This window comes from Clostridium sp. (genome assembly GCF_034179595.1).
Taxonomy (GTDB): Bacteria; Bacillota; Clostridia; order Clostridiales; family Clostridiaceae; genus Clostridium.
In genome coordinates this window covers 1-97,920 of record NZ_JAXFPT010000074.1, presented here as the reverse complement: position 1 = coordinate 97,920, position 97,920 = coordinate 1, and the positions used below count along the sequence as shown (strand labels likewise).

At 27.8% G+C, this 97,920-nt stretch carries 94 protein-coding genes, 1 other RNA gene, 2 riboswitches and 2 other annotated features; of the genes, 9 read left to right on the top strand and 86 right to left on the bottom strand.

The features are described from left to right. Window positions 1-574 (top strand): type 1 glutamine amidotransferase domain-containing protein (locus SPJ33_RS09590; protein ID WP_321117743.1); only part of this gene is annotated, 574 nt, incomplete at its 5' end. Window positions 575-610: 36 nt separating this feature from the next. On the opposite strand, the gene SPJ33_RS09585 is transcribed toward SPJ33_RS09590, so the two are convergent. The 30 genes from SPJ33_RS09585 to SPJ33_RS09440 all read right to left on the bottom strand — a co-directional run bounded on the left by SPJ33_RS09585 (window position 611) and on the right by SPJ33_RS09440 (window position 33,315). Continuing rightward, the gene (locus SPJ33_RS09585) at window positions 611-931 is read right to left on the bottom strand and encodes a cobalt transport protein CbiN (RefSeq protein WP_321117742.1); all 321 of its coding nucleotides are present in this window, start codon (window positions 929-931) and stop codon (window positions 611-613) included. Continuing rightward, window positions 931-1,683: an energy-coupling factor ABC transporter permease gene (locus SPJ33_RS09580; protein ID WP_321117741.1), complete on the bottom strand. Its 753-nt coding sequence runs from the start codon at window positions 1,681-1,683 to the stop codon at window positions 931-933. Before SPJ33_RS09580 ends, SPJ33_RS09585 begins: the two co-directional genes overlap by 1 nt. A gap of 96 nt (window positions 1,684-1,779) precedes the next feature. After that, a complete protein-coding gene (locus SPJ33_RS09575) occupies window positions 1,780-2,607 on the bottom strand; it encodes an energy-coupling factor ABC transporter ATP-binding protein (protein ID WP_321117740.1) in 828 nt (275 codons plus the stop codon). 12 nt (window positions 2,608-2,619) lie between these two features. Beyond that, on the bottom strand, window positions 2,620-3,516 hold the full coding sequence (cbiQ, locus tag SPJ33_RS09570) for a cobalt ECF transporter T component CbiQ (protein ID WP_321117739.1): 897 nt from the start codon (window positions 3,514-3,516) through the stop codon (window positions 2,620-2,622). A 158-nt stretch (window positions 3,517-3,674) separates the two neighbouring features. Then, a riboswitch (cobalamin riboswitch) is annotated at window positions 3,675-3,871 on the bottom strand. A gap of 143 nt (window positions 3,872-4,014) precedes the next feature. Next, window positions 4,015-4,373: a transfer-messenger RNA gene (gene ssrA, locus SPJ33_RS09565) on the bottom strand. A 230-nt stretch (window positions 4,374-4,603) separates the two neighbouring features. After that, on the bottom strand, window positions 4,604-5,158 hold the full coding sequence (locus tag SPJ33_RS09560) for a tryptophan transporter (RefSeq protein WP_321117738.1): 555 nt from the start codon (window positions 5,156-5,158) through the stop codon (window positions 4,604-4,606). A 95-nt stretch (window positions 5,159-5,253) separates the two neighbouring features. Next, window positions 5,254-6,144, bottom strand: coding sequence for a DMT family transporter (locus SPJ33_RS09555; RefSeq protein WP_321117737.1), 891 nt, complete (start codon window positions 6,142-6,144; stop codon window positions 5,254-5,256). Between the two features lie 242 nt (window positions 6,145-6,386). Continuing rightward, complete coding sequence (gltA, locus tag SPJ33_RS09550; protein WP_321117736.1) at window positions 6,387-7,763, bottom strand: NADPH-dependent glutamate synthase; 1,377 nt, start codon at window positions 7,761-7,763, stop codon at window positions 6,387-6,389. Next, complete coding sequence (locus tag SPJ33_RS09545; protein WP_321117735.1) at window positions 7,763-8,653, bottom strand: sulfide/dihydroorotate dehydrogenase-like FAD/NAD-binding protein; 891 nt, start codon at window positions 8,651-8,653, stop codon at window positions 7,763-7,765. Before SPJ33_RS09545 ends, gltA begins: the two co-directional genes overlap by 1 nt. A 79-nt stretch (window positions 8,654-8,732) precedes the next feature. Then, window positions 8,733-9,899, bottom strand: a complete 1,167-nt coding sequence (locus tag SPJ33_RS09540) for an iron-containing alcohol dehydrogenase (protein ID WP_321117734.1) — start codon at window positions 9,897-9,899, stop codon at window positions 8,733-8,735. Between the two features lie 212 nt (window positions 9,900-10,111). Then, the gene (gene smpB / locus SPJ33_RS09535) at window positions 10,112-10,582 is read right to left on the bottom strand and encodes an SsrA-binding protein SmpB (RefSeq protein ID WP_321117733.1); all 471 of its coding nucleotides are present in this window, start codon (window positions 10,580-10,582) and stop codon (window positions 10,112-10,114) included. Window positions 10,583-10,762: 180 nt separating this feature from the next. Continuing rightward, complete coding sequence (rnr, locus tag SPJ33_RS09530; RefSeq protein WP_321117732.1) at window positions 10,763-13,000, bottom strand: ribonuclease R; 2,238 nt, start codon at window positions 12,998-13,000, stop codon at window positions 10,763-10,765. 172 nt (window positions 13,001-13,172) lie between these two features. Next, window positions 13,173-15,173, bottom strand: a complete 2,001-nt coding sequence (locus SPJ33_RS09525; RefSeq protein ID WP_321117731.1) for a sodium-translocating pyrophosphatase — start codon at window positions 15,171-15,173, stop codon at window positions 13,173-13,175. A 147-nt stretch (window positions 15,174-15,320) separates the two neighbouring features. Next, window positions 15,321-15,551: a preprotein translocase subunit SecG gene (secG, locus tag SPJ33_RS09520; RefSeq protein WP_321117730.1), complete on the bottom strand. Its 231-nt coding sequence runs from the start codon at window positions 15,549-15,551 to the stop codon at window positions 15,321-15,323. 153 nt (window positions 15,552-15,704) lie between these two features. Then, window positions 15,705-17,000 (bottom strand): phosphopyruvate hydratase, encoded by a 1,296-nt coding sequence (gene eno / locus SPJ33_RS09515; RefSeq protein WP_321117729.1) that lies wholly within the window; start codon window positions 16,998-17,000, stop codon window positions 15,705-15,707. 289 nt (window positions 17,001-17,289) lie between these two features. Further along, window positions 17,290-17,886, bottom strand: coding sequence for a protein kinase (locus SPJ33_RS09510; RefSeq protein WP_321117728.1), 597 nt, complete (start codon window positions 17,884-17,886; stop codon window positions 17,290-17,292). 130 nt (window positions 17,887-18,016) lie between these two features. After that, window positions 18,017-19,549 carry a 2,3-bisphosphoglycerate-independent phosphoglycerate mutase gene (gpmI, locus tag SPJ33_RS09505; RefSeq protein WP_321117727.1) on the bottom strand — a complete coding sequence of 511 codons (1,533 nt, stop codon included), beginning with the start codon at window positions 19,547-19,549 and terminating at the stop codon, window positions 18,017-18,019. Between the two features lie 178 nt (window positions 19,550-19,727). After that, the gene (tpiA, locus tag SPJ33_RS09500; RefSeq protein ID WP_321117726.1) at window positions 19,728-20,474 is read right to left on the bottom strand and encodes a triose-phosphate isomerase; all 747 of its coding nucleotides are present in this window, start codon (window positions 20,472-20,474) and stop codon (window positions 19,728-19,730) included. A gap of 92 nt (window positions 20,475-20,566) precedes the next feature. Further along, a complete protein-coding gene (locus SPJ33_RS09495) occupies window positions 20,567-21,760 on the bottom strand; it encodes a phosphoglycerate kinase (RefSeq protein WP_321117725.1) in 1,194 nt (397 codons plus the stop codon). Between the two features lie 110 nt (window positions 21,761-21,870). Then, entirely contained in the window at window positions 21,871-22,872 is a 1,002-nt protein-coding gene (gap, locus tag SPJ33_RS09490) for a type I glyceraldehyde-3-phosphate dehydrogenase (protein ID WP_321117724.1), read from the bottom strand. A 66-nt stretch (window positions 22,873-22,938) separates the two neighbouring features. Beyond that, window positions 22,939-23,973, bottom strand: coding sequence for a sugar-binding transcriptional regulator (locus SPJ33_RS09485; protein ID WP_321117723.1), 1,035 nt, complete (start codon window positions 23,971-23,973; stop codon window positions 22,939-22,941). Window positions 23,974-24,284: 311 nt separating this feature from the next. Next, window positions 24,285-25,349, bottom strand: a complete 1,065-nt coding sequence (locus SPJ33_RS09480; RefSeq protein WP_321117722.1) for a BMP family ABC transporter substrate-binding protein — start codon at window positions 25,347-25,349, stop codon at window positions 24,285-24,287. Between the two features lie 115 nt (window positions 25,350-25,464). Continuing rightward, on the bottom strand, window positions 25,465-26,304 hold the full coding sequence (locus SPJ33_RS09475) for a DegV family protein (RefSeq protein WP_321117721.1): 840 nt from the start codon (window positions 26,302-26,304) through the stop codon (window positions 25,465-25,467). 19 nt (window positions 26,305-26,323) lie between these two features. Beyond that, window positions 26,324-26,785 (bottom strand): tRNA (cytidine(34)-2'-O)-methyltransferase, encoded by a 462-nt coding sequence (locus SPJ33_RS09470; RefSeq protein ID WP_321117720.1) that lies wholly within the window; start codon window positions 26,783-26,785, stop codon window positions 26,324-26,326. A gap of 183 nt (window positions 26,786-26,968) precedes the next feature. After that, complete coding sequence (gene splB / locus SPJ33_RS09465; protein ID WP_321117719.1) at window positions 26,969-27,982, bottom strand: spore photoproduct lyase; 1,014 nt, start codon at window positions 27,980-27,982, stop codon at window positions 26,969-26,971. A 38-nt stretch (window positions 27,983-28,020) separates the two neighbouring features. After that, complete coding sequence (locus tag SPJ33_RS09460; protein ID WP_321117718.1) at window positions 28,021-28,860, bottom strand: Cof-type HAD-IIB family hydrolase; 840 nt, start codon at window positions 28,858-28,860, stop codon at window positions 28,021-28,023. A 104-nt stretch (window positions 28,861-28,964) separates the two neighbouring features. After that, on the bottom strand, window positions 28,965-29,912 hold the full coding sequence (locus SPJ33_RS09455) for a glycoside hydrolase family 25 protein (RefSeq protein WP_321117717.1): 948 nt from the start codon (window positions 29,910-29,912) through the stop codon (window positions 28,965-28,967). Window positions 29,913-29,988: 76 nt separating this feature from the next. Next, on the bottom strand, window positions 29,989-31,524 hold the full coding sequence (locus SPJ33_RS09450) for a HAMP domain-containing sensor histidine kinase (RefSeq protein WP_321117716.1): 1,536 nt from the start codon (window positions 31,522-31,524) through the stop codon (window positions 29,989-29,991). Then, a complete protein-coding gene (locus tag SPJ33_RS09445; protein ID WP_414627222.1) occupies window positions 31,514-32,230 on the bottom strand; it encodes a response regulator in 717 nt (238 codons plus the stop codon). The genes SPJ33_RS09450 and SPJ33_RS09445 overlap by 11 nt, the downstream gene beginning before the upstream one ends. Before the next feature lie 173 nt (window positions 32,231-32,403). Continuing rightward, the gene (locus SPJ33_RS09440) at window positions 32,404-33,315 is read right to left on the bottom strand and encodes a D-alanine--D-alanine ligase (protein ID WP_321117714.1); all 912 of its coding nucleotides are present in this window, start codon (window positions 33,313-33,315) and stop codon (window positions 32,404-32,406) included. A 223-nt stretch (window positions 33,316-33,538) separates the two neighbouring features. Here SPJ33_RS09440 and SPJ33_RS09435 point away from each other — a divergent pair, with 223 nt between their 5' ends. Further along, window positions 33,539-34,396 carry a DMT family transporter gene (locus SPJ33_RS09435; RefSeq protein WP_321117713.1) on the top strand — a complete coding sequence of 286 codons (858 nt, stop codon included), beginning with the start codon at window positions 33,539-33,541 and terminating at the stop codon, window positions 34,394-34,396. A gap of 51 nt (window positions 34,397-34,447) precedes the next feature. On the opposite strand, the gene nth is transcribed toward SPJ33_RS09435, so the two are convergent. From nth to SPJ33_RS09395, 8 genes are all read right to left on the bottom strand, one after another. Beyond that, on the bottom strand, window positions 34,448-35,083 hold the full coding sequence (gene nth / locus SPJ33_RS09430) for an endonuclease III (RefSeq protein ID WP_321117712.1): 636 nt from the start codon (window positions 35,081-35,083) through the stop codon (window positions 34,448-34,450). Window positions 35,084-35,199: 116 nt separating this feature from the next. Then, on the bottom strand, window positions 35,200-35,904 hold the full coding sequence (locus tag SPJ33_RS09425; protein ID WP_321117711.1) for a lysophospholipid acyltransferase family protein: 705 nt from the start codon (window positions 35,902-35,904) through the stop codon (window positions 35,200-35,202). A gap of 57 nt (window positions 35,905-35,961) precedes the next feature. After that, window positions 35,962-36,942, bottom strand: a complete 981-nt coding sequence (gene queG, locus SPJ33_RS09420) for a tRNA epoxyqueuosine(34) reductase QueG (protein WP_321117710.1) — start codon at window positions 36,940-36,942, stop codon at window positions 35,962-35,964. A 26-nt stretch (window positions 36,943-36,968) separates the two neighbouring features. Further along, window positions 36,969-37,553 carry a serine O-acetyltransferase EpsC gene (gene epsC, locus SPJ33_RS09415; RefSeq protein ID WP_321117709.1) on the bottom strand — a complete coding sequence of 195 codons (585 nt, stop codon included), beginning with the start codon at window positions 37,551-37,553 and terminating at the stop codon, window positions 36,969-36,971. A 57-nt stretch (window positions 37,554-37,610) separates the two neighbouring features. Then, a complete protein-coding gene (gene cysK / locus SPJ33_RS09410) occupies window positions 37,611-38,516 on the bottom strand; it encodes a cysteine synthase A (RefSeq protein WP_321117708.1) in 906 nt (301 codons plus the stop codon). 157 nt (window positions 38,517-38,673) lie between these two features. Beyond that, window positions 38,674-38,919 (bottom strand) — a binding site (T-box leader). 125 nt (window positions 38,920-39,044) lie between these two features. Continuing rightward, window positions 39,045-40,292 (bottom strand): magnesium transporter MgtE N-terminal domain-containing protein, encoded by a 1,248-nt coding sequence (locus tag SPJ33_RS09405; protein WP_321117707.1) that lies wholly within the window; start codon window positions 40,290-40,292, stop codon window positions 39,045-39,047. Window positions 40,293-40,624: 332 nt separating this feature from the next. Next, window positions 40,625-40,960: a hypothetical protein gene (locus SPJ33_RS09400; RefSeq protein WP_321117706.1), complete on the bottom strand. Its 336-nt coding sequence runs from the start codon at window positions 40,958-40,960 to the stop codon at window positions 40,625-40,627. A 368-nt stretch (window positions 40,961-41,328) separates the two neighbouring features. After that, window positions 41,329-42,210: a YegS/Rv2252/BmrU family lipid kinase gene (locus tag SPJ33_RS09395; RefSeq protein ID WP_321117705.1), complete on the bottom strand. Its 882-nt coding sequence runs from the start codon at window positions 42,208-42,210 to the stop codon at window positions 41,329-41,331. Between the two features lie 199 nt (window positions 42,211-42,409). Between SPJ33_RS09395 and pssA the strand changes: the two genes are divergently transcribed. Further along, window positions 42,410-42,946, top strand: coding sequence for a CDP-diacylglycerol--serine O-phosphatidyltransferase (pssA, locus tag SPJ33_RS09390; protein ID WP_321117704.1), 537 nt, complete (start codon window positions 42,410-42,412; stop codon window positions 42,944-42,946). Between the two features lie 19 nt (window positions 42,947-42,965). Here pssA and SPJ33_RS09385 read toward each other — a convergent pair whose 3' ends face one another. The 7 genes from SPJ33_RS09385 to SPJ33_RS09355 form a co-directional block, all read right to left on the bottom strand. Then, the gene (locus SPJ33_RS09385) at window positions 42,966-43,364 is read right to left on the bottom strand and encodes a hypothetical protein (protein WP_321117703.1); all 399 of its coding nucleotides are present in this window, start codon (window positions 43,362-43,364) and stop codon (window positions 42,966-42,968) included. A 68-nt stretch (window positions 43,365-43,432) separates the two neighbouring features. Beyond that, window positions 43,433-43,684: a hypothetical protein gene (locus SPJ33_RS09380; RefSeq protein WP_321117702.1), complete on the bottom strand. Its 252-nt coding sequence runs from the start codon at window positions 43,682-43,684 to the stop codon at window positions 43,433-43,435. A 14-nt stretch (window positions 43,685-43,698) separates the two neighbouring features. Further along, on the bottom strand, window positions 43,699-44,235 hold the full coding sequence (locus tag SPJ33_RS09375) for a rubrerythrin family protein (protein WP_321117701.1): 537 nt from the start codon (window positions 44,233-44,235) through the stop codon (window positions 43,699-43,701). Between the two features lie 46 nt (window positions 44,236-44,281). Next, entirely contained in the window at window positions 44,282-45,667 is a 1,386-nt protein-coding gene (locus SPJ33_RS09370; RefSeq protein WP_321117700.1) for a SpoVR family protein, read from the bottom strand. 6 nt (window positions 45,668-45,673) lie between these two features. Further along, complete coding sequence (yhbH, locus tag SPJ33_RS09365) at window positions 45,674-46,861, bottom strand: sporulation protein YhbH (RefSeq protein WP_321117699.1); 1,188 nt, start codon at window positions 46,859-46,861, stop codon at window positions 45,674-45,676. 10 nt (window positions 46,862-46,871) lie between these two features. Then, window positions 46,872-48,794, bottom strand: coding sequence for a PrkA family serine protein kinase (locus SPJ33_RS09360; RefSeq protein ID WP_321117698.1), 1,923 nt, complete (start codon window positions 48,792-48,794; stop codon window positions 46,872-46,874). A 165-nt stretch (window positions 48,795-48,959) separates the two neighbouring features. Next, window positions 48,960-49,085: a CPC_1213 family protein gene (locus SPJ33_RS09355; RefSeq protein ID WP_321117697.1), complete on the bottom strand. Its 126-nt coding sequence runs from the start codon at window positions 49,083-49,085 to the stop codon at window positions 48,960-48,962. Window positions 49,086-49,240: 155 nt separating this feature from the next. Here SPJ33_RS09355 and SPJ33_RS09350 point away from each other — a divergent pair, with 155 nt between their 5' ends. Beyond that, window positions 49,241-49,849, top strand: a complete 609-nt coding sequence (locus SPJ33_RS09350) for a methyltransferase (protein ID WP_321117696.1) — start codon at window positions 49,241-49,243, stop codon at window positions 49,847-49,849. Between the two features lie 28 nt (window positions 49,850-49,877). Here the strand turns inward: SPJ33_RS09350 and SPJ33_RS09345 are convergent, their stop codons facing one another. From SPJ33_RS09345 to SPJ33_RS09315, 7 genes are all read right to left on the bottom strand, one after another. Beyond that, a complete protein-coding gene (locus tag SPJ33_RS09345; protein ID WP_321117695.1) occupies window positions 49,878-50,402 on the bottom strand; it encodes a hypothetical protein in 525 nt (174 codons plus the stop codon). Window positions 50,403-50,470: 68 nt separating this feature from the next. Continuing rightward, window positions 50,471-53,245, bottom strand: a complete 2,775-nt coding sequence (locus tag SPJ33_RS09340) for a YfhO family protein (protein ID WP_321117694.1) — start codon at window positions 53,243-53,245, stop codon at window positions 50,471-50,473. A 106-nt stretch (window positions 53,246-53,351) separates the two neighbouring features. Further along, window positions 53,352-54,011 carry a hypothetical protein gene (locus SPJ33_RS09335; RefSeq protein ID WP_321117693.1) on the bottom strand — a complete coding sequence of 220 codons (660 nt, stop codon included), beginning with the start codon at window positions 54,009-54,011 and terminating at the stop codon, window positions 53,352-53,354. 34 nt (window positions 54,012-54,045) lie between these two features. Continuing rightward, window positions 54,046-55,809 (bottom strand): DNA helicase RecQ, encoded by a 1,764-nt coding sequence (recQ, locus tag SPJ33_RS09330; RefSeq protein ID WP_321117692.1) that lies wholly within the window; start codon window positions 55,807-55,809, stop codon window positions 54,046-54,048. A 63-nt stretch (window positions 55,810-55,872) separates the two neighbouring features. Further along, window positions 55,873-57,192, bottom strand: a complete 1,320-nt coding sequence (locus tag SPJ33_RS09325) for an MATE family efflux transporter (protein ID WP_321117691.1) — start codon at window positions 57,190-57,192, stop codon at window positions 55,873-55,875. A 41-nt stretch (window positions 57,193-57,233) separates the two neighbouring features. Beyond that, entirely contained in the window at window positions 57,234-57,653 is a 420-nt protein-coding gene (locus SPJ33_RS09320) for an arsenate reductase ArsC (RefSeq protein WP_321117690.1), read from the bottom strand. A gap of 16 nt (window positions 57,654-57,669) precedes the next feature. Next, window positions 57,670-57,984: a metalloregulator ArsR/SmtB family transcription factor gene (locus SPJ33_RS09315; protein WP_321117689.1), complete on the bottom strand. Its 315-nt coding sequence runs from the start codon at window positions 57,982-57,984 to the stop codon at window positions 57,670-57,672. A gap of 191 nt (window positions 57,985-58,175) precedes the next feature. Here SPJ33_RS09315 and SPJ33_RS09310 point away from each other — a divergent pair, with 191 nt between their 5' ends. Next, entirely contained in the window at window positions 58,176-58,631 is a 456-nt protein-coding gene (locus SPJ33_RS09310; protein ID WP_321117688.1) for a hypothetical protein, read from the top strand. A gap of 27 nt (window positions 58,632-58,658) precedes the next feature. Here the strand turns inward: SPJ33_RS09310 and SPJ33_RS09305 are convergent, their stop codons facing one another. The 10 genes from SPJ33_RS09305 to SPJ33_RS09260 form a co-directional block, all read right to left on the bottom strand. Then, entirely contained in the window at window positions 58,659-59,171 is a 513-nt protein-coding gene (locus SPJ33_RS09305; RefSeq protein ID WP_321117687.1) for a hypothetical protein, read from the bottom strand. A 32-nt stretch (window positions 59,172-59,203) separates the two neighbouring features. Beyond that, window positions 59,204-61,081, bottom strand: coding sequence for an FUSC family protein (locus SPJ33_RS09300; protein ID WP_321117686.1), 1,878 nt, complete (start codon window positions 61,079-61,081; stop codon window positions 59,204-59,206). A gap of 213 nt (window positions 61,082-61,294) precedes the next feature. Beyond that, window positions 61,295-63,661, bottom strand: a complete 2,367-nt coding sequence (locus tag SPJ33_RS09295; RefSeq protein WP_321117685.1) for an ATP-binding protein — start codon at window positions 63,659-63,661, stop codon at window positions 61,295-61,297. Window positions 63,662-63,827: 166 nt separating this feature from the next. After that, window positions 63,828-64,445, bottom strand: coding sequence for a thiamine phosphate synthase (gene thiE / locus SPJ33_RS09290; protein ID WP_321117684.1), 618 nt, complete (start codon window positions 64,443-64,445; stop codon window positions 63,828-63,830). Then, entirely contained in the window at window positions 64,432-65,256 is an 825-nt protein-coding gene (gene thiM / locus SPJ33_RS09285) for a hydroxyethylthiazole kinase (protein ID WP_321117683.1), read from the bottom strand. The genes thiE and thiM overlap by 14 nt, the downstream gene beginning before the upstream one ends. A gap of 27 nt (window positions 65,257-65,283) precedes the next feature. Continuing rightward, window positions 65,284-65,964 carry a bifunctional hydroxymethylpyrimidine kinase/phosphomethylpyrimidine kinase gene (gene thiD, locus SPJ33_RS09280; RefSeq protein WP_321117682.1) on the bottom strand — a complete coding sequence of 227 codons (681 nt, stop codon included), beginning with the start codon at window positions 65,962-65,964 and terminating at the stop codon, window positions 65,284-65,286. Between the two features lie 81 nt (window positions 65,965-66,045). Beyond that, a riboswitch (TPP riboswitch) is annotated at window positions 66,046-66,157 on the bottom strand. A 61-nt stretch (window positions 66,158-66,218) separates the two neighbouring features. Then, window positions 66,219-67,097: an L-serine ammonia-lyase, iron-sulfur-dependent, subunit alpha gene (gene sdaAA, locus SPJ33_RS09275; RefSeq protein WP_321117681.1), complete on the bottom strand. Its 879-nt coding sequence runs from the start codon at window positions 67,095-67,097 to the stop codon at window positions 66,219-66,221. Continuing rightward, a complete protein-coding gene (gene sdaAB / locus SPJ33_RS09270; protein WP_321117680.1) occupies window positions 67,097-67,780 on the bottom strand; it encodes an L-serine ammonia-lyase, iron-sulfur-dependent subunit beta in 684 nt (227 codons plus the stop codon). The genes sdaAA and sdaAB overlap by 1 nt, the downstream gene beginning before the upstream one ends. A 199-nt stretch (window positions 67,781-67,979) precedes the next feature. After that, entirely contained in the window at window positions 67,980-68,321 is a 342-nt protein-coding gene (locus SPJ33_RS09265) for a hypothetical protein (RefSeq protein ID WP_321117679.1), read from the bottom strand. Between the two features lie 66 nt (window positions 68,322-68,387). After that, window positions 68,388-70,046: a nucleoside kinase gene (locus SPJ33_RS09260; RefSeq protein ID WP_321117678.1), complete on the bottom strand. Its 1,659-nt coding sequence runs from the start codon at window positions 70,044-70,046 to the stop codon at window positions 68,388-68,390. 150 nt (window positions 70,047-70,196) lie between these two features. On the opposite strand from SPJ33_RS09260, the gene SPJ33_RS09255 reads away from it, so the two are divergent. Together SPJ33_RS09255 and SPJ33_RS09250 are read left to right on the top strand one after the other, a co-directional pair. After that, window positions 70,197-70,949: a DUF421 domain-containing protein gene (locus SPJ33_RS09255; protein ID WP_321117677.1), complete on the top strand. Its 753-nt coding sequence runs from the start codon at window positions 70,197-70,199 to the stop codon at window positions 70,947-70,949. Next, entirely contained in the window at window positions 70,946-71,344 is a 399-nt protein-coding gene (locus tag SPJ33_RS09250) for a DUF4363 family protein (protein WP_321117676.1), read from the top strand. Before SPJ33_RS09255 ends, SPJ33_RS09250 begins: the two co-directional genes overlap by 4 nt. Before the next feature lie 15 nt (window positions 71,345-71,359). On the opposite strand, the gene SPJ33_RS09245 is transcribed toward SPJ33_RS09250, so the two are convergent. After that, window positions 71,360-71,686, bottom strand: a complete 327-nt coding sequence (locus SPJ33_RS09245) for a DUF1540 domain-containing protein (RefSeq protein ID WP_321117675.1) — start codon at window positions 71,684-71,686, stop codon at window positions 71,360-71,362. Window positions 71,687-71,832: 146 nt separating this feature from the next. On the opposite strand from SPJ33_RS09245, the gene SPJ33_RS09240 reads away from it, so the two are divergent. Beyond that, window positions 71,833-72,375, top strand: coding sequence for a class IV adenylate cyclase (locus SPJ33_RS09240; RefSeq protein WP_321117674.1), 543 nt, complete (start codon window positions 71,833-71,835; stop codon window positions 72,373-72,375). Between the two features lie 82 nt (window positions 72,376-72,457). On the opposite strand, the gene SPJ33_RS09235 is transcribed toward SPJ33_RS09240, so the two are convergent. The 14 genes from SPJ33_RS09235 to SPJ33_RS09170 form a co-directional block, all read right to left on the bottom strand. Continuing rightward, a complete protein-coding gene (locus tag SPJ33_RS09235; RefSeq protein WP_321117673.1) occupies window positions 72,458-73,192 on the bottom strand; it encodes an FAD-binding oxidoreductase in 735 nt (244 codons plus the stop codon). A 284-nt stretch (window positions 73,193-73,476) separates the two neighbouring features. After that, window positions 73,477-74,310, bottom strand: coding sequence for a prephenate dehydrogenase (locus SPJ33_RS09230; RefSeq protein WP_321117672.1), 834 nt, complete (start codon window positions 74,308-74,310; stop codon window positions 73,477-73,479). Window positions 74,311-74,341: 31 nt separating this feature from the next. Next, on the bottom strand, window positions 74,342-75,355 hold the full coding sequence (aroF, locus tag SPJ33_RS09225) for a 3-deoxy-7-phosphoheptulonate synthase (protein ID WP_321117671.1): 1,014 nt from the start codon (window positions 75,353-75,355) through the stop codon (window positions 74,342-74,344). A 41-nt stretch (window positions 75,356-75,396) separates the two neighbouring features. Next, window positions 75,397-75,909 (bottom strand): shikimate kinase, encoded by a 513-nt coding sequence (locus tag SPJ33_RS09220; protein ID WP_321117670.1) that lies wholly within the window; start codon window positions 75,907-75,909, stop codon window positions 75,397-75,399. 9 nt (window positions 75,910-75,918) lie between these two features. Continuing rightward, window positions 75,919-76,728 carry a shikimate dehydrogenase gene (gene aroE / locus SPJ33_RS09215; protein ID WP_321117669.1) on the bottom strand — a complete coding sequence of 270 codons (810 nt, stop codon included), beginning with the start codon at window positions 76,726-76,728 and terminating at the stop codon, window positions 75,919-75,921. Next, entirely contained in the window at window positions 76,728-77,867 is a 1,140-nt protein-coding gene (gene pheA / locus SPJ33_RS09210) for a prephenate dehydratase (protein ID WP_321117668.1), read from the bottom strand. The genes aroE and pheA overlap by 1 nt, the downstream gene beginning before the upstream one ends. Window positions 77,868-77,870: 3 nt before the next feature. Then, window positions 77,871-78,953, bottom strand: a complete 1,083-nt coding sequence (gene aroC, locus SPJ33_RS09205) for a chorismate synthase (RefSeq protein WP_321117667.1) — start codon at window positions 78,951-78,953, stop codon at window positions 77,871-77,873. After that, window positions 78,931-80,220: a 3-phosphoshikimate 1-carboxyvinyltransferase gene (gene aroA / locus SPJ33_RS09200; RefSeq protein ID WP_321117666.1), complete on the bottom strand. Its 1,290-nt coding sequence runs from the start codon at window positions 80,218-80,220 to the stop codon at window positions 78,931-78,933. Before aroA ends, aroC begins: the two co-directional genes overlap by 23 nt. A gap of 9 nt (window positions 80,221-80,229) precedes the next feature. Further along, entirely contained in the window at window positions 80,230-81,282 is a 1,053-nt protein-coding gene (aroB, locus tag SPJ33_RS09195) for a 3-dehydroquinate synthase (protein WP_321117665.1), read from the bottom strand. Window positions 81,283-81,393: 111 nt separating this feature from the next. After that, the gene (gene cls, locus SPJ33_RS09190) at window positions 81,394-82,824 is read right to left on the bottom strand and encodes a cardiolipin synthase (protein WP_321117664.1); all 1,431 of its coding nucleotides are present in this window, start codon (window positions 82,822-82,824) and stop codon (window positions 81,394-81,396) included. Window positions 82,825-83,018: 194 nt separating this feature from the next. After that, a complete protein-coding gene (locus SPJ33_RS09185; RefSeq protein ID WP_321117663.1) occupies window positions 83,019-85,088 on the bottom strand; it encodes a DNRLRE domain-containing protein in 2,070 nt (689 codons plus the stop codon). 82 nt (window positions 85,089-85,170) lie between these two features. Further along, window positions 85,171-86,295 carry a glycosyltransferase family 2 protein gene (locus tag SPJ33_RS09180; RefSeq protein ID WP_321117662.1) on the bottom strand — a complete coding sequence of 375 codons (1,125 nt, stop codon included), beginning with the start codon at window positions 86,293-86,295 and terminating at the stop codon, window positions 85,171-85,173. 117 nt (window positions 86,296-86,412) lie between these two features. After that, window positions 86,413-86,664, bottom strand: coding sequence for a kinase to dihydroxyacetone kinase (locus SPJ33_RS09175; RefSeq protein WP_321117661.1), 252 nt, complete (start codon window positions 86,662-86,664; stop codon window positions 86,413-86,415). 144 nt (window positions 86,665-86,808) lie between these two features. Next, window positions 86,809-87,354, bottom strand: coding sequence for an NADH peroxidase (locus tag SPJ33_RS09170; protein ID WP_321117660.1), 546 nt, complete (start codon window positions 87,352-87,354; stop codon window positions 86,809-86,811). Window positions 87,355-87,673: 319 nt separating this feature from the next. On the opposite strand from SPJ33_RS09170, the gene SPJ33_RS09165 reads away from it, so the two are divergent. Next, window positions 87,674-87,907, top strand: a complete 234-nt coding sequence (locus tag SPJ33_RS09165) for a hypothetical protein (protein ID WP_321117659.1) — start codon at window positions 87,674-87,676, stop codon at window positions 87,905-87,907. A gap of 162 nt (window positions 87,908-88,069) precedes the next feature. Here SPJ33_RS09165 and SPJ33_RS09160 read toward each other — a convergent pair whose 3' ends face one another. The 9 genes from SPJ33_RS09160 to SPJ33_RS09120 form a co-directional block, all read right to left on the bottom strand. Continuing rightward, window positions 88,070-88,444, bottom strand: coding sequence for a helix-turn-helix transcriptional regulator (locus SPJ33_RS09160; RefSeq protein WP_321117658.1), 375 nt, complete (start codon window positions 88,442-88,444; stop codon window positions 88,070-88,072). 350 nt (window positions 88,445-88,794) lie between these two features. After that, entirely contained in the window at window positions 88,795-89,955 is a 1,161-nt protein-coding gene (locus tag SPJ33_RS09155) for an iron-containing alcohol dehydrogenase (RefSeq protein ID WP_321117657.1), read from the bottom strand. Window positions 89,956-90,033: 78 nt separating this feature from the next. Then, on the bottom strand, window positions 90,034-91,470 hold the full coding sequence (locus SPJ33_RS09150; RefSeq protein ID WP_321117656.1) for an MFS transporter: 1,437 nt from the start codon (window positions 91,468-91,470) through the stop codon (window positions 90,034-90,036). A gap of 188 nt (window positions 91,471-91,658) precedes the next feature. Beyond that, complete coding sequence (locus SPJ33_RS09145; protein WP_321117655.1) at window positions 91,659-92,627, bottom strand: alpha/beta hydrolase; 969 nt, start codon at window positions 92,625-92,627, stop codon at window positions 91,659-91,661. Window positions 92,628-92,862: 235 nt separating this feature from the next. Beyond that, complete coding sequence (locus SPJ33_RS09140) at window positions 92,863-93,090, bottom strand: hypothetical protein (RefSeq protein WP_321117654.1); 228 nt, start codon at window positions 93,088-93,090, stop codon at window positions 92,863-92,865. 255 nt (window positions 93,091-93,345) lie between these two features. Then, the gene (gene brnQ, locus SPJ33_RS09135; protein ID WP_321117653.1) at window positions 93,346-94,695 is read right to left on the bottom strand and encodes a branched-chain amino acid transport system II carrier protein; all 1,350 of its coding nucleotides are present in this window, start codon (window positions 94,693-94,695) and stop codon (window positions 93,346-93,348) included. A gap of 119 nt (window positions 94,696-94,814) precedes the next feature. Further along, window positions 94,815-95,097, bottom strand: a binding site (T-box leader). A gap of 97 nt (window positions 95,098-95,194) precedes the next feature. Further along, window positions 95,195-95,581: a fluoride efflux transporter CrcB gene (gene crcB / locus SPJ33_RS09130; RefSeq protein ID WP_321117744.1), complete on the bottom strand. Its 387-nt coding sequence runs from the start codon at window positions 95,579-95,581 to the stop codon at window positions 95,195-95,197. A 354-nt stretch (window positions 95,582-95,935) separates the two neighbouring features. Then, window positions 95,936-96,946 carry a lysozyme inhibitor LprI family protein gene (locus SPJ33_RS09125; protein ID WP_321117652.1) on the bottom strand — a complete coding sequence of 337 codons (1,011 nt, stop codon included), beginning with the start codon at window positions 96,944-96,946 and terminating at the stop codon, window positions 95,936-95,938. A gap of 120 nt (window positions 96,947-97,066) precedes the next feature. Beyond that, a partial coding sequence (locus SPJ33_RS09120) for a DEAD/DEAH box helicase (protein ID WP_321117651.1) occupies window positions 97,067-97,920 on the bottom strand: 854 nt, incomplete at its 5' end.

The following is a 97,920-nucleotide window of genomic DNA, read 5'->3' as shown; positions in this document are numbered from 1 at the left end:
AATTGAAATTGACTATGTAAGTCCAAAAGGAGGTTATACTCCAATAGATCCAGGTAGTTTAGAAAAAGCTTCTATGAGCCCAATTGATTGGAAATATTATACCGACCACAACTTTATAAATAAATTAGGAAATACCTTATCTGCTGATGAAATTAACCCAAAAGATTATGATGTAATTTACTATACTGGTGGACATGGTGTTATATGGGACTTTCCTAATGATACAAAATTACAAGAAATCACAAAAGAAATATATGAAAATGGTGGTATAGTTTCAGCTGTATGTCATGGTGTAGCAGGTTTATTAAACATAACATTATCTAATGGCAAAAACTTAATTGAAGGAATTAAGGTTACAGGATTTTCAAATACTGAAGAAGAAGCTGTAGGAGCTACTAAGCTTGTTCCTTACTTAACTGAAACAGAACTTACAAATAGAGGTGCAAACTATGTTAAAGCTTCAAATTGGGCAGAATTTGCAGTAGAAGATCAAAGAGTTGTTACAGGACAAAACCCATCATCAGGAGCTGCTGTTGCTAGAGAAGTTCTTAAAATTTTAAACTCTAATAAATAATTATAAAGAGTAAAAAAGTAGAAATTATCTACTTTTTTACTCTTTCTTTTTCTCGTTTTCTATTTTATGTCTCTCTACTAATCTACCCATAAAAAATGCAATTACACCAACTCCGATACCTGTTTGCACACAGAAAAGTAAACTTTCTATTTCACCAGGTAACTCTCCTCCAATCCATTTTTCCATAACTGGTGTAAACCAAGGCTCATATTCAGTTCCTTTAATTTCTGAAACAACCTTGCTTCCTGCATCATCTGATCCTCCAAATTCAGCACCTTTTAATGTAAATACTGGTATAACAGCAATTAATATAGCAATAATTAATAAAACTACAACTTTTATTTTAGCATTTTTCATTAAAGTTCCCCTCCATTTAACAATTCAAGTTCATCTAATTCAGATTTTGCATAAGTTTCAAAACCAATCATAATAACAACTGTTAAAATTCCTTCAATGATTGCAAGTGGAAGTTGTGTTGGTGCAAATACTACAAGAAACTTAATTGCTGATGCTAAAACTCCGCCTGTTTCAGATGGATATGCAAACGCAAGTTGCATACTTGTTACGCAATAAGTAAATAAATCACCAATTGCTGCTGCTAAAAAAATACCTACAAATTTATTGATTTTAAGCATTTTGCATAATCTATATATTCCATAAGAAACAAATGGACCTGCAATAGCCATAGAAAATAGATTAGCTCCAAGAGTAGTTATTCCACCATGAGCTAATAAGATTGCTTGGAATAAAAGAACTATAATCCCCAAAATCCCAACTGTTGATGGTCCAAATAATATAGCAGCAAGTCCAGTACCTGTCATGTGTGAACAACTTCCAGTTACTGATGGAATCTTTAAAGATGAAAGTACAAATATAAATGCACCTGCCATAGCAAACATAGTAATTAATCTACGATTCTTAGATATTTTTTTCTTTATTGAAAAATAACCAACTACCACAAAAGGAACACATATAACTCCCCACATAATACAATATTTTGGTGGAAGATAACCTTCCATGATGTGCATTGCATTTGCAGCTGGCTCTATTCCAAAAAGTAATGCAAACGCTGTTGCTAAAGTGAAAATTATTTTTTCTTTTTTATTCATTTTTTCTTCTCCTCTAATATTTTCTAAAATAGATATCATCAAATATAATTAAATTCTTAGGTATAACCTAACTCTTTTTATATGTATATATAAGTTTTAATCTTTAAGCATCTTCTTAAATTCTTGTATACTTTTAGGATAATCTTTTTTATCTTTTAAAAGTCCAGTTTCTACAAGTGATTCATAAACCTCTAGCATGGTCGGTTGTTTAAGATTTGCCTTCTTTAAAATTTCTTTATTCTGAAAAATTTCTAATGGACTTCCATCTGCAATAATTTTTCCGTCATTAAATACAAGAACTCTTTCAGCCCATCTATATGTAAAATCTACATCATGCGTAGATATAAGCATTGTCTTTCCTTCATCTCCAAGTTTTAATAAAACTTCTTCTAGCATAATTGAATTTAATGGATCTAAAGCTGCTGTTGGCTCATCAAAAATTATGATTTCTGACTTCATAGCGATAATATCAGCAATGCTTACACGTTTCTTTTCTCCACCACTTAAATAATGAGGTGGACGATCTTTTAAATGGGAAATATTCATATATTTTAAAGCCTCATTAACTCTTGTTAAGACTTCATCTTTAGGAAGTTTTAGATTCATAGGTCCAAATCCTACTTCTGCCATAACTGTCGATGCAATTATTTGATTATCAGCATCTTGAAATACGATTCCTATGTTTTTTCTAAGTTCTTTTAAATTCTTTTTATTAATTACCATATCTCTATAAATGATTTTTCCTTGCTCTGGCATAAGTACACCATCTATATTTAAGAAAAATGTGGATTTTCCTGAACCATTAGAACCAATTACAGCAATTTTTTCGCCTTCATAAATATCTACACTTACTCCATTTAATGCAGGCTTTCCATTTCCATATGTATAATAAAGATCTTCAATTTTTAATATTAATTCTTTCATAATTATTCCTTCCTATCTTGTACACAACCAAATCAAAATTAAAAAAACTATAAATACTACCGAGAAAACAATCTGCATTATTTCTACACTTTTATGTTCCTCTAAAAACATAAGATCTCCATCATAACATCTAGCTTCCATAGCATCATAATAAGCATTTGCCTTTTTAAGTGAAATAATAAGTATATTGCTTGCAATACTTCCAAATGTATAACAAGAGGTTTTAAAATCACAATATCCTTGACGAGATTTCGCAGAATTTTTCATTTTAATAGATACATCCATTAAGATAAATATATAACGATAAATAAGACTCATAAGTTCTATTATAATCTTTGGTACATGTGCTTTTCTAAGTACACAAATAATTTCTGAAACTGGAGTTGATAACGTCATCATTTCTAGAGCACTTATGCCTGCGAAAACCTTTAAAATTAAAGATATCATTTTTTTAAGCTTAATAGTTGAAGTACATACATAAAAAAATCCAAGATACAAATTATATTGACCTATTGGTTTAGTTGAAAAATCAATTGCAATAGTAAAAGTACTAAGCAAAATAAAGGTAATTGGAATTAATAATACTGATAAATATTGAGTTAATGGCAGTTTTCCTTTAACAACTGTAATATATGCCATTGCGATTATTACTGCAACAGATACATATGGATTATTCAATACAATACAGAGAATCAATGTTAAAATCGAGAAATACACCTTAAATTCAGCATTCCAATCTCTAATTTTTGAAGAATAAGCATAAAAATCAATTGAATATCCTTCTCCATGCTTATGTCCTATTTTATGTCTATTATAAATTTCATTATTATTATGAATACCTTTGTATTTCCATATTAAAAAAGCTATAATAATGAAAAGTATAATAAATAAAATAATGATTTTTTCCATATAAAATCTCCTTTATATTAGAACTTAAACTTATATATCTTAAAAATAAAAAAGCCCTTCTAACAAAAGTGTTAAAAAGACATGATAATAAAACATACTCATTCATATAAAATAAGTAAATAACTCTTCATTAAAACGCCCCCCTATCACTCGTAGAGTTAATGGTGCAAAATATAGGCAGGTCTTCTGACTTAAGAATCATTATTTAAGTACGCCTTCCCTGTTTTACAAGTGACATTAATGTACTTAAACTCCTCTAATACAGCTACGGGATAGTTTAGGAATTTCACCTAATTCCCTTTTAATTAATCAAAATAAAATTAATTTTAATTAAACCTATATTTTAATATTATTTTTTCTAAAATATATTTACAATTATAACATTATCATTATTAATAAAAAAAATCAATTTATTGATTGATAATATAATAATTTTAATAATCTATAAAAACTAAAATAACCCACAAAAATCTAAAATCTAGATTTCTGTGGGTTTTATGGTGGAGATGACGGGTGTCGAACCCGTGTCCGAAAGTAGCTCTGTCTAGCTTTCTACGAGCGTAGTCTGCATATTAAATTTCGCTCTCTAGAACACCTACAGACGGGTAACTAGATCGCTAGCTTCATAAATTCCGTTCCTAGCTCAAAGCTTTGCTAAGCTCGGTTCCCCACTAATAATGACACCAGGATCCTAAATCGTGGGCAATCTAGGGCTGATGAGCAGTCTTATATTAAGCTGCTAATGCAAAATTGTCTTCTGCGTTTATATTTAATGCATACTTTATTATCGAGGCACCATGCTTCCCTCGGCTCGCTTACCAAACTTCACTTACCCCCGTCGAAGCCAAAACATCCCCATGTTGTAAGTTTAATTTGTTAAACGCAATATTTAATTTTGTTTTATGAGTTAATTATATAGCACATATTCTTCACTGTCAACTTACATAATTAATGAAATAACTTGCTATTTAGGTAAAATATTTTAATCATTTTTCAATTTACCTAAATTTCATTATTTTTAAATTTAATCTAAAAAATCTTATTATAAAAAGCCATTAGATGAATTTATCTAATAGCTTTTACATAATCAATTTATAATATTTGCTTTTTTAATTGAGGTTTTTACTATTTTAAATAATATACAACCTATAATTAAATTTATTATAACTGCTGGAATAACTATACTTATAAATAGAGCCTTAAGTTGTGCTGGCAAACCTACTAATTTACTTGCTGAAAATAAAAATACTAAGCCACTTATTAAAGTACCGATTGGAAATACAATTATACATTTTATTGTTTCTCTTTTCTTTTCAGATAATTTTTTTAGTGGCTTAATCTTATTTATAATAAAGATAATAACAAATACAATATTTGCAGTAACTAATTTATCTATAATATTAGGAAGTTGTCCCCCTGGAAATTTAGTAGTCATAGCTGTAAATACACCAGTTATAATCCCTGAAATTAATGAAGTTTTATAGTCTCCATCATTTATAATCATTATTATAAAAAGCATAACAAGAGCAAAATCTGGTTGCATTGGTAAGACAAGTGCTGGTGTAATTTGATGTAGTATAGCTCCTATTCCAAGTAAAAACGCATTAACTATCATTTTCTTAGTATTTTTATTTTCTCTCATAAACCTACCTATACCTAAATTTCTTATAGTATATAATATAGGTTATTTTCTAATATTTTGTACCTAATTTTATTTAATTTAAAATCAGTTTTTATCTAATCAGATATTCTTGCAAGTGATATAGCTGCTATTATAATTAATAATCCTCCAAGTAATTGAAGCATTGTTAATGTTTCACCATAAATTATGTAAGCAAATAAACTTCCAAGTACAGGTTCTAATGAACACAGTATTGAAGCAACTCCTGTTTCTATGTAATCTGTAGCTTTTACATATGATATGTTTGCTATAAATGTGCTTAATATACCAATTGATAATATATTAAGAATTATAAATGCAGGTGATGAATTTGTAGTAACTGCATTATGTATTCCACTAAAGTTTGCAACAAATGCTAAAGCTATTGTACTAAAGATAAATCCATAAATTATCATACTATCTTTTGAATACTTACCAACAAAAAATCTTGGAGTTACAAGTTGAAGTGCAAATAAAAGTCCTGTTAAAAGTCCAATTAATATTCCAACTACATCAAGACCCTTAAGCCCTACACCGAGTATATTTGAAATTAAAATACATCCTATTATTGTAATAGTAATTATAATTGCTTTTTTTGATGTTATTTTTTCTTTAAAGAATATTGCATTAATTATTGTTACCCATATTGGGTTTGTAAACATAAGTACTGTAGCAACTGCTATTGGAACCCTTTGAACTGCAATATTAAATGTTGTAAAAGATAAAGCAAAGGTTACAATACCATAAATTCCACTAATTATAATTCCTTTTAAATCCACCTTAAATGCATCTCTATTGAAAATGCATAAGAATATAAAAAATCCTACTGTTGCAATTAAAGACCTTAAAAACGATATACTCATTGCATCAATTCCTGCGTTTCCTAGTGTTCTACTAGTTACACCCATTACACCCCAAAATAATGTTGCAATAACAACAAGGGTAATACCTTTTTTCTTATTATTCATATAATCTTCCTTTCATAATAATTTTTGCATTTGTTTATGTGCAAGCGCACCGTTTACTATTCTACTACAAATTTTTATTTTTTTCTAAGACAATTATCATATTTTAAAAACAAAAAATCCCCTTATCTATAAGCAGACCGTGGCAATTATAGATAAAAGGATTTTGAGGTTTTGTTATTCTTTATACAACTGGATTTTAACCTATACACAAATGAAGTCAATAAGGTATATCTTTATTATTCCTAATTTTCACTTAAATATTCATCAATTGCTTTTGCAGCATCTTTCCCTGCTCCCATAGCAAGAATAACTGTAGCAGAACCAGTTACCGCATCACCACCTGCATATACACCTTCTTTTGTTGTTTTACCTGAAGTGCCTTCTACAACTATACATTTTCTCTTGTTTGTTTCAAGACCTTTTGTTGTAACTGAAATAAGAGGATTTGGAGATGTTCCTAAAGACATTATAACTGTATCTACATCCATCATAAATTCCGAACCTTCAATCTTAACTGGTCTTTTTCTTCCTGATTCATCAGCTTCTACAAGCTTCATTTTAATGCAATTCATTCCTTTAACCCATCCATTTTCATCTGTTAAAATCTCTATAGGATTAGTTAAAACATCAAAAATCACGCCTTCTTCTTTTGCATGATGAACTTCTTCTTGTCTTGCAGGAAGCTCTTTTTCACTTCTTCTATATACTATATGAGTTTCTGCTCCAAGCCTAAGTGCTGTTCTTGCAGCATCCATAGCTACATTTCCACCGCCTACAACAGCAACCTTTTTTCCTAATTTTATTGGAGTTTTATAATCTTCTTTAAATGCTTTCATCAAATTAACTCTTGTTAAAAATTCATTTGCTGAAAAAACTCCATTAGCATTTTCTCCATCTATCCCCATAAATTTAGGAAGCCCAGCTCCAGATGCTATAAATATTGCTTTAAAGTTTTCTTCTTCTAACAATTCATCAACAGTTATAGTTTTGCCGATAATTACATCAGTTTCTATCTTAACTCCCAACTTTTTTATGTTTTCAATTTCACTCTTAACTACAGTATCTTTTGGAAGTCTAAATTCTGGTATTCCATAAGTTAAAACTCCTCCAGCCTCATGTAAAGCTTCAAATATTGTTACATCATAACCTTTTTTAGCTAAATCTCCAGCACATGTAAGTCCAGCAGGTCCACTTCCTATTACTGCAACTTTAATATTTTTATCATCTTCTTTCTTAGAAAGATCTATATCATGCTCATAGCTCCAATCTGCTACAAATCTTTCAAGTTTACCAATAGAAACCGACTCTCCCTTTATTCCAAGTACGCATTTACCCTCACATTGACTTTCTTGTGGACATACTCTTCCACAAATAGCTGGAAGTGTACTATACTTTGAAATAACTTTAATAGCCTCTTCAAAGTTATTTTCTTTTACTTCCTTTATAAATGCTGGTATGTTTATAGATACAGGACACCCTGTAATACATCTTGGATTTTTGCATTGAAGACATCTATTAGCTTCCTTAACTGCTTCTTTTTCATTATATCCTAAGCATACCTCATCAAAATTTTCAGCCCTTTCTTTTGGATCTTGTTCTCTAACTTTAACTCTTTCCATTACTTCTCACCTCCACAATGTCCGCATCCACCATGATGAGAATCTCCTTCTTTTTCTTTAAGAAAAGCTCTTCCCTCTTCTGTCTTATATATATTTTGCCTTCTCATAGCTTCATCAAAATTAACTAAATGACCATCAAATTCTGGCCCATCAACACATGCAAACTTTATTTCATCTCCTACAGTTACCCTACAAGCTCCACACATACCAGTACCATCTATCATAATAGGATTTAGACTAACTGTTGTAGGAATATCTAATTCTTTAGTTAGATTACACATAAACTTCATCATTATCATAGGGCCTATAACAATTGCTTTATCGTAATTCTTTTTTTTCTGTTTAACTAAATAATTTAACATATCCGTAACTCTTCCATTAAATCCATAAGAGCCATCATCTGTTGCAATATAAAGATTATTAGAAACCTTTCTTAGTTCATCCTCTAATATCAATAATTTTTTACTTCTACTTCCTAATATTACGTCAACATCTATTTTTCTATCTTTCATCCATTTAACTTGTGGATATATAGGAGCTGCTCCAACTCCACCAGCTATAAATACTATTTTTTGATTTCTAAGCTTTTCTAAATCCTCATCTATAAATTCACTTGGTTTTCCAAGAGGTCCTACAAAATCTTTTACATAATCTCCAACTTCATAATCTGATAATTCTTTAGTTCCTTGTCCAACTACTTGAAATACTATACTTACAGTTCCTTTATCCTTATCAAAATCTGAAATAGTCAAAGGTATTCTTTCTGATTTTTCATCGCTTCTAACTATTACAAATTGTCCAGGTTTTGCTGACTTAGCAACTCTCTTTGATTCTATCTCCATAAAATATATATTATATGCTAGCTCTCTTTTTGAAACTATCTTATACATTTTAAACTTACCCCTTATTTATTAATTTATTAAAAGCTTCCATAATTATTATTGGAAGCTTTTAAATAGTCCTATATTATTAGAAGTTTACTTCTTCACCATAGAATGATGCTTTATATATTCTTTCTATTTCTTCTGGAGTTACTTTTCTTGGATTAGTTGCTGTGCAAGCATCTTCAACTGCATTTTTAGACATAAATGATAAATTCTCTAATAATTCTTTTTCATCTATTCCATATTCTTTAAATGTAGCTGGTATATTTAATTCCCTATTTAACTCTTTTATTAAATTAACCAATGATTTTGTTAATTCATCTTCATTATTTCCATCTAATCCTAGCGTATTAGCTATTTTTGCATATCTTTTTGCACATACTTTAGAATTAAATTCTATTACTGAAGGAAGAAGTATAGCATTAGCACAACCATGAGGTACATGGAATACACCTCCAATTTTATGAGCCATTGAATGAACTATACCAAGCGAAACATTACTAAATGCCATACCTGCTAAACATTGTGCATCATGCATTTCACTTCTTGCAAATTCGTCTCCATTATATGAATTTTCAATATTATCTCTAACCATTTCAATTGCTTTTAAGGCTAATGGATCTGTAAAATTATCTGCACTAGTTGAAACATATGCTTCTATTGCATGAGTCATAGCATCCATTCCTGTGTGAGCAACTAATTTAGGTGGCATTGTTTCTGCAAGATCTGGATCTACTATCGCTATATCTGGAGTTATATTAAAATCTGCTATAGGATATTTTATTTTAGCCTTATAATCAGTTATAACTGAAAATGCAGTTACTTCTGTAGCTGTTCCACTAGTTGAAGCTATAGCTATAAACTTAGCTTTCTTTCTTAATTCAGGTAATTTAGATGAATTTATTGCTTCTTCAAATGTAAAATTTGGATACTCATAAAAAATCCACATTGCCTTTGCTGCATCTATTGGAGAACCTCCACCTAATCCAACTATCCAATCTGGATTGAACTTTCTCATAGCTTCTGCACCCTTCATTACAGTTTCAACTGATGGATCAGCTTCTACCCCTTCAAAAACCATAACTTCAAGTCCAGCCTCTTTTAAATTATTTTCAATCTTTTGCAAGAAACCAAATTTTCTCATTGAGCCTCCACCCATTACTATCATTGCCTTCTTGCCTTTTATTTCTTTTAATGCATCAATTGAGCCTTTTCCATGATAAATATCTCTTGGTAATGTAAAACGTACCATAAACAAAACTCCTTCTAAAATATATTTATAAGCAAATCATTCTCCCACCATTAAGTATTAATTTAAGATTATTGCTTAATTTACATCTATATAATTTTATTTTATAGTTTTTATTTTATGATAAAATTTTCTTCGATAATTACATAATTGAGGCTCTAATAAATTTCTTATAATAAAAAGAGTACTCTAAGTTAATTAGAATACTCTTTTTATTAATATCTATTTCTATTTTTTAATTCTCTTTGCACTTCTCTATTATGAGCTTTTTCAAGTAATGAATTTCTCTTATCATAATCTTTTTTACCCTTACAAACTCCAAGTGCAACTTTAACTCTTCCATTTTTAAGATAAAGAGATAAAGGTATAAGAGTAAGACCTTCTCTTGATACAAGTCCTGCAAGTCTTCCTATCTCTTGTTTATGAAGAAGAAGTTTTCTATCTCTTAATGGATCTACATTAAATATATTTCCTTGTTCATAAGGACTTACATGCATTCCTCTTATAAAAATCTCACCATTTCTTACTTCAGCATAACATTCTTTAAGATTTGCTCTACCATTTCTTATAGATTTTACTTCTGTTCCAACTAATGCTAATCCAGCTTCGATTGTTTCTTCTATAAAATAATCGTGTCTTGCTTTTCTATTTTCTGCTAAAGAATTTGAGTTTTTCTTTCTTACCATATCTTTCACCTACTTTTATTTGCCATTATACAAGTTAATAAAATTATATTATATATTTAACCTATTATCAATTATATATAAAAAGTGCACTAAAATATAATTTTAAATATTTCTAAATAAATGAAGCTACCATCTATTATATTTATAAATAAATGATAGCTTAAATTTAGATTAACTTAATTAAAATTCATCATCTTCTATTGTTTCTTCAGCATTAGCTAATGCTTCTTTTACTTCTTTTTTAACTTGTGGAATTTTTTCCTTAAATTCTTTTAAAGCTTCTTCTTCCATTTCTTCCTCTTCTTCTTTTATTAAATCAAAGTAAATTTCTCTATTTGCAATATCTACTCTACTACATTTAACTTTAACTTCATCCCCTAATCTATAGATGTTCTTTGTTCTTTCTCCAATTAAAGCTAAATGATTTTCATCATATACATAATAATCATCTTCTAAAGAATTTATACGGATTAATCCTTCTATTGTGCTTGGAAGCTCAACAAACATACCAAATGATGTAACTGAAGAAACAATTCCTTCAAATTCTTCTCCAATTCTATCTTGCATATATTCAGCTTTCTTTAAATCATCAACTTCTCTTTCAGCTTCTTGAGCTACTCTTTCTGTTTCAGAAGATTGTTTTGCTGCATAGTCAACTATTCCAATTAACTTCTTAGCTCTTCCAGAATCAATCTTACCATTTATTTGTTCTTTAATTATTCTATGAATTTGAAGGTCTGGATATCTTCTGATTGGTGAAGTAAAGTGACAATAATATCTTGCTGCTAAACCAAAATGCCCAAGACTTTCTGGTGAGTATCTTGCCTTCATCATTGATCTTAAAAGAAGTGTACTTACTACAGTTTCTTCTTTCTTTCCTTTTACTTTTTCTAATACTTCTTGAAGAGTTCTTGGATGTATATCTTGAGTCCATTTCATTGTGTATCCAAGGTTGTATATAAATTCTCTAAACTTTGCAAGCTTTTCTTCATCTGGATTTTCGTGAACTCTATATACAAATGGTAAGTTAGTCCAATACATATATTCAGCTATAGTTTCATTACACGCAAGCATGAATTCTTCTATTATTCTATTTGCAATTTCTCTTGGATAAGGCTTGATTTCGATTGGTTTACCTAAAGAATTTAAAGTTATCTTTGCTTCTTCAAAGTCAAAGTCAATTGCCCCTCTTCTCATTCTCTTTTTATTTAATATATTAGCAAGCTCTTCCATAGCTAAGAAATCATCATATAAGTAATCATATTTCTTTATTAACTCTTCATCTTTATCTCTAAGTATCTTAGTTACATCTGTATAAGTCATTCTTTCATTAGTTCTTATAATACCTTCATGTATTTCATGATCTAATATTTTACCATTTTTATCTATAGTCATTATACAGCTTAATGTTAATCTATCAACTTTAGGATTAAGTGAACATATACCATTTGAAAGCTTCTTTGGAAGCATAGGTATAACTCTATCTATAAGATATACTGATGTTCCTCTTTTTAACGCTTCTTTATCTAGTGGATTACTTTCTTTAACATAATGAGTTACGTCTGCTATATGAACACCTAATTTATAATTTCCATCTGGTAATCTTTCTATTGAAACTGCATCATCTAAGTCTTTAGCATCTTCACCATCTATTGTTACCATTCTTAAATTTCTAAAGTCTGTTCTTCTTTTATATTCTTTAGGATCTATCTCTTCTTCAATCTTATCTGCAAAATTTAACACCTTTTCTGGGAATTCTTCTGGAAGTCCAAATTTCTTTATTATTGTAAGGATATCAAGTCCCTTGTCTCCCTTTTGTCCTAATACTTCTTTTATTACACCTTCAGGACTTCTTCTTTTTTCTGGCCATTTTGTAATTTCTACTATTACAACATCTCCATCATTTGCACCATTTTTATCTTTTTTAGAAACAAATATATCTTGGTGTAATCTTGTATCTTCTGGCACAACAAAACCAAAATTTTTACTATTTTCATAAATTCCGATTATTGTTTTATTTGCTCTTTCTATTATTTCGGCAACTTCACCTTCTCTTTTTTTACCATTTATATCATCTCTAGTTAAATGAACTAATACTCTATCACCATTCATAGCTCCATTCATTGATGATGATGGTATAAATACATCTTTTTCGCCTTCTGTATCAGGTATTAAAAATCCAAAACCTCTTGCATGACCTTGAAGTCTTCCTGAAATTAAACCTATTCTTTCTGGAATAGCATATTTATCATTTTTATTTCTAACAACTAAGCCTTCTCTTTCCATAGTTTTTAATACCTTTTTAAAGGCCCTATATTCATCTGCTTTTATATCAAATACAGCTGTTAATTCTTTCAAATCCATTGGTTTATATGCTTCTTCACGCATGAAATCTATTAATGTATTCTTTATTCCCATATTTTCCTCCAATTTATATATAATAGCTTAATATATTTTATCCATTGTTTTTATATATTATTCTCTATCTATAGTAACACATTATTCTTGTAAATTCCTCTATTAGAAAATAATATACAAAAAGCTATCATTTCATATAAAATGATAGCTTCTTATTAACTAAATAAATATTTTAAAATAATATTCCACCAAATTTTAATATAAGTGGAGCAAATACAACTGCAACTATTGTCATGAGTTTGATTAATATATTCATAGATGGTCCTGATGTGTCTTTAAATGGATCTCCAACAGTATCGCCAACTACTCCTGCTTTATGACACTCGCTTCCTTTTCCGCCATATGCTCCGCCTTCTATATATTTTTTAGCATTATCCCAAGCACCACCTGCATTTGCCATTAAAATAGCCATCATAACTCCTGTTACAACTGCTCCTGCTATTAATCCTGCAAGTGCTTCTGCTCCTAAAAGCAATCCAACTACTATTGGTGATAATATTGCTATTATTCCTGGGATTATCATTTCCCTTAAAGCAGCTCTTGTTGATATTTCAACACAAGTTGAATAATCTGGTTTGTCATCGCCCTTTAATATACCTGGCTTTTCTTTAAATTGTCTTCTAACTTCTTCTACCATTTGTCCTGCTGCCTTACCAACTGACTGCATTGTAAGTGCTCCAAATAAAAATGGAAGCATTCCACCTATAAGAACTCCAGCTAAAGTTAATGGGTTTAAAAGATTTATAGAATTTAACTTTACAACTTGAGTATAAGATGCAAACAAAGCTAATGCAGTAAGTGTTGCAGATCCTATTGCAAAACCTTTACCAATAGCAGCTGTTGTATTACCAACTGAATCAAGTTTATCTGTAATTTCTCTAATACCTTCATTTAATTCACTCATTTCAGCAATACCACCTGCATTATCAGCTATTGGGCCATATGCATCTACTGCAATTGTTATAGCACTTGTAGACAACATTCCTACTGCTGATAATGCAATTGAATATAAACCTACAAGAGAGTCTTCTGCTCCACCAGTTTTAAAGAATGAAATTAATATACCAATTACTATTAATATTATAGGTATAACTATTGACTTCATTCCAACTGAAAGACCAGCTATTATATTAGTGGCTGCTCCTGTTTGACATTCCTTAGCAATAAATTTTACTGATTTATAATCTGATGATGTATATATTTCTGTGAATTTTCCAATTAACAATCCAATACATATTCCAACTACTACTGGAATAAATAATTTTAAATCTTTAAATAAGTAATAACATAAAACACCACTTAATATAAGTGCTATTAAACCTGCTAAAAAGCTTCCTAAATTTAAGGCCTTTTGTGGATCATCACCTTCATAATATCTAACTACACACATACCTATAAGTGATGAAATAATGCCAATTGATGAAAGGATTAAGGGATAAAGCATTGCATTTTTATTAATTAATACACCAAGCGTTATAGCTGAAATTATTGATCCAACATATGATTCAAAAAGATCAGCTCCCATACCACAGACATCTCCAACATTATCTCCAACATTATCAGCAATTACTGCTGGATTTCTTGGATCATCTTCTGGTATACCAACTTCAACTTTTCCAACTAAATCTGCACCAACATCAGCAGCTTTTGTATATATGCCACCACCAACTCTCGCAAATAATGCTATAGATGATGCTCCAAGTCCAAAACCTGTTATATATTCAACATTTACATCAAATATTAATACTAAAATAGTTAGCCCTGTAATTCCAAGCCCTACAACGGAAAGACCCATAACAGTTCCCCCTGAGAAAGCTACTCCTAATGCACTTTTAATTCCATGTTTTGCTGCACTTGCAGTTCTAACATTTGCTTTAACAGCAATCTTCATTCCTATAAATCCAGCAAACATTGAAAATGTAGAACCTAATAAAAATGCTATAGCAGTCTTATAGCTTAGGAATATTAGAATCAATAAAAAAACACACACTATAAATACTGAAAGATATTTATATTCTCTTTTTATAAAAGCCATAGCACCTTCTTCTATATGTGATGCTATTTCCTTCATTTTCTTATTTCCTGAATCTTTACTTATAATATTTTTAGCAATAAAGCCTAAAGAAACTAAGGAAATAATTCCACATACTAATGGTAATGCTAATAATTCCATATTAACCACCTCTTATAATTTTTTAGTACCTATATTTTTTAAAGTACTAATATATAATTATGAGATTAATATTTTTATTAGAATTAAATTTAAAAAAGCTAGTCATAATGACTAGCTTTTTATTTTAACTTGTGATTCCCACACATGTTATATTAAATTTAAAACAATTGTGTTTATAGCAAATAGTAACATTCCTATTACAGTTACTCTCTCTAGCATAACTTCTTTTGTTCTTGATTTATTTCTTGAGAAAAATGTATCATTATTACTACCTTGAATCAGTCCACTTAAAGCATCTGATTTACTTGGTTGCATAAGTACTGAAACTACGATAATTATTCCTAGTATAACCTCAAGTACTAATAACGCCGTTTGCATGGGAACACCTCCTAATATTTAACCACTTTTTATACTATTTAACTCACTTAGTATATCATAAACAGTAATTTTTTTCTATACTAAATTCTTAAAATAGTATAAGCTTCATAAATATTATAACAAGTTTTATATTCTTATTAATGATTCTCTATACTACTTTCTTATGTTAAAGAATGCATCTCTTCCTCTATATTCAGCTACTTCGTCTAATTCTTCAGCTATTCTTAATAATTGGTTATATTTAGCAACTCTTTCTGATCTTGCTGGTGCACCAGTCTTAATTTGACCTGCATTTACAGCAACAACTAAATCTGAAATTGTTGTATCTTCAGTTTCACCTGATCTATGTGAAATTACTGCAGTATAACCTGCTCTGTTAGCCATTTCAATAGCATTTAAAGTTTCTGTTAATGTACCGATTTGGTTAAGTTTTATAAGAATTGAGTTTGCAATTCCCATTTCAATACCCATCTTTAATCTTTCAGTATTAGTTACGAATAAGTCATCACCAACTAATTGGATCTTGTTTCCTAATCTTTCAGTCATTATCTTCCAACCTTCGTAATCTTCTTCTGCCATACCATCTTCAATTGAGATTATTGGGTATTTGTTTACTAAGTTTTCGTAGAATCCAACCATTTCTTCTGGTGATAATGTCTTACCTTCATGTTTTAATACATATTTACCATCTTCGAAGAATTCTGATGAAGCTGGGTCTAGAGCTATGAACATATCTTTTCCTGGTTCAAATCCTGCCTTTTTAATAGCTTCAATTATAACTTCGATAGCTTCTTCGTTTGATTTTAAGTCTGGTGCGAATCCACCTTCATCACCAACACCTGTTGAATATCCTTTTTCATTTAATAAACTCTTAAGAGCATGATATACTTGTGAGCACATTCTTAATGCTTCTTGGAAGCTTTCTGCTCCAACTGGCATAATCATAAATTCTTGTAAATCTACTGAGTTATCAGCATGTTCTCCACCGTTTATGATATTCATCATTGGTACTGGTAATACTTTTGCATTAACTCCACCAACATATTGATATAAAGGTAAACCTAAGAAGTTTGCAGCAGCTCTAGCTACAGCTAATGAAACACCTAATATAGCATTTGCTCCTAATTTACCTTTGTTTTTAGTTCCATCTAATTCTATTAAAGTTTTATCAATGAAAGTTTGATCTAAAGCATTTAATCCAATTAATTCATCAGCAATAACTTCATTAACATTCTTTACTGCTTGAAGAACTCCTTTTCCATTAAATCTTTCTTTATCTCCATCACGTAATTCAACAGCTTCGAATACACCTGTTGATGCACCTGAAGGTACTGCAGCTCTTCCTACTGTTCCATCTTCTAAATATACTTCAACTTCTACTGTTGGGAATGATCTTGAATCTAAGATTTCTCTTGCTAAAACGTCTACTATTTCTGCATATTGTTTCATTTTAAATTCCTCCTTAACAATCAAATACATTAGATATTATTTACAACATCTTTTATTTTTATAAATACTTGATTGCACTTTTTATTTAAATACATTATAATGCATTTTATTGATATTTTCAATCAATTGAAATTAGTTTTCAATTTATTAATATTAGTTATTATTTTATAATATTAGTAATTATTTATTTACTAGCTTTTTGATTTAAATCATATACTTAAGTACTCTAAATCCAATTATTTTTCATAAATTTAAACAAATAAAAAAGCCCTAAAAGGACTTTTTTATTTTAATTATATGGTATTTTATTTTTTTTGAAATATTTATCTAATTCACTTCTCCAATAATTACACAATTTAGGGTCTTTTTCTTCTATATAATATAAAAATTCATCTAATACCTTAAGCTTATTAAATCTCTTCATTAAATGCCTTGGAAAATCCATTTTTCTCGTATAACATCCTTTAGGATCTATCATCCTAAGTTCTAAATTTTCAGTTACATATACATCCTTACATCTTGTATCTATCTTTGTAAAGCCAAGTCTTTTAAATTCTTTAAGTAATTTATATAATTTTATAGACAATTCCTTACTTAAACCGTTTCTTTTTATGTATTTGTCTAATCGTACTCCACATACCTTTTCTCTTACAATATATAGTTTTCCATAGGTATATATATTAGGAAAATATTTGGATTTTTTAGTTTTTCTAAAAATATATGCTTCTGATTTACAAACTTTTTCTTCTAAAAATATCTTTATTACTTTATTATTTGGAAGTTCATATACTATTCCATTATTACCTTCACCTAAGTATTTTGCTTTTTTAAATAGTTTCTCTGTTTTATAGTCTAAACAAGCAGAATAAGCATAATTTTCTTTCATATATAATCATCCTATATATTCTTTCTATTAATATATATTATTAAACTTATTATTTATTGTGATAAACTTATATACATAGCAAAAAAGAACTCACATAAAATATGTGAGTTCTTAGTTAAAATAAACTTAATTATTTTATTAATGAATGTCCTGTCATTTCTTCTGGTGCTTCAAGGCCCATTTCATGTAACATAGTTGGTGCTATATCTGATAACTTACCATTTTCTAATGATTTACCTTTTGCATCATTGCTTACCCATACAAATGGTACTGGATCAGTTGTATGTGCAGTAAATGGAGCTCCTGTTTCAGGGTCTATCATTACTTCTGCATTTCCGTGGTCAGCAGTTATGAATAATGATCCGTTCTTTTCTAAAATCTTATCAGCTATTTTTCCTAAGCATTCATCAACTGTTTCAATTGCTTTAACAGCTGCTGGAATTACTCCTGTATGTCCAACCATATCTGGGTTAGCATAGTTTAATATGATCATGTCATATTTGTCACTGTCTATTCTCTTAATTAATTCTTCTGTTACTTCATAAGCGCTCATTTCTGGCTTTAAGTCATAAGTAGCAACCTTAGGTGATGCTATTAATGCTCTATCTTCATTTTTATTTGGCTTTTCAACTCCACCATTGAAGAAGAATGTTACGTGAGCATATTTTTCAGTTTCAGCTATTCTTAATTGATTTAATCCTTTGTTTGCAACAAATTCACCTAAAGTATTCTTTAGTGTTTGTGGTTTAAATGCTACCATAACACCTTCAAAAGTCTTATCATATTGAGTCATTGTAACAAATGTTAAATCTAATTTTTCAGCATTGAAGCCATCAAAATCTTTTTGAGTTAAAGCTCTTGTAAGTTCTCTTGCTCTATCTGGTCTGAAGTTAAAGAATACTACTGAATCTCCGCTCTTAACTGTTGCAGTTGGTTCTCCGTTTTCTAAGATTACTGTAGGAACTACGAATTCATCAGTTTTATCATTCTTGTATGATTCTTCTATAGCTTCTATAGCACTGTTTGCAGTGTTTCCAGTTCCTCTTACTATTGCATTGTAAGCAAGTTCAACTCTTTCCCATCTATTATCTCTATCCATTGCATAGTATCTACCATTTATTGTAGCAATCTTTCCTACGCCAATTTCTTTCATCATTTCTTCAGTTTTTTCTATAAATTCTTTACCTGATGAAGGTGCAACGTCTCTACCATCCATGAATGCATGAACGTAAACTTTTGTTAATCCTTCTTTTTTAGCAAATTCTAAAAGTCCTTTTAAGTGGTTTATGTGTGAGTGAACTCCACCATCTGATAATAATCCCATTAAGTGTAATGCTGAATTATTTTCTTTAGCGTTTTTCATAGCCTTTAAAAGTTCTTCATTTTCAAAGAATTCTCCATCAGCTATAGCCTTAGTTATTCTAGTAAGTTCTTGGTATACTATTCTACCTGCACCTATATTTAAGTGTCCAACTTCTGAATTACCCATTTGTCCTTCTGGAAGACCAACAGCCATTCCTGAAGCTTCAAGTATTGAATGTGGATATTCCTTAATTAATCTATCGAAATTTGGTTTTTTAGCTAATGAAACAGCATTACCATCTGAAGCTTTTGCTATTCCAAATCCATCTAATATCATTAACATTACTGGTTTTTTTGCCATAACTATTCCCTCCATTTTATATCTATTTCTAATAAAACATCTCTTATATTATTTGTCGTTTTTTCATTTATATTATACTATACTAAAATATAATAAACAATAAAAAGCAATAGTATGAAAGAATTAGTATTATTCAATCATGACTATTGCTTATATGTTATTCTACTCTGCTTTAATCTTAGTAGTTAACTATTGCAGCAAAGTCTGAAGCTACTAAACTAGCTCCACCAACTAAAGCTCCGTCTATATCTGATTGAGCCATTTGTTCTTTTATAGTAGCAGGTTTAACTGATCCACCGTATTGGATTCTTACTTTATCAGCAACTTCTTTTCCAAACATTTCAGCTACAACGTTTCTGATAGCAGCTATAGTTTCGTTAGCTTGTTCTGATGTAGCAGTTTTTCCTGTTCCAATAGCCCAGATTGGTTCGTAAGCTATAACAACTTTTTCTGCTTGTTCTTTAGTTAATCCTTCTAAGTCAGCTTTTATTTGTGCAGCTAAAACTTCTACATATTTTCCTGATTCTCTTTGTTCTAAAGTTTCTCCACAGCAAAGAATAGGAGTTATGTTATGTGCTAAAGCAGCTTTAACTTTCTTGTTGCAAGTTTCATCAGTTTCGTTGAAGTATTCTCTTCTTTCGCTATGTCCGATTACTACATAGTCAACTCCCATAGCTTCAAGCATTACAGGTGAAACTTCTCCTGTGAAAGCTCCTTGTTCTTCAAAATGCATGTTTTGAGCAGCAATTTTTATGTTTGATCCCTTAGCAGCTTTTATAGCAGCATCTAAGCATACAAAAGTTGGGCAAAGTACTACGTCACAAGTAGCATCCTTTACTAATGGTTTAAATTCATTTATAAATTCTACAGCTTCTGCTGGAGTTTTATGCATTTTCCAGTTTCCTGCGATTATTGGTTTTCTCATTAAAATCACCTCTAAAATCTTTTATGTTAACTTAAACTAGCCACTCGTTAACCTACTAAGAGCTCTGAGTGGCTAATATTTATTTATAAAAACTATTTATTATTTAAAGCAGCTATACCAGGTAATACTTTACCTTCTAAGAATTCAAGTGATGCTCCGCCACCAGTTGAGATGTGAGTCATCTTATCTCCGAATCCTAAGATATTTACAGCTGCAGCTGAATCTCCACCACCGATTATAGTAGTTGCGTTTGATTCTGCCATAGCTTTAGCTACTGCAATAGTACCCTTATTGAAGTTTTCGAATTCGAATACTCCCATTGGTCCATTCCAGATAACTGTTTTAGCATCTTTAATTGCATCTGCATATAATTTTTCTGTCTTTGGTCCGATATCTAATCCCATGTTTCCAGCAGGAATGTTTTGATCTTCAGTTATTGTAGCTTCTACATTTTTGAATTCTGTTGCTACTCTGTGGTCTACTGGTAATAAGAAATTAACTCCCTTAGCCTTAGCTTTTTCGATCATTTCTTTAGCATATTCAATTCTATCTTCTTCAACTAATGAAGTTCCGATTTCATATCCTTGAGCCTTTAAGAATGTGTAAGCCATTCCTCCACCGATTATTAAAGTATCTACTTTATCTAAAAGGTTGTTTATAACAGCGATCTTATCTGAAACTTTAGCTCCTCCTAAGATTGCAACGAATGGTCTTTCTGGATTTTCAACAGCATCTCCTAAGAACTTTAATTCTTTTTGGATTAAGTATCCGCATACTGCTGTATCTATAAAGTCAGTAACTCCAACTGTTGAGCAGTGAGCTCTGTGAGCTGTTCCGAAAGCATCGTTTACGAAAATTTCAGCAAGTGAAGCTAATTCTTTTGAGAATTCTTCTCCGTTCTTAGTTTCTTCTTTTCTATATCTTGTGTTTTGTAGTAAAACAACATCTCCGTCTTTCATTTCTGCTACTGCTTTTTTAGCGTTTTCACCAACAACGTTATCATCTGCTGCAAAAACAACTTCTTTTCCAAGCATTTCGCTTAATCTCTTAGCAACTGGTGCTAATGATAATTCTGGCTTTGGTTCTCCCTTTGGTTTACCCATGTGTGAGCAAAGGATTACTTTAGCTCCGTTATCTACTAAGTATTTGATAGTTGGAAGTGCTCCATTTAATCTGTTTTCGTCAGTTATAACTCCATCTTTTAGTGGAACATTGAAGTCGCATCTTACTAAGACTCTTTTACCTTTAACATCTATATCTTCTATAGTCTTTTTATTGAAGTCCATTTCTTTCACCTCTTATAAATTTTACGTATTTTAAAATAGTCTGGCCTTATAGCCTTATACTACAAAACCAGACTTATAAAACTTTTTATATTTACTATCTAATCAATAGACTACTTTAAGTTAGCGAAGTATCCTAAAGTTCTGATTAATTGGTTAGTGTATGACATTTCATTGTCGTACCATGAAGCAACTTTAACTAATTGTTGTCCGTTAACTTCCATGATCTTAGTTTGAGTTGCATCGAATAATGATCCGAAGCTTATTCCGATTACGTCTGATGATACTATTTCATCTTCAGTGTATCCGAATGATTCGTTTGCAGCATCTTTCATTGCAGCGTTTATTTCTTCTACAGTTACGTTCTTGTCAAGTACGCAAACTAATTCAGTTAATGAACCAGTTATTACAGGAACTCTTTGAGCGTTTCCGTCTAATTTACCAGCTAATTCTGGGATAACTAATCCGATTGCTTTAGCAGCACCAGTTGAGTTAGGGATGATTGAAGCTGCAGCAGCTCTAGCTCTTCTTAAATCTCCTTTTCTGTGTGGAGCATCTAATGTATTTTGGTCATTTGTGTAAGCGTGGATTGTAGTCATGAATCCTTCTTTTAATCCAAATGAATCATTTAATACTTTAGCCATTGGAGCTAAACAGTTAGTTGTACATGAAGCACCTGATATAACTGTGTCGTCTGCCTTTAAGATTTCGTTGTTTACGTTGTATACAACTGTTGGTAGGTCGTTTCCAGCTGGAGCTGAGATAACAACTTTCTTAGCGCCTGCTTCTAAGTGAGCTGAAGCCTTTTCTTTTGAAGCGAAGAATCCAGTACATTCTAAAACGATATCTACTCCTAATTCTCCCCATGGTAATTCAGCTGGGTTAGCGTTTGCAGTAACTTTGATTTCTTTTCCGTTAACTACGAAAGCTCCTTCTTTAACTTCGATTTCACCATCGAATCTTCCTTGTGCTGAATCATATTTGAATAAGTGTGCTAACATTTTAGCATCTGTTAAGTCGTTGATTGCAACTACATTGAATTCTGGGTTGTTTATCATTAATCTTAATGCTAATCTTCCTATTCTTCCAAAACCGTTAATTGCTACGTTTACCATAATGTAATACCTCCTAAAAATAGCTTTTATAAAAAATTTTTTTTATAAACAAATTGATTAAAATTTCTACTTAACATTATTTAATACTTTTAGTATTTCATGTCCAGTAGCTTCATCGGTGACTAATACACCATTTTTGTTATTTCTTTGAGTCACAATAATTGACTCTACTTTATTTTTTCCACCAGCCACAACAATATGCGTGTTAATTTTTCTGGCTTCATTAATATTTATTCCAATAGCGGTTCTATTTGAAACCACTTTTGAATCTTTATCAAAATAAAATCCAAAAGCTTCTCCTACAGCTTTAAGCTTTTCTAATTTAGAAATACTTTCATCTGAAAGTCCCCTTTTTTGAGCCATCTCAAAAGCATTACCTACACCATAAAGGAAAATATCTGCATGATGTATACTTTCAACAACTTGCTTTATTGATTTTTCTTGCTTTAAAGAATTTAAAATTTCTAAACTAGCATCTTCAGGAACATGAAGCATTTTGTAAGTACCATTCACTTTTTTTGCAAGAGAGGCTACTAATGTATTTCCTTGTACTTCTACATTTCTTCCCATTCCACCTCTTGCTGGAACTACTAATACATTTGATATATTTCTAACTCCTTCAAATGCTTCAACAACTTCTTTAACTGAACTCCCCCCAGTTAAAGCAATTATCGAATTATTTTTAATTATTTTCTTTAAATAATTTGAAGCAGCTTTGCCTATATCTTTAAGAACTGAAGGATTTGTATCTACATCTCCTGAAACTATTATAACATCTTTTAGAGAAAGCTTTTCCTTAATCTCTTTTTCCATGTCAGATAATCCTTTAACTTCATGAATAAAGCTATTAAGTTTATCAACTATTTCTTCTCCAATTTTTGTTACATTCATACCAGATGTATTAATTTCTATTAATCCTTGATCTTTTAAAAAGCTTATTTCTGTTCTAACTACTCTTTCGCTTAATGAGAGTTCGTTTGCTAAGCCTCTTCTACCTATGGGTTGATTTAAAAATATAGTCCTTAATATATTGTACCTTTTTTCGAGTACCCTAACAAGTTCAGGAACTATCTTCTTTTGTAATGCTAATATTTCCTGCAACTCCAACACTCCTTTTGGTCACAATCCGTCCCACACTTATTATTTTCGTCCCACAAGAATATTATAAATTAAATTTATCCATTTTTAAAGTATAAATTTAAATTTTTTTGATTTTTTTACTTGTTTTATTTTAACAATATGTAAATATTTAAATATTTAGAAATTTTTTAATAGATTTACTTTTACTTAAACTTAATAATAAATCTTTATTTTTATTTTTCCACACTTCCAATTAATATATTCATTCAATATTTTTAATATAAATCTACTAATTTTATTAATATATACTTTATTATAATATCTTAAATATATTAATCAGCTTTAAATTCCATGACTTCATATAGCATTGTTGGAATTTTTATTTCTTCTGTTTTTATTTTTTGTTTATATTTTTTCAAATCTTCCATAGTTTTTTTAGATACAGCTTCACTTGTTGATGGTGCATAATCTATCATTTTTTCTTTAATTCCTAATTGTTGCATATTTTGAGATCCACTTTTAAAACTTCCACGTTTTACGCTTTCACATAGATTAACTGTAGTTTTATCTATGCTTTTAATCATAGAAGATATTATTTGATCTTTATATTCTGGCACAGTAACCCTTTGATCTGTGCCAACTCCAATCACTTTTTTATTTTTTTCTTTTGCTGCTTTAAAAACTCCAAATCCAGATTTTCCAGCTGCTTGGAATATGATATCGCATCCTTCATCATAAAGTTCAATTGCTTTTTCATATGCCTTTTTTTCATCTGAAAGACTTTGAACAAATCTTACATTGCTTCCATCTAAAACACCACTTGCAGCTTTTTCATTAACAGTTTTAATTCCAGCTGCATATCCATTTAAAAATTGCATTCCTATTTCATCATTTATTCCACCAATAAATCCTACTTTATTTGATTTTGTTTCATTTCCAGCTACAATCCCCATCAAAAACGCTCCTTCTTGATGTCTAAATAAAACAGATTTAACATTTACCTCTTCTACTTCAGAGTCTATTATTGTAAAGCTTCTATCTCTTCTTTCTCTTGCTACCTTTTCTATAGCAGCCTTCATATCAGCACCAACTGCAATTATCATTTCACTATTTTCAGAAACCTTTTCAAGTCCATCATCAATTAACTTTTTATCACCTTTAGTTTCAAAATACTCTGGAACTATTTTAATTTTTTCTTTAGCTTCTTCAATTCCTTTTTTAGAAAGTTCTCCAAATGATGCATCTTTAAAGTCTTGCGCTATAAGTCCTATATGAATATCTTCCTTTATACTCTTATTTAAGTTCGAAACACATCCACTAGTATTCAATAATATACTTAGACAAATTAAAGAAACTAATAAAATTGAAATCCATTTACTCCTTTTTAGTTTATTCATATAAGTTCACCTCAATAAAATTTTTCAATTTTATTTTTTCCAATAACTCTTTTTTTAATGCAAAATAAAAGAAGTATCAAAAACTGATACTTCTTTAATATTTACAAAACAATTATTACTTCTCACTTACAAAGAATACTCCAACAGCTTTATCTCCTGAATGTATTCCTACAGAACAACCTACTGGTCCTTCTATATAATCTATATTATTCTCTTCAAGATATGCTTTTAAGGCGTTACATATTTCATCATTATTTACATTTACTACGATTACTGGCAAGTCTTTTCTTATTCCTAGCTCTTCCATATCACTTATGATTTTCTTGACAGCTTTTTTGCTACCTCTTACTTTACCTTTTAGAGCCATAACGCCATCTTTAACTTCAAGTATTAATTTAATCCCTAACATTCCTGTAACAACACTTACTGCTCTTGGAATTCTTCCACCTCTAACTAAATTATCTAATGAATCAAAACTTAAAGAACTATTTATATGTTTCTTAGTTTCATCTAATCTCTTAACTATTTCTTCAATTTTTAATCCTTCATCTCTAAGTTTAGCAGCTTCTATTACAAGTAATCCAAGTCCTGATGTTATTGTTTGAGAATCAACAACTTGAACATCTTCTGTTTCTAACATTTGCTTTGCAAGACATGCTGATTGATATGTTCCACTCATTCCTGATGACATTAAAACTGCTAAAACCTTATAGCCTTGGTTTAAGTACTTTTCAAATGCTTCTACAAATCTATTTGGAACTATTTGTGCTGTTGTTGGAAATGTATCACCATTTTCTATTTTCTTGAAAACTTCATCTAAAGTTATTTCTATTCCATCTAAATAGCTTTCTTCACCAAAATTTATAAGAACCGGTAGTACCTCTACATCCATTTTCTCTAAAAGTTCTTTTGGTAAATCAACAGTACTATCTGTAATAATTTTAATCTTTTCCATCCATTTATTCCCCTTTACTTTATTTCATATTAGGAAAGCCAAATTGTCTTAATGCTTCATATGCAATTATCGCAACAGTATTTGAAAGATTTAAACTTCTTGTACTAGTTTTAATCATTGGAACTCTTATTCCTTCATGAGCATTATGTACATCATCTGGAACTCCACACGTCTCTCTTCCAAACATTATAAAGTCTCCTTCTTTGAATTTAACTTCATCATAATGTTCTCCCCCATGAGTTGTTGCTAAATATATATTATTATCTCCATATTTCTTCATGAAATCTTCGTAGCTCTCATGTACTTCTAAATCTAATTGATCCCAATAATCAAGACCTGCTCTTTTAACTTGCTTTGAACTTATATCAAAACCTAGTGGCTTTATTAAGTGAAGCTTTGCTCCTGTTAATACACAAGTTCTTGCTATATTCCCTGTATTTTGTGGTATCTCTGGTTGATACATAACTATATTTAAATTCAAAAAATCACCTTCCATTATCAAATATGAAGAAAAAAGAAGATGAATTTACATTCATCTTACGCTTCTACAATCTCATTTACTTAGACTATATTAAAAATAATACTACATCAATTCTCTTTAGTCAAAGAATTTATAAAACAGATAACTGTCAAATAATAATATATTATTAATAAAAAATAATAATTATATTATATATTTTATTGTACATTTTGGTATGTATTTACTTACCGTTTCTTTGAAAAACACTTTCATTTTTTCTAATTCTTCTTTGTTATAAACATATTTTGTATAACCAAATTGACCATATTTAAGAGTTCTATTTTCTTTATCCATCGGAAGTTCTGAATCTGGATAAATACTTAAAATTTGATTTTTGGCTCTTTCTGTATATCTATGAGAAATTATTTCTATATCTATATTTCTATCTAAATCTTTAAATTCTTCTCCTACTCTTTTAATTAAATCTTCATATTCTTCCATCCAGTTTTCATATATAAATACTGGTGCTATAATAAACCCTATTTTATATCCATCATCATATAGTTTTTTAGCAGCTTCAATTCTTTTTTCAAATCTATCTGTTGCTCTTTCAAATTTTTTAATTATAGTATCTGTATTTAAACTAAATCTTACTGTAGTTCTTCCATTGTGCTTAGCTCCTATTAAAGAGTCAACATCTGAAAATTTTGTTACAAATCTAAAATAACTAAATTCATTTGCTCCAAAAAATTCAATAGCAGTTTTCATAGCACCTGTATATGCTTCTGTTGGAATTGGATCTGATGTAGCTGCACCTTCAAAGATTGTAGTTTTTGGTTTTCTTTCATTTATATATTTTAGTGCTTTTTCTAATATTTCATCCACATTTACATAAATCTTTGTATAAGGTCTTTTACCTAATTGCGTGTTTAAATAACAATATTCACACATACCACTACAGCCACTTATTAATGGTAATTGATAATTAGCTGATGGTTTACAACTTTGAAATTCTGTTATTTTTCTAACTCCAACTACTAAAGAACTTTTACCTGAAACAAAACTTTCTATAGGCGTCTCAGTCTTTTTTCCTACAAATCTTCCGCCTTTATTTACTACGACATCTGTATCTTCATTGTTAAAATATGAATATAATCTTTTTCCTAACGGATATTCTAATGATTTTTCATCAAAAATAACTTTAGCCGGTTTAAACATAAAATCACCTCTAAAGTAGTATTTTTTTATTTATACCTTTACCAATTATTTAATATAAATTTTTTAAGTGCCTTACTTACTCCATCATTTTCATTTGTATCAGTTATATAATCAGCTATACATTTAACCTTATCTATACCATTTCCCATTGCTATGCCAAGTCCTGCATATTCAATCATCGATATATCATTTTCATTATCTCCTATACATATTACCTCTTCACGTTTAATTCCATAATGTTTTGCTAAAAATTTAACTGCATTTCCTTTAGAAATATCCTTAGCATTTATCTCTATACTTCTATGTCCTGAACAGTAATATACGATATCACTTAATTCATCAAGTCTTTTTCTAAATTTTTTGCTTCTTTCAGCTGAGATAGAAAACATAATGCATTTAACAATATCATCTTTGTATATTTCTAATACTTCATTTAATTTCTTCTCATTTTTTACTGTTTTAATATCTATTAAAAAATCTTTATTATCCTTTGTTGAAAATACCGCTCTAGCTATTGCATTACTTATATAGCTATTTGTAATTATTGTATCCATGGTATGTAAATGTAAGACTACTCCACATTCATTAGCCGCCTGCATTATTTTTTTACATATATCTTTATCAATATTTTTCTTAAATATTACTTTATCACTTCTTTTTGTTCTAATAACAGCACCATTTGCTGCTATAACCTCTGTTGATGCTCCAACAAGATCTGAATAATATCCAGCATTATTATAAAGTCTTCCAGTTGTTATAACTACTTTAACTCCTTTATCTGCAACCTCTTTTATTGTTTTTTTACTCTCATCTGATATAGATTTTCTCTTTTTAAGCAAAGTTCCATCCATATCAATACATACCATCTTATAATTCATATTTTCATCTCCACTATTTCAAATATCATAAAAAAGCAAGTTATAATAACTTGCTTTATTAATTAATCTTTTTTAATATTTATATAATAACATATAATTTTTAATTATCCTATAATCTTATATTTGCTCCTAATTTGAGATGTTTCACCATCATAATCAAAAGCTTCTATTGATATAGTCAATTCTCTATTTTTAGGCTTATAAATTGTATTTAAAGGAATTTTAAAACTAGTATCATCTTTATCAACCGTTCCAACCCAATAATTATCAACAAATATATTATAGCCTAATAAATCTATATCTCTATTTTTATTCCAAGTTACAAATATATACTCATTATCTTTTGTAACATTTAAACCAGATACTTGTTTAGGTTGTAATACTAATTCTAAATTATCTGGTCCCCAATTTGCATCTACAGGATTACCTACTCCATTTACAATTTGACTTTCGCTATATTGCCATATTCTCCATCTTCTCCATCCTCCTATATTAGGTGGTACAGGTGGATTTCCTGGAACACTTCTATACATCGCAATCCAAAGTGGCATATTACTCAAAGGATAAGTTCCATCACTTCTCCTAAAATCATTGTAAAGTTGTATGAAAAATAATCCTGTATATAACATAAGTCTTCTTCTAGTCTTTTTTTCAAATCTTTTTCTAAATCTGTCTACCCAATTTAAAAGTGTGTCTGTATCTATTTGAGGATCAAGTGGTGCTTCAACATCTATTACTGGAAATAAGTCTCCATAATTTTTATTTCCAAATCCTCTTTGAAGTGTATCAATAAAATTATCACATTGGGAATCTGCTGTTAAAACATTATAAGATGGTACTGCATAATGATATGCACCAACTGGTATACCATAATTTCTGCTTTCTCTTGCAAAATCTACGAATTTTCTATCTTCTCTAAATGTTCCAGTTGCAGAACCTGATGCTCTTAAGTATAAGAAATCAACTCCAGTTGCTAATGTTCTAAAGTTAACTTCTGTTGTATATTCATTTAAATCCACGCCAAATGTACTTCTAGGATTTCTATCTTGCATAATTCCTCCAAAGAAAATATTTATTCTCTATTAAGGTATTATTTTAAGAGATATAATGTTACATCAAATAGATAATTTATATTTTTAATTTTATATGGAAACTTATATCATTTCCATAGCACTCAGCCCAAATTTCTCCGCCATGCATTTCTACTATGCTTTTAGAAATTGCAAGTCCAAGTCCTGAACCCCCAAGGTCTGTACTTCTTGATTCATCTAATCTATAAAATCTATCAAATAGCTTATCTAATTTTTCCTTTGGGATATTTTCTCCTTTATTTTTTATAGTTATTTTTGCATAACCATCTTTTTTATAAACTCCAATAACAACTGTACCAGGTTTATATGAATATTTGACTGCATTACTTAATAAATTTTCAACTACTCTAACCATTTTCATAGGATCAATACTTACTATAATTTTTTGCTCACTTAATGTTTTTACTTGTTCTACATTTTCTCTTTCAAAATAAGGCTTCATCTCTTCTGATACTTGTGATATAAAATCCACAAGATTAATTTCTGATTTTTCAAGTTTCATTCCATTATTATTTAATTTTGTATATTCGAATAAATCTTCTATTAAAATTCTAAGACTTTCTGATTTATTATAAGCTATATCTAAATATTCATCTCTTGTTTTTTCATCATCATATCTTTTATCCCTAACAAGACCAATATATCCCATTATAGATGTTAAAGGAGTTCTCAAATCATGTGAAACATTTGTAATTAAATCTGTTTTTGTTTTTTCTGAATATTGTTGTGCTTTTATCCTTGAATTTATCTCTTCAGCCATATTATTCACATTAATTGCAATATTAGCTATTTCATCATCGCCTTTTTTAGGTATTTTATATTCTAAATCACCATCTGCAATACATTGAATACCTTTTGCTATTTCATCTAAGTATTTTGTTTTTTTATTGCTTATAATGAAAAATAACATAATAAATATTATTACAGATAATATAACTGCAAGATAAGACCTATTAAACTCATAATTAGAATACTCTATACTTGCTTGTGGTATATCCCTATAAATCAAATAATATCTTCCATTTTCAATACTAATAGGATACATAAGTGTATATTCAGTTGCTGTATTTTCACTTATCATATTATTCTTTGATACATTTTTTAATATACTAAATATATCTAGTTTTTCTTCTGATGCATTATCATTTTTATATATAACTTTACCATCTATATCTGTTATATAAATTTTATTAGAATCATTAGAATTATTATCTAAAATCTCTTTAAAAGTTTTTTTATCTTTAATTTCTAGATTATCATTTTTATTATCGTAATCATTTTTTCTATTTTCAATTTCATTAACTATATATTGAGCATTTGATTCTATACTACTATAGTTATATATTATTTCAGTATTAGTTTTGGTTCTTGTAAATATATCATCTAAAAATCCATAAGATAATATAGAAATTAAAAAACATGTACCAAATAAGACCATGAGTTGAAATCTAATACTCTTTTTTACTTTTTTATTTACATAATCAAATAATTTCTTTATATATTTTAATTTTAACCAATTAAATATAGCTTTTTTCATAAAATTCTTTTTGGTTTTTTTCTCTTTATTTTTCAATTTTATATCCTACTCCCCAAACTGTTTTTATAAATCTTGGATTTCTTGGATCTTTCTCAATCTTTTCTCTTATCTTCCTTATGTGAACCATAACCGTATTATCTGATTCCATATATTCTTGATTCCAAACGCTTTCATATATATTTACTATAGAAAATACTTTTCCTCTATTTTTAGCAAGAAGCACTAGTATATCAAATTCAATTGGAGTAAATTTAATACTCTTATCAGCTAAAAATACTTCATGTGTATCTATTTTTATCACTAAATCATCTATAGTTATAGTTAATTTATCTTCTTTATCTTGATATTTATTAAACTTTTTATACCTTCTAAGTTGAGATTTTACTCTTGCTATAAGTTCTAATGTATTAAATGGTTTGCTTAAGTAATCATCTGCACCCATATTAAGACCTAATATCTTATCTATATCTTCTGATTTAGCAGAAAGCATTATTATTGGTAATTCATTTTCTTCTCTTATCTTAATACAAGTTTCTATTCCATTTAACTTAGGCATCATTACATCTAATATAACTAAATCAACATCATTTCCTTTTAATAAATATAAAGCTTCTTCCCCATCTTTAGCTTTTAATGTTTCATACCCCTCACTTTTTAAATATATTTCAATTAAATTTCTTATATCTTTCTCATCATCTACAATTAAAATCTTTTCTTTACCCAAATTTATAACTCCCTCCATAACATAATCATCTCTAATATAATGTTATTATAAAGTTTACTTCTTAAATAATTCTGTAAAAATTTCTTAATATATTCTTAACATATTAAAATATATTTATTATCTAATAATATAAAAAATAAGCTAAACTTAAAAAGTTTAGCTTAAAATCTTTCTTTATAATTTATATAAAACTATCTTTTTTCTTTCATTGATTCTTCTATTATTCTATCAATTAATTCGCTATATGACATATTTCTTCCAGCAACACTCTTAGGGAATAAGCTATTTTTAGTCATTCCTGGTAAAGTATTTACTTCTAATATATATGGTACTTTTTCTTCTGTAATTATCATATCAACTCTAGCATATACAGCACACTTTAAAGCTCTATATGTTGCAAGTGCCATTTCTTCAACTTCTTTGTGAAGATCCTTTTCAAGTTCTATAATAAATTCATCTGATCCACCATCATTGTATTTTGCTGCAAAATCAAAGAATTCAGCATTTGGTTTTATAGCTATAACAGGATACATTTCATCAGCTAAGATTGGACAAGTTATTTCTTCACCTTTTATGAATTTTTCAATCATAACTTCACTATCCCATTTAAATCCTTCTTCTACTGCATTTAACACTTCAGACTTTTCTTTAACAATAAAAGTTGCAACACTTGATCCACCATGAGTTGGTTTAATAACTACTGGATAACCTAACTCTTCAATTGCTTCATAATCAAGCTCTGAAATATTTCTTAAATTTATCCAAGGAGCAGTTCTAACTCCTGCAGCTTTTAAAAGACTCTTTGTCATGTCCTTGTCCATACAAGCTGCACTACTTAATGGACCACAACCTGAATATGGTATATCTAAAGATTGTAATACTGATTGAACAGTTCCATCTTCACCAAATTGTCCATGAAGTACTAATAATGCAAAATCTATCTTTTCATCTTTTACCTTATTTATTATATCTTCTTTTTTATCTATTACTATTTTAACTACATCATACTTATTAGTATCTATACTATTTAAAACTGATTCTCCACTTTTTAAAGATATCTCTCTTTCTGATGAGATACCACCCATTATTACTCCGACTTTCATATCCGTACCTCCAAAATAAATTATGCTAATAAATTTATATAAGCAACTATATTATTTTATCCTATATTATCATTATAATAAAGTATCTAAAAAAAGAAAGAACCACAAGTTATATATTTTTTATATCTAGTGGTTCTCTTTTTAAAAAAACTCTTTTAAATTTGCATTTATATATATAATAGTATAATGTAATCATATGAAAATATAATAAGGAGGTTTTTTAATGCAAGAAAAAAATAAAGCAATTATACTTATGATAATTTCAGCTATCGCATTTGCAGTTATGGGTACTTTTGTTAAACTATCCGGCAATTTACCTGCTATAGAAAAAAGTTTATTTAGAAATATTGTAAGTTGTATAGTTGCATTTTATTTAGTTAAAAAGAGTGGAGATCCCCTATTTGGAAAAAAGGAAAACTTAAAATATCTAATAGGTAGAGCTTTACTTGGTACTATAGGAATTATAGCTAATTTCTATGCAATTGAACATTTAATTTTAGCTGATGCTAATATGTTAAATCAACTCTCACCATTCTTTACAATTATATTCTCTAGTTTATTTTTAAGAGAAAAGATTACAAAAAATCAAGTTATAATACTTGTAACAGCATTTATAGGAAGTTTATTTATAATAAGACCTACATTTAGTTTAGAAATAATACCAGCTTTAATTGGTCTTTCATCTGCAATATTTGCAGGAGGTGCTTATACATTTGTTAGATTCTTAGGAGATAAAGAAAAAGGGCCTACTATAGTGTTTTTCTTCTCATTCTTCTCAATAATTGCAACTCTACCATTTGTATTAGTAGACTTCAAACCAATTACTATGATTCAATTATTCTATCTACTAATGGCAGGTGTAGCAGCATCTGTTGCTCAATTTGCACTTACAGCTGCATATAAACATGCACCAGCTAAGGAAATATCAATATATTCATATACTCAAATAATATTTACTGCTTTAATTGGTTTTGTACTTTTCGCTCAAATACCAACAGTACTTAGCTTTATTGGTTATGCAATTGTAATATTAGCTTCTATTGGAATGTTTATATACAACAACAAAAAAGTAGCTAATTAAATAAAAAAAAGATTATCTAAGCTAAAATTTAGATAATCTTTTTTATTTATTCTACATATATTTTTCTTTATCTTCCCACTTACATATATGATTTAATGGACATCTAAAACATTCTGGTTTCTTTGCTTTGCAACATCTTCTTCCATGAAAGATTAAAAGATGATGTGTATGAGACCATTCTTCTTTTGGCAATTCCTTTTGTAGTTGCTTTTCTACTTCCAATACATTATCTGATTTTGCAAGATCTAATCTATTTGCAACTCTAAAAACATGTGTATCAACTGCAATTGAAGGCACCCCAAAAGCATTTGATAATACAACATTTGCAGTTTTTCTTCCAGCACCTGCAAGAGACATTATACCTTCCATAGTCTTTGGTACTTCTCCATTAAATTTTTCCTTAAGTTGTCTACACATAAGTATTATATTTTTTGATTTATTTCTATATAAACCTATCTGCTTTATTCTTTCTTCTAATTCATCATTGCTTAAAGTTAAAAAAGCATCTAAATCTGGATAATCCTTAAATAATGTTTCTGTGATTTCATTTACCTTTTTATCAGTTGATTGAGCTGATAAAATAGTTGCAACTAAAAGTTGAAATGGTGAATTATAGTTTAATTCACATTTTGCATCTGGATATGTCTCTTTTAATATATCAAGTATCTCTTTAGTTCTCTTTTTCATTTTTACACCTCTAGTTTTATTTTTTAATTTATAAATATTTTAACCTAAATTGTAAAGAAACTCGCCCTAAAAGAGCGAGTTTTTATTTAGCTTCTAATCTCTCACATAATTATGATTTATTTATATACGCCTCTATAATTTTCTGGTAAAAGATTTGCTATAGATTTCATAAGAATTTTCATACATTTATCATCATAATCATGTTTACTTTCTTCTTTTTCTTTTTTTGGAAGAATTACTGGATTACCGAATTTTATATTAACATCTGCATCATGCCACTTTTCTCCTCCCATATCACCATCTGAAGATATTGGAAGTAATTTTTCCGTTCCACTCATTCCTATTGGAATAACTGTTGCATTTTTGATTTTAGCAAGAAGTAACACGCCTTTTTTACCTTCTATCATAGCCCCTGTTCTACTTCTTGTTCCTTCTGGAAATATCAAAATATTCTCTCCACCTTTTACCGTTTTAACCATCTTTGTCATAGCTTCTTTATCAGCAGTATTAGGTCTTATTAATATGTTTTTAACCATCTTTATTCCTATATTTGTTACAGGGTCATCAGATAACTTTTTACCTGCTATAAAATAAGGATCGAAATCTTTTTTTAGTATTTTATTTAAAACTAATGCATCAGAATTACTTAAGTGATTGCATATAAATACTATAGGACCTTGGACCTTTTTTAAATTTTCATATCCTTCAACGCTAATATTTGCATGATTTTTTATGAATCTATCTGTTATCTTCTTGCCAGTAAATACTACTAAACTTTCTGGTAACATTCCTATGCATTTTGCTATAAACGGCGATAACATAAGATACTCCACCTACTTCCCAAAATAATAATCTACACTATATTATATTCTAGAAATTTATAAAAGTCTATCTATATAAGACCTTATATATGGTGATTCAGTTTTTATATCTTTTATATCTTCATTTTTATATTTCTTTTTTCTTATTATTGCATTTCTTATTAATGTGTTTTTGCCTCTCCATCCACATGATGTATTTTTATAAGTTTCTTTAAAAGCTGAATTATTCATAGCTATTATAAAATCTTCATTATCTTTTTCCATAAATTCTTCTACTTTTAATTCGTTAATCTTAGTAAACTCAGCCTCTTCATTATATGGGCATTTTAATTGACAATTATCACATCCAAATATTCTTCCATTTAATAAATTCATCTCTTTATCATTTAAGTCCTTTTTTTGTGTTAAATATGAAACACATATATTAGGATTTATTCTAAAATTATTTATAGATTTTGTAGGGCATTCTTTAAGACAATTTCTACATTCCCCACACCCTCTATATTCTTTGATTTTATCAAATGTAGTTTTATCTTCTTCATATAACTCTAAATCAGTTATTATTTCACCTAAAAATACATATGAACCATATTTCTTAGTTATAAGCATATTATTTCTTCCTATAAATCCAATTCCAGCTAAGCTTGCAATATATCTCTCCGGCAAAGCATTACTGTCTACTAAAGGTTTTGCTTCTCCACCATTTTCTTCAATAAACTTACATATCTTTTCTAAATAACTATGAACTACTCTATGATAATCCGTTCCTTTTGTATAAACTGAGAAGCCATTATCAAAAAAACTATCAGACGTAGCATAAGGGAAGGCTATAGATATTATAGTCTTCCCGCTTTCCATATATATATTAGGTTTTATTCTTTTTTCTATATCTTCTTCTTCAAATTCATTCTCTAAAGATAATTGTTTTCTAGTATTATAAAATTCTCTAAGTTCCTCAAATTCTCTACACCTTATAAAGCCAACTAAATCTAAATCTAAATTTTTGCAAAACTCCAATATCTTTCTTTTTAATTCCATTCTTCTATTCTTCCCATACTATATTATTAAATAACCATATCATTGTACATTTCTATATTCTCACCATTAACGTTTGTCATTTTTATTACTCTTAGCTCAGTTTTTTTTAAAACCTTAGCAGGTATACCTACAGCTGTTGAATTAATTATAACATCTTTTAGTACAACTGAATTAGCTCCAATTTTTACATTATCACCAATTGTAATAGCTCCTAAAACTTTAGCTCCAGCTCCTATTACGACATTATTTCCAACAGTTGGATGTCTCTTTCCTTTTTCTTTTCCAGTCCCCCCTAAAGTTACGCCATGATATATAGTTACATTGTCTCCAATTTCAGATGTTTCTCCAATTACTACTCCCATACCATGGTCAATAAATAGTCCTTTTCCAATTTTTGCACCTGGATGTATTTCTATCCCTGTAAAAAATCTACTTAATTGAGATATCAATCTTGATAAGAAAAACCATTTTTTTGTATATAGTTTATGAGCTATTCTATATGCTATTAAAGCATGAACAGATGGATATAAAAAGAATACTTCTATCTTACTTTTCGCTGCTGGATCTTCTTGTAATATTCTATTTAAATCATATCTTAAATTTTTAAACACAGCGTTTCCTCCTTTAAGTTTAGGCATTAGCTTTTTAAAGTTTTATAGTAGAATTTATTATTCATACAATCCCATTGATATATATTTTTCTCCGCCATCTGGAGCTATTGCAAGAACTTTTTTACCTGCACCAATTTCTTTTGCAATTTCAATTGCTGTAAATATGGCACTACCTGCTGATACACCAACTAGTATACCTTCATTAACTGCAAAATCTTTTGCAGCTTTAAATGCTTCTTCATCACTTACAACTCTTATTTCATCAACATATTCTGGTTTATATATTGAAGGAACAAATCCTGCTCCTATTCCTTGTATTTTGTGAGGACCTGGTTTTCCTCCGCTTAATACTTGTGAATTTTTAGGTTCTACTGCAACAGTCTTAATACCTTTTATCTTTTCTTTTAAGTGTTTAGATATACCTGTGATTGTTCCACCTGTTCCAACACTTGCAACAAATACATCTAAATCTGGAATATCATTTACTATTTCTTTTGCTGTAGTTTCATAATGCTTTTCTGGGTTTGCTATATTTTCGAATTGTTGTGGCATGAAATAACCATCTTGCTTTGAAAGTTCTGTTGCCTTTTCAATTGCACCTTTCATCCCCTTAGTTCCTTCAGTTAATACAAGTTCTGCTCCATAAGCTTGAATTAATGCTCTTCTTTCTTTACTCATAGTATCTGGCATAACTATTATAACTTTGTATCCTTTTAATTTTCCTATCATAGCAAGTGCAATACCTGTATTACCACTTGTTGGTTCAACTATAACTGAACCTTTTTTTAATAAACCTAATTCTTCTGCTTTTTCAATCATTCCAAGTGCTGCTCTATCTTTTACACTTCCACTAGCATTGAACTTTTCAAGTTTTACATATACATCCGCACTATTTTCACCTAAATCTTTCATTTTAAGTATAGGTGTATTTCCTATCATTTCTAAACTACTTTTGTAAATCATAATAATACCTCCCAAAAATTGCCTAAGGCTTTAATTTTATTTGTAATATATATTGATAATTAACAAACTATAAAATTCCAAATATATAATTATTTTATATTTTGTTAATTATCACTTTTTATACATTTTGGATATAAAAAAACTCCATCTCTAAAAATATAGAGACGAAGTGATATTTTCGCGGTTCCACTCTAATTGAATTAGCTATAAAAAACTAATTCCACTTAAATTCAAGTACAAAATATACTTTATCACTATAACGGGTGAACCCGGATAGGCCTACTACACTTTCAGCACTTCAACTCTAAAGGGCACTTCATATATATTCTTGATGAAAAGTTCTCAGCTACCTTTTCTCTCTGTAATCTTCCTATATACTACTTTCCTTTTTCATAGTCTTTAATTCTGAGTAAATTTGTAAGGTTTATATTAATATTATATGCTTTTATAAATTATTGTCAATACTTTTTTAATTAGTATAAAATATTTAAATTATTATAAAAAATCATGATTCCTATATTTTAAATTTTATTTTTTCTTCCATGCTGGATATAAATATTCATCTATAATGTCATGAATTATTACTATACCTATTAATTTTTCTTCTTCATCAACTACCGGAACTGATAAAAGATCATATTTATTAGCAAGTTCTATAGCTTGACCAATATCATCTTCATGCTTTAATAGATTTAAATTAGTATCCATTATATCTCTTAACTTATTTTCTCCAGGACTTAATATTAGTTCTCTAAGTGAAACCATACCTTGAATTTTTTCCATATTATCAGTTACATAAATATAATACATAACTTCTTCATCTGGCTTCATTTCCTTTAATATATCAACTGTCTCTTTAACAGTAACATCTAAATTTAAAGAAATGAAATCTTTTGCCATTATACTACCGACTGTTTCATCTTCATATTCTAAAAGTTCTTTAACTTCATCGGCATCTTCTTTTTCAAGATTAACAAGTATTTTTTCTCTTTCCTCTTCATCAAGTTCATCTAAAAGGTCTGCGATTTCATCACTTGGCATATTTTCTAAAAGTTCTGCTGCTTTACTTTCTGATAATTCCTTAATTATAGTTCCTTTAAATTCTTGATCTAATTCTTCTAAAGTATCTGCTGCTAAATCTTCATCTAATGATTCAAATACTTGCTTTCTTGACTTACTATCAAGTTCTTCTAAGATATCTGCAAGGTCTGCTGGATGAAGTTTAGATAACTTTTTATATGGTATTTGTAATTTTAAGTTGTTATTAATCATTTCTAATGATTCAACATCATCCCACATAAGTACTGTATCATCATAATTTTTACCTAAGATTTTATAAATAAATTTAGCAAGCCAACCGATTCCCATTCTTCTATACTTTGCAAGTGGCCCTGTCTCTACAGCTACTACTCTATATTCACCTGCAATCTTTGCAATTCTTAAATCATCAACTCTAACGACTTGCTTACCATTTATATCTACTATTTTCTTATCTAAAAGATGCTTAGATAAAAGATAACTATAAGTTCTTGGAAGTATTTCTTTACTTCCTTTTGTTTTTATGACTATTTTTCCTCCATCATCATAAAAACTTATATCTCTAAATTCATAATTATATACGACTCCATCTTTTTTAAGCCTATAGCCAATAATTCTTGGATATCCTTCTTCAGTTGTAACATAAACATCCTTTAATATACCAAGATTATATCCAAATTCATCGTATATTTTTTTACATAATATATTTGTGTATAAAAAAACTGTCAATTGCTTCATAATTACACTCCTCCTAATTGCCTTAGAGAGATAGTTCTAAATGAATGCATAATTTTTGACAGTAAAAAATTATCTATTAGTAATTAAATAGAGGCCTATACTCTAAGACATGTTATTGAGTTTTGGTTTCTCACCTAACTGAGGTCCACCCTCCATTTAAAAACACCACCCTTAATTTTAAAATCTATAAATTAATAACAATAAAAAAGGCTTTGTCTAAAACAAAACCATAAATAGTTTTATAAATAAAAAAACTTCTATAATTCTATTATATTATATTCCTCTTAAAAGGCAATATTTTTTAACTAACTAATAAAAAATACATATTTATATCATATTTTATTAAATGTATTTAAAGAGTTATTTATAACAAACAATAATAATATTTCACTTATTATACAATATGGGAATATCCATACTTTAAACATGATTAGCATATTTTCAATAATCATAAATCCTAAAACAGTCATTGTTATAATTATTCCCGTTTTATTACTATTTGGTTTATCTAAAAAGACTGCACCACCTAACAAAAGTATTCCAATTATAAATATTAAAATATCCTTTATTATATTCTCATTATTTAATACTATAAAATATCCTAGTGAGGCATCAAGTTTTATAGTTCCTTCTATTTTATATATAAATATTAGATATATAAAAAACATAATAGTCGCTATACCATAAATTCTATTAAAATTTATATTATCAAATCTAAGATAAATATAATATAAATTAAGAATAATAACTGGTATTATTAAGTAATCTAAATATATAAAATTCTTAAGAACATATATTATCTCAATGTTTTTTATTATACACATAAATATCAATGCTAAATTTTTAATAAACAGTACTATAAGGGATAATCCTAAAAAAATCCTTATTTTCTTAGGAGCCTTATTTCTGTCCTTATCTATTAAAAATATTATAAAAAAAAGTATAAATAACAAACTCATATAGTATATAAGGTTCATAAACTATTCACTCCTAAACCATATTTCTGTTATTTATACTTATTAAAATTTATTTAGGTTTATTCCTTTAACCCTAAAACTTCTATTCCGCCTTTTATACATTGAACTCTTAGTGGAAATTCTGGCCCCTTTTCTCCATCTATATCAGTAACTATATCTTCATCACACTCAATTAAAATATCATTTGTTTTAAAGTATACAACTTTTTCTGAATCTAGATGATCTCCCCTTAAAACTTTTAAGAAAAGAGGTAAAAGTTCAATTAATGGTACTGCCTTAAATAAAATTAAATCAAGCATTCCATCTTGTGCATCAGCTTTTGTTGCTAGATTTAAGTTTCCTGCAGTTTTTCCATTAAATAATAGTAATAAATACATTTCACCATTGTAATTATATTCTTTTGATGTTATGTTAACTTTAAGTTTTCTAAAATTAGGTAATTCTTCTAGCCCCTTAATATAATACGCTAACTTTCCTATAGCATTTTTAAGATGTACATCTGTTTTTTGTGATACATCTGTAAAAAGCCCTGTACTTGCTACATTTATAAAATATTTATCATTAATTTTACCTATATCTATTGGCTTAGGTTTTGATTTAACTATTCTTTCACAAGCCTTTGTTACATTTTGAGGCATGTCTATAAACTTTCCAAAATCATTTGCAGTTCCAACTGGTAATATTGCTATTGGAAGCTTTATGCCTTTTTTCATCATAGCATTTAAAACTGAATCTACAGTTCCATCCCCTCCGGCTATAAGTATATAAGCATAACTTTTATCAATACATTCTAGTGCCTCATCTATTGCCCTACCACGTTCTATTCTGTAGGGAACTATTTTATATCCATGTTTTTGGTGAATTTTTATAACATTATCTAGCTCACTTACTATAGCATTTTCTCCTGAATATGGATTATAAATAAAACGTACCTTTTGCATTATTACTTTCCTCCTTATGATAGAACTAACTTATATTATACAATTGCTTTTTTATCATGTCCAATTATAAATTATCCCTATATTGTTTATAATAACTTACCTTAACTTTTTCTTAAATCTCATTTAGACCTTATATTATATTAATTTGTATGCTATAATAACTTACTGTAAGTTATTTAACATTTTTAGGAGTGATTGTATGAGAAAAAGTTGTATTCCTAACATATTTACATTTATTAATCTATCATGCGGAATACTATCAATTTTATCAATATTAAATGGACAATCTAGGTATTATCAAGCTGCTTTATTAATATTACTCGCTGGATTAGTAGACAGATATGACGGAAGAATTGCTAGATATTTAAAAGTTACAAGTGATCTTGGAAAAGAATTAGATTCTTTAGCAGATCTTGTATCATTTGGTGTCGCTCCTTCATTACTAATCTTCACATTATTTAATTTAGGAGAATTTGGTCCATTAGGAATTATAGGTTATATAATACTTTTAGCGTTCCCAATTTGCGGAGCATATAGATTAGCAAGATATAATACAACTGAATTTGATGGTGTATTTAGAGGTATACCAATTACAATAGCTGGCTGTTTTATGGCTGTTTTTGCAATTTTAGCTGCTTATATAAAAGCTGAAAATATAAGTGTAATAATACCTATAGTATTAATGATTTTAGGATCTTACTTAATGGTAAGTAATTTGAGATTAAAGAAATTATAAGAGACTTTTAACCTAGATTTTAATCTAGGTTATTTTTTTCATCCCCTTCATCTCTTTTAGGTGGTGATTGATTGAAAAATTTAAGTTCATTATCTATTTCAGTTTGTATTGTTCCTTTAACTTCTTCTTTTATCTTTCCACTTTTATAATTTGCAATAACTATGTCATTTTTAAGTTTTATATATTTTAAGTAACTATCTTGATATTTATCCATCATTTTAAGTATTTCATCTATATCAGTTCCAATATTATCAGCTCTAGCTATAGCTCTTTCTACCTCTTTAGATTTACGTCCATATATTGTATTAAGTTCAGAAGCTCCAGCTACTAAAAGTCTATAAGAATTAACATATGAGCTTAATAAACTTGATAATCTTGTAAGATCTTCAAAGTGAGATATCATTATTTTTTCATACATATAAAATTCCTCTCAAAATAAATTATTTAAAAAAGTAACTGGTACTTTAAAAAGCACCAGTTACTTTTTTATTTACAAGTCATGTCTTTTGAGTATTCCTCATCTAATTCAGACCATTTTTCATTATCTAAATGAAATTCCTTATTAGAATTTATAGACTTTTCACAACTATACTTTTTATTGCTACCACATGACTCTTTAGATTTTTCTTTTTTATTTCTATAACAATTATCCAATTCTATAAATCTATCAAATTCAAGATTTGCTCTTTCATTAACATTAAAGAAGAAATCTCCATCTGGATACACATAATGTAACATGCTTGCCTCCTTAACTATTTGACTTTACAGTATGGCTTAAAGTAAGATCTATCATACTTACATAATGGACATACAATAGGTGCTTCTTTTCCTTCATGAATATATCCACAATTCATACATTGCCAATAGCTTTCCGTATCTGATTTAAACATGCTATCGTTTCTTATTTTTTCACAAAGAGCTAGAAATCTCTTTTTATGAGACTCTTCAACTTCTTGTAATTCTTTATAGAATTTTGCTATTTCTTCAAAGCCTTCCTCCATAGCAACCCTTTCGAATCCTTTATAAATACTTTCACTTTCTTCATTTTCAAAGTAAGCGGAATTTGCCAAATTTTCTTCGGTACTGTCTACTTTGCAAAGATACCTTTTAAAGACTTCTCTTGAATGAGCATATTCATTTGATGCTGTTTCATCAAATATTTCTCCAACCCATCTGTAGCCCTCTTCCCTTGCTTTTTCTGCATAAAGACTGTATTTACTTCTTGCTCTGGATTCACCAGCAAAAGTTTTGTAAAGATTTTTTTCTGTTTTACTTCCCTTTAACTTCAACTTATACTCCTAGATAATACTTGTTATATATTTAATCTATTCTTTTCTAATTTATTTTGTTACCTTCTAATATAGCAACCTTACCATTATCGCATAATAAAGTAAAATTTTCACCATTTCTATCTTTAGTATTTAACTTAACTTTATAACCCCAAAGGCTTCCTAGATATCTTAATGTTTCTTTTGCATAAGATAATTCTAGCTCTCTTCCATCAAATACATGTTCTAAAGTTAAAGTATAATCTTTCTTATTTAAATCTATAACTCTTATATGAGGTATTCCTCCTACCCCTAATGTAGCTGCTAGATTATCTCTAATGCTTTCCCATCCCCTATCATCAGATACTTCTTCAACTACAAAATCAAAGCTTCTCTTTCCATATTGGAATAAATTAAGCTCCTCACAAAGTTCTTTAGTTAGATATCTTCTTATAAATGATGTATCTCTTTCTAATGCTCTAACTTCAAATACCTTTTCTCTACCATATCTTTTGTCTAAATCCATAAATATCTTAAATCCTATATAATATGGATTTAGCCCTCCAGGTATAGGAGCAACTACATCATTATGTCTTTTTAAGAATTCAAGATAAAGTTCTTCTGAAAGACCAAGACTCTTTAAAATATTATAATGACAGAAACATGCCCAACCTTCATTCATAGTCTTAGTTTCTATTTGAGGCATAAAATATTCAGTTTCTCTTTTAACTATTCTTAAAATATTTTTTTCCCACTCTTCTAAATTTCCATATTTTATAATAAATCCAACCACGTCATCTCTAGGCTCTAAAGGAATTTTATCAACCTCTGGTGGCTCTATTTTCTGATCTTTATCTAAAAATTCTCTATTTGATATCTTATTTTTATAATCCTGTATTCTTCTTTCTCTTATTTCTTCATCATCAAGTTCTTTAACTCCAATGCTTCTGCCTATACTATATCTTATAGCATGAGCTGCATCTAATATCTTTTCAACCTTGCTATATCCTATAGTAGGATTGTTTATATATCCCCTTATTATCTCTGAATCTAATTTAAACATTTCAAGAACTCTATTTGCATTTGTTGCTTCTTTAAATAATCTATTATTTTTAAAGAAATCATTATGTCCATAAACGTGAGCCATTGTTAAAATTTGAAGCAGTAAAGTATTATCTTTCATAAGATATGCTAAGCAAGGATTACAGTTTATTACCATTTCATATGGTAATCCTGTTAGATTTAATGAGTATAGAGTTTTATTTTTTTCATAAGCTTTTCCATAACTCCAGTGAGGATATTTTGATGGCATTCCTACATACGCTTCATATCCTATCATTTCATTAAAACCTATTATCTCAAATTCTTGAGGATAGTAATCTAATCCTAGAGCTTTGGCTTTTTCTTCTATTTTGTCATTCCAGACTTCTAAATCTTTTAAATTATATTCCAAAACAATCTACTCCTCCTTCATCTCCTTGCTAAGCATAAGCTTTAATGCTTCCCATAGATCCTTTTTCTCTTTAACAATTACAGGTACAAAATTCTTTTCATTAATCTCTTTTTTGAACCTATAATACATTGTTGTTGAATATGTTGATGGAAGTAATTCCGCATATCCAAACATATTACTAGTTTTGCATAAATCTTTTACTGCTTTCATTGCTTTTTCATTATCCTCAGTCCAGTTATCTCCATCACTTGCATATACAGGATATATATTCCACATATCTTTTGGATACTTTTCTTTTATTAAATCTAAAGCAAGATTTATTCCACTTGATATATAAGTTCCTCCTGATTCTGCCTTATGGAAGAATTCATATTCATTTACTCTTTTTGCAACTGTTGTATGAGATATAAATTCAAAAGCTAAGTTATCATATTTTCTTCTTAAGAATCTAGATAATACAAAGAAGAATGATCTTGCAAGATATTTCTTTGTACTATCCATTGATCCTGAAACGTCCATTATAAAGACCATAACTGCGTTACTTTCTCTTTTTGGTTTTTGTTTAACCCTATAAAATCTTAAGTCATCTTCTCTAAATGGGAACCTTGCAATTTTAGCATCTTCTTCTGATGCTCCGGCTTCAATTAATGCACGTTTTTTTCCTTGTTTTCTTGCAATTTTAGTCATTACAGTCTTCTTTTTAGCAAGTCTAGGTCTTATACCATACTTTTGATATCCGTCTCTTCTACCTGCACTTTCTGATATTATTTCAGAATACTTTTTCTTATCTAAGTTTGGTAAATCTAGATCTTCTGCAATATAGTCAAGTAATTCGTCTAATGTTATTTCTGTATCATAGATATCATCACCTTCTGAATTACCTGCACCTTTATTTCCTTGCCCTTTACCTTGCCCTGGTTTTCCACTTCCTATTTTATCTCCACGCTTTTCTTCTCCAGTTCCTGTTGCAACTCCTTTAGAGTTTCTACCATAAACAAACTGATATTCTTTAATTCCCCTTATAGGAATTTTAAACTTTTTATTTTTTCCTTGTCCTATAATGCTTTCTTCTGATAAAATATCACCTAAATTTTCTTTAATGGATTTTTCAACTAACTGCCTATGTCTTCTTCTGTCTTCAATAGATCTATCATGATCTACTGGATTTATTGTATTATCTCTAAAGATTGCCATAATCTTTTAATTAATCCTTCCATAGATTATTAGCAGCATATTTTAAGATTACATCACAGCAGTGTAGACAATAACCATTATTTTGCATTTCTTCTACCATAGCATTATATTTTTCAGTTTGCTCTTTATCTCTAACTCTTGATTTTGTAATGATTCTTGAAAGATCCTTAACTGATGCCATAAGTTTCTTTTCTATAGCTTCTTTTATAGGTTCATAAGATGTATAATCTATAACTCCACCATTTCTAACTAGATAGAACATATAAGATGTAACATCTGCTCTAAATCCTTTAGCTGATGATTCTGAAACTCCGATTTGTTCTTCTATACTTCTCATGAATTCTTCATCTGGATTTAATTCTTCTCCAGTTGAGCTATCTTTTATTTTACTCTTATTTACAAATGCTTCTGCGTTATCAATATAATTATTAAATAAACTTTCAGCTTGTTCTCTGAATGAGTGTATAAATGATTTTGTAATTTCTTTTTCTAAAATCTTATTATATTCTTTTCTTATTGTGTCTTGGATAAATCCTAGATATCTCTTCTTATCATCTGAACCGATATCTAATTCCTTAACAGATTTAATTATGCTTTCCATAATGCTAAGTGGATTTATACAGTTAAATTCTGAATTTGAAAGGGCATTATCAATAGCCTTAACTATAAATCTTGTAGAAATACCCTTCATACCTTCATATGAACCAGCTTCTTCTCTAAGTTCACTTATATCAATTCTCTTAGTTGATCCTTTTTCAACGATTTCTTCTCCATTATAAATCTTAAGCTTAGTCATTGGATCTACTTTATTTGATGGAGTAAGTCTTGATAAGATAGCAAACATTGCAGCTATTTCTATAGTATGAGGTGCAATATGAGCATTGAAATTACTCTTCTTTAATATCTTTTCATAAATCTTTACTTCTTCATCTAATTCTAAGCAATAAGGAACTTCAATCTTAACAATTCTATCTAAAATAGCTTCATTAGTATGGTCAGCTTTAAACTTGTTCCATTCTGCTTCATTTGAGTGAGCAACAATTACACCATCAAAATAAATCATTGAACCTTTACCAGGTGATGGAACTGATTTTTCTTGTGTAGCAGTAATAATTGTATGAAGATATTCAACATCATTTTTAAATACTTCTATAAATTCAACCATACCTCTATTACCAACATTAAATGCTCCATTTAATGAGAATATTCTTGGGTCATCTTCTGGGTACATATCCATTTTAGAAATATCAATTGATCCAGTAAGAATTGATGTATCTTGGTTATTTGGATCAACTGGTGGTACAACCCCAATTCCTTTTCTTGATCTGATTGAGAAACCTTTTTTCTCTATAGGCATTTCTTCATATTTACCATCGTATTCATGTAATAATCTATACTTACATACTGGGCAAAGATCACCTTCTATTTTAACTCCTAAAAGATGTTCAAATTCTGGTCTTAAATGTTTTGGAATTAAATGAAGTGGTTCTTCATGCATTGGACATCCCTTGATACTATAAATAGATTCACTACCTTCTAATGCTTTCTTCAATGATTCAACAAGTGATGATTTACCAGCACCAACTGGTCCAACAAGATAAAGCACTTGTCTTGCTTCTTCACCTTGCATAGCTGCTGAATGGAAATAGTTCATTAATTTCATCAATACTTTATCGATACCAAAGAAATTATCCTTAAAAAATCCATATTGTCTTATAGCGTCATTTCCATATATTTTTTTAACTCTTGGATTATCTTCAGCTTTTAATACTTCAACGCCATCTTTCATGATAGTGTCATAAAGTCTTTTATGAGCTAATTTTGTAACATCTGGATTTTGTTTGATTATTTCTAAATAATCTAAAAAAGTACCATTAAATTTTTCTTTGCCTCTACTTTCTCTATCACTTTCAATAAATTCTTTAAAATTCATAAACTCCCCTCCCTTTGTTTAAAATATATTCACTTTACAACCTTCTCTATGACAAAAAAAAAGAATTAGAAAAAATTTTTTCTAATTCTTTTTGATGATTATTTAGTTAATCTCCTCTAAATACCTTATTCCAAAACCCTTATATTAAATCTTAAATTTTGAGATTTATTTAAATGTACGAGGAACAAATTCATCTCCCTTAGCTTTTGGGTCACCAAAAACTGCTTTTGTACTTTCTGTTTGTGGATCATGATCTATGTGCTTTTTTCTATTATTTTTTTTGCTTCCCATAAAAATATCACCTCAATAATAGTTTGTATATCTTTTAAATATATTATTCTTAATATACTTTTCCTTAATTTCTATTTTTATAATCAATTTGACTTATATGTTAACTACTATTATGATTTTGTTATTAAAATAATTAAAACTAAAGAGGTAATTTAATGAATGAACAATACTTTGAAACTCTTCTTAATATAAAGACAAGTGGAAAACAAGACTTAGATGAAACTTCTATTCATTACAATAGATATGAACCAACTGAATATTCATCTTTAGACAAGTTTTTTAAAGAATATAAGCTAAATTCTAATGACTCTATTGTAGACTTTGGATGTGGTAAAGGAAGACTTAACTTCTATATAAATCATTTTTTTGATTTAACTGTTACTGGAATAGAAATGAATCATTACTTTTATAAAGAAGCCCTTAACAATAAGACTAATTATCTAGCTAAACATAAAAAAAATCCAGATAATATTAATTTTTATTGTTCTCTTGCAGAGGATTATAAAATAAAGCCTAATGATAATATATTTTATTTCTTTAACCCATTTTCAATCCAAATATTTATGAAGGTACTAGAAAATATTTTGATCTCTGTAGAAGAAAGCAAAAGAATAGTAGACTTAATACTTTATTATCCTTCTGATGATTATATATTTTTCTTAGAAAACTATACATTTTTTATGTTATTTAAAGAAATTAGACTTGAAAATTTTAAAAACGATAATAGAGAAAGATTTTTAATATACAGACTTACTTATATATAAAAAGGCTCCCTATAGGGAGCCTTTTTAACTATACACTTATAAAATTATTTAATATACATTCTACCTTTTTACCTTCATCTACGTATAAATCTTCCATGAAGTATGATTCATCTTTTTTAGAAAAGTATACAGTTATAAAATCACTATCATCATTAGATATGGATTTTATTTTTATGTTATTAATATCTGAATATTTATAATTATTATATTCATAAGTATCTATAAACCTTATTAGATTCATAAATATAACTCTTCTGTTGGTAAACACAAGTAATCTATTTCCAATAGTATCTTTAAATGTACGTGAATAATCTATAGCTTCTTTCTTAGATGCTACATACCATCCATAACTTCCATCACTAAAACGTGAATTATTTTTTTCATTTGTTATTGGAACAAGTAAAATTACCTTTTCTTCTCTTTTTAATATATTAAATATCTTGTTTATAACATTACCTATTATATTTTTTCTATTATCATTTGAATCTATAAGTGATTTTATATCTTTTGTTTCATTAAAATTATTAATTATCTCTCTATAACTAATACTCATAAACATCACTTCCATTTTTCAATATAATAATATTATATTTTTAATATAGGTTTTTTATAATAAGTTAGTTACATATTTTTTTCTGAATTTTTTCTTTTATATAAGCTTATAAATATAAGTAAAATCACTCCAATAACAGTAAATATTACTCCAGTTCTTAAGAAAGGTGTTTTATATGTTAACTCTACACTATGCTTACCAGATTTTATATTAACTCCTAAGAAAGCTTCATTTACTCTAAGTGTCTTTACTTCTTTTCCATCTATTTTTACATTCCAACCTCTAGAATATGGTATTTGGAATGTAAGTATTCCGTCTACTTTTGAATCTATATTACCTACTACTTTTTTATCTGAAATACTTTCTATATTAAAACTATTTTCACTAAGCTTTTTAATTTCATCATTGTATTCTTCAATAGGTAAATTTAAAACCTTTAATGATTTATAATCATATTCTCCAGCTTTATCAAAAGTTAAAGTTATAGAATCTCCACTTTTTATATTTTTGTAATATCCTAAATTATAGAATAAATCACTCATTTTAAAATATCCTGAGGCATCTAATGTATCTGGATTTTCAAAGTTTTTATCTATATTCTTATAAGATACAGTTATATTAAAGTAATCTCCTGCACTTGTATTTTTAAGCTTTCTTATTAAGAATTTACGCTTATCTTTGCCATTATTATAATCTTCCACTTCTTTTTGCGTTCTTAATCCATTTTGCAATTGTGTAAATTGTAAATCATTTATATTTACAAATAAATTTCCCTTTTGAGTTTCATTTTCCTTAATATTTAAAACAACTTTCTCATTTGGTTTTGAAACTATAATCTTATTACCTTCAATTTTTGCTGTACTATTTTTAGTATCAAAAGATATTTCTTTTAAATTTGAAGGTATACTTTCTACATTACCTTTTACATCTTTTGAATCAACATTTGCACAATATAATAATGCTTCTTCTCTTTGAAGACCATCTAAATTATTATAAGTATCTTCATTCATAACCTTTGAATAAACAAAGCCAAATGGTAATACATTTTTATTTTCATATACTGCAAATTTTCCATTACTGTATATTTTCTTTACTGATGGATCAAATCTTGGATCTTTATTATCTTTACTTATATAGTATTTAACCCCCATTATACTGCTAACTATAGGTCTATTATCAAAATTAATAATTGGACTGTTTGGAGTAAATGCTCTATTATTTAAATCTTTAGAAAATTTAGCCATATATCCATTAGTTATTGAAAGATATGAATCTATTCCGTTGTAATTTAATACAAATGAATTATTTCTAGTCTTGCTACGGGATATATTATCAGCTTTTGCAATTCTATAGAAGCTTTTATCATTATCTTTAATATAATTTTGTACTCCTCCAAATGAATCAGTATAATATGATAAGGCTTTATTTTTATCGAAAAATTCTTCAACATAACCGTTTCCTTTATCATCATATCTATAAAAATTATTAACTATTATACTTAAAGAAAGTAGTACTAATAAACATGTAAAAATATTTTTATTTTTTAATCTTTCTTTATTTGATTTCCTCATATAATTAAAAATAAATATAAGTGTAATAATTCCTAATATGACATTAGGATATACATTATTTGAAAAAATACTAAATATTGAATTTAAAACTCCAAGAACTACAAAAACCATAATTATAATTAAACTAATAATTATATCCTTTTTATTTATTTCTTTTAAGTTATCAAATCCTACAGCTATTATGATGCTTGCAAGGAACATAAATGCAAATGTCCATCTATTTGATACAGAACCAAAACCATTCATTCCTAGCCCAACAAGTGGTATTAAAATCATTATAGTAAAAATAATTAACATATAAAAATATGTCTTATATCTCTTTCTAAGCCTAATAAATAAAGGAAGCAACATATATGTAAGTATTGGACATGTAATTATTGTCCAGAAAGGATAACTTCCACTTGATACACATGAATATAATAAACTTAAATAATATCCAATTGGATATATTAATAATGTTTTATGTGGATCAGATACAATTCTAGATGATGTAAATATCGCATATAAAGTTGGAAGCAACACAATACAAGACATTAAAATACCTATAAATAAATAAACAAATAAATCTAAAAAATATTTCTTAAATTTTATTTTACGTATATCTTTTAATTCAATAAATCTTAATAATGCATAAATAATTGCTATTATTGCAATCATATACGAAAAATAAAAATTAGAAATCATTGTTATTGCAACAATAATTGAGAATAAATATTTTCTTTTATTTTCTAATATGTATTCAATACAAATAAATACAAGCGGTAATATTATTAATGGATTTATAAAATATGGATGTCTTATTGCTGTCATCATTACAAATCCTGAAAAAGCATATGAAATAGCTCCTAATATACTTGCTTCACTTGAAAATTTCATTTTTCTACTATAGAAAATGAAAGCTAATCCAACACAATATAATCTAAGTACTATTAATAAAGTAAATGCAAGTTGTAATTTTTTCATTGGAAATAATAATGATAAATATGCAAATGGATCTCCTAAAATATAATAAGAATACGTTCCTATGATATCATTACCATAAGCTATATTCCATGACCACTCCGGAATCCCCCTTAAAGGATGCTTAATAAAATTTCTAACTACTTCATTAAAATTATATAAAATAGAAAAATGCTGATTAATACCATCACTATTCCATAATAATGTTTTGCCAGCTTTTATGAATATAAGATAATATAAACAAAATATTATAGCAAAAGTTATTGTGTAAATAACTATTGGTGACTTTTTGGTTGATTTTAAGTTATTCAAAAATAATCCTCCTTTATTTAAATCTATTATTTAATAATATCAAGATTATTGAATTAAATAACAAACATTAATAAATTATTTAAAATTTTAAATGATTTTTAAAATTTTACGGATGTAGAATTTTATGTTTTATAAATTTTGCGTAATCCTTAGTTATAACTAAAAGGTCTATAGGACCTCCACAAGTTGCAATTCCAGTATTAAATCTCTGTGTTTTTATAGTTAAATCAATCATAAATTCTGCAAAATCCATCCCATCTTTTAATTGCATAAATTTCCAATCAACTTTCATACTTTTACTTGATGCCATCAAATTAACTAATGCATCTGTTTCTCCATTCCATGATGCACCAGAAGCTATCTTGTCATTATTTAAATTAGGTCTTATAACTTCCTTATTATTAATATTATAAACATATTGCTCATCATTATAATATCCACAAACATGATAAGTAACTCCATTACCATGCTTTTCTTGAGTATATTTTACTAACTTATAAACCACATCTTTAATATTATCTTCTTCTTTAATTTCATCTATTTCAAAGCTTCTTATAAAATCTCCTACAGATTTTCCTCCTATTGCAGCATCACCACAGCAAGATATTCCGATCGTATTATTTTTTATTAGAAATAATTTTTGAGAATTATCACTTAAAATACGTCTGTCTCTAGTTCCATCAGGATGTACTGTTAATCCTGTTAATCTACTATCTGCAGCCATTGCAATTCCTTCTGGTATAAATACTGTTGCTATTATTGACATATCTCTACTACTCCTTTTTAAATAACTTTCTTTTTTAAAATGAATTTATTAGTTTTAATAATTCTTCTCCATATTTTTCGAATTTTTTCTCACCCATACCTCTTATATTCATAAGATCTTCTTGAACTTTAGGTTTTTTATTTGATATATCTATAAGTGTAGAATCTGAGAAAATTATATATGGTCTAATATTTTCTTTAACAGCTTTAATTCTTCTCCATGATTTTAACGCATTATATAATTCTTTATTTATTATTTCATCTTCACTCTTTATAGGGTTCATAAAAACTTTTTCTTCTGACTTTAAAACTTTAATAGATCTATTATTCAATACAAGCATTGAATATGTTCCTGGCTTTAAATTAACATATCCTAAATCTATTAAACCTTTTATTAAATCCTTTATAAACTTAGAACTAAATTCTTTCATAAGAGAAAAAGTTGTAATTTTATCTAAATTGTATTGAATAATCTTTGGTCCTTTTATTCCTCTTAATATATCAACTAAAACTGATATACCAAATTTTTCTCTAGTCCTAAATACAGTTGATAAAATTATTTGTGCCTCTCTTGTAAAGTCTCTAATATCATCTCTATTTAAACAATTAGTACAATTATTGCAAAAACTCATTTTATATTTATTATTGAAATATTTTAATATAAATTCTCTATAACAATCATGTGTTTCTGCATAATCAACCATAGCTTGAAGCTTACGAAGTGCTATCTCTCTTCTATTTATTCCACTACTTTTATTTATTAAAAACTCAACTCTTCTAATATCATCCCTTAAATAAAAAAGATAACAATCACAGCTTTCTCCATCTCGCCCACCTCTACCAATTTCTTGATAGTAAGTTTCTAAGTTTTTAGGAATAGTAACATGAACTATAAATCTTATATTAGACTTATCTATTCCCATTCCAAAAGCATTAGTTGCTATCATTACATTCTTTTTTTCAAAAAGAAAATCCTCTTGCGATTTATCCTTATCTTCATCTTTCATCCCTGCATGATATTTAAGTACACTATATCCTAAATAATTTAATCTATCATAAATAATTTCAACTTCTTTTCTTGATGCACAATAAACTATTCCAGATTCATCTTCATGAGATTTTATTATAGTTTTAAGTTCTTCTTCTTTATCTATTTCTTTTAAAACCTCTATTTTTAAATTTGGCCTATTTATATCTCCTAAATACATATACGGATTTTTAAGTCCTAACAAATCAATAGAATCTTTTCTAACTTCTTCTGTTGCAGTAGCTGTAAAAGCTGAAATAACTGGTCTATTTTTTAACTTTTCATAAAAAGGCTTTATATATCTATAACTTTTTCTAAAATCATGGCCCCATTCAGATACACAATGTGCTTCATCTATTGCTATATGAGATATATTTAAATCTAAAATCATATTTCTAAAATAATTAGATTCTAGTCTTTCAGGTGCTATATATATAAGTTTATACATTCCAAGTGATGCATCTTTTAATATCTCTTTTATTTCATCATTTTTTAAACTACTATTTATGTAAACCCCAGATATACCACTTTCTCTTAAAGCATCAACTTGATCTTTCATAAGAGAGATAAGGGGGGAAATAACTAATGTAATGCCCTCAAAAAGAATTGCTGGAATTTGATAACATATAGATTTTCCTCCACCTGTTGGCATAAGACAAAAAACATCTCTTTTATTTAAAATTGTATTTATTATATCTAATTGCCCTACTCTAAAACTTTCATATCCATAAAACTTTTTAAGAGCATGATATGCTTTTTGAGTATTATTCATATTCATCCCTCTCTTTTTAACCTAAGTTAATTATACATTATTCCACGTAAATCTTAAAATTTATTAACTAAGTTTAAATGTCTCCAAATATTTTATTCTATATACTAAATAAGCTATAATTCCCTTTAACATACTAGATAAGGCAATGCTAAGCCATATGCCATTTACCCCTATATATTTTATAAAAACTAATGCCATGGGAATTCTAAAAACTGTAAAAATTATACTTATAGTTGAAGGTATCTTTGGCATACCTATCCCTGAAAATAAGCCATTTGAAATCATTTCTATAGCAGAAAAAATTTGAACAAATCCTATTATTTGAAGATATCTACTTGCTATTAATATTGTCTTTTCAGAGCTTATAAAAATCTTAACTAAATAACTTGGAAATAATATAAATATAATACTTATTAAAAATGCATAAATCATACCTAATTTTAATGCAGACTTATATCCTTGATTTATCCTATCATATTTCTTTGCTCCAAAATTTTGTCCAACAAAACTTGCAACAGCTGAATTTAATCCCCCAATAGCCATATAAGTTATAGATTCAATCTGAACCCCTATTTTTTGAGCAGCTATTGCATCTGATCCAAAAATAGCTATTATCTTAGCAATAATAATATTTACAAGAGTAAATAACACTCTTTGAAATGCCATAGGAAAACCAAGCCTCACTATTTCTAAGCTATACTTTTTATCTACTCCAACTTTAAAATCAAAATTAAATAACCCATTAGAATTTAATCTAAAAAGTAAAAATACTATAATATTTGAAATCAAAGTAGCAATCCCTACACCAAGTACCCCTAACTTCATTACATAAATAAATAGAGGATCTAATATTATATTTAAAATTATGCCTATACTATTTATCTTTAATGCACTTTTATTATTTCCAAAACTTCCAAACACTCTTGTATATACTGAATTAAAGAATGCAAAAAACATCATAGGAGCACTAATTAATAAATATAAATATGCTTCTCTTTCAACATAACTATTATTAATTCCTAAAAAATTTATAAACACTTTCCCGAAAAGTAAATTTGCAAGTATATAAACAATTCCAATTAATAAATTTATAAATATTCCTGCATTTATATATTTCTTAATTCCTTCACTATCCATCTCACCTATCACATGAGAAACCTTTATACCTGTTCCAATTACAACTAATGAATTTATAGAGTATCCAAGCCCAGTATAAAAACTTGCTGATCCAACGCTTGCAACAGCATCACTTCCTAAGCCTCCAACCCAAAACATATCAATTAAATTATAAGCAAATTGCAAAAATGAACTTCCCATTACAGGTAACGTTAATGCTATTAAGACTTTTGTGACATTTCCTTTAGTTAAATCTACATTTTTCATCTTTCTATTTTCCTCACAAAAAATACTTCATGTATTTAAGATTAATTTAAATTAAAATCTATCTTATTATTTTTAATTCTATCTACTAAATTTAAAACTTTCTCTTCTATTAATTTTGCAGTTTTTATAAATTCTTCTTCACTCTTTCCAGTAGGATCATCTATTCCCCAATCCTCAATATGCTTTGCAGGTAAATATGGACATACAACATTGCATCCCATTTTAATAACTATATCAACTTCTGGAATATCACTTAATAGCTTTGAATACTGAGTTTTATTCATATCAATATTATATAACTTTTTAATTACAGAAACTGCATCTTGATTTATATTAGGTTTAGTTTCAGTTCCTGCAGAATAACTTAAAAATACATCTTTACCATATAAATTTCCTAAAGCCTCTGCCATTTGAGATCTACATGAATTATGCACACATATAAATGCAACTTTTAATTTCATAAAAATTCCCCCTATATTACTTATCTTTTTTCTTTTTACAAATACAATCATCTTTATCTGATGTTATGTTAATTAAAAATTCTGCTAATCTTTTTGTATTTTCATAATTTAAACTATAATAATTCCAAATACCTTCTTTTCTTGCAATTACAAGTTCACACTCGATTAAAACTTTCATATGATGTGATAATGTTGGTTGAGTAAAATTAAAATTTTCTAATATATCACAAGCACATTTTTCTCCACAAGATAGTATATCTAAAATTTTAAGTCTATTTGGATCACCTAATGCCTTGAAAATTTTAGCATTATCATTATAATCATTTTTCATTTCTTCACCTCCTTATATAGATATTTATCTATATATACTATGATAAACTTTTATATATTGTCAATAATAATCATATTTCTATAATATAAACAAAAACTTCTACTTTTATATAAAATTTATTCTAAATAATGAACATTTTTATTTACTTTTATGTTATAATTTTACATATATTGGTATTTAAGGAGGTATTTATGAATAAAAAAACTACTATTATAAATGGAATTTTGATTTTCGTTGCATTGTTTGGACTTAAATTTGCACGTCCTATAATTGCACCAAATCTAACTGAGAGTATAAATAAAGAATGGGGAATAAATCTACCTACCCCGTCAGAAAAATCAAAGATTGAAACTCTAGAAGAAAATAACAATGAAAATTCTTTATATAAACTTACTTATGATAATGATTCTGATTTAGAAAAGGTAAAGTTATCATTAAATTGGTGCTTTAAAAATGATACAAAAGATTCTATTCCTGTTGATATAATGGAAGTTATAAAAAAGGATAGCGAGAATTCTAGATATTTTTATAAAAGAGAAAATGATAATATGATTGCACTTTCATTAGAAAACAATGTATTAACTGTTTATCAAACTAACAAAAATAAACCTTTCAATATTAGTTTAAAGCTTCAAAATCTAATTTAACATAAAAAGCGTAGTAAATTAAATTTACTACGCTTTTCTTAAATGTATTTTATTTAATTCATGCAATAAAAAGATAAAATTTACTATAAAAACATATGTAATCCATAAGCTAAAGTTATACTTATGCCAAAATACTGTATTCATTAGCTTAATATTATCTCCAATAGGATGCCATTCACTTACCTTTAAAATCAATGTGTCATTTTCATTTATTTCATCTTCAATAAACTCTCCCTTAACTAAAAAATCAACATATTTATTTTCTCCTAAGTTAAATGTAGATATTTCATTATAAGGAAGATTGCCTATAAGATTAATCTTTGAATAATCTATTTGCCTTATGCCATTTATACTTGCATATGATTTTACATAAGCTGCACCTTTTATAATATTTGGTGTATCAGATCCATCACTATATTGTATAATTAGATTTACTTTGCTTTTATCAAAATCTGTTGAATTACATTCCTTTTTATATGGTAGAAAAGGAACTATAAAAAGTATAATTAATAACAATACACTTAAAATAGTTTTTTTCACTAAAAAGCTCCTTTATAATTGCTTTAAATATTTTATGCTGTTAAATTTTTCATCTTATTTACATTATCATAAACTTCAATCATATTACTTAATACTAATTTTTCATCTAAACTATTTGAACCATTAATATATTTTTCTAAATTCTTTTCATATATTTCTTCAGATTTATGTTCTTCTTTTATTAATCTTTCAAAAACTGAATCAAGTAATTTTATATCGCCATCATAATTTTTAAGCTTCATATATAGCTCATAAATACTGCATATTAAATTTCTTTCATTAGCAATAATTTCTGAATTACTATCTTCTTTATCTATATTATTTGCCTTTAATCTTTCTGATATAAAAGATGTAACAATAAATAAATTACTCATTTCTTGTTCTTCTTTACCATTATATGCATGTTTTAACTTATTAAGCATTTCTTTTACCACATTATAATACATAAGTTTTAGCATTTTATTATCCTTTTTCATATCATATGGTAATATAAACTTGTTTATTAAAATTGCAAGTATAGTACCTATGACAACAAATACTATTCTATATAATGCTATTGTATTTGTATTAGTTAAAAGCGCTGCTGAACCCATAGCGGATATAGTTATACATATTAAATTATATCTATATTGTTTTATATAACCACTTATGTATCCACTTAGCATAAGTATTAAAGATCTTGAAGTAACATCTTTAAATATATGGAAAAGAATTTCTACTATTATTACACCACAAACTGTAGCAAATAATCTATCTTTTGTCTTTGTTTTTGACATTTCATAAACTGGTGTTACTAATGCTTGTATAGTAAATGCAATCCATCTAGCTTCTACTATATGCAAATAATCCATTATAAATAAACTTAATGCCATACCTATTGAAAAACGTACTGCATATGAAAACTTAGCTGACCTTGCATTATAATTAGCAGTTATCCTATGTCTTAATTTAAATCCTTCAGGAATATCATGTATTTTATTTACTAAGTTATAATTATTTTTATCTAATTTCTTAATTTCATATAATGCATCGTATATAAATGACATATTATTTAATACCTTTAATGCAGTTATGTCTTTTATATCTCTTCCATCATAATTCTTTATAGCATTAATTTCTTTTTCATCTATAGTACTTTCATCATTTAAATAACCTTTGATTTTTTCTAATGATTTTTCTATTGCTAATATTGTATCTTTGTCATTTTTATAATCTAATTCATCTAATAAAGCAGACATCTTTTCTAAAGCAACTGCTATATTTAATTTTATTCTACTTTCTTCTGTTAAATAAAATTGTTGTTCTCTTTTGTTATATATAACCTGTCTAAAAGAGCTTAAACTACCTTCTATACTTGAGTTTAGATTTGCATCCTTTGTACCTAAAGATTGCTTTTTTAGCTTTTCTATCATATCATCACAAGCTTTTACTAACAGCTTGTTTCCTCTTTTTAAAACATTATTTCTATTAACTACTAATTGAATAACCATAATCATAATAGCACCAACAATTAATGCTAAAAATCTCATACCTAATTTATCATTACTTACTGGATTAGTTAATAAAAATAAATATTCAAGTGAAAATGGTAAATATACTGGTTTTGCTAAATTATAAGATAATGTATATGTTAAAATAAAAGTTATAATTAAATTAATTGGGATAGCTACCCACATATTTTTATCTGCAATTGTAGCACCTGCCCCTATTAATAAATTTAACAAAACTAATAAAATAGTATTTTTAACTGGTGATAAAGTTAAATCTTTTTGCAAAAGCATAAGCATAGCTGTTATTGTTGCAACACCTATAAGCGTATTTTCAGCTCCAAATATACCTTTAAATATTAAAACAAAAGCCATAATAAATATAAATAAAATCGTTTGTGATATAATTAATTTTTTACTCATAATTCTTCTAACCTTTCTATCACATTATATTCCTTATAATAGGTCATTCTACTAGTAAAAAATACATTTTTCAATTAATATATATTTTATTTATTATAAAGTTAATATTATTAAAAGAATCTCTATTTATTAATATAAAGCAATAAATATTAATATAAAATTTATATAAAAAGAGCTAGGTTAATAAAAAACTAGCTCTTTAAAATGTTGAAATTAACTATATAATTCATATATATCCGATAATTCTAATTCTATTTTTTTAGTGTCTATATTAAATTCATCAAAACTTGTTATGCCCTTGCCCTCTAACATTTTATTTGGTAAATATACATCAAATGTACTTCCCTTATTTATTTCACTACTTACTGATATATTACCCTCATGCATATCAACTAAAGCTTTAACAATGCTAAGCCCAATTCCACTACCTTCAGTTTTTCTATTTAATGATTTATCTACTTGTACAAACCTATCAAATATAAAATCTTTCATTGATTCTGGAATTCCTCTTCCTTCATCTTGTACAGTTACTTTAACCCACTCTTTATTTGAAGTTATATTAACTAGGATAGTTTTATCTCTTTCAGAAAATTTTATAGAATTTGATAGTAGATTTAAAATTATCTTTTCAATCTTTTCCATATCGCATCTTATGATTAATTCCTCAATATCTGTATCGAAGATCATATTTATATTTTTTTCTTTTGCATATGGAATTATGGATAAAGAAATATTTTCAATAAGTTCAACTATATTTGTATTTACAAACCTTGGCTCAATTGCTCCTACATCAATTTTAGTTATATCAATAAGATTATTAACAAGTCTAAGCATTCTATAACAATTTGTTCCTAATGCATTTTCATATTTATCATAAAAATTGATAAACTTATATATATTACTTTTTTTTGATTTATTAAGTAATTGTAATGTTGAACTTATTACATTTATTGGAGTCCTTAATTCATGTGATAAATTTGCAAAAAATTCATTCTTAGCATTTTCATAAGCTTTTATTTTATTATATTCAAAATTCAATTTTTCATATTTTTTCTCTTCAGTCAAATCTTTTGAAATTATTATCTTTTTTAAATTTGCATCATTTTCTTCATTTATATCATTACATACTGATAAAAGCTCAATTTCATTTCCTATTGAATCAATTCCAACAAAAGTATATTTACTATTTGTATCACTAAACTCAATATCCTTGCATGAATTAATTATCTTATTTAAATTTTCTCCAATTAGTTCTTCCTCTTTATAATTAAACATATCTAATGTAGATTTATTTACATATTTTATAGTATCATCATCAGAAATCCCAATTAATGCTTCTTGGATATTATCATTTATTGTTGTTAAAAGTGCTTCTTTTTCTTCGATTTCTTTTGATAACTTATGTTCTGTAGTTATATCATTAAAAGATATAGAAAAATATGTTTGATTTTCATAAGTAATCCTTTTTACATCTAATAATATAGCGCTTTCGTGGTTTTCACTTACAAATTTTCCCTTCCAATATCCCTTATTTTCAGCCTCTTTATGTATAGTATCAACATCATCACAACTTATTTTTCCATATCTATAAAAATTATCTTCAATTTCTTTATATTGTTCTTCTATATTTTCTTTGCTACAGTAATTATTTATTAATGTTTTATTAGCATAAATTATATTCCATTCACTATCAGTAATTAATATGTTATTTATATGATCAAATTCTGATACATAATAAAATATATTTAATTCTTTTTGTAATTTTTTATTTTCATTTATTTCTTTTATTATTTCTATAAATACACCGCATACAACTGCTACATTAGCCATAATAGTCAAATATATTAAAGAATAAAAATTTCTTTGGATAATTTTTGTTTCAGGATTCCATGCAGAACTTAAAAAATATAAGCATCTCATAATTATTAAATATAAACTAGCTATTATAGACACATACACTGATTGTATTTCTTTTATACTTTTCTTAATTAAAAGTTTATTAACTACAAGATATAAAATTATAATTATAATCATTATAAAAAATGAAATCTTACCTAAATATCTATACTTATCAGTTATCACTAAATTGCTTATATTTCCATCTATTTTTGAAGTTATAATGGATAATATAGAAACAATTATAATATCCATTAATTTATTTTCCTTAGAAAAAGTTTTCTTTTTATTTACTACCCTACTAATAATAAATAATCTAAGCAAAGGGCTTAATATTTGAATAAAATAATTATTCATAATATTTTCATTTGCATTTACTAAAGCATTAATCAGCATGCTTAAATAATATAATGATATTATAAAAAAACTATCTTCATTATTATTTAGAAAATATATTCCTGAACTTATATATGCCATAACTGTAAGGAGTAGATTTACACCCATCAATCCATATGCATGCATTACACTTTCAAATTCAAATTCAAATCTATTTCTCCCATAAAATAAATCCTTTAAAACAAACATAAGCAATACTAATGACCCACTAATTATTATTGCTAACATTAATTTTATGATCTTTTGTTCTCTTAATAAGTTTTTCTCTTTATTAGCTAAATATAACATTTTTTACCTCCATACCTAGTAAATCTATAATATCACTATTTTTAAAATTTTTATAGCTTTTTTGTAAAAAAAATGTTAATTTAGTCAAATTTTCACTAAAACGTAATAAATAGCAGGGTAAATTATTTATCCTGCTATTTATTACTCATATTTTTTATTATTTCTCTTAAAAAAGTATAATTTTAAATTCGTTAATCGTTTTATTTATATTATGTGAATTTAATATAGCTGTTACAACTGCTACACCATCTAATAATTCCTTTAATTCATTAGTTATATTTTCTGTATTTATTCCACCTATTCCGTATATAGGAATACTTATATTTTTCTTTATTTCTTTAAGTGAATTTATGCTTAAAATATTTGTATCTTTTGTATCTGTACTATATATAGCTCCACATCCTAAATAATCTGCTCCATCTTCCACAGCTTTTTTACTCTCTTCTAAAGTTTTAGTAGATACACCTATTATCTTATCTCTTCCAAGTAATTTTCTAGCTAATTTACAATCCATATCATCTTGTCCTATATGAACTCCATCTGCATCTATTGCCATAGCAATATCAACTCTATCATTTACTAAAAATATAGAATTATATTTTTTACATAAATCAAATAACTTTTTACCTCTCTCACACATTAATTTAGACGAAACATTTTTATCTCTATATTGAACAAGTTTTATCCCTGCTTTAAGTGCCTCTTCAACCTTCTTTAATAATTCATCAAAAGGTATTCTATAATCTGTTACTAAATATATTTTTTTGTCTTTAAAACTCTTCATAAAAAATCTTACCTCTTTCTATTAATTCTTCATCTGTAATACAAGATATTTTATCTAAAGTTTTATACTTAAACGATAATATTCCATTACCTAAATTGTTTTCTTTAGCTATTTCACTTGAAATATTCATTGTAAGTATTGCTTTTACCACTCCAAAAATAGTATCTTCGCCTAAATCTTTAGCACATTCTACTGCTAGCATTCCTCCAAGCATACAGCCTGTCCCTGTTACTAGCGAAAGGTCTTGCACCCCATTATATACTCGCACCTCTCTTTTTCCATCTGTTATATAATCCACTTTTCCTGTTATAACTATTATGCAATTATTATTTTTTGAATACGATCTTAAGGCTTTTCTTAAGCTTGGTGTAAAATCTTGTGTATCTAATGAATCTATCCCCTTAAAGTTACTTTTAACACCTATAAGGGTTTTTATTTCTGTTAAATTACCCTTTATTAATTTAATACCTATATTTAATATATCTTCTACAATTTTTCTTCTAAGTTTCGTTACATGAACTCCAACTGGATCTAATATAACTGGAATATTATTTTCTCTTGCAACATTTGCTCCAAGTATCATGCTATCTCCTTTTTCATATCCCATTGTACCAATATTTATATAAAGTCCATCTGATATGGCTACGCCTTCTTTTATTTCTCTTAAATCATCAATCATCATTGGCTTACCGCCATAAGAAAGTATAGTTTGAGCAACATCATTTACTGTTACATTATTTGTTATTGCATCGATAAGTGGAGTATCGACTCTTCCCCTGTCAGCTCTTCTTAAAATTTCTCTTATTTCCATTATAATATCCCCCTTTTAAACCCCATATTATTCCATATTAGCTAACTTATATAATTCATAAAAATGATGTGTTGGACCAACTCCTTTTCCAAGTTCTATTCCATGTTCTATTGCAATTGTTACATATCTCTTTGCTTCTCTCACAGCGTCTTCTATATTCATACCTTTTGCAATATTTGCAGCTATTGCTGATGATAATGTACAGCCTGTACCATGTGTGTTTTTACTATTTATTCTTTCTTGTTTTAAATAAATAAACTTTTCTCCATCATATAAAATATCTGTTGCGTCATCTTCTAGATGACCACCTTTTACTAATACTGCTTTAGGCCCAAGCTTCTTTAAATTAATCGCAGCTTCTTTCATATCATCTATATTTTTTATTTCTACTCCTAATATTTCTTCTACTTCTGGAAGATTTGGAGTTATAAGAGTTGTTATAGGAAATAATTCTTTAATTAATGTTTCCTTAGCATCTTCTGATAAAAGCTTAAATCCACTTTTTGATACCATGACTGGATCAAGTACAATTTTAGGAATATCTTCACTAATATCTTGAATACCAAAAACTCCTTGAGTATTTTGAGCTGTAATTGCTGTAATTACACTCATTCCAAATACACCATTTGCTGAAAAAGCTTTTAAATCAGCCTGTATTCCAGCACCCCCTGAACAATCTGATCCTGCAATTGATAATGCTTTATACATATATATCATACTTTCAATTTATAATATAAAATAAAAAAAGAGTACGACCTCATAAGGTTGTACTCTATTTATCAATATTAAAATACATAAATACTGCTGTCCCTACGATGGTACTAACCATATCAGGTAATAAGGGTTTAGAAATTAAAATTTCATTCTCAGCTAAAAACTTATAGCTCCCCTAGCCTTATATTTTATTTTCTTAATTAAATTTTATATCAAAATTTAATTAAAGTCCACATCAAATAATATTCTTATTCATCACCAAATACTTTTTTCTTAAGTTCAAGACCAGTTTTAGTTATTGCAACTCCACCCATAGCTGTTTCTCTAAGTTCTGCAGGTAATTGCTTACCGACCTTATACATTGCTGAAACTGTATCATCAAATGGTATCTTAGATTCTACTCCTGCCATTACTAAATCAGCAGTACAAAGAGCACTTACAGCTCCTGCCGCATTTCTTTTTGCACATGGAATTTCAACAAGCCCTGCAACTGGATCGCAAACTAATCCTAAAATATTCTTTAAAACAATTGCCGCTGCATCTAAGCTCATCTTTGGAGTTCCACCCATCATTTCAACTACAGCTGCTGAACCCATAGCAGCTGCTGAACCACATTCAGCTTGACATCCACCTTCTGCCCCTGAAACTGTTGCATTCATAGCAATTATAGTACCAACCGCAGCTGCTGCAAAAAGCCCCATAACAAGCTCATCTTCTGTCTTATCAAGCTTTGAACCTGCTGATAATATAACAGCTGGAAGTATTCCACATGAACCTGCAGTTGGACATGCAACTATTCTTCCCATTGATGCATTTACTTCTGATGATGATAAAGCCATTGCCATTGCCATAACAGTTGTTGTCCCTGTTAATGTTTCACCTTTTTTTAAATATTGATTTACTCTGTAGCCATCTCCTCCAATAAGTCCTGTTACTGAGTAAACTTCTTTTTCTATTCCTTCTGTAGCTGAATCAATCATAACCTTTAAAGTAGCTTTCATTTTATTTATTACTTCTTCTCTAGTTGATTCAGAATTTTCCATTTCCATTTGTATTGCATATTCACTTAAAGATATGCCTCTTTGATTACATATTTCTAAAAGTTCTTGTCCACTTCTTGCAACCACTATTCTTCACCTTCCTTTACAGGATTTATCATAATAACTCTATTTACTTCTTCAATAGTTTTTAGTTTTTCTACAGTATCATCATCTACAGTATGATCTAATTCAAATACCATATTAGCTCCTTGTCCTTTTTGTCTTCTAAAAACGCTCATAAATGCAATATTTATTCCTTCTGAATAAAGAAGATTTGTAACCTTTGATACAACTCCTGGAACATCTTTTTGAGACATTATTAATGTTGGATATTCTCCTGTAAATTCAACTCTATTTCCATTAACTTCAGTTATCTTAATACTTCCGCCACCTATTGATGAACCAATAACTTCTCTTCTTTCACCGCTTTTTGTTAGCATATCAAACTTAACTGTATTTGGATGTACATCACCAAGATCTGTTTCTACAAATTTAAACTTTAGTCCAATTTCTTTTGCTATTTCAAGAGAATTTCTAAGTCTTTTATCACTTGGTTCCATTCCAAGAATTCCTGCAACTAATGCTCTATCTGTACCATGACCTTTATATGTCTTAGCAAATGATCCGTGTAAATAAAATGTTACATCTATAACTTCATCTCCAGCAACTGCTCTTGCAACTTTTCCAAGTCTTGCGGCACCAGCTGTATGTGAACTTGAAGGCCCAATCATTATAGGACCTAAAATATCAAAAACACCTACATTATTCATATTCTTCACCTTATCCCATGCATAATTTTTTATATATCTTAGTTATAGTTTAATCTATTATTATTACTTTTTTCAATAAAAATAGTCATTTTATACTATATTATTTTTTGGACTAATTCTTATTTATTAACATTTTAAAGTGAAATTAAATTATGTTATAAGTAAAAAAGTATCTCACATAAAATATGTGAGATACTTTCTATTTAAATTGTATTCCAGAATTATTTGATTTTGGTTCAAAAAGACTTTTATAGAAGTTATCAAATCCATCATCATTCATTTCTATATTTGATTCATCATTTACATAGAATTTATTCATAGTTGATGTTATTAAATCAAACTTCCTAATATTATTTTCTTCTAAAAGTACATTGTAAAGATAAGCTAAATGATTTTGAAGATATTCTTGCATATTTTTTATCTCTTCATCACTTAATTTTCCTTCTTCATAAAGTTTCTTAACTGGACCATTTCTAAATATAAAGTATGCTGATGCTCTTGTTATATTTTTTAAATAATCCTTTACTTCTTTATTTTCCACATTAACACCTCATCTACTTGTATATACTACATAATAATTTAACTACATTTATCATGAATGTACAAGTTAATATTTGTAGAAACAACTTCCCCCAATAAACTCACGTAATAATGAATTTTCAGGAACTTTATCCATAGAAATTTCTTTAAAGAAAGTAAGTAATGAAATAAGTCTTTGTGCTTCATTAAATACAGGACTTTCTTTAGTAATTTTCTTTAGTTCATTTAAGGCATATGGCTTTAAAACACAAAGTTCATATACTAAAGTTGAATTAAACATATCATCTGCTTCTTCTTGATATACAAATATATTTCTTCTTTCACCTCTTTTAATTGAAGGCCACATTCTTAATGTTTCTTCTCCTCCATATCCTCTTGATAAAAAATCTCTAACTATTCTTCTTACTTTTCTTACATCTGTTGTTGCTATTCTATTATGATTATCAAGATTTAACTGAGTTAATGCTGATATATAAATCTTATGCTTATATTCATCTTGTATTGAATTTGTAAGCATTGGATTTAATGCATGAATTCCTTCTAATATAAGAATACCATTTTGAGGTAGCTTTACTTTATGCCCAAGCCATTCACGTTTACCTTGCATAAAATTATAGCTTGGAACTTCAACTTCTTCACCATTTAATAGTCTTTTTAAATGCTCATTTAAAGTCTTTAAATCTAATGAATATATAGATTCAAAATCATATTCTCCATTTTCATCTTTAGGATTAAGTTCCCTATCTATAAAATAATCATCTAGGCTAAGAGGAACTGGAACATATCCATTTACTCTAAGTTGAATACTTAATCTATTTGCAAAGGTAGTTTTTCCTGATGAAGACGGTCCTGCAATTAATACCATCTTAACTTCATTCTTTTCTGATATTCTATCTGCAATATATGCAATCTTTTTTTCATGTAAGGCTTCTGATACAAGTATTAAATCTTTAAGTTCATTATTTACTACCCTATCATTTAAACTTCCAACTTCACCAACACCTATTATATTAAGCCATCTTTCTGTTTCATAGAAAATATTAGATAATCTCTTTTGTTCGTTATATGGTGGAATATTATCTAAATCTTCAATCATAGGGCTTCTAAGAATAAATCCTGTTTCATAAAGCATTAAATCAAATGCTCTTATAACTCCTGTAGAATATGCCATTTTTCCATAAAAATAATCATATCTTCCTTCTAATTCATAAAGCTTTACTGTATCAAAATCTACATGTTCTAAAAGCTTAACTTTATCTTCCATTCCATAGTTTTCAAAAATATCTATTGCTTTGCTTTTTGAAACTCTTATCTTTTTTATTGGTTCATCTTTATTTATTATCTCTTTCATCTTTTTCTTTATTTTCTTTATATCATCATCATTTAAAACTTTTTCTTTATGAATTTCTCCAAATAACCCTTTGCCTATTGAATGTTCTATAGTTATCTTTGAATCTTTAAATACATCAAGTGCTGCCGTAATAAAAATAAATTGAAGTGTTCTTGTATATATATTCATACCTTCTTCAGTATTAAAATATATTATCTCTAAAATTCCGCTTTCTTTTACTTCTTGAGTTAATTCATAATACTTATTATTAAGTCTACAAAGTGCTATATTTTTTATATCTTCTTTATAATATTTATCCATTAAGTCTTTAAATTTAGTTCCTCTTAAAATATTCTCTTTTTTACCATTTTCAAGAATTATATCAAACCCATTCATCTTTTTACCTCGCCTAAAATTTTATATACATATATTAATACCATTATATTCTCTTTTGTCCCTGCCATAAACTGTAAAATATATTTTTTATAGTTTTACTTTGAATATTAAGCATACTTATTACAAATATTAACCTAAGAGGTGTTATTTATGTTTATTGTTTTTATAAGAACTGCAATTTTATATATTCTTGTTGTTTTAGTGATGAGACTAATGGGTAAACGTCAAATTGGAGAACTTCAACCTTATGAATTTGTAATAACTATGATGATTTCAGATTTAGCTTCCCTTCCAATGCAAGATACAAGACTCCCATTACTTTTAGGAATAGTTCCTATTTTAACTTTACTTTTACTTAAAACACTATTATCCCAGCTTCAACTTAAAAGCCAATTTACCAGAAAAGTTGTAGAGGGCGAACCATCTATTTTAATTTATAAGAGCAAAATAAATTATAAAGCTTTAAAGAGCCAACAGATAAACATAGATGAATTAATGGAAGAAATAAGATTGTTAGGATATTTTGATTTAGAAGAAATTCAATATGCAATTCTTGAAACAAATGGTCGTATTTCAATACTACCTAATTCATCTAGTGGGAATTCTTCAGAAATATCAAATGCTGTAAGTTCTAATAATTCATCATCAAATGCTAATAAAAATGATGAAAATAATTTTTCTAAAGAAAAACAAAAGATTATACTACCAAAAATATTAGTTTCTGATGGCAAAATAAATAGAAATTCATTAACAGCAGTAAATAAAGATAGTGATTGGATAAAAAATGAATTAAAAAAACATGGAATAGATGATATAAATAAAGTCCTATTAGCCTTATATGATACTCAAGGTAAATTTAAATATCAACTTTTTGATGAATATGAAAAGGAGGAGAAAAAATGAAAAATTCAATAGTTTCTCTTATTTTATTCTTCTCAGCAATTATATTTATATTTTTTGCTAATTCAGAACTTATAAAACTTTGTGATCAAATATCAAATGATAGTGATAGAATAGAACGGCTTTTAGATGATAAAAAATGGGATGAATCATATAATGAAAGTGTTAAACTTCTAAAAAAATTAGATGAAAGTAACTCAATATCTTCAATTTACATAAGTCATATAGAATTAGATGCTATAGTAGATCAAACAGTTCGATTAACAGTTCTTATAAAGTCTAGAGATGAAAGTGAATCATTAGCAACACTCCATTTAATTAGGTATAATGCAGAAAGAATTAAAGAATTACAATATCCATCAATAGAAAATATTCTAATAAAAAAGCTCTATCTATAAGATAGAGCTTTTTTATTACTCTTGAGTAAATGATAAACATTGTGCATGACCGTCATTACTTAAGCTTTCAACAGCAATATCAACATAATTTGATACACATCTATTTTCTTTATTATGTATGCAGTTAGTTACATCACAACCAATTGCCATATTTGGATTTGGGTGTCCTGCACTTCCACATCCTACTCCACTTTGCATTGATAGTTCTTTTTCATCAAAGTTTTCGCATACAGTTTCATGTGATGAACTTGATATACCGCCTCCAACATGTATTGTTTGATTACAGCATTGATTGTCTTGATTATGCACACATTCTATAACTCCACATCTTAATGTAGCCATTAAAATCACTCCTATATATTTTATCCTTATTATTATCTGTAATTTTTTAAATTTAATTCTAAAAATATATCTTTTAATCCTAGTTTTAATTTATATATATTTGATGTACTATTAAAATAAAGTATTTATATAAAGGAGATAAATTTATGGCAAAGGAATTAGAAACAAGAATTATAGACATAGATGTAGATTCTATGAGAGAAAAATTAAAATCTTTAGGTGCTAAAATGATAAAATCTGAAAATCAAATAAATGATATATATGATTTCGAAGACGAAAGACTTTTAAAAGATAAAGGTTATGCAAGAATTAGAACTGTTAATGATTTAATAAATTCTAAAGAAATAATATTTATGACAACAAAAAAAATGTTATCACAAGGTAGATTTAAAGAAATGGAAGAAAATGAAGTTATAGTAGATAATAAAACTATGGCTGAAGGAATATTTAAATCATTAGGACTTAAACTTCATCAATCAATAAAAAAGTATAGAGAAAGTTATGAAATTTTAGATGGTTTAGTTGAAATAGATATAAACGATAAAGAATTTTGCCCTTTCCCTTATATTGAAATTGAAACTTCATCTGAAGAATCTTTACAAAATATACTAGATTTAATTGGATATACTATGGAAGATACTACTTCTAAAACTATATATCAACTTATAGATGAATATAAAAATAATTAATTTATAAAATAAAAAATGACTGAGCAAAGTCTAACACTAAGTTCAGTCATAATTTTTATCTATAATATAATATATTATAAAACTAAAGATTTGCTAAATTTTTTGATGGTCCAAACATTTCATAATTTATATTTTCTTCTGAAATGCCCATACCCTTTAAAGTATTATATATATGTTTCATGAATCCTAAAGGTCCACAGAAGTAGAATTCTCCATCCTTAGGTAAGTTTTCTTCCATCCATTCTTTAGTTACAACCCCTTCAAAGTCATAATCTTTTCCCTTTTGATCTGATTCTAATGGAGTTTGATAGAATATTGCAGTTTTAACATTACTATGTTCTTTCTTTATGCTATCAATTTCATTTTTAAAAGTATGTGCAGTTGAATTTAATACAGCTTGTACAAATATTATATCTCTATCTTCTTCTACAGCCTTATAAAGCATTGACATCATTGGTGTAATTCCTATACCACCACTTAATAATACTAGAGGTTTCTTGCTATCTTTTAATATAAACTTTCCTAATGGTTCTGTTATTTCTATTGTATCTCCTATTTGAATATTATCATGCATATATCTTGATACTAATCCATTTTCTTCTCTTTTTATACTTATTCTATAAAAATCTTCTCCAGGTTTCATTGATAAACTATATTGTCTAATTGCATTTTTATTTTCACCATCTTTAATTGGCTTTATTGAAATAAATTGACCTGCTTCATTTTTCTTAAGCTTTTCTCCATCTTCTCTTCTCATATAAAATGAAGTTATCACATCATTTTCTTTAACCTTATTAAATATTTTTACTTTATACATAATCTTACCACCTTTATCATTCGTACTATTTATCTCTACGTATGTATTTATTATCTTTATATGGTTTTACGCGTAAATTCATATTTAAATATCTGATATATCTAAATTATATTCCTTCAAAATCAATATAGCAATAATGATTATCACTTAATAATGGTTAATTTTTTCATAACTTCTAAAACTTTATTTTAAATGTATATATTTTTTGATTTGAAATACTGACTTTTTAATATTAATAAATAAAAAAGGGGCCTAAAATTTCTTCTAAGACCCTTTTAAATCATTTACAATTTTTCTCTTCTCTTTGTAGATTCTTTAAATATTTTAATTAATTTATCTTTATCTTCTTTTTCTATAGCTTTTTTTATAATCAAAAACTCTTCATTAAACTTATCTAAAACTTCTAATAAGTTTTCTTTATTACCTAAAAAAAGCTCAGTCCAAAGTTCTTCATTTATATTAGCTATACGAGTTAAATCTCTATAACTATCCCCAATAAAATAACCAGTATCCCTATCTTCCTCATCACTATTTATAAGTGATACTGCAAGAACATGTGGTAATTGACTTGTAAAAGCTATTATTTTATCATGAAACCTTGGAGTTATAACTTTAATATTTTTAAAACCAAGATTATATGCTAAATTCTTAATAAGCTCTATATTCTCTTCTTTATTTATACTTATAGGTGTTATTATGTAATTTGCCCCTTTAAATACTTTATCATCTGCGTAGTCTATTCCCTTTTTTTCTCTGCCAGCCATTGGATGTCCAAAAATAAAATCTACTTCACTTGGAATAATATTTACTATATCATCTACAAACATTTCTTTAATTCCAGTTGTATCTGTAATTATAGCTCCTTCTTTAAAATTATCTTTGTTTTCTTTTATAAAGTCTATTAAAAGCTTTGGATATATTGAAATTATAACAAGGTCTGCACTTTTTAATATATATTTTCCATCTAGGTATCCTTCTTTTATAATTCCCATATCCTTAGCTTTTTTTAATGTATTTTTATCTTTATCTATTCCATAAACATCATTATACCCATTATTTTTCAGAGCCATACAGAAAGAACCTCCAATAACCCCAAGACCGACAACTACGACTCTCATAAATCTCTTTCCCCCTAAATTTTAATAGAGATTAAATAACCTTACCTTCAAATTCTGCAATTCTCTTTATTTCATTCATTAACTTTTCAAAGCTTTCTGGTTTTATTGATTGCTGTCCATCACTTAAAGCATTCTTTGGATCATTATGAACTTCTACCATAAGTCCATCTGCACCTGCCATTATTGCAGCTTTTGCTAGCGGCTCAACTAAATACCAATATCCAGTTGCATGACTTGGATCTACTATAACTGGAAGATGGCTTAATCTCTTAATAACTGGAATTGCACTTAAATCTAATGTATTTCTTGTTGCTGTTTCAAATGTTCTAATACCTCTTTCACAAAGTATTACATTATCATTTCCACCAGCCATTATATATTCAGCAGCCATAAGCCATTCCTCTATACTAGCTGATAATCCTCTCTTTAAAAGAATTGGTGTCTTTGTTCTACCAACTTGCTTTAAAAGATCAAAGTTTTGCATGTTTCTTGCTCCAATTTGTATAACATCAACATTTTCAACAAACTCATCAATGTAATCTGTTGACATTAATTCTGTAACTATAGGAAGACCTGTTGCTTCTTTTGCTTTTTTTAATAATTTTAGTCCATCAAGTTCTAAACCTTGGAAGCTATAAGGAGATGTTCTTGGTTTAAAAGCACCACCTCTTAAAAAGTTAGCCCCAGATTTTTTAACACTCTTTGCTATTTCAATTATTTGTTCTTCGCTTTCAACTGAGCAAGGACCTGCCATAATTCCAAGGTTTCCTCCCCCAATTTTATTACCTAATACATCAATTATTGTATCTTCTGGTTTGAATAATCTATTTGCTTTTTTAAATGGCTCTTGAACTTTAACTATCTTTTCTACACCATCAAATCTTAAAAGTTTGTTTGGATCTAATACTGAAGTATCACCCATAACTCCAACTATAAGATGTGAATCTCCCTTTGATATATTAGTTCTAAGTCCTAAGCTTTCTACACACTTACTTACTTTATTTGCATCTTCCATTTTTGCATTTGTATTCATAACAATTATCATATAAAATCCTCCAAAATTACTATCACTAATAAATATAACTATTATTCCTTAATCTTTCCTTTTAGTTTAACCTTTGCTAAGTTAATTGCATCTCTCATAAATCCTTCATTTAATATCTCAATTTGTGAAGCCTCTTTATATTTATGAAATCTTTCTTTATAAAGATCATATAATCTTTGTTTTCCTTCTTTAAGTAGGGGTCTAGATGAAATATCAATATCATTTATTATATTTTCAATTGGTCTATTTATAAATAAAATTATACCTTCTTTTTTTAATATTTCTATATTTATATCTCTTTTAATTACTCCTCCACCAGTTGAAATAACACATCTTTTTTTAGAAATAAGCTCTTTGCATGCTTTTGTTTCAAGTTTTCTAAAGGCATCTTCAGATTCTTTAAATATCTCTTTTATTGATTTTCCACTTGTATTTTCAATATATTCATCCATATCATAAAAGTTGTAATTTAATTCTTTAGCTAGGATTTTTCCTATGGTTGTCTTACCACACCCTGGCATTCCAATAATAATAATTTTATCTCTTTTTTCCATATATTCTCCTTATTTAAAATTATTAATAAGCCTCTTATATATCTCTATTATTACCTTTTTATCAATACTTCTTTCTTGCCAAATTTCCTCAGCTTTAATAGCTTGCCCAACAAGCATCATAAGTCCTCCACAAACTATCTTATTATTTTTAATACCTAGCTTAATAAACTTAGTTTCTAAAGGATTATATATTAAATCAACTAAAACATCATACTTTTTAATTATTTCCTCTGAAACAGGTAAAAAATCATTATTTGGAAACATACCAACTGGAGTTGTATTTATAATTATATCTCCTGATTTATTATTAATATCATCATAAGTTATAACTTTTATTTTTTCTTCATCAGTATATAACTTTTTCTCTGTTCTACTAACTAAATTAATCTCTAAAGCTTCTTCATCTAAAAGATATTGTATTACTGCTTTACTTGCTCCGCCTGTCCCTAAAACTGTTACCCTTTTATTCTTTACGCAAATATGTTTATCTTCTAACATATATTTAAATCCATAATAATCAGTATTATATCCTACAAGCTTTCCGTTTTTATTAAAAATAGTATTTATAGCTCCGATTTTTTTGGCTTCTCTAGAAAGTTCATCTAAATATTTAATAACTACTTCCTTATATGGTATAGTTACATTTATGCCCTTAATATTTGAAGACTTTAAAGAATTCATAAAATCATTTATATCTTCTCTTTTTACTTCAAATAATCTATAATCACCTTTAATATTAAGTTCTTCAAATATATGCTTATGAAGCTTTGGTGATAAAGAATGAGAAAGCTTTTCTCCTAAAAGTCCATAACACTCCATTATTTCACATCCATTCTTTTTTTATACCAACCTAATACTCTAAAATATTCGCTACTTTCTTCTATTGACTTTAATGTCTTAACAACTTCAAAATTTTCAAGACTTCCCTCAAAATCAACATATAATAAGTACTTCCAATTTTCATTCTTGATTGGTCTTGATTCTATTCTCATCATATTTATATTATTTTCTGCAAAGTATCTTAAAAGTCTATATAACGTACCTGACTTATCTTCTAATGAAAACACTACACTTATCTTATCTGCATTATCTTCTTTTAATAATTCCTTACCTACTACAATAAATCTTGTATAATTATTTTTTATATTATTTATTTCTTCTTTTATTATATCTAAATCATATATTTTTGCTGCTCTACTGCTTGCAATTGCTGCCTTACTTTTATCATTTAAATCTTTAATAAGCTTTGCGCTTATTGCTGTATTATGATATGGAATAAGCTTAAAATTATTATATAATTTTAAAAACTCACTTGTTTGGCTAAATCCTTGTGGATGAGAATATACTTCTTTTATATCATCAATTTTAGCATCATGTATACCTATTAAATGCTGATCTATTCTAATACTTTCTTCACCAATTATATAGAAACCATATTTAACTAATAAATCATGTACTTCATTTATACCACCTGTTGAAGAGTTTTCAACTGGAAGCACTCCATAATCTATATCGCCATTTTTAAGTGCAATAAATATATCTTCAAATTCCTGATAAGCTATAGACTTATTATCTTCACCAAAATATTTTAAAAATGCCTCTTCACTAAATGAGCCTTGTGGACCTAAAAATCCTATTACATCTTCTCTTGATATATCTCTTTTCTTAAAAGTAAAGCTATCTTTTTCCCTATTTAACTTTCTTGATTGTAATTCTCTAGAAACTTCCATTAATCCATTAAAAAACTTTTCAATTTCTTTCTCATAATCTTTATTTTCTAATCTATCAATATTTTTCTTAATTACAGCTTCTTCTCTTCCTTTATGAAATATAGGAAGATTATTTAGCTTTTTATACTCGGCTACTTTTAATACTGTATTCATTCTCTTTTCAAATAATTTTGTAATCTCACTATCTATGCTATCTATTTCTTTTCTGTAAACTTCTAAATCGTCCATATTTTATCGTCCTTTCAAAAGTTCTAACATTCCTATTGCAGCAACACTTTCTATAACAGGCACTGCTCTTTGTACTATACATGGGTCATGTCTTCCTTCAATATTTAATTCTTCATTTATCTTTTTATCTATATTAATAGTATTTTGTTTTTTTAATATTGAAGCTGTAGGCTTTATAGCAACTCTAAATATAACTGGCATACCATTTGTAATTCCTCCTAATATACCTCCATTATTATTGCTTCTTGTTTTAACTTTGCCTTTTTCATCATAATAAAATTCGTCATTAGCTTCTGACCCTTTAAGCTTTGTTATATTAAATCCTTCTCCAAATTCAACACCCTTAACTGCTGGAACTGAAAATAATAGATGAGCTAAAGTTGATTCTACTGAATCAAAAAATGGATCACCAATCCCTGCATCTAAGTTTAAAACTGCACATTCTATAATTCCACCAACAGAATCCCCTTCTGATTTTGCAGATAATATTTCTTTTCTCATATCACTATCTAAATTTTTATTTATAAGCGGAAGTTCCATCTTAGGTAATTCTTCTATTAAGCTTTCATTAATGTTTACTGGATTAAATGATTCATCTTCTATATTTCCAATACTTTTAATATGAGATACTATTTTTATTCCATGAGATTCTAATATTTGCTTACATATAGCTCCTCCAAATACAAGTGGTGCTGTTATTCTTCCTGAAAAATGTCCTCCACCTCTATAATCATTAAATCCATTATATTTTATATTTCCAGTATAATCTGCATGTCCTGGTCTCATTAAAGTTTTAAGTTTACTATAATCTTTTGATTTTTTATCGCTGTTTCTAATTATTCCACATAAAGGTGTTCCTGTTGTTTTTCCTTCAAATAAACCACTTAATATTTCAACCTTATCTCCTTCTTTTCTTGAAGTTGATAAATTGTTTTTTCCTGGTGCTCTTCTTTCCATTTCAGCATCTATTTTTTCTAAATCAATTGAAAATCCTGAAGGAAGACCGTCTATTGTAAGACCAATGCCTACTCCATGTGATTCTCCAAAAATAGAAAACTTTAAATTACTTCCCCAAATTCCACTCATCTATTTTTCCTCCTAAAGCTTTAAAATCTTCAAAGAAATTTGGATATGATTTAGATACGCATTCAAAATCATCTAATATTATTTCTTCTTTACATCTTGTAGCTGCAATAGCTAACATCATAGCAATTCTATGATCTTTATGGCTCCAAACATTTACTCCGCCTTTAAATTCACTAATACCTTCAATTATAAGCGAATCTTCTTTTTCATAAATATTAGCTCCTAATTTTGAAAGTTCTAAATTTATTGCTCTAAGCCTATCACACTCTTTTATTCTAAGTCTTTTTGCATTTATAATCTCTGTTCTTCCCTTTGAAAGACTTGCAACTACTGAAAGTATAGGAATTATATCAGGACATCCCTTTGCATCTATAATAGTTGATTTTAATCCATTTGACATCCCTATTATTTCATCTTCACTTTTATTAAATGAAACTCCCATTCTTTCTAATATTTCTATAACTTCTCTATCACCTTGAAGAGAGTTTATATCTAAATCTTTGCAAACAACTTCATTTCCTATAGCATCTGCACATAAGAAAAATGCACCTTGAGAATAATCTCCTTCAACCCTATATTCTCTTCCTATGTAATGTTGATTTCCCTTTATTATAAATTCATTATAATCTTTATTTTCTATATCTATTCCAAAATCATATAATGCCTTTAAAGTTAAATCTATATATCCTTTTGATTCTAATGTTCCTTCTATAATTATTTTAGAATCACCATTTAAAAGCGGCAGTGCAAACATAAGACCTGTTATAAATTGTGAACTTATATTACCTAGCACTTTAAATTCTCCTGAATTTAATTTCCCTTTAATTTTAAGGTCTAATTCTTGCTCTTTATGTGAATAGTTAATACCTTGCTTTTTAAATATATTGTAATAGACATCTAAAGGTCTTTTTCCAAGATTGCCTCTTCCTATAAATCTATTATTATAATCACTTAATAATGCTATAGGTATAAGAAACCTTAAAGTAGAACCTGATTCATTACAATCTATAACTCTTTCTTCTAAAAATTTATCATTTAGATTTAATCCGGTTATCTCTAGTTCTCTATCCTTTATTTCTATTTTTGCTCCTAAAGCTTTCATTCCGTTTATTGTAGCAATTATATCATCTGATAAATCTATATTTGTTATTATACTTTTTTCTCTGCTAAGAGATGCACATATGACTGCTCTATGTGCCATACTTTTTGATGGTGGAATCTTAACTTTTCCTTTTAACTTATCATTGTATATCTTAATACTTCCCATTTTATACTCCTATCTAAAAAATTCTACTGTAGTATCATAAATCTTAGCATTTCCTATCTCTTGCATTATAATTACTTTAAGTCTACTTCCCATATTCTTTTTATCTAAAGATATTGCTTCTATTATAGTATCTTTATCTTTTAAATCCACTTCAAAAGGAAGACCATACCTAACTAAAATATTCTTAATATCTTCTGAATATTTTTCTTTAACTAATCCTTTTTCCTCACAAAGCTTTGTAATTAAATACATGCCAATAGATACACCTTCACCATGAGTAAATTTTGAAAAACCAAAGTATTTTTCAATTGCATGACCTAGTGTATGCCCAAAATTTAATATCATTCTATCTCCAGTATCTTTTTCATCTCTTTCTACAAATTCTCTTTTTATATTACAGCATGTATATATAATGTATTCTATATGTTCCATTACTTCATTTCTAGTATTTAGAGTATTTAAAAGATTAAATAAAGATCTGTCTTTAATACATCCATATTTTATAACTTCACCCATTCCATCTTTATAAAACTTTTCATCTAAAGTTTCTAATACATTTGGATCAATTAAAACTCTTTTTGGTTGATAAAAACTTCCCACTAAATTTTTTCCTCTTGGTAAGTCTACTGCAACCTTTCCACCAACGCTACTATCTACTTGCGCTAATAATGATGTTGGAATTTGAACAAAAGAAACTCCTCTTAAAAATGTTGCAGCTACAAATCCTCCAAGATCTCCAACAACTCCACCACCTAAGGTTATAATTAAATCTTTTCTTGTTAACTTAAAATCAAGTAGCTTTTCATAAATTTCTGGAAGCGTATTAAATGATTTGCTTTCTTCTCCAGGTTCTATGCAAAATTTCGATACACTAAATCCATCTTTTTTAAGAGAATCTAATACTATATCACCATAATACTTATCTACATTTTTATCTGTAATTATAAATATTTTTTCTCCATTAAATACTTTTCTTATTCTTCTTGGAATATCTTTTATAATTCCTTTTTCTATTTCTATTTTATAAGAATTTTCTCCTAGATTAACTAATAATTCTCTCATAGCAAAACCTCATTTCAAATTACTTATATTTCTTAGTAAGTTTTTCTTATAATAGTTTATCATAGTTATATAAAAAAAGAGCCTGAAATTCTGGCTCTAAACATATTTTAATTAAAGAATTGGAGAAAGTAATCTTACTATAGACTCCATTATTCTTTGTCTTTTTGGTCTCTTCATAAAGTATCCAAGTTTAACTTCAGTTGACTTTTCTAGGTCTTTCATAAACTGATTTTCACATATTTTAGCTTGATTTTCATCAAAAATAAGTGCATTAACTTCAAAATTAAGATAAAAACTTCTCATATCCATATTTGCTGTTCCAATACTTACAACAGAACTATCTACAACTAATGTTTTAGCATGGATAAAACCATTTTGATAATAATATACTTTAGCACCTGCTTTTAAAAGACCACCAATATATGAATCTGCTGCCCATTTCATAAATTTATGATCTGGCTTTCCAGGTACAAGTATTCTAACATCAACTCCAGATAATGCTGCTATTCTTATAGCTTCAAAAACTGGCTCATCTGGTATAAAGTATGGAGATGTTAAATACACATTCTTCTTTGCATTGTTAATCATCTTAATATAAGCATTTTTTATATATTCCTCATTATGGTCAGGACCACTTGTTACTATTTGAACTCCAACATCTCCTTTTCTATACTCTTTCTCAATCATGAATTTATGTAAATCACCTATTGTTTCTTCTGATGCATAACACCAATCTAAAAGAAATCTTTCATTTAAATCATTAACTGCATCTCCTCTTATCCTTATATGAGTATCTCTCCAAAAACCTATCTTCTTATCCCTATTTATGTATTCATCGCCAACATTAAATCCACCAACATATCCATATTTACCATCAATAACTACTATTTTTCTGTGATTTCTATAGTTTATACGAGTGTTTACATGTGGTAATATCCCTGGGAAAAATATCGCAAACTTTCCTCCTAGCTTTAAAAATATCTCAAGTTTTTTCTTAGTCATAGTATAAGATCCCATACTATCAACTAATAATCTAACCTCAACACCATTAATTAATCTTTCTTCTAAAGCCTCAATAATCTTAGTTCCTATAAAATCTTTTCTAAATATATAGTACTCAATATGAATAAATTTTTTTGCATTTTTTATATCATTTAATAATGATTCAAACTTTTCATTACCATCTACAAAAATATCAACTTTATTTCCTATTGTATATCTTGCACCACTATTATTAAAATTCATCTTTCTAAGATCTAAAAACTGTTCTCCTCCATCATGACCGCTATTATCATTTAAAATATAATTTAACTTTTTCTTCTTATATCTATCATTTATAATTTTATCTCTAAATAATTTTTGCCTACTAAAATTTTGTCCAAGCATTATGTATATTACAAAACCAAGCCCAGGTAATAATATAAAAATTAAAAGCCATGCCCAAGTTGTTGTTGGATCTTTTCTTTCTATAAATATCAAAGAAAAAGCAAAAACCATATTTATTAATAAGAAAATAAGCCATATAAATATAAATGCGTTCAATCAAATTCCCCCTTCCCATTTATTTTTCTATATTCTTTCCATCTTTCTATATTTTATTTCTTAATTATATTATCTTTTAAATAGGCATGCAATTAACTAAATTCTAAGTTTGTAAAAGTATTATTAACTATAAATTATCAATTAATAAAAAAGATAAGTTATAGATAAAAAATCTATAACTTATCCTTCTATTGCTATGCTAATCTTACTATAGTTATCTTAGTTAAACAGAATTTTACACAAGATTTGCTTCTATTTACAAGTTCTAAAACTGTATCTTCACATTCGCAATCTGAAGCACATACTATTGCTGTACCTGATATATTTACAAGCATTCCACTTTTTAGTATATCAGCAGCTGACATGCTACAAGTTTTTTCATTTACACTTAATTCTAGTTCTACAAGTGAACAAGCATCTCCTGATACAGAGGCATCAAAGTTAACCAAATAAGTTCCGTGCTTAAGAGTTATTTCTGTACTGCATTCTTTATGCTTTATAGATTTTCCATTTATAACTATATTATCTTCTAATGGAATTGGACAATTTGATGCAACCTTTTGACAAGAAGTTGTTGCTATATAAGCATTTTCATCAGTTATTGAAACTCCACAATCACCTTTTGGTCCTACTGGCCCTACCGGTCCTTCTGGTCCTACTGGTCCCATTGGTCCTTCTGCTCCTGTTGCTCCTTTTGGTCCTTTTGGTCCTCTTGGTCCCATTGGTCCTTCTGGTCCTTCTGGTCCCTCTGGTCCTTCTGGTCCTATTGGCCCTATTGGTCCTATTGGTCCCATTGGTCCTTCTAATCCTATTGGTCCCATTGGTCCTCTTGGCCCTTCTGGTCCTTCTGGTCCCATTTCACCTTGCTCTCCTTGTGGTCCCATTGGTCCCATTGGCCCTATTAATCCCATTGGTCCCATTGGTCCTTCTGGTCCCATTGGTCCTTCTGGTCCTATTGGTCCTACTGGTCCTTCTAATCCTTGCATACCCCTTGGTCCTGTTGCTCCTACTGGCCCCATTGGTCCTTGAATACCTTGAATACCTTGTGGTCCTTCAACTCCAGGATCTCCTTGTTCTCCTTGTGGTCCTTGTGGTCCCATTGGTCCTTCTGGTCCTATTGGTCCTATTGGTCCCCTTATTCCTCTTGGCCCTGTTGCTCCTGTTGGTCCTGTTGCTCCTGTTGGCCCTGTTGCTCCTGTTGGCCCTGTTGCTCCTGTTGGTCCTGTTGCTCCATCTTCTCCTGTTTCACCTGGATCTCCTGTTGGTCCTACTGGCCCTACCGGTCCTTGTTCACCTCTTGCTCCTGGTGCACCTGTTGGTCCCATTGGCCCTCTTGGTCCTCTTTCACCTTGTGGTCCAACCAATCCTTGTGGCCCTGCTGCTCCCTGTAATCCCATTGGTCCTTGAATACCTTGTTCTCCTTGTGGTCCTTGTTCTCCTGTTGGTCCTTGTGGTCCCATTGGTCCTTGTGGTCCATCTTCTCCAGGATCACCTTGTTCTCCTCTTGGACCTTGCTCTCCTTGTGGTCCTTGTGGTCCCATTGGTCCCATTGGTCCTATTAATCCCATTGGCCCTACTGGTCCTATTGGTCCTATTGGTCCCATTGGTCCTCTTGGTCCCTCTGGTCCCTCTGGTCCTTCAAATCCTCTTGGACCTTGCTCTCCTGTTGCTCCTACATCCCCTTTTGGTCCTTTTGGTCCTTGTGGACCTCTTGGCCCTCTTGGTCCTGGAACAGGCTTAAATTGACTTTTACACTTTATAATTAATTCTGGTTTTTCAAAACTTCTTGAAGATGCAAATATAACTTCCCCAGAATCCTTAGGACATACTATTATTGCAATACCATTATTTTTAATTTCACCTTTAGCCCATAGCTTAACAATATCAGATACATCAATTCTTATATATTGACATTCATCATTAATACAAACATTCTTTTTAAACACCTTAGCTTCTGGAGCATTTTTATAATTAACATTGCAAGCACTATAATCACATAGATTATATAAAATATCTACACATAAATCCTTACAAGAATTTAGTTTTTTTACATAAAGCCTAAGTTCAGCTTCATCAACATCACAATCACATAAACAATTTTTAAAATTAAATTTCATAAGAGAAATAGTTTTATCGCATGAGCAACTTTCTCCATCATCTCTTGAAACTACAAGAAATTTTTCATCTGAAAAATTCTCTTTTGGATGTCTAGAAGAAATAAAAGTATCATCTTTAACTTTAATTTTAATAAACTTACAACTCAAAAAATCACCACCTTTTAATAGTCATTACATTATATTCTTTAAAACTTACTTTGGTAACACAGATGATTTTTTTATGACATCTTTATATATTAAAGTTTAAAGTTTTCTTTAATTCTCTAGGTTTTATGTTTTTCTTTTTCATCTCTTTAAGCAAATAATTTTTATTATATTCCACTTTATATTTTGGTGCTAAATACAAATCTGATAGTTCATTATAATAATAAGATTTTTCTAAATCCCCTATAATTGAGTAATATACACAAAGTTCTAATGCAGGATACCAAGTAGAATAAATATTATTATTAAATCCAATATTATTTTTATCTTCATCTAAATTCATTGCAGCTTTTAAATAAATTATTCCTTCATCATACATACCTTTAAATTTGAAACAATCAGCAAGCATACATAACATCTCTGCATTTGGGGAATACTTTTTCATACAATTAAAAATAAGTTCTATCTTTTCATCATTATTTCCTCCAGTCAAATCTAAAAGCTTAACTAAGTTTATAGTTGCTCTTTTAAAATCCTCTGACCATAAATCTTCTTTAGATAAAACTTCTTTATATTTATCTATAGCTTCTTTATATAATCTATTATCATAGAGTTCATTTGAGTAATAAAAAAGATCTCTTGTTGTAAAAACTTCTTTATTCTCTTCCATCTTCTTAAATATTAAAAGATTTCTGTTTGTATGAGCTTTCCTTTTATCATGGTTTATTGTTATATCAGATTGTATTATATTTCCGTATACATCTAAAAATTCATGGACCCTACCAATCCATCTATATCCTTTTATTCTTTTGACTAATCTATTTCTTTTTAACGAATATGTTGTTTTTCCTTCTGCATCTCTAGCTAATGAATAATTCATCATTACAGAATCAACATTAGTATCTAAATTTTCTTTTAAATCATTTAGTAATTTTATATTTTCCTCATCAATAAAATCATCTGCATCAAGCCACATTATATAATCTTTGCTTGCTTTACTAAATGAATAATTCCTAGCTTTTTCAAAATTATCTTCCCACTTAAAATCATATAATTTACAATTAAATGATTTTGCTATTTCCTTTGTTTTATCAGTAGAGCCTGTATCTACAATTATAATTTCATCTGCAAATTTACTAGCACATTCTAAGCATCTAGCTAGTGTTTTTTCTTCATCCTTTACTATCATACATAAGCTTATAGTTATCATCTGAAATACACCTCTATAAATAATCTGTTTACTATATTTTATAAGCCTATTTTCTAATAGTGATATTATAAATAAAAAAGCAGACCAAAATATTTTGGTCTGCTTTTTTATTACAAATTAACCTTTTAATCCTCTTGATTGTCTGTCCATATCCTCAATTACAACATCAAATATTTCTCCAAGACTAGCACAGTATTCTAATACCTTCCATGGTTCATTAGTATGGAAATGCATCTTTATAAGTTCATCATCTCCAACTGCTAATAAGCAATCCCCTTTAAAGTTGTTTGTAAAATACTCACTTATAGCATCTTCATCAAGATTTTTCCCTTCAATTAGTAATTGTGTATCATATTTATATTCAAGCATAAATCTCTTCCTTTTTATCTTAATTTTTTATTTAATTATAACAATTTAATTAAATCCTATCAAATTTATAAAAATAAAAACGGTAAAACCTTCAATTTAGGTTTTACCGTTTTATTAAATATACTATTTCATTATTCTATTTCATTATTTTGCGAAATATCTATCTAAAAGTCCTTTGAATGCTCTACCATGTCTAGCTTCATCTTTAGCCATTTCATGAACTGTATCATGGATAGCATCTAAGTTTAATGCTTTAGCTCTCTTAGCTAAATCAAATTTTCCTGAAGTAGCTCCGTTTTCAGCTTCAACTCTCATTTCTAAGTTTTTCTTAGTTGAATCTGTTACAACTTCACCTAATAATTCAGCAAACTTTGCAGCATGTTCTGCTTCTTCAAAAGCAGCTTTTTCCCAATATTGTCCAACTTCTGGTAAGCCTTCTCTATATGCAACTCTAGCCATTGCAAGGTACATACCAACTTCATGGCATTCTCCTTCAAAGTTAGCTCTTAAATCAGCCATTATATCTTCTGGTGCACCTTGTGCTACTCCTACAGTATGTTCACATGCCCATTGCATTTCTCCAACTTGTTCCTTGAACTTATCAGCACCTGCTCCACATACTGGGCACTTTTCTGGTGCAGCTTCTCCTTCATAAACATATCCACATACTGTACAAACAAATTTCTTCATAATCAATCGTCTCCTTTTCCTTTTAACCTAAATATTTATACAATTTTAATTCTATTTAATAAACTTCATTTCCATTTCATTTATTTTCCTCTCTACATGTATTATTATATAATAATAATTATCCATTGTAAATAGTTTTCTCTAATTTTTTTTATAAACTTTTATTTCCTATTTAGTAATGATTTATTTACTATTTTAATACAAATATACATACATTATTAAACTTATTAGCCATAATTTATATACTATTAGTGATATAATAAAAATATATAAATTATTCCTATATTTTTTAGGATTAAAACTTAAAGAGGTGTATAAAATGAGTAAACTAAAAGAAGAATTTGAGAATGAACTACATAAGATAAAGGAAAAACATGAAGAACACAAGGAAGAAAGACTTGAACATAAAAAACAAAAAGAAGAATACAAAAAAGAAGTAGCTCAAAAGAAAGAAGAATCTAAAAAGCAACAACTTAAAGAGCATGAAGATAAATTAAAAAAAGAAGTTAAACAAACTATTAGAAATATAAAAAAAGAAATTCCAAATAAATAATATAAATTATTCTCTTAAAATAAAAAGATAATGATATTACTCCTTGTATAATATCATTATCTTTTTTGTATTCACTAATAATTTCTTGTTTAATTTTTTAAGTTCTATAACTTATACTTAGTCTTAACTTTTAATCTTTTTTTACTATTATTTTTAATGCTTCTATTTTTTAAATTTTACTTCATTAATGTTATCCTTACTTCTTAATTTATAATTTGATAAAATTTTAGCTATTCCAGAACTAAAATCAGATTTTAAAGGGAATTCATCTTTTATGTAATTTATTACACATTCTAATGCCTTTACTTCATTTTCAGTTAAATCTGCATCAATCCAAGGAGTATTGTATTTTAAGCTATATCCCCCATACCTTCCCCGTTCTTCTTTTATCAAAAATCCTGCCATACACAAATCATCTTTATATCTGCTTATTTGTCTAACATCAACTTCTAATTCTTCTGCTATTTCACGCCTAGTCATTTTATGCCTACTTTTTAAAAGCATTAACATATTTAAAGCATTATTTACTTTACCCATAATCACTCTCCTTTTTTATAATTATACAAGTTATAAAAAAATGAGATTTTACCCCCTAGTAAAACCTCATCAAAATAATTGCTAACTTATATCATGATATAAGTAGTTAAAGATTATAAATCACACCATCTTTTAAGAAAACTTTTATGTACATCATGAAAAGTTGGAATTATTTATATACTTAAATAATACGCTATAATGTTGACATATAAATGTAACAATAGATTTTCTTATATTTCCCATACGTCTATCTACAAATATATTATAATATATTTATTTAATAAATATAAGCTAAATTAAATAAAAAAGATATATCTTTATAGATATATCTTTTTAAATTATATATAAATTTATAATGCACCTTCTAGAATTTTACGGCTGATATCTAAAGTTATTTGTCCATTTTCTCCTATAGCTGCCATCTTGTGATCTTCTAATGCCTTAACTAAATCATCAATTTTACTTGCATCAACACCATAATCTGATAATCTTGTTTGTATTCCTAAGCTTTCAAAGAATTCTCTAGTCTTTTCTATTGCAAGGTCTACTTTTTCATCTTCAGTTCCTGAAGTTATATTCCAAACTCTTTCTGCATATTGAACTAATTTATCTTTCTTTTTATCTCTCATAACATTCCAAAGTGATGGTAATATTATAGCTAAAGTTTTACCATGATCTATTCCAAACATAGCAGTAAGTTCATGACCTATCATATGAGTTGCCCAGTCTTGTGGTACTCCTGCACCTATTAATCCGTTTAAGCCCATAGTTGCACACCATACAAGGTTAGCTCTTAAGTCATAATCAGTTGGATTATCTATAGTTTTCTTTCCTATTTCTATTAATGTTTGAAGTATACCTTCAGCAGTTCTATCTTGGAACATTGCATCTACTGGATATGTAGCATATTGTTCTAATACATGAATAAATGTATCAACAACACCATTTGCAACTTGTGTCTTTGGAAGTGAGAATGTTAAAGTTGGATCTAAGAATGAGAATTTTGGGAATACTAAATTATTTCTAAAACCTCTTTTACCTATACTTGATGTAACAACTCCACCGCAGTTCATTTCTGATCCTGTAGCTGGAAGAGTTACTACTGTTCCAAGTGGTAATGCTTTAGTTAAAGTTGAAGCTGCCATTCTATCACTTAAAAGGTCTAATGCATTTTCTCCGTCATATTGTGATGCTAATGAAACGAATTTTGTTCCATCCATTACAGATCCACCACCGACTGCTAATAAGAAGTCTATATTTTCTTTTTTTACAACATCAACAGCTTTCATTAATGTTTCAAATCTTGGATTTGCTTCTATTCCACCAAATTCAACTACTTCTCTATATTTAAGTCCATTTAATACTTTTTCTAAAGTACCAAACTTTTTAACACTTCCTCCACCATAAAGTACAAGAACCTTAGCATCTTTTGGTACTAAATTATCTAATTCTCCTAAACGGTCTTTTCCAAACACTATTCTTGTTGGATTGTAAAAATCAAAATTAAGCATTTTAATTCCTCCTCTTAATAATTTTTAATTTATATTTATTAGATCTTAATGAATTAATACATATCTTTTAAATTAATTCTAGATAACTTTTTTATCTTTTTTAAATAGTCTATATGCTGAAATTATACAAGCAATAAGACATACTACAAATGACACCATAAAAGCTACATGCATTCCATAAACAAATACCATTGGTTTATTATCTATATAAGTAACAACCTTATATCCAATCTTGTGACTCATTGCAGAATAAAGAATTGTTGTTGATAATGCAATACCAATAATCATCCCTAAATTTCTTGCAAGAGAATTTAAGCTCCCAGCTACACCTAATTTATTTTGCTTTACAGAAGACATTATTATTGAATTATTTGGAGATTGGAAAAGTGCAATCCCAATTCCTGTCATAACTGTTGTCATAATTAAATAGGAAATTTTAGTATTTTGATCTAGGAATATAAATAAAAGTTGTGCTATTGTAAATACTATTAATCCTATAAATGTTAAAATCTCTGAGCTCATTTTATCAGATAAAGCTCCACTTATAGGTGCAACTATCATCATTGCAATTGGGACAGACATCAATATAAATCCTGCTCTAAGTGATGAAAATGCTAAAGTCTTTTGTAAATAAAAAGGCATTAAGATATTAACAAAGAAATTTGATGAAAATACTAATAATGCACAAAATAACCCAAGTGAAAATTCAAAATTATTAAACATTTTCATATCTATTAATGGCTCATCTATTCTACTTTCAACTCTTATAAATAAGAATAATGCAACTACAAATACTATAAATAACATTATTACTGAAATATTCATAAACCCTGTTTCTTGCCCCATAAATATAGCTAAAAATAATGAAAGTATACTTATATCAAATAAAATAAATCCTTTATAGTCTAACTTAACTTTAACACTATTTTTATCTTCTTTAGGAAATGCATAATATCCTAAAAGTATAGCTATAATTCCTACGGGAATATTTATTAAAAATATGTAATGCCATGAATAATTTTCAATTATAAATCCACCTATTCCAGGACCTGCAATACTACCTAAAGATACAAAGCTTACAAGTATTCCAAGACCTCTCCCCCTCATTTCCTTAGGAAAATATTGAGTTATAATTCCAAAGTTTGTAGCCATAGTCATACTAGCTCCAACAGCTTGAATAGCTCTTGATAATAAAAGAAAGCCTAAGCTATTGCTTATACCGCATAAAGCTGAGCCTATTACAAATATTACTGTGCCTATTCTAAAAACCTTAATTTTTCCTTCTATATCACTAATCTTTCCAAAGAATATTAAAAACATACAAATTACTACTATATATAAAGATACTATCCATTCTGCTTTATTCATATTAATAGCTAAATCTTGCGACATTGTTGGCATTGCTATATTTACAATGCTTCCATCTAATGTAGCCATAAATGTAAATAAACAAGTAGCAATAAGTATAAGCCAAATATTATTACCTTTTTTAGATTTAACATTATCCTTCATCATCTCTATCTCTCCTTTATTATATTTTTTCTCAGATTTTAAATATTTATAATTAATATATTTTAGCAAATATATTTTAGTAAAAATAATTTTTTGAGTCAACTTAATTTCTGTACAATATTTAACAAAATTAAATATTATAAAAAAATAATCAGTAAATCCTATTAGATCTACTGATTATCTATAAACTCTTATTTTTCTAAAAAATAAAATACCTTATCTAAATAATTGTGTAATATCTCATCATTTTCTAAATATAATTCATGCTTTCCATTTTCAAATCTAACTAAATTGCAGTCTTTATATATCTTATTAAATCTATTGTGCGCACTTGTATCTACAAAAGTATCTCTTCCAGCTTGAAAAAGTAATATTGGTATATCTATATTAGATACATTTTTTTCATCTATCAGATATTTAGTTGCTTTAATCGCTTCATTTAACCATACAAATGAAGCTCCGCCTCTTCCAAGTTTTCTATTAGCAATTAATTTGTCATGATAATTTCTATATCTATACTCATTTGATGTTGCAGCTGATTCTAAATCAAATTTATCATTAAAAGATGTTTGTCCAAATATATAATTCTCGCCTTTTCCTAATTTAATTTGTATTTTAGATAATATTTCTGCCAACTTATATGGCACTTTTCCAGTATTTATTTTAAACATAGGTGCACTTAGTATTGCTTTTTTAAAATATCCTTTATACCTTTCTAAGAAAATACAAGCTATAGCTCCTCCCATTGAGTGCGCATATAAGTACATATTGCCTGTAGTATCCTTAACTATTTCATCAAGGAATTTTTTTAAATCTTCAATATAATAATCAAATTTTTCTACTGAAACTTGAGTTTTATCTACTTGTCCAAGATTTCCTGACCTTCCATATCCTCTATGTTCCATTATAAAGACAGAATATCCACTCTTAAGAAAATAATAAATTAATTCTTCATATTTTTCTATAAATTCAGTAAAACCATGACTTATTACTATTTTTCCTTTCTCATCTTTCAAAACATATTTTTCATAATATAACTTTATATCCTGTTTACCAATAAAATATCCTGTTTCTCTCAAAGGATTTAAAAAGTTATTAACTTCTTCTACATCTTTTTTAATGCTACCATAATTATTAAAATATTTTGTATTATTTCTCACAAAATTTCACCCCATTTAATATTAATCTCAATAGTATGTAAAATTTAACTTATAAACATTATATTTTTTTATAATTACTTTTTCAATATTACTCTTAAATATTATGTTTATATAATCATAAAATTAAAAATAATATACTTTATTCTAATCAACAAAAAAACTGCTAGCATTAACTAGCAGTTTTTATACTTTATGTAATATTTTCAAAACTTCTAAAAACATTATTTAAAGTATATTATCTCATTCTTGATTTCATATCAGCTTCTAATTCTTTTGCGAATTCTTTTTCTAAAGCTGCTTCTTCTTTTATTTCTCTATCTAATTCTTGGTTTATCTTCTTTCCAAGTACTTCAGCATCTTTTTCATCTTTTTTGTAAGCTTTGCTGTTTTCGTCTACAACTTTAAGATCTTCTTCTGCCTTGTTCTTTATTTCTCTCTTTAATTCTTCAACATTTTTACTCATAGTTTAAAACCCTCCTAAATAGAAATTCAAATAGATTTCTAATATTTTCTACACTCCCATTATAGCAAGATTTTTTCAGAAAAAAATATCTTTGAATTAAGATTAATTGAAACTATAATAAATCTTTACAAAGTAATTTTTTTATTCATTGTTATTCCAAAAATAAGATAATAAAAATAAAGAAAGCTAAAAATTTTAGCCTTCTTTACTTAAATATATATAATATATTTCTATAATTTTATTTACATTATATTATTAAGAAACCTCTTCCTCAGCCAATAAATCTTTATTACTTATTTTATTTATAACTAATTTTAAGCACATTCCTAAAACTAATCCAAATAAAGCTGGAAGCACCCATCCTAAACCTTTGTCATAAAATGGTAACCATTTAACTATGCCTTCAATGAATGAAATATTAACAGAAGCATTACTTAATGCATAAATAATACTTACAAAAGTAGTAATTCCTATAGTTACTCCATATACCACTTTACTTTCTTTAAAAAATTTATCAAACATTGCTAAAACAATCAAAACTATAGCTATAGGATAAATTGCATTAAGAACTGGAACTGATACTTCAAGAATCTTTGTAAGTCCCATGTTAGCTAGTATCATACTTGATAAGGCAAGAATTCTAACCCAAGCTTTATAACTTACTTTTGAGCTTAAAGTTACAAAATACTGACTACATGAAGTTATAAGTCCTACACAAGTTGTAAGGCAAGCTAATGTGAAAATTACTGCAAGAAGAACTGCTCCTCCGTCCCCAAAGATATATAGCATTACATTTGCAAGAGTTTGTGCTCCATTTTCAGTTGCCCCAAATCTTCCCCCACTTGTTGCACCTAAGTGAGCTAACATTGAATAAATTATAATTAATAATCCACCTGCAAAGATACCAGCTTTTACTGAATTTTTAACGATTGCTTTTTCTCCTTCAATTCCTTTAGATTTTATTACAAGTGATATAACAATACCAAAATTTAAAGCTGCAATTGTATCCATAGTCATATATCCATCTAAAAATCCACTTACAAAAGGTGAATGTATATAGTTTCCTGTTACTTCTCCATAAGAACCTAATGGTTTAAAAATACTTGCTATAAAAATTGCTGAAATTAAAATCAATAAAGTTGGTGTTAAGATTTTACCCATACGATCAACTAGCTTAGATGGACTTAAGCAAAGCCAATAAGCCACTGAGAAAAATATAAATGTATAAATAAATAAAGCTAAGCCGTGTGATACTAATCCTTCTGGCATAAATGGTCTTACTGCCATCTCAAAAGGTAAACTTCCTGCTCTTGGAATTCCAAGTCCTGGTCCAATTGAAAGATAAATAAGGATTGTAAATACTGTCGCAAATAAAGGATGTACTCTACTCGCTAGATTATGTAGCCCTGAAGATTTAGCTACTGCAACAACTCCTAAAATCGGGAATCCAACTGATGTAATAAGAAACCCTATCATAGTAACCCATGTTGAAGTTCCAGCTGATTGCCCTAAAAACGGTGGAAAAATTAAATTTCCAGCTCCAAAAAATAATGAAAAAAGCATTAAGCTTACAAGTGCTAAATCTTTTCTTGATAAATTATTCATTTTAAAACGCCCCCAATTAATTATTTTATAAAATCACTCTAGTTTTATATCTCCTTCTATGTCCATGTAAATGCCCCCTTTTTATATTAATATTAAAAATAAAAAATCCCCATCCCTACAAAAGGGACGAGGTTTAATCGCGTTACCACCCTAATTCTATAAACAAATTATATAGTAAGACTTAATTTAATATATAAATTAAGTATGTTTATAGCACCTTAAATACGTACATCTTAATACGCTTTTCCTGTAACGGTGAAAATCCGGTAAAGCTTACTGTAAATTTTTCAGCTTTACTTCTCAGAGATGATTTTCAGAAATACATTGAACATCGGCTTGCAGCAAAATGCCAACTCTCTGTAGAACAATAATATACCTACTTTTTCTCATCATAGAATTTTTATTTAATATTTGCTTTAATTTAATCTTATTTAAATTTATTCTAATTTTATATCGTAAAATTCAAGTTGTCAACTATTTTTTATTTAGTTTTAAATCATTAACCGATTACTAATTTTGCTAATGATTGTCCTATTAAAACTCCTATAAGGCTTAAAAATAAATTTAAAATTACATTTAATATTCCCAATTCTATTTTTCCATTTGCAAAAAGAGTTATTGATTCTAATGAAAAAGTTGAAAAAGTTGTAAGTCCTCCACAGATTCCTGTTGTCACAAATAATTTTAATTTTGGAGATACTATATCAGATAAACTAAGTTGAATAACAAACCCTATAATTATAGCTCCTGCAATATTTACAATCCAAGTGCCATGAGGTATAGAATTTTTAAATGTCCTTGCACAAAAATCTGAAACTAAATATCTTACCGCTGCTCCAATAAATCCTCCGCATCCTACTATTAATGTTAACATTCCTTTCATAATAACATCTCCTATTTAATTGTTTTTCTTTACTATTACTTTTTATATACTTAATTACATAATTGATAAGATTTTATTTTAAGATACAGGCTAGTAAATAATTTATCATAAATTATTTATTATATAAAGTATTTATCTTAATCTAAATAGCATTTTTTATTGCTTTCACCCTAGTATAATTTAACAAATTTAAAAATTCCATTCAATGATATTTATCTCTTAGCACTTTTGTTTTACATATTTTTTAAAAATTATAAATAAAATTATTTTTTTATTCATATATTAAATTTCATATTATAAAAATACCCTGCTAAATAGATTTTATATAATCTACCTAACAGGGTTTAATAATTTTTATTAATTCATGTACTCATTAACTAATTCATAACATCTATTTTTAGTATCATCTCCTAAACTTCCTAAATATACAGATGTTGCAGCTGTTCCTCCTCTATATTTATCTGCTGCTTGCTTTGCATTTTCTTCTTTTTGTTTTATCCATTGTATTTCTTCTTTTTCTAAAGGTTTAAACTCATCACTAGGTAAATTGGCCTTTAAATATTGGTATATATCATTTAATGCACCATCCCATGCTTTGTAAGCTGCATCAGCATTTTCATTCATTTCTGCTGTTGTATCTCCAGGCTCCATACTATCAATTTGATTTTGAATATCGTTAAGTCTATTTAAATATTTTATTCTTGCTAATGCCATATCACTTTTACTAGTGCTTGAATTATTAGTATTTGAATTATTAGTATTTGAATTATTAGAATTTAAATTATTACTATTTTCTTTATTACTTGAACTAGAGTTTTCATCTGATTTTTCTAATTCAGAATCTACTCTTCCTTTTAAATCCTCTAAAGTTTTCTTTTGATTTTCATCTAAATTCTTATTCTGTAATGACTCTATAGCTTTTTTAGCTTTAGTATATTCATCTTTATTTATTAAATCTCTTATATTATCAATACTCTTATCTATCTCTTTATTATCATCTATTGCTTTATTTATCTTATCTTTTAATGAATCAACATCTTCTTTTAATTCTTTATAGTTAGAATATTCACTAGGCATATTTGAAAGTAATTTTTTAGATTCTTCTAAATCACCATCATTAAATTTTTTATTTGCATTTATATAATCTTCTAACATTTCTTTTCCTTTTATTGCATCTTGATTATTTGAATGATCATCTAATACTAGTTCAAATGAAGCCAATGCCTTATCATATTCTCTTTCTTTTATTAGCTCATTTGCTTTTTGTATACCTTTGTTTTGAGTATTATTTTTGTAAACAAAGAACCCTACACCTATAGCTATAATTACTATAACCGCAATAATTATACTTATGTACTTCTTTTTCATATATATTATTCCTCCTAACTAAAGTTTAAATTATATGTTAACCTAACATAAATTATATAACAATTTTTTTATTATTTTCTTTAATTAGGATATTATTAAAAGTATTTTAAAAATTGATTATTAATCAAATAACTTAATTATCTCTTCTTCACTCAATCTCTTAAGTACTTTGCCATCCATAGACTTTCCATCCATCAAGCTTTGAATAAGCTCTTTTTTATCTTCTTGCATAAGTATAATCTTTTCCTCAATTGTATCTTTAGCTACAAGCTTAATTACTTCAACAGTATTTTTTTGTCCAAATCTATGTGCTCTATCAGTTGCTTGGTCTTCTATTGATGGATTCCACCAAGGATCAAAATGTATTACTAAACTTGCTGATGTTAAATTAAGCCCTACGCCACCAGCTTTTAAAGAAATTAAAAATACCTTTATATCTTCATTTTCATTAAACTCTTTTACTCTTTCTACTCTATCCTTTGCAGATGTTGCTCCATCTAAATATAAATAACTTACTCCACTCTTTTTAAAGTCTTCCTCTATCTTCTTTAGTACTGATGTAAATTGAGAGAATAACAATATTTTCTTTCTAGAATTACTTTCCTCTTCAACTAATTCTTTAACTACATTAAGTTTAGAACTTTTCCCAACATAATCTGGTACAACAAGAGATGGATCTAAGCATAATTCTCTAAGTTTTGTAAGATAAGCAAATAAATTAACTTTATCTTTTGAGTTTTCTATATTCATCTTTATCTCTTTTAGATATGATTTATAAATTTGTTTTTGTTTTGAGTTAAGTTCTACTAAATACTTCTTTTCCACTTTACTTGGCAACTCATCTAAAACATCTTTTTTAACTCTTCTTAATATAAATGGAGTTATTAATGTTTTAAGTTCATCTAAATCATTATTTCCAACAAATCTTTCTCTAAATCTTTCCTTCGTAAATAAATAACCTGGCATAACAAACT

What these genes read in the sequence shown, in the direction of transcription:
- SPJ33_RS09585 (WP_321117742.1), bottom strand. Translation starts at nt 931, where the DNA reads ATGAAAAATGCTAAAATAAAAGTTGTAGTTTTATTAATTATTGCTATA.
- eno (WP_321117729.1), bottom strand. Translation starts at nt 17,000, where the DNA reads ATGAAACAATATGCAGAAATAGTAGACGTTTTAGCAAGAGAAATCTTA.
- secG (WP_321117730.1), bottom strand. Translation starts at nt 15,551, where the DNA reads ATGCAAACGGCGTTATTAGTACTTGAGGTTATACTAGGAATAATTATC.
- SPJ33_RS09440 (WP_321117714.1), bottom strand. Translation starts at nt 33,315, where the DNA reads ATGAAAGTCGGAGTAATAATGGGTGGTATCTCATCAGAAAGAGAGATA.
- SPJ33_RS09495 (WP_321117725.1), bottom strand. Translation starts at nt 21,760, where the DNA reads ATGGACTTCAATAAAAAGACTATAGAAGATATAGATGTTAAAGGTAAA.
- SPJ33_RS09250 (WP_321117676.1), top strand. Translation starts at nt 70,946, where the DNA reads ATGAAAAATTCAATAGTTTCTCTTATTTTATTCTTCTCAGCAATTATA.
- SPJ33_RS09360 (WP_321117698.1), bottom strand. Translation starts at nt 48,794, where the DNA reads ATGAATTTTAAAGAATTTATTGAAAGTGATAGAGAAAGTAGAGGCAAA.
- gap (WP_321117724.1), bottom strand. Translation starts at nt 22,872, where the DNA reads ATGGTAAACGTAGCAATTAACGGTTTTGGAAGAATAGGAAGATTAGCA.
- aroE (WP_321117669.1), bottom strand. Translation starts at nt 76,728, where the DNA reads ATGGAGTGTTATGGACTTTTAGGAGAAAAGCTTTCTCATTCTTTATCA.
- SPJ33_RS09385 (WP_321117703.1), bottom strand. Translation starts at nt 43,364, where the DNA reads ATGTATGAAAAAATAATGATATCTCACTTTGAAGATCTTACAAGATTA.
- pheA (WP_321117668.1), bottom strand. Translation starts at nt 77,867, where the DNA reads ATGGACGATTTAGAAGTTTACAGAAAAGAAATAGATAGCATAGATAGT.
- gltA (WP_321117736.1), bottom strand. Translation starts at nt 7,763, where the DNA reads ATGGAAAGAGTTAAAGTTAGAGAACAAGATCCAAAAGAAAGGGCTGAA.
- cbiQ (WP_321117739.1), bottom strand. Translation starts at nt 3,516, where the DNA reads ATGGAAAAAATCATTATTTTATTTATTATACTTTTCATTATTATAGCT.
- SPJ33_RS09320 (WP_321117690.1), bottom strand. Translation starts at nt 57,653, where the DNA reads ATGAAATTAAAAGTTGCATTTATATGTGTGCATAATTCATGTAGATCT.
- SPJ33_RS09345 (WP_321117695.1), bottom strand. Translation starts at nt 50,402, where the DNA reads ATGAGTATTAGTTATAGAGAGATAATTAATAATTTTAATGAAACAAAA.
- SPJ33_RS09460 (WP_321117718.1), bottom strand. Translation starts at nt 28,860, where the DNA reads ATGAATTATAAGATGGTATGTATTGATATGGATGGAACTTTGCTTAAA.
- SPJ33_RS09140 (WP_321117654.1), bottom strand. Translation starts at nt 93,090, where the DNA reads ATGAGTAAAAATGTTGAAGAATTAAAGAGAGAAATAAAGAACAAGGCA.
- SPJ33_RS09170 (WP_321117660.1), bottom strand. Translation starts at nt 87,354, where the DNA reads ATGAAGAAATTTGTTTGTACAGTATGTGGATATGTTTATGAAGGAGAA.
- SPJ33_RS09335 (WP_321117693.1), bottom strand. Translation starts at nt 54,011, where the DNA reads ATGTCAATAATAGCAACAGTATTTATACCAGAAGGAATTGCAATGGCT.
- SPJ33_RS09555 (WP_321117737.1), bottom strand. Translation starts at nt 6,144, where the DNA reads ATGAATAATAAGAAAAAAGGTATTACCCTTGTTGTTATTGCAACATTA.
- splB (WP_321117719.1), bottom strand. Translation starts at nt 27,982, where the DNA reads ATGTTTAAACCGGCTAAAGTTATTTTTGATGAAAAATCATTAGAATAT.
- brnQ (WP_321117653.1), bottom strand. Translation starts at nt 94,695, where the DNA reads ATGAATAATTTATCAAGAAAAGATTTAGCACTTGTAAGCTTAATGCTT.
- SPJ33_RS09540 (WP_321117734.1), bottom strand. Translation starts at nt 9,899, where the DNA reads ATGGTACGTTTTACATTACCAAGAGATATTTATCATGGAAAAGGCTCA.
- SPJ33_RS09325 (WP_321117691.1), bottom strand. Translation starts at nt 57,192, where the DNA reads ATGAAAAATGTAGATTTAACTAAAGGAAATGTCACAAAAGTCTTAATA.
- SPJ33_RS09240 (WP_321117674.1), top strand. Translation starts at nt 71,833, where the DNA reads ATGGCAAAGGAATTAGAAACAAGAATTATAGACATAGATGTAGATTCT.
- smpB (WP_321117733.1), bottom strand. Translation starts at nt 10,582, where the DNA reads ATGGTAAGAAAGAAAAACTCAAATTCTTTAGCAGAAAATAGAAAAGCA.
- SPJ33_RS09510 (WP_321117728.1), bottom strand. Translation starts at nt 17,886, where the DNA reads ATGAAAGAAAATTATGCTTATTCTGCTTGTTTAGACTATAAAACAGAG.
- SPJ33_RS09315 (WP_321117689.1), bottom strand. Translation starts at nt 57,984, where the DNA reads ATGAAAAATGATTATAATGATAATGCTAAAATTTTCAAGGCATTAGGT.
- recQ (WP_321117692.1), bottom strand. Translation starts at nt 55,809, where the DNA reads ATGAATAATACTCAAAAAGCATATCATGCTCTTAAAAAGTTTTATGGA.
- SPJ33_RS09235 (WP_321117673.1), bottom strand. Translation starts at nt 73,192, where the DNA reads ATGTATAAAGTAAAAATATTTAATAAGGTTAAAGAAAATGATGTGATA.
- SPJ33_RS09395 (WP_321117705.1), bottom strand. Translation starts at nt 42,210, where the DNA reads ATGCAAAAGGTACGTTTTATTTATAATCCATATTCAGGAGAAAATGCT.
- sdaAB (WP_321117680.1), bottom strand. Translation starts at nt 67,780, where the DNA reads ATGAATAATGTAGGTGTTTTTGATATTTTAGGTCCTATAATGATTGGG.
- gpmI (WP_321117727.1), bottom strand. Translation starts at nt 19,549, where the DNA reads ATGGCAAAAAAACCAGTAATGTTAATGATATTAGATGGATTTGGAATA.
- SPJ33_RS09400 (WP_321117706.1), bottom strand. Translation starts at nt 40,960, where the DNA reads ATGTTTTTTATATATCTAATATTTATATATAAAATAGAAGGAACTATA.
- SPJ33_RS09220 (WP_321117670.1), bottom strand. Translation starts at nt 75,909, where the DNA reads ATGGAAAAAAGAGATAAAATTATTATTATTGGAATGCCAGGGTGTGGT.
- SPJ33_RS09580 (WP_321117741.1), bottom strand. Translation starts at nt 1,683, where the DNA reads ATGAATAAAAAAGAAAAAATAATTTTCACTTTAGCAACAGCGTTTGCA.
- thiD (WP_321117682.1), bottom strand. Translation starts at nt 65,964, where the DNA reads ATGTATAAAGCATTATCAATTGCAGGATCAGATTGTTCAGGGGGTGCT.
- SPJ33_RS09350 (WP_321117696.1), top strand. Translation starts at nt 49,241, where the DNA reads ATGAATGAACAATACTTTGAAACTCTTCTTAATATAAAGACAAGTGGA.
- thiM (WP_321117683.1), bottom strand. Translation starts at nt 65,256, where the DNA reads ATGGAAATAAGAGAAATTTTAAGAAGAGCTGACAGGGGAAGAGTCGAT.
- SPJ33_RS09230 (WP_321117672.1), bottom strand. Translation starts at nt 74,310, where the DNA reads ATGAGAGTCGTAGTTGTCGGTCTTGGGGTTATTGGAGGTTCTTTCTGT.
- SPJ33_RS09405 (WP_321117707.1), bottom strand. Translation starts at nt 40,292, where the DNA reads ATGAAGCAATTGACAGTTTTTTTATACACAAATATATTATGTAAAAAA.
- aroC (WP_321117667.1), bottom strand. Translation starts at nt 78,953, where the DNA reads ATGAGTGGAATTTGGGGAAGTAATTTAAAGTTTTCTATTTTTGGAGAA.
- SPJ33_RS09255 (WP_321117677.1), top strand. Translation starts at nt 70,197, where the DNA reads ATGTTTATTGTTTTTATAAGAACTGCAATTTTATATATTCTTGTTGTT.
- aroA (WP_321117666.1), bottom strand. Translation starts at nt 80,220, where the DNA reads ATGGGAAGTATTAAGATATACAATGATAAGTTAAAAGGAAAAGTTAAG.
- SPJ33_RS09545 (WP_321117735.1), bottom strand. Translation starts at nt 8,653, where the DNA reads ATGTATAAGATAGTTTCAAAAAGAGAGCTAGCATATAATATATATTTT.
- aroF (WP_321117671.1), bottom strand. Translation starts at nt 75,355, where the DNA reads ATGATAATTGTTATGAATACAAATGCAAAAATGGAAGATGCAAATAAA.
- SPJ33_RS09300 (WP_321117686.1), bottom strand. Translation starts at nt 61,081, where the DNA reads ATGAGTAAAAAATTAATTATATCACAAACGATTTTATTTATATTTATT.
- queG (WP_321117710.1), bottom strand. Translation starts at nt 36,942, where the DNA reads ATGGAATTAAAAAGAAAGATATTGGAGTTTTGCAAAAATTTAGATTTA.
- SPJ33_RS09150 (WP_321117656.1), bottom strand. Translation starts at nt 91,470, where the DNA reads ATGATGAAGGATAATGTTAAATCTAAAAAAGGTAATAATATTTGGCTT.
- pssA (WP_321117704.1), top strand. Translation starts at nt 42,410, where the DNA reads ATGAGAAAAAGTTGTATTCCTAACATATTTACATTTATTAATCTATCA.
- SPJ33_RS09525 (WP_321117731.1), bottom strand. Translation starts at nt 15,173, where the DNA reads ATGGAATTATTAGCATTACCATTAGTATGTGGAATTATTTCCTTAGTT.
- SPJ33_RS09380 (WP_321117702.1), bottom strand. Translation starts at nt 43,684, where the DNA reads ATGTTACATTATGTGTATCCAGATGGAGATTTCTTCTTTAATGTTAAT.
- SPJ33_RS09575 (WP_321117740.1), bottom strand. Translation starts at nt 2,607, where the DNA reads ATGAAAGAATTAATATTAAAAATTGAAGATCTTTATTATACATATGGA.
- SPJ33_RS09435 (WP_321117713.1), top strand. Translation starts at nt 33,539, where the DNA reads ATGCAAGAAAAAAATAAAGCAATTATACTTATGATAATTTCAGCTATC.
- tpiA (WP_321117726.1), bottom strand. Translation starts at nt 20,474, where the DNA reads ATGAGAAAACCAATAATCGCAGGAAACTGGAAAATGCATAAAACTCCA.
- SPJ33_RS09560 (WP_321117738.1), bottom strand. Translation starts at nt 5,158, where the DNA reads ATGAGAGAAAATAAAAATACTAAGAAAATGATAGTTAATGCGTTTTTA.
- thiE (WP_321117684.1), bottom strand. Translation starts at nt 64,445, where the DNA reads ATGAAGAGTTTTAAAGACAAAAAAATATATTTAGTAACAGATTATAGA.
- nth (WP_321117712.1), bottom strand. Translation starts at nt 35,083, where the DNA reads ATGAAAAAGAGAACTAAAGAGATACTTGATATATTAAAAGAGACATAT.
- rnr (WP_321117732.1), bottom strand. Translation starts at nt 13,000, where the DNA reads ATGGGAATAAAGAATACATTAATAGATTTCATGCGTGAAGAAGCATAT.
- SPJ33_RS09355 (WP_321117697.1), bottom strand. Translation starts at nt 49,085, where the DNA reads ATGGGAAGCAAAAAAAATAATAGAAAAAAGCACATAGATCATGATCCA.
- yhbH (WP_321117699.1), bottom strand. Translation starts at nt 46,861, where the DNA reads ATGGCAATCTTTAGAGATAATACAATAAATCCAGTAGATCATGATAGA.
- SPJ33_RS09180 (WP_321117662.1), bottom strand. Translation starts at nt 86,295, where the DNA reads ATGATAACTATAAGCTTATGTATGATAGTAAAGGATGAAGAAAAAACA.
- SPJ33_RS09175 (WP_321117661.1), bottom strand. Translation starts at nt 86,664, where the DNA reads ATGCTTGAATATAAATATGATACACAATTACTAATTGAAGGGAAAAAT.
- aroB (WP_321117665.1), bottom strand. Translation starts at nt 81,282, where the DNA reads ATGAGAGAATTATTAGTTAATCTAGGAGAAAATTCTTATAAAATAGAA.
- SPJ33_RS09260 (WP_321117678.1), bottom strand. Translation starts at nt 70,046, where the DNA reads ATGAATGGGTTTGATATAATTCTTGAAAATGGTAAAAAAGAGAATATT.
- SPJ33_RS09165 (WP_321117659.1), top strand. Translation starts at nt 87,674, where the DNA reads ATGAGTAAACTAAAAGAAGAATTTGAGAATGAACTACATAAGATAAAG.
- SPJ33_RS09310 (WP_321117688.1), top strand. Translation starts at nt 58,176, where the DNA reads ATGAATAAAAAAACTACTATTATAAATGGAATTTTGATTTTCGTTGCA.
- SPJ33_RS09125 (WP_321117652.1), bottom strand. Translation starts at nt 96,946, where the DNA reads ATGAAAAAGAAGTACATAAGTATAATTATTGCGGTTATAGTAATTATA.
- SPJ33_RS09475 (WP_321117721.1), bottom strand. Translation starts at nt 26,304, where the DNA reads ATGGAAAAGATTAAAATTATTACAGATAGTACTGTTGATTTACCAAAA.
- SPJ33_RS09455 (WP_321117717.1), bottom strand. Translation starts at nt 29,912, where the DNA reads ATGCAAGATAGAAATCCTAGAAGTACATTTGGCGTGGATTTAAATGAA.
- SPJ33_RS09480 (WP_321117722.1), bottom strand. Translation starts at nt 25,349, where the DNA reads ATGAATAAACTAAAAAGGAGTAAATGGATTTCAATTTTATTAGTTTCT.
- SPJ33_RS09425 (WP_321117711.1), bottom strand. Translation starts at nt 35,904, where the DNA reads ATGTTATCGCCGTTTATAGCAAAATGCATAGGAATGTTACCAGAAAGT.
- SPJ33_RS09295 (WP_321117685.1), bottom strand. Translation starts at nt 63,661, where the DNA reads ATGTTATATTTAGCTAATAAAGAGAAAAACTTATTAAGAGAACAAAAG.
- SPJ33_RS09155 (WP_321117657.1), bottom strand. Translation starts at nt 89,955, where the DNA reads ATGCTTAATTTTGATTTTTACAATCCAACAAGAATAGTGTTTGGAAAA.
- SPJ33_RS09445 (WP_414627222.1), bottom strand. Translation starts at nt 32,230, where the DNA reads ATGGAGGGAGTTATAAATTTGGGTAAAGAAAAGATTTTAATTGTAGAT.
- SPJ33_RS09160 (WP_321117658.1), bottom strand. Translation starts at nt 88,444, where the DNA reads ATGGGTAAAGTAAATAATGCTTTAAATATGTTAATGCTTTTAAAAAGT.
- cysK (WP_321117708.1), bottom strand. Translation starts at nt 38,516, where the DNA reads ATGATTTACAAAAGTAGTTTAGAAATGATAGGAAATACACCTATACTT.
- SPJ33_RS09245 (WP_321117675.1), bottom strand. Translation starts at nt 71,686, where the DNA reads ATGGCTACATTAAGATGTGGAGTTATAGAATGTGTGCATAATCAAGAC.